Annotated in this window: 116 protein-coding genes, 5 tRNA genes, 1 other RNA gene, 2 pseudogenes and 1 riboswitch (2 of these 125 cut by a window edge); of the genes and pseudogenes, 77 read left to right on the top strand and 47 right to left on the bottom strand. The window is 34.7% G+C overall.

Annotated elements, in window-relative coordinates; all coding sequences use genetic code 11:
• The 4 genes in view from merA to C4S29_RS09400 are tightly spaced (at most 47 nt apart) and all read right to left on the bottom strand, a layout consistent with a single transcriptional unit that may run on beyond the window.
• Positions 1-1,364, bottom strand: the 5' portion of a protein-coding gene (merA, locus tag C4S29_RS09415) for a mercury(II) reductase (protein ID WP_103913857.1). 289 nt of this gene lie to the left of the window's left edge; 1,364 of the gene's 1,653 nt are visible here — the first part of the coding sequence; its start codon is at positions 1,362-1,364; its stop codon lies off the left edge, out of view.
• A complete protein-coding gene (locus tag C4S29_RS09410) occupies positions 1,361-1,720 on the bottom strand; it encodes a heavy-metal-associated domain-containing protein (protein ID WP_103913856.1) in 360 nt (119 codons plus the stop codon). Before C4S29_RS09410 ends, merA begins: the two co-directional genes overlap by 4 nt.
• A 47-nt stretch (positions 1,721-1,767) precedes the next feature.
• On the bottom strand, positions 1,768-2,373 hold the full coding sequence (merTP, locus tag C4S29_RS09405; protein ID WP_034736775.1) for a mercuric transport protein MerTP: 606 nt from the start codon (positions 2,371-2,373) through the stop codon (positions 1,768-1,770).
• Positions 2,370-2,747 carry an ArsR/SmtB family transcription factor gene (locus C4S29_RS09400; RefSeq protein WP_034736776.1) on the bottom strand — a complete coding sequence of 126 codons (378 nt, stop codon included), beginning with the start codon at positions 2,745-2,747 and terminating at the stop codon, positions 2,370-2,372. Before C4S29_RS09400 ends, merTP begins: the two co-directional genes overlap by 4 nt.
• Positions 2,748-3,139: 392 nt before the next feature.
• Here C4S29_RS09400 and C4S29_RS09395 point away from each other — a divergent pair, with 392 nt between their 5' ends.
• The 14 genes from C4S29_RS09395 (at position 3,140) to C4S29_RS09330 (ending at position 13,827) form a co-directional block, all read left to right on the top strand.
• The gene (locus C4S29_RS09395; RefSeq protein WP_034736777.1) at positions 3,140-3,445 is read left to right on the top strand and encodes a DUF4134 domain-containing protein; all 306 of its coding nucleotides are present in this window, start codon (positions 3,140-3,142) and stop codon (positions 3,443-3,445) included.
• 11 nt (positions 3,446-3,456) lie between these two features.
• On the top strand, positions 3,457-3,789 hold the full coding sequence (locus C4S29_RS09390; protein WP_034736778.1) for a DUF4133 domain-containing protein: 333 nt from the start codon (positions 3,457-3,459) through the stop codon (positions 3,787-3,789).
• Entirely contained in the window at positions 3,786-6,290 is a 2,505-nt protein-coding gene (locus C4S29_RS09385; protein WP_034736779.1) for a TraG family conjugative transposon ATPase, read from the top strand. The genes C4S29_RS09390 and C4S29_RS09385 overlap by 4 nt, the downstream gene beginning before the upstream one ends.
• A 29-nt stretch (positions 6,291-6,319) precedes the next feature.
• Positions 6,320-6,952, top strand: a complete 633-nt coding sequence (locus tag C4S29_RS09380) for a DUF4141 domain-containing protein (RefSeq protein ID WP_002978253.1) — start codon at positions 6,320-6,322, stop codon at positions 6,950-6,952.
• 2 nt (positions 6,953-6,954) lie between these two features.
• Entirely contained in the window at positions 6,955-7,950 is a 996-nt protein-coding gene (gene traJ / locus C4S29_RS09375; protein WP_002978255.1) for a conjugative transposon protein TraJ, read from the top strand.
• Between the two features lie 19 nt (positions 7,951-7,969).
• The gene (gene traK / locus C4S29_RS09370; RefSeq protein WP_002978256.1) at positions 7,970-8,593 is read left to right on the top strand and encodes a conjugative transposon protein TraK; all 624 of its coding nucleotides are present in this window, start codon (positions 7,970-7,972) and stop codon (positions 8,591-8,593) included.
• Positions 8,594-8,604: 11 nt separating this feature from the next.
• Complete coding sequence (locus C4S29_RS09365) at positions 8,605-9,033, top strand: hypothetical protein (RefSeq protein ID WP_002978258.1); 429 nt, start codon at positions 8,605-8,607, stop codon at positions 9,031-9,033.
• Between the two features lie 23 nt (positions 9,034-9,056).
• On the top strand, positions 9,057-9,344 hold the full coding sequence (locus tag C4S29_RS09360) for a hypothetical protein (RefSeq protein ID WP_034736780.1): 288 nt from the start codon (positions 9,057-9,059) through the stop codon (positions 9,342-9,344).
• The gene (gene traM / locus C4S29_RS09355) at positions 9,331-10,680 is read left to right on the top strand and encodes a conjugative transposon protein TraM (RefSeq protein WP_034736782.1); all 1,350 of its coding nucleotides are present in this window, start codon (positions 9,331-9,333) and stop codon (positions 10,678-10,680) included. Before C4S29_RS09360 ends, traM begins: the two co-directional genes overlap by 14 nt.
• A gap of 24 nt (positions 10,681-10,704) precedes the next feature.
• Positions 10,705-11,598: a conjugative transposon protein TraN gene (gene traN, locus C4S29_RS09350; protein WP_003002435.1), complete on the top strand. Its 894-nt coding sequence runs from the start codon at positions 10,705-10,707 to the stop codon at positions 11,596-11,598.
• Positions 11,599-11,618: 20 nt separating this feature from the next.
• Positions 11,619-12,179: a conjugal transfer protein TraO gene (locus C4S29_RS09345; RefSeq protein ID WP_003002438.1), complete on the top strand. Its 561-nt coding sequence runs from the start codon at positions 11,619-11,621 to the stop codon at positions 12,177-12,179.
• A gap of 12 nt (positions 12,180-12,191) precedes the next feature.
• On the top strand, positions 12,192-12,641 hold the full coding sequence (locus tag C4S29_RS09340; protein ID WP_003002441.1) for a DUF3872 domain-containing protein: 450 nt from the start codon (positions 12,192-12,194) through the stop codon (positions 12,639-12,641).
• Between the two features lie 102 nt (positions 12,642-12,743).
• Positions 12,744-13,016: a molybdenum ABC transporter permease gene (locus C4S29_RS09335; RefSeq protein ID WP_003002444.1), complete on the top strand. Its 273-nt coding sequence runs from the start codon at positions 12,744-12,746 to the stop codon at positions 13,014-13,016.
• Between the two features lie 37 nt (positions 13,017-13,053).
• Positions 13,054-13,827, top strand: a complete 774-nt coding sequence (locus tag C4S29_RS09330) for a TIGR02391 family protein (RefSeq protein WP_233740528.1) — start codon at positions 13,054-13,056, stop codon at positions 13,825-13,827.
• Between the two features lie 39 nt (positions 13,828-13,866).
• Here the strand turns inward: C4S29_RS09330 and C4S29_RS09325 are convergent, their stop codons facing one another.
• Positions 13,867-16,518: a phospholipase D-like domain-containing protein gene (locus tag C4S29_RS09325; protein ID WP_003002451.1), complete on the bottom strand. Its 2,652-nt coding sequence runs from the start codon at positions 16,516-16,518 to the stop codon at positions 13,867-13,869.
• Complete coding sequence (locus C4S29_RS09320) at positions 16,518-17,849, bottom strand: hypothetical protein (protein WP_233740527.1); 1,332 nt, start codon at positions 17,847-17,849, stop codon at positions 16,518-16,520. The genes C4S29_RS09325 and C4S29_RS09320 overlap by 1 nt, the downstream gene beginning before the upstream one ends.
• Positions 17,850-18,288: 439 nt before the next feature.
• On the opposite strand from C4S29_RS09320, the gene C4S29_RS09315 reads away from it, so the two are divergent.
• The 3 genes from C4S29_RS09315 to C4S29_RS09305 all read left to right on the top strand — a co-directional run bounded on the left by C4S29_RS09315 (position 18,289) and on the right by C4S29_RS09305 (position 19,550).
• On the top strand, positions 18,289-18,600 hold the full coding sequence (locus tag C4S29_RS09315) for a helix-turn-helix domain-containing protein (protein ID WP_003002460.1): 312 nt from the start codon (positions 18,289-18,291) through the stop codon (positions 18,598-18,600).
• The gene (locus tag C4S29_RS09310; RefSeq protein WP_003002463.1) at positions 18,581-18,880 is read left to right on the top strand and encodes a helix-turn-helix domain-containing protein; all 300 of its coding nucleotides are present in this window, start codon (positions 18,581-18,583) and stop codon (positions 18,878-18,880) included. Before C4S29_RS09315 ends, C4S29_RS09310 begins: the two co-directional genes overlap by 20 nt.
• Positions 18,881-19,151: 271 nt before the next feature.
• Positions 19,152-19,550 (top strand): response regulator, encoded by a 399-nt coding sequence (locus C4S29_RS09305; RefSeq protein WP_003002467.1) that lies wholly within the window; start codon positions 19,152-19,154, stop codon positions 19,548-19,550.
• Positions 19,551-19,575: 25 nt separating this feature from the next.
• Here C4S29_RS09305 and C4S29_RS09300 read toward each other — a convergent pair whose 3' ends face one another.
• Entirely contained in the window at positions 19,576-20,151 is a 576-nt protein-coding gene (locus C4S29_RS09300; protein ID WP_003002470.1) for a hypothetical protein, read from the bottom strand.
• A gap of 3 nt (positions 20,152-20,154) precedes the next feature.
• Positions 20,155-20,466, bottom strand: coding sequence for an SMODS-associated NUDIX domain-containing protein (locus tag C4S29_RS09295; RefSeq protein WP_262496762.1), 312 nt, complete (start codon positions 20,464-20,466; stop codon positions 20,155-20,157).
• 26 nt (positions 20,467-20,492) lie between these two features.
• Between C4S29_RS09295 and C4S29_RS09285 the strand changes: the two are divergent.
• A pseudogene (locus C4S29_RS09285) lies at positions 20,493-21,553 on the top strand (IS3 family transposase); the annotation flags it as partial.
• Positions 21,554-21,599: 46 nt separating this feature from the next.
• Here the strand turns inward: C4S29_RS09285 and C4S29_RS09280 are convergent.
• The 7 genes from C4S29_RS09280 to C4S29_RS09250 all read right to left on the bottom strand — a co-directional run bounded on the left by C4S29_RS09280 (position 21,600) and on the right by C4S29_RS09250 (position 27,379).
• Complete coding sequence (locus C4S29_RS09280) at positions 21,600-22,235, bottom strand: SMODS-associated NUDIX domain-containing protein (RefSeq protein ID WP_159969843.1); 636 nt, start codon at positions 22,233-22,235, stop codon at positions 21,600-21,602.
• Positions 22,232-23,116, bottom strand: coding sequence for an ATP-binding protein (locus C4S29_RS09275; RefSeq protein ID WP_003002482.1), 885 nt, complete (start codon positions 23,114-23,116; stop codon positions 22,232-22,234). The genes C4S29_RS09280 and C4S29_RS09275 overlap by 4 nt, the downstream gene beginning before the upstream one ends.
• 2 nt (positions 23,117-23,118) lie before the next feature.
• Positions 23,119-23,628 (bottom strand): HORMA-1 domain-containing protein, encoded by a 510-nt coding sequence (locus C4S29_RS09270; RefSeq protein ID WP_034736833.1) that lies wholly within the window; start codon positions 23,626-23,628, stop codon positions 23,119-23,121.
• Positions 23,629-23,633: 5 nt separating this feature from the next.
• Entirely contained in the window at positions 23,634-24,617 is a 984-nt protein-coding gene (locus tag C4S29_RS09265) for a CBASS oligonucleotide cyclase (RefSeq protein ID WP_003002487.1), read from the bottom strand.
• 427 nt (positions 24,618-25,044) lie between these two features.
• Complete coding sequence (locus tag C4S29_RS09260; RefSeq protein WP_003002489.1) at positions 25,045-25,851, bottom strand: PRTRC system ThiF family protein; 807 nt, start codon at positions 25,849-25,851, stop codon at positions 25,045-25,047.
• Complete coding sequence (locus tag C4S29_RS09255) at positions 25,851-26,573, bottom strand: hypothetical protein (protein ID WP_003002491.1); 723 nt, start codon at positions 26,571-26,573, stop codon at positions 25,851-25,853. The genes C4S29_RS09260 and C4S29_RS09255 overlap by 1 nt, the downstream gene beginning before the upstream one ends.
• Complete coding sequence (locus tag C4S29_RS09250; protein ID WP_317045075.1) at positions 26,570-27,379, bottom strand: hypothetical protein; 810 nt, start codon at positions 27,377-27,379, stop codon at positions 26,570-26,572. Before C4S29_RS09250 ends, C4S29_RS09255 begins: the two co-directional genes overlap by 4 nt.
• Before the next feature lie 181 nt (positions 27,380-27,560).
• Here C4S29_RS09250 and C4S29_RS15040 point away from each other — a divergent pair, with 181 nt between their 5' ends.
• Complete coding sequence (locus C4S29_RS15040; RefSeq protein WP_317045074.1) at positions 27,561-27,698, top strand: hypothetical protein; 138 nt, start codon at positions 27,561-27,563, stop codon at positions 27,696-27,698.
• Positions 27,699-27,750: 52 nt separating this feature from the next.
• Here the strand turns inward: C4S29_RS15040 and C4S29_RS09245 are convergent, their stop codons facing one another.
• The 8 genes from C4S29_RS09245 to C4S29_RS09210 all read right to left on the bottom strand — a co-directional run bounded on the left by C4S29_RS09245 (position 27,751) and on the right by C4S29_RS09210 (position 33,109).
• On the bottom strand, positions 27,751-27,969 hold the full coding sequence (locus tag C4S29_RS09245; RefSeq protein ID WP_002978317.1) for a PRTRC system protein C: 219 nt from the start codon (positions 27,967-27,969) through the stop codon (positions 27,751-27,753).
• Between the two features lie 11 nt (positions 27,970-27,980).
• The gene (locus tag C4S29_RS09240) at positions 27,981-28,598 is read right to left on the bottom strand and encodes a PRTRC system protein E (RefSeq protein ID WP_003002497.1); all 618 of its coding nucleotides are present in this window, start codon (positions 28,596-28,598) and stop codon (positions 27,981-27,983) included.
• Between the two features lie 12 nt (positions 28,599-28,610).
• On the bottom strand, positions 28,611-28,793 hold the full coding sequence (locus tag C4S29_RS09235) for a hypothetical protein (RefSeq protein ID WP_003002500.1): 183 nt from the start codon (positions 28,791-28,793) through the stop codon (positions 28,611-28,613).
• Positions 28,794-28,811: 18 nt separating this feature from the next.
• A complete protein-coding gene (locus tag C4S29_RS09230) occupies positions 28,812-29,153 on the bottom strand; it encodes a hypothetical protein (protein ID WP_034736795.1) in 342 nt (113 codons plus the stop codon).
• A gap of 11 nt (positions 29,154-29,164) precedes the next feature.
• Complete coding sequence (locus tag C4S29_RS09225) at positions 29,165-29,647, bottom strand: DUF1281 family ferredoxin-like fold protein (RefSeq protein WP_003002504.1); 483 nt, start codon at positions 29,645-29,647, stop codon at positions 29,165-29,167.
• A gap of 52 nt (positions 29,648-29,699) precedes the next feature.
• Positions 29,700-30,773: a DUF932 domain-containing protein gene (locus C4S29_RS09220; protein WP_003002508.1), complete on the bottom strand. Its 1,074-nt coding sequence runs from the start codon at positions 30,771-30,773 to the stop codon at positions 29,700-29,702.
• Positions 30,774-30,817: 44 nt separating this feature from the next.
• The gene (locus C4S29_RS09215; RefSeq protein WP_003002511.1) at positions 30,818-31,210 is read right to left on the bottom strand and encodes a single-stranded DNA-binding protein; all 393 of its coding nucleotides are present in this window, start codon (positions 31,208-31,210) and stop codon (positions 30,818-30,820) included.
• Between the two features lie 648 nt (positions 31,211-31,858).
• Positions 31,859-33,109: a site-specific integrase gene (locus C4S29_RS09210; RefSeq protein ID WP_003002515.1), complete on the bottom strand. Its 1,251-nt coding sequence runs from the start codon at positions 33,107-33,109 to the stop codon at positions 31,859-31,861.
• Positions 33,110-33,446: 337 nt separating this feature from the next.
• Between C4S29_RS09210 and C4S29_RS09205 the strand changes: the two genes are divergently transcribed.
• Complete coding sequence (locus tag C4S29_RS09205) at positions 33,447-34,316, top strand: PPK2 family polyphosphate kinase (RefSeq protein WP_103913852.1); 870 nt, start codon at positions 33,447-33,449, stop codon at positions 34,314-34,316.
• Between the two features lies 1 nt (position 34,317).
• Complete coding sequence (locus tag C4S29_RS09200; RefSeq protein ID WP_103913851.1) at positions 34,318-35,124, top strand: CPBP family intramembrane glutamic endopeptidase; 807 nt, start codon at positions 34,318-34,320, stop codon at positions 35,122-35,124.
• A 6-nt stretch (positions 35,125-35,130) separates the two neighbouring features.
• Here C4S29_RS09200 and rnpB read toward each other — a convergent pair.
• From rnpB to C4S29_RS09180, 4 genes are all read right to left on the bottom strand, one after another.
• Positions 35,131-35,459: RNase P RNA component class A (rnpB, locus tag C4S29_RS09195), an RNA gene on the bottom strand.
• 200 nt (positions 35,460-35,659) lie between these two features.
• Positions 35,660-37,447: a membrane protein insertase YidC gene (yidC, locus tag C4S29_RS09190; protein ID WP_103913942.1), complete on the bottom strand. Its 1,788-nt coding sequence runs from the start codon at positions 37,445-37,447 to the stop codon at positions 35,660-35,662.
• 185 nt (positions 37,448-37,632) lie between these two features.
• Positions 37,633-39,240 (bottom strand): CTP synthase, encoded by a 1,608-nt coding sequence (locus C4S29_RS09185; RefSeq protein ID WP_103913941.1) that lies wholly within the window; start codon positions 39,238-39,240, stop codon positions 37,633-37,635.
• A gap of 372 nt (positions 39,241-39,612) precedes the next feature.
• Positions 39,613-40,356 carry a dienelactone hydrolase family protein gene (locus C4S29_RS09180; protein WP_103913850.1) on the bottom strand — a complete coding sequence of 248 codons (744 nt, stop codon included), beginning with the start codon at positions 40,354-40,356 and terminating at the stop codon, positions 39,613-39,615.
• Between the two features lie 92 nt (positions 40,357-40,448).
• On the opposite strand from C4S29_RS09180, the gene C4S29_RS09175 reads away from it, so the two are divergent.
• The 36 genes from C4S29_RS09175 (at position 40,449) to C4S29_RS09000 (ending at position 77,551) form a co-directional block, all read left to right on the top strand.
• A complete protein-coding gene (locus tag C4S29_RS09175) occupies positions 40,449-40,880 on the top strand; it encodes a DUF6759 domain-containing protein (RefSeq protein WP_103913849.1) in 432 nt (143 codons plus the stop codon).
• Positions 40,881-40,932: 52 nt separating this feature from the next.
• Complete coding sequence (locus C4S29_RS09170; protein WP_103913848.1) at positions 40,933-41,496, top strand: transposase; 564 nt, start codon at positions 40,933-40,935, stop codon at positions 41,494-41,496.
• A gap of 223 nt (positions 41,497-41,719) precedes the next feature.
• The gene (gene radA, locus C4S29_RS09165; protein ID WP_103913847.1) at positions 41,720-43,072 is read left to right on the top strand and encodes a DNA repair protein RadA; all 1,353 of its coding nucleotides are present in this window, start codon (positions 41,720-41,722) and stop codon (positions 43,070-43,072) included.
• 61 nt (positions 43,073-43,133) lie between these two features.
• Positions 43,134-43,331, top strand: coding sequence for a 30S ribosomal protein S21 (rpsU, locus tag C4S29_RS09160; RefSeq protein WP_103913846.1), 198 nt, complete (start codon positions 43,134-43,136; stop codon positions 43,329-43,331).
• 76 nt (positions 43,332-43,407) lie between these two features.
• The gene (locus tag C4S29_RS09155; RefSeq protein WP_103913845.1) at positions 43,408-44,292 is read left to right on the top strand and encodes a tyrosine-type recombinase/integrase; all 885 of its coding nucleotides are present in this window, start codon (positions 43,408-43,410) and stop codon (positions 44,290-44,292) included.
• A 26-nt stretch (positions 44,293-44,318) separates the two neighbouring features.
• Positions 44,319-44,609, top strand: coding sequence for an HPF/RaiA family ribosome-associated protein (locus tag C4S29_RS09150; protein WP_103913844.1), 291 nt, complete (start codon positions 44,319-44,321; stop codon positions 44,607-44,609).
• A 100-nt stretch (positions 44,610-44,709) separates the two neighbouring features.
• Positions 44,710-44,783 (top strand) — tRNA-Thr (locus C4S29_RS09145).
• 19 nt (positions 44,784-44,802) lie between these two features.
• Positions 44,803-44,883, top strand: a tRNA-Tyr gene (locus C4S29_RS09140).
• Positions 44,884-44,952: 69 nt separating this feature from the next.
• Positions 44,953-45,028 (top strand) — tRNA-Gly (locus tag C4S29_RS09135).
• A gap of 45 nt (positions 45,029-45,073) precedes the next feature.
• A tRNA-Thr gene (locus C4S29_RS09130) sits at positions 45,074-45,145 on the top strand.
• Between the two features lie 253 nt (positions 45,146-45,398).
• Positions 45,399-46,586 carry an elongation factor Tu gene (tuf, locus tag C4S29_RS09125; protein ID WP_103913843.1) on the top strand — a complete coding sequence of 396 codons (1,188 nt, stop codon included), beginning with the start codon at positions 45,399-45,401 and terminating at the stop codon, positions 46,584-46,586.
• 54 nt (positions 46,587-46,640) lie between these two features.
• Positions 46,641-46,711, top strand: a tRNA-Trp gene (locus tag C4S29_RS09120).
• A gap of 12 nt (positions 46,712-46,723) precedes the next feature.
• Entirely contained in the window at positions 46,724-46,930 is a 207-nt protein-coding gene (gene secE / locus C4S29_RS09115; RefSeq protein WP_103913842.1) for a preprotein translocase subunit SecE, read from the top strand.
• Positions 46,931-46,951: 21 nt separating this feature from the next.
• The gene (nusG, locus tag C4S29_RS09110; RefSeq protein ID WP_103913841.1) at positions 46,952-47,494 is read left to right on the top strand and encodes a transcription termination/antitermination protein NusG; all 543 of its coding nucleotides are present in this window, start codon (positions 46,952-46,954) and stop codon (positions 47,492-47,494) included.
• Positions 47,495-47,864: 370 nt separating this feature from the next.
• Positions 47,865-48,308 carry a 50S ribosomal protein L11 gene (gene rplK, locus C4S29_RS09105; RefSeq protein ID WP_103913840.1) on the top strand — a complete coding sequence of 148 codons (444 nt, stop codon included), beginning with the start codon at positions 47,865-47,867 and terminating at the stop codon, positions 48,306-48,308.
• A gap of 11 nt (positions 48,309-48,319) precedes the next feature.
• A complete protein-coding gene (gene rplA / locus C4S29_RS09100; protein ID WP_103913839.1) occupies positions 48,320-49,009 on the top strand; it encodes a 50S ribosomal protein L1 in 690 nt (229 codons plus the stop codon).
• Between the two features lie 13 nt (positions 49,010-49,022).
• Positions 49,023-49,526, top strand: a complete 504-nt coding sequence (gene rplJ, locus C4S29_RS09095; protein ID WP_103913838.1) for a 50S ribosomal protein L10 — start codon at positions 49,023-49,025, stop codon at positions 49,524-49,526.
• Between the two features lie 73 nt (positions 49,527-49,599).
• Positions 49,600-49,968, top strand: a complete 369-nt coding sequence (gene rplL / locus C4S29_RS09090; RefSeq protein ID WP_103913837.1) for a 50S ribosomal protein L7/L12 — start codon at positions 49,600-49,602, stop codon at positions 49,966-49,968.
• A gap of 179 nt (positions 49,969-50,147) precedes the next feature.
• Positions 50,148-50,765: a hypothetical protein gene (locus C4S29_RS09085; protein WP_103913836.1), complete on the top strand. Its 618-nt coding sequence runs from the start codon at positions 50,148-50,150 to the stop codon at positions 50,763-50,765.
• Between the two features lie 145 nt (positions 50,766-50,910).
• Positions 50,911-51,258 carry a hypothetical protein gene (locus C4S29_RS09080; protein ID WP_146063300.1) on the top strand — a complete coding sequence of 116 codons (348 nt, stop codon included), beginning with the start codon at positions 50,911-50,913 and terminating at the stop codon, positions 51,256-51,258.
• 2 nt (positions 51,259-51,260) lie between these two features.
• Entirely contained in the window at positions 51,261-53,852 is a 2,592-nt protein-coding gene (locus C4S29_RS09075) for a choice-of-anchor L domain-containing protein (protein WP_103913834.1), read from the top strand.
• Between the two features lie 76 nt (positions 53,853-53,928).
• Positions 53,929-54,477 (top strand): hypothetical protein, encoded by a 549-nt coding sequence (locus C4S29_RS09070; RefSeq protein WP_103913833.1) that lies wholly within the window; start codon positions 53,929-53,931, stop codon positions 54,475-54,477.
• Positions 54,478-54,817: 340 nt separating this feature from the next.
• Complete coding sequence (locus tag C4S29_RS15030; RefSeq protein WP_103913832.1) at positions 54,818-55,090, top strand: TolC family protein; 273 nt, start codon at positions 54,818-54,820, stop codon at positions 55,088-55,090.
• A gap of 74 nt (positions 55,091-55,164) precedes the next feature.
• A complete protein-coding gene (locus tag C4S29_RS09060; protein ID WP_103913831.1) occupies positions 55,165-55,419 on the top strand; it encodes a TolC family protein in 255 nt (84 codons plus the stop codon).
• Positions 55,420-55,625: 206 nt separating this feature from the next.
• A complete protein-coding gene (locus C4S29_RS09055; protein WP_103913830.1) occupies positions 55,626-56,276 on the top strand; it encodes a hypothetical protein in 651 nt (216 codons plus the stop codon).
• A gap of 95 nt (positions 56,277-56,371) precedes the next feature.
• The gene (locus tag C4S29_RS09050; RefSeq protein WP_103913829.1) at positions 56,372-56,707 is read left to right on the top strand and encodes a hypothetical protein; all 336 of its coding nucleotides are present in this window, start codon (positions 56,372-56,374) and stop codon (positions 56,705-56,707) included.
• Positions 56,708-57,390: 683 nt separating this feature from the next.
• On the top strand, positions 57,391-59,091 hold the full coding sequence (locus C4S29_RS09045; RefSeq protein ID WP_146063298.1) for a hypothetical protein: 1,701 nt from the start codon (positions 57,391-57,393) through the stop codon (positions 59,089-59,091).
• 77 nt (positions 59,092-59,168) lie between these two features.
• Entirely contained in the window at positions 59,169-59,762 is a 594-nt protein-coding gene (locus C4S29_RS09040) for a hypothetical protein (RefSeq protein ID WP_103913827.1), read from the top strand.
• A gap of 418 nt (positions 59,763-60,180) precedes the next feature.
• Positions 60,181-64,008, top strand: coding sequence for a DNA-directed RNA polymerase subunit beta (rpoB, locus tag C4S29_RS09035; RefSeq protein ID WP_103913826.1), 3,828 nt, complete (start codon positions 60,181-60,183; stop codon positions 64,006-64,008).
• A gap of 94 nt (positions 64,009-64,102) precedes the next feature.
• Positions 64,103-68,368 (top strand): DNA-directed RNA polymerase subunit beta', encoded by a 4,266-nt coding sequence (rpoC, locus tag C4S29_RS09030; protein WP_103913825.1) that lies wholly within the window; start codon positions 64,103-64,105, stop codon positions 68,366-68,368.
• 108 nt (positions 68,369-68,476) lie between these two features.
• Complete coding sequence (locus C4S29_RS09025) at positions 68,477-68,785, top strand: DUF3467 domain-containing protein (protein WP_103913824.1); 309 nt, start codon at positions 68,477-68,479, stop codon at positions 68,783-68,785.
• A gap of 256 nt (positions 68,786-69,041) precedes the next feature.
• Positions 69,042-69,419 carry a hypothetical protein gene (locus C4S29_RS09020; RefSeq protein ID WP_103913823.1) on the top strand — a complete coding sequence of 126 codons (378 nt, stop codon included), beginning with the start codon at positions 69,042-69,044 and terminating at the stop codon, positions 69,417-69,419.
• Between the two features lie 10 nt (positions 69,420-69,429).
• On the top strand, positions 69,430-73,128 hold the full coding sequence (locus tag C4S29_RS09015; protein ID WP_103913822.1) for a WD40/YVTN/BNR-like repeat-containing protein: 3,699 nt from the start codon (positions 69,430-69,432) through the stop codon (positions 73,126-73,128).
• A gap of 174 nt (positions 73,129-73,302) precedes the next feature.
• Positions 73,303-73,836, top strand: a complete 534-nt coding sequence (locus C4S29_RS09010; protein WP_159969841.1) for a hypothetical protein — start codon at positions 73,303-73,305, stop codon at positions 73,834-73,836.
• A gap of 135 nt (positions 73,837-73,971) precedes the next feature.
• Positions 73,972-76,137 (top strand): TonB-dependent receptor, encoded by a 2,166-nt coding sequence (locus tag C4S29_RS09005; RefSeq protein WP_103913820.1) that lies wholly within the window; start codon positions 73,972-73,974, stop codon positions 76,135-76,137.
• Positions 76,138-76,285: 148 nt separating this feature from the next.
• Complete coding sequence (locus C4S29_RS09000) at positions 76,286-77,551, top strand: alkaline phosphatase family protein (RefSeq protein WP_103913819.1); 1,266 nt, start codon at positions 76,286-76,288, stop codon at positions 77,549-77,551.
• Between the two features lie 140 nt (positions 77,552-77,691).
• On the opposite strand, the gene cdd is transcribed toward C4S29_RS09000, so the two are convergent.
• Entirely contained in the window at positions 77,692-78,171 is a 480-nt protein-coding gene (gene cdd, locus C4S29_RS08995) for a cytidine deaminase (RefSeq protein ID WP_103913818.1), read from the bottom strand.
• A 101-nt stretch (positions 78,172-78,272) separates the two neighbouring features.
• On the opposite strand from cdd, the gene namA reads away from it, so the two are divergent.
• From namA to C4S29_RS08980, 3 genes are all read left to right on the top strand, one after another.
• Positions 78,273-79,322 (top strand): NADPH dehydrogenase NamA, encoded by a 1,050-nt coding sequence (gene namA, locus C4S29_RS08990; protein ID WP_103913817.1) that lies wholly within the window; start codon positions 78,273-78,275, stop codon positions 79,320-79,322.
• Between the two features lie 66 nt (positions 79,323-79,388).
• Positions 79,389-79,556 (top strand): hypothetical protein, encoded by a 168-nt coding sequence (locus tag C4S29_RS08985; protein WP_233740526.1) that lies wholly within the window; start codon positions 79,389-79,391, stop codon positions 79,554-79,556.
• Positions 79,557-79,622: 66 nt separating this feature from the next.
• Positions 79,623-79,790, top strand: a complete 168-nt coding sequence (locus C4S29_RS08980) for a hypothetical protein (protein WP_233740526.1) — start codon at positions 79,623-79,625, stop codon at positions 79,788-79,790.
• A gap of 189 nt (positions 79,791-79,979) precedes the next feature.
• Here the strand turns inward: C4S29_RS08980 and hemL are convergent, their stop codons facing one another.
• The 3 genes from hemL to C4S29_RS08965 form a co-directional block, all read right to left on the bottom strand.
• Entirely contained in the window at positions 79,980-81,266 is a 1,287-nt protein-coding gene (hemL, locus tag C4S29_RS08975; protein WP_103913816.1) for a glutamate-1-semialdehyde 2,1-aminomutase, read from the bottom strand.
• The gene (locus C4S29_RS08970; protein ID WP_103913940.1) at positions 81,266-82,315 is read right to left on the bottom strand and encodes a glucosaminidase domain-containing protein; all 1,050 of its coding nucleotides are present in this window, start codon (positions 82,313-82,315) and stop codon (positions 81,266-81,268) included. The genes hemL and C4S29_RS08970 overlap by 1 nt, the downstream gene beginning before the upstream one ends.
• A gap of 131 nt (positions 82,316-82,446) precedes the next feature.
• Entirely contained in the window at positions 82,447-83,352 is a 906-nt protein-coding gene (locus C4S29_RS08965; RefSeq protein WP_103913815.1) for a 1-aminocyclopropane-1-carboxylate deaminase/D-cysteine desulfhydrase, read from the bottom strand.
• A 100-nt stretch (positions 83,353-83,452) separates the two neighbouring features.
• Here C4S29_RS08965 and C4S29_RS08960 point away from each other — a divergent pair, with 100 nt between their 5' ends.
• Positions 83,453-83,701, top strand: a complete 249-nt coding sequence (locus C4S29_RS08960; RefSeq protein WP_103913814.1) for a VF530 family protein — start codon at positions 83,453-83,455, stop codon at positions 83,699-83,701.
• A gap of 175 nt (positions 83,702-83,876) precedes the next feature.
• On the opposite strand, the gene C4S29_RS08955 is transcribed toward C4S29_RS08960, so the two are convergent.
• Genes C4S29_RS08955 through C4S29_RS08945 form a run of 3 tightly spaced genes read right to left on the bottom strand, consistent with a single transcriptional unit; the run spans position 83,877 to position 86,477 of the window.
• Positions 83,877-84,389, bottom strand: coding sequence for a tetratricopeptide repeat protein (locus tag C4S29_RS08955; protein ID WP_103913813.1), 513 nt, complete (start codon positions 84,387-84,389; stop codon positions 83,877-83,879).
• A complete protein-coding gene (prfH, locus tag C4S29_RS08950) occupies positions 84,376-85,074 on the bottom strand; it encodes a peptide chain release factor H (RefSeq protein WP_103913812.1) in 699 nt (232 codons plus the stop codon). Before prfH ends, C4S29_RS08955 begins: the two co-directional genes overlap by 14 nt.
• Positions 85,075-85,085: 11 nt before the next feature.
• Positions 85,086-86,477, bottom strand: a complete 1,392-nt coding sequence (locus tag C4S29_RS08945) for an RtcB family protein (protein ID WP_103913811.1) — start codon at positions 86,475-86,477, stop codon at positions 85,086-85,088.
• A gap of 579 nt (positions 86,478-87,056) precedes the next feature.
• On the opposite strand from C4S29_RS08945, the gene lpxK reads away from it, so the two are divergent.
• Positions 87,057-88,082 carry a tetraacyldisaccharide 4'-kinase gene (gene lpxK / locus C4S29_RS08940; protein WP_103913810.1) on the top strand — a complete coding sequence of 342 codons (1,026 nt, stop codon included), beginning with the start codon at positions 87,057-87,059 and terminating at the stop codon, positions 88,080-88,082.
• Complete coding sequence (locus C4S29_RS08935; protein ID WP_103913809.1) at positions 88,066-88,881, top strand: purine-nucleoside phosphorylase; 816 nt, start codon at positions 88,066-88,068, stop codon at positions 88,879-88,881. The genes lpxK and C4S29_RS08935 overlap by 17 nt, the downstream gene beginning before the upstream one ends.
• Positions 88,882-88,889: 8 nt before the next feature.
• Here C4S29_RS08935 and C4S29_RS08930 read toward each other — a convergent pair whose 3' ends face one another.
• From C4S29_RS08930 to C4S29_RS08915, 3 genes are all read right to left on the bottom strand, one after another.
• The gene (locus tag C4S29_RS08930; RefSeq protein WP_103913808.1) at positions 88,890-89,519 is read right to left on the bottom strand and encodes a response regulator transcription factor; all 630 of its coding nucleotides are present in this window, start codon (positions 89,517-89,519) and stop codon (positions 88,890-88,892) included.
• Complete coding sequence (locus C4S29_RS08925) at positions 89,516-90,241, bottom strand: sensor histidine kinase (RefSeq protein WP_103913807.1); 726 nt, start codon at positions 90,239-90,241, stop codon at positions 89,516-89,518. Before C4S29_RS08925 ends, C4S29_RS08930 begins: the two co-directional genes overlap by 4 nt.
• A 679-nt stretch (positions 90,242-90,920) precedes the next feature.
• A complete protein-coding gene (locus tag C4S29_RS08915) occupies positions 90,921-91,604 on the bottom strand; it encodes a hypothetical protein (protein ID WP_103913805.1) in 684 nt (227 codons plus the stop codon).
• Between the two features lie 1,093 nt (positions 91,605-92,697).
• Between C4S29_RS08915 and dinB the strand changes: the two genes are divergently transcribed.
• The 8 genes and pseudogenes from dinB to C4S29_RS08870 all read left to right on the top strand — a co-directional run bounded on the left by dinB (position 92,698) and on the right by C4S29_RS08870 (position 101,545).
• Positions 92,698-93,774 (top strand): DNA polymerase IV, encoded by a 1,077-nt coding sequence (gene dinB, locus C4S29_RS08910; RefSeq protein ID WP_103913804.1) that lies wholly within the window; start codon positions 92,698-92,700, stop codon positions 93,772-93,774.
• A gap of 361 nt (positions 93,775-94,135) precedes the next feature.
• Positions 94,136-95,611: an alpha-amylase gene (amyA, locus tag C4S29_RS08905; RefSeq protein WP_103913803.1), complete on the top strand. Its 1,476-nt coding sequence runs from the start codon at positions 94,136-94,138 to the stop codon at positions 95,609-95,611.
• Between the two features lie 136 nt (positions 95,612-95,747).
• Complete coding sequence (locus C4S29_RS08900; RefSeq protein WP_103913802.1) at positions 95,748-95,990, top strand: hypothetical protein; 243 nt, start codon at positions 95,748-95,750, stop codon at positions 95,988-95,990.
• Positions 95,984-96,490, top strand: coding sequence for a hypothetical protein (locus tag C4S29_RS08895; RefSeq protein WP_103913801.1), 507 nt, complete (start codon positions 95,984-95,986; stop codon positions 96,488-96,490). Before C4S29_RS08900 ends, C4S29_RS08895 begins: the two co-directional genes overlap by 7 nt.
• Before the next feature lie 100 nt (positions 96,491-96,590).
• A pseudogene (locus tag C4S29_RS08890) lies at positions 96,591-97,262 on the top strand (HaeIII family restriction endonuclease); the annotation flags it as partial.
• Positions 97,263-97,507: 245 nt separating this feature from the next.
• Positions 97,508-98,566, top strand: a complete 1,059-nt coding sequence (locus tag C4S29_RS08885; protein ID WP_103913800.1) for an NAD(P)-dependent alcohol dehydrogenase — start codon at positions 97,508-97,510, stop codon at positions 98,564-98,566.
• A gap of 408 nt (positions 98,567-98,974) precedes the next feature.
• Positions 98,975-99,286: an NTF2 fold immunity protein gene (locus tag C4S29_RS08875; RefSeq protein WP_103913798.1), complete on the top strand. Its 312-nt coding sequence runs from the start codon at positions 98,975-98,977 to the stop codon at positions 99,284-99,286.
• 64 nt (positions 99,287-99,350) lie between these two features.
• A riboswitch (cobalamin riboswitch) is annotated at positions 99,351-99,533 on the top strand.
• A 107-nt stretch (positions 99,534-99,640) separates the two neighbouring features.
• Positions 99,641-101,545 (top strand): TonB-dependent receptor plug domain-containing protein, encoded by a 1,905-nt coding sequence (locus C4S29_RS08870; RefSeq protein ID WP_103913797.1) that lies wholly within the window; start codon positions 99,641-99,643, stop codon positions 101,543-101,545.
• A 160-nt stretch (positions 101,546-101,705) separates the two neighbouring features.
• On the opposite strand, the gene C4S29_RS08865 is transcribed toward C4S29_RS08870, so the two are convergent.
• Together C4S29_RS08865 and C4S29_RS08860 are read right to left on the bottom strand one after the other, a co-directional pair.
• Entirely contained in the window at positions 101,706-103,130 is a 1,425-nt protein-coding gene (locus C4S29_RS08865; RefSeq protein ID WP_103913796.1) for a CCA tRNA nucleotidyltransferase, read from the bottom strand.
• A 166-nt stretch (positions 103,131-103,296) separates the two neighbouring features.
• Positions 103,297-103,845, bottom strand: a complete 549-nt coding sequence (locus C4S29_RS08860) for an L-threonylcarbamoyladenylate synthase (protein WP_103913795.1) — start codon at positions 103,843-103,845, stop codon at positions 103,297-103,299.
• Between the two features lie 163 nt (positions 103,846-104,008).
• On the opposite strand from C4S29_RS08860, the gene C4S29_RS08855 reads away from it, so the two are divergent.
• The gene (locus C4S29_RS08855; RefSeq protein ID WP_103913939.1) at positions 104,009-105,028 is read left to right on the top strand and encodes an LLM class flavin-dependent oxidoreductase; all 1,020 of its coding nucleotides are present in this window, start codon (positions 104,009-104,011) and stop codon (positions 105,026-105,028) included.
• Between the two features lie 73 nt (positions 105,029-105,101).
• Here C4S29_RS08855 and C4S29_RS08850 read toward each other — a convergent pair whose 3' ends face one another.
• The 6 genes from C4S29_RS08850 to gldB all read right to left on the bottom strand — a co-directional run bounded on the left by C4S29_RS08850 (position 105,102) and on the right by gldB (position 109,590).
• On the bottom strand, positions 105,102-105,590 hold the full coding sequence (locus tag C4S29_RS08850; RefSeq protein ID WP_103913794.1) for a DNA-deoxyinosine glycosylase: 489 nt from the start codon (positions 105,588-105,590) through the stop codon (positions 105,102-105,104).
• A 2-nt stretch (positions 105,591-105,592) separates the two neighbouring features.
• Complete coding sequence (gene tnpA, locus C4S29_RS08845; RefSeq protein WP_103913793.1) at positions 105,593-106,024, bottom strand: IS200/IS605 family transposase; 432 nt, start codon at positions 106,022-106,024, stop codon at positions 105,593-105,595.
• A 333-nt stretch (positions 106,025-106,357) separates the two neighbouring features.
• A complete protein-coding gene (locus C4S29_RS08840) occupies positions 106,358-106,849 on the bottom strand; it encodes a DinB family protein (protein WP_103913792.1) in 492 nt (163 codons plus the stop codon).
• Positions 106,850-106,933: 84 nt separating this feature from the next.
• Positions 106,934-108,079: a cystathionine gamma-synthase gene (locus C4S29_RS08835; RefSeq protein ID WP_103913791.1), complete on the bottom strand. Its 1,146-nt coding sequence runs from the start codon at positions 108,077-108,079 to the stop codon at positions 106,934-106,936.
• A gap of 88 nt (positions 108,080-108,167) precedes the next feature.
• On the bottom strand, positions 108,168-108,494 hold the full coding sequence (gene gldC, locus C4S29_RS08830) for a gliding motility protein GldC (RefSeq protein WP_103913790.1): 327 nt from the start codon (positions 108,492-108,494) through the stop codon (positions 108,168-108,170).
• Between the two features lie 112 nt (positions 108,495-108,606).
• Complete coding sequence (gldB, locus tag C4S29_RS08825; protein WP_103913789.1) at positions 108,607-109,590, bottom strand: gliding motility lipoprotein GldB; 984 nt, start codon at positions 109,588-109,590, stop codon at positions 108,607-108,609.
• 158 nt (positions 109,591-109,748) lie between these two features.
• Here gldB and nadE point away from each other — a divergent pair, with 158 nt between their 5' ends.
• From nadE to C4S29_RS08800, 5 genes are read left to right on the top strand one after another with little or no spacing between them, the layout of a single operon-like run.
• Positions 109,749-110,540 (top strand): NAD(+) synthase, encoded by a 792-nt coding sequence (gene nadE / locus C4S29_RS08820; protein WP_103913788.1) that lies wholly within the window; start codon positions 109,749-109,751, stop codon positions 110,538-110,540.
• 2 nt (positions 110,541-110,542) lie between these two features.
• A complete protein-coding gene (locus C4S29_RS08815; protein WP_103913787.1) occupies positions 110,543-111,115 on the top strand; it encodes a hypothetical protein in 573 nt (190 codons plus the stop codon).
• Positions 111,116-111,118: 3 nt separating this feature from the next.
• Positions 111,119-111,616, top strand: a complete 498-nt coding sequence (locus C4S29_RS08810; RefSeq protein ID WP_103913786.1) for a ribonuclease domain-containing protein — start codon at positions 111,119-111,121, stop codon at positions 111,614-111,616.
• Positions 111,613-112,212 (top strand): Zn-dependent protease, encoded by a 600-nt coding sequence (locus tag C4S29_RS08805; protein WP_103913785.1) that lies wholly within the window; start codon positions 111,613-111,615, stop codon positions 112,210-112,212. The genes C4S29_RS08810 and C4S29_RS08805 overlap by 4 nt, the downstream gene beginning before the upstream one ends.
• A gap of 1 nt (position 112,213) precedes the next feature.
• A complete protein-coding gene (locus C4S29_RS08800; protein WP_103913784.1) occupies positions 112,214-112,495 on the top strand; it encodes a barstar family protein in 282 nt (93 codons plus the stop codon).
• A gap of 105 nt (positions 112,496-112,600) precedes the next feature.
• On the opposite strand, the gene C4S29_RS08795 is transcribed toward C4S29_RS08800, so the two are convergent.
• Together C4S29_RS08795 and C4S29_RS08790 are read right to left on the bottom strand one after the other, a co-directional pair.
• Positions 112,601-113,824, bottom strand: a complete 1,224-nt coding sequence (locus C4S29_RS08795) for a hypothetical protein (protein WP_103913783.1) — start codon at positions 113,822-113,824, stop codon at positions 112,601-112,603.
• Positions 113,825-113,856: 32 nt separating this feature from the next.
• Positions 113,857-115,343 carry the 3' portion of a TonB-dependent receptor domain-containing protein gene (locus tag C4S29_RS08790; protein ID WP_103913782.1) on the bottom strand. It continues 1,015 nt past the right edge of the window, so 1,487 of the gene's 2,502 nt are visible here — the last part of the coding sequence; its start codon lies off the right edge, out of view; its stop codon occupies positions 113,857-113,859.

The raw sequence follows: 115,343 nt of genomic DNA, 5'->3' as shown, positions 1-115,343 counted from the left end.
ACTTCAAACGGAATGCCTTTTGATTCTGCCTGTGCTTCATCTAAACCTGCCCCTGCAATTTGTGGGTCAGTAAACACCACCCAAGGTAAAGAAGAATAATCGGCTTTATTATCTGTTCCTGAGAACGCATTTTCAACGGCAATTTTACCTTCAAAAGCGGCTGTATAAACAAATGCAGGGGTGTTGGTTACGTCACCTGCTGCGTAAATGTTAGGTAGATTGGTTTCCATTTTTTCATTTACAGCGATATGTCCGCTTTTGGTGAGTTCCAAACCAATGTTATCTAACCCTAATTGGCTTGTATTGGCTTTTGTGCCTGTGGCAATTACTACCTTACCTTTTTCTATAATTTGCGTAAATGAACCGTCAGGACATTTACAGTGAATGATGGTTTCATTCCCTTGTTTCTCGAATTTCACGGCTCTGAAATTAGGTAAGATTTCAATGCCTTCTTTTCGCATTTGGGTTTCCAATGCTTCACTGATGTCTGGGGTTTGTGTCCGTAGAACACGGTCGGTAAATTCAATGATTCGGACTTTAACGCCTAAACGATTGTACGCCATTGCAATTTCCAAACCTATGTAACCTGCTCCCATAATGGTCAAGCTTTCGGGTTTTTCTTCCAAGTCGAAAAGGGAAACGTTGGTCAAGTAGTCAATTTTGTCCAATCCTTCAATAGTCGGAATGTTGGTCGTAGCTCCCGCAGCAATTAAAAATTTGAGGGCTTTGTATTCCTTGCCGTCAACCAAAATGGTTTTGTTGTCTTTGAATTTTGCCCAACCTTTTAGCATAGTCAGGTTTTCAAAATCGCTTACCACATCCATATATTTTTTCTCTTGAAGTGTGGCTACTAATTTTTTCTTGTCTTTGATGATTTGAGCAAAATCAATATCAACGCCTTTTGGTCGGATGCCTTCAAAGTTGGAATGTGTAGCGTGATAAGCCGACTCGCCTGCACGAATAAGATTTTTAGAAGGCACACAACCCACGTTGACACAAGTACCACCAAAGTCCAAACCACCGTTTACCATTAAGGTCGTTAAACCTAAACTTTCGGCTTTTATAGCTGCCGAAAATGCAGCCGAACCGCCACCGATAATGATTAAATCAAATTGATTATTCCTACTATTTCCATTTTCAGAAATTTCACTTTTTACACGATAGTTTTTTGTGCCGTTAATGGTATTGATGATTTCTTCTTTACTTGTTTTGGTAGGGTCAAAAGAACATTCACAAGTAGCTTTTGGATAGCTCACATTTGCTTCTTTTACACCTTCGTTTTTGGAAAGTAGTTTTTCAATGCCTGTGGCACAATGGTCGCAGGTCATACCTGTGATGTCAAGTTTTATGGTTTCTTTGTTCATAATGATTTCTCTTTTTGATTTTCCTTGAGGATTTCGGCTTTATAACCTGTCTGCTCAATAACTTCGATGATAGCATCAGGATTCGTTTTCTTTGGGTCGTAATGGATAGTTGCCAAATCACCCGGATATTTCACTTTGTGTTCAATAAAGCCGTCCACTTCTTTGAGGGCATTTGAAATATGGTTGGAGCAACCTGCACAAGTCATTCCCGTTATTTTCAATTTCAGGGTTTTACCTTCTTGCTGGTTTGTATTTGCTGTTTGTGCTTTACTGTCATTCGGTTTGCAACATTGAGCATTAAGCTGAGCAATTCCAATTAGGAACAAAGCACTCAATAGAATTAAATTCTTTTTCATAGTATAATTATTTAATTAAGTTCTTAAATACGAGGGGCAAAAAAATACTATTTCTTGCCAACCACTTTGTAACCTGTACCGTTGATGGCTTCTTCAATTTGAGCAAGACTCACTTTGGTTTGGTCAAATTCTACTTTGGCAGTCGCTTCTTCATAAATCGCATCTACCTTAACAATGCCTGGTAATTTGTTCACGTCATTTTCTACGTGTGAAGCACAACCATTGCAAGTCATTCCTTTTACATCAAAAGTTACCGTTTGGATGTCAGAAGCATTGACGATTACAACTTCCTTGTTGTCGTTTGAAGGATAGAAAATGTGTGCATAGTTTGGAAAAGCGAGCATTAAGGCTGCAAACACGGTTACAATTCCCAAGAATGTTTTGGTCTGCATAAAGGGTTTCTTTTCGTCTTCTTCGCAATCGCATTGGATTTCTTCAGCTGTTCGTGGTTTAAGTTTCTGATACCAAGCAAAGCCCAACACCAAAACGGTGATGCCTATAAGATAAGGTCTTGCTGGTTCCATCCACGAAAATGTAGATGCCACTCCCGATGCTCCTGAAATAAGTGCCAATACTGGTGTAATGCAGCAAAGTGATGCTGCTACTGCCGAAAGCACTCCCGCTCCGACAAGTCTGTTGTTTTTCTTGTTCATACTGTTTCCTTTTTTGAATTGTTTATGATGTGTTTAAAAAATGGACGAAGTAAAGTCAGTTGCTCTTGTTTCAAAGAGTAGAAAATGGTTTGTCCTTCTCTTCTCCCTTCAATGACGTTTCCGTCTTTTAGTTTTCTGAGGTGTTGCGAAACGGCAGGAATGCTCATTCCGAGAATGTCTGAAAGGTCGCAAGGGCAGAGTTCGTTTTCTTCTTCTAAGAGAAATAAGATTTTCAACCTTACTTCGTTTCCTGCCAATGCTAAAAGTCCACTCAGTTGGCTGAATGCCTTGTCGTTGGTTTGAAGTATTACTCTACAATTGTCTATTTGAACCTTGTCGGCAAAAACTCTAATGCATGATTGTTTGTTCCCCATAATTTCCCTATTTATGATTTACTAATCCGCAAAATTAATGATAAAATACTTATTAAGCAAATTCTTAAATAAGTACTTTTAAACAAGTTTTTTTTTAATTGATAGGAATTAGACTCTTTTGGTTTTGTAATGTGCATAAACAGATCAATAGAATATCCAGTGGCTTTTCAGGGGAATGGATAATTCATAAATTCAAAAGGGAAGTGTTCTATCAACTATTCTGAATCGAAAAGTTTGGCTTTAATTCATTTTTTTTCTTGCGGTTTTCGCCACTCGCTGCCAAGTAATTCCTCTCACTACCACTTCGTTGTAACGCCTCTATTTTCACGACATCTTTGTCCAGAAAGCCCGCAGGAAGCGGGGAAATAATAACAAATTAATGTGTTTAAATCATGGAAAAACAAAGAAAAAAAGTTTTGCTGGCAGCTACTTTAACGCTCTCAGGAATCAGTGCATTCGCCCAGGGAAATGGTACAGCAGGTATCACGGAAGCTACCCAAATGGTAACGTCTTATTTCGACCCCGCAACCCAATTAATCTACGCCATAGGTGCAGTAGTCGGGTTAATCGGAGGTGTTAAGGTGTACAACAAATTCAGTTCGGGCGACCCCGATACATCCAAAACTGCGGCAAGCTGGTTTGGTGCGTGTATCTTTTTAATCGTGGCAGCTACCATCCTGCGTTCATTCTTTCTTTAATCCTCTAGTTTATGAACAATTACAACATAAACAAAGGCATAGGAAGAACGGTGGAATTTAAGGGTCTGAAAGCACAATACCTGTTCATTTTCGCAGGTGGGCTGCTCGGCACGCTCATCTTCGTGATGATACTGTATATGGCAGGAATAAACTCTTACATCTGCCTGTTTCTCGGTGCTGGTGGTGCTTCGCTGATTGTATGGCAGACCTTTTCACTGAACAGGAAATATGGCGAGCACGGATTGATGAAAATAGCCGCGAATAAGCGGCATCCCCGATACATCATCTGTCGCAAGCCTGTACACCGCTATTTAAAATTCACTCCTAAACAGAATGCCCTATGAGAAATATATCTAAAACAACAACGCTGGAGAACAAATTTCCGTTGTTGGCGGTAGAAAACAACTGCATCTTATCTAAAGATGCAGATATTACCGCCTGTTTTGAAGTGCGTTTGCCGGAACTGTTTACGGTCGCTTCTGCGGAATATGAAGCCATTCATTCCGCTTGGCACAAGGCTATCAAGACCTTGCCTGATTTTACAGTTATTCACAAACAGGATTGGTATATTAAGGAAAGCTATACGCCCAATTTGGCAATCGAAGACCAGAGCTTTTTATCGAAGTCTTACCAACGTCATTTTAATGAGCGACCGTTCCTAAACCATTACTGCTACCTCTTTTTAACCAAGACAACTAAAGAGCGTATGCGTATGCAAAGTAATTTTTCATCGCTTTGCAAAGGTTCGCTGATACCAAAGGAAATCAGGAACAAGGAAACGATACACCGTTTTATGGAAGCGGTGGCACAGTTTGAACGTATCGTAAACGATAGCGGTTTCATAACCCTGAAACGTCTTACCGAAGATGACATTATCGGAACGGACGAAAAACAGGGATTATTGGAACAGTACCTTACGCTATCAAGGGAAGCTGGAACACCGATGCAGGACATCGCTCTCGGAACGGAAGAAGTCCGTATCGGGAACAAAAGGTTGAGCCTGCACACCTTGTCCGATACTGACGATTTACCCGGAATGGTGTCGGCTGATACCCGTTTTGAAAAGCTATCTACCGACCGAAGTGATTGCCGTTTGTCATTCGCCGCACCTGTGGGCTTGTTGTTAAACTGCAACCACATTTACAACCAATATTTGTTTTTGGATAACAGCGAAGCCAGTCTACAAAAGTTTGAGAAGTCCGCAAGGAATATGCACTCACTGGCTCGTTACAGTCGTGCCAACCAAATCAACAAAGAGTGGATAGAAAAGTACCTAAACGAAGCCCACAGTTTTGGGCTATCTTCTGTTCGTGCTCACTTCAACATTATGGCGTGGTCGGATGATCCGGCAGAACTGAAACAGCTAAAAAATGATTGTGGAAGTGCTTTAGCATTGATGGAATGTAAACCCAGACACAACACTACGGATGTAGCAACATTGTACTGGGCAGGAATGCCGGGTAATGCAGGTGATTTTCCCGCAGAGGAAAGTTTTTACACTTTTATTGAGCCTGCATTGTGCTTTTTTACGGAAGAAACCAATTACCACAATTCGCCATCACCATTTGGTATCAAGATGGCTGACCGCCTGACTGGAAAGCCTATCCATTTGGATATTTCGGATTTGCCGATGAAACGTGGAATTATTACCAATCGTAACAAGTTCATACTCGGTCCATCGGGAAGTGGTAAATCTTTCTTCACAAACCATATGGTACGACAGTATTACGAGCAAGGCGCTCACGTTTTGCTTGTGGACACCGGAAATTCTTATCAAGGTTTGTGCGAACTCATTAAAGGTAAAACCAAAGGCGAAGACGGTGTTTACTTTACTTATACAGAAGACAACCCAATTGCCTTTAATCCTTTCTATACCGATGATGGCGTATTCGATATTGAGAAGCGTGAAAGTATCAAGACTTTGATACTGACACTCTGGAAACGTGATGATGAACCACCAACCCGTTCAGAAGAAGTAGCATTATCGAATGCTGTATCAGGCTATATCGAGCGCATCAAACAGGAAGATATTTATCCATCATTCAATGGCTTCTATGAGTATGTAAAAGGCGATTACCGCAAGGTACTCGAAGAAAAACAGGTAAGGGAAAAAGACTTTGACATTGCCAATTTCCTTAACGTACTCGAACCCTACTACAAGGGCGGTGAGTATGATTATTTGCTCAATTCCGATAAGCAGTTAGACCTGCTTTCCAAACGCTTTATTGTCTTTGAAATTGATGCGATAAAAGACCACAAAATCCTCTTTCCCATAGTCACGATCATCATTATGGAAGTCTTCATCAACAAGATGAGGAGGTTGAAAGGCATCCGAAAGCTGATACTAATTGAAGAAGCCTGGAAAGCGATTGCGAAGGAAGGTATGGCAGAATATATAAAGTATTTGTTTAAAACGGTTAGGAAGTTTTTCGGTGAAGCCATCGTGGTAACGCAGGAGGTGGATGACATCATCCAGTCGCCCATTGTTAAGGAAAGTATCATTAACAACAGTGATTGTAAAATCCTTTTAGACCAACGCAAGTATATGAACAAGTTTGATGATATACAGGCGATGTTGGGGCTTACAGATAAGGAAAAAGGGCAGGTACTTTCTATCAATATGAACAACGATGCAAGCCGACTTTACAAAGAGGTTTGGATAGGCTTAGGTGGTACGCACTCGGCAGTCTATGCCACCGAAGTTAGTTTGGAGGAATACCTTGCTTACACCACCGAAGAAACCGAAAAAATGGAAGTGATGCAGCTTGCTGCTGAACTGGACGGCAATGTAGAACTCGCCATCAAGCATATCGCAATGCAAAGGCGGGACAAAGTAAATCAATAGTCAATTAACAATTTAAAAATTCAGAAACAATGAAAAAAGTATTGTATCTGGTGTGTACGGCACTAATGCTCGCCGTAGCACCGTCAGCGAAAGCTCAATTTGTAGTAACTGACCCTGCAAATCTGGCATCAGGAATTATCAACAGTGCGAACGAAATCATACAGACTTCTTCCACCGTGAGCAATGTCGTAAAGAACTTCAACGAAGTGAAAAAAGTGTACGATCAGGGCAAGGAATATTACGACAAGCTAAAAGCTATCAACAACCTTGTGAAAGATGCCCGTAAAGTACAGCAAACCGTATTGTTGGTAGGCGATGTGTCCGAAATATATGTTCAGAACTTTGGAAAAATGATGAACGATCCCAATTTCACACCACAGGAATTGGTTGCAATCGGCAATGGTTATTCGGCACTGCTCAATGAAAGTACCGAACTGCTGAAAGAATTGAAGCAAATTATAACCTCTTCAAGCCTTTCGCTAAACGACAAAGAGCGTATGGATATTATTGATCGTGTGTACAAAGAGGTAAAGGATTACCACAGCCTTGTACGCTACTACACTAATAAGAACATTTCTGTAAGCTACCTAAGAGCGAAAAAGAAAAACGACGCACAGAGAGTTCTTGAACTCTACGGAACTTCTAACCAAAAATACTGGTAAAAATGGAATGGGATAATCTTCACGAACTCCTTCGTTCACTTTACGACGATATGATGCCGCTTGCAGGTGATATGGCGGCTGTGGCTAAAGGATTGGCGGGATTGGGTGCGTTGTTCTATGTAGCATTAAAGGTTTGGCAGGCTTTAAGCCGAGCCGAGCCTATCGATGTGTTTCCGTTACTGCGTCCATTCGCTCTGGGTCTTTGTATAATGTTCTTTCCAACCATCGTGTTGGGAACCATTAATGCAGTATTAAGCCCGGTAGTTACAGGAACTCACGCCATACTCGAAGACCAGGTGCTTGACCTCAACCAACTCCAGCAACAGAAAGACCAATTGGAATACGAAGCAATGGTACGAAATCCCGAAACCGCCTATATGGCATCAGACGAAGAGTTTGATAAAAAGCTGGATGAATTGGGCTGGTCGCCATCGGACGTTGGTACAATGGCAGGAATGTATATGGACAGGCAAGCCTACAAGATAGAGAAAGCAATAAAGGATTGGTTTCGCAATTTATTGGAAATACTCTTTCAGGCGGCGGCTTTAGTTATTGATACCATACGAACATTTTTCCTGATAGTCCTTTCGATACTCGGACCAATAGCTTTTGCTATTTCCGTTTGGGACGGATTTCAGTCCACGCTCACACAGTGGATCACGAGATATGTCAGCGTATATCTCTGGCTTCCTGTTTCCGATTTGTTCAGCTCGATGCTGGCAAGAATACAATCCCTCATACTGGAAAGGGATATAGCAATGCTTGCCGACCCGACCTACATACCCGATACGAGCAATACGGTGTACATCATCTTTATGATTATCGGTATCGTTGGCTACTTCACAATTCCAACAGTAACAGGTTGGGTAATCCAAGCCGGAGGTGCAGGAAACTTTACTCGTAATGTAAATCAAACAGCGATGAAGGCAGGAAACCTTGCGGGTGCTGGTGCAGGATCTACAGTAGGAAACATCGGCGGTAAACTGATGAATAAATAACAATAAATCATTCAAAAAAATGGAATTTAAAACGCTAAGAAATATCGAAAACAGCTTTAGGCAGATAAGACTATATGCCATTGTGTTTGCGGTTCTCTGTATTGGCGTGGTAGGATATGCCGTATGGCAGTCCTACCGCTTTGCAGAAGAACAACGCCAAAAAATCTATGTATTGGATAACGGCAAATCTTTGATGCTTGCCTTATCGCAAGATGCAAGTATCAACCGACCTGTGGAAGCAAGGGAACACGTCAGACGTTTTCACGAGCTGTTTTTTACACTTGCTCCCGACAAAAACGCTATAGAAAGCAATATGAGCAGGGCATTCAATCTTGCCGACAAAAGTGCCTTCGACTACTATAAAGACTTGTCAGAAAAAGGCTATTACAGTCGTATTATATCAGGAAACGTACAGCAACGCATCGAAGTAGATAGTGTGGTCTGCAATTTCGATACCCATCCTTATGCGGTACGAACCTATGCAAAACAATTCATCATTCGGTCAAGCAATGTAACCAGACGTAACTTAATTACTTCCTGCTACCTAGTCAACTCCGTTCGCTCTGACAACAACCCACAAGGCTTCAATATCGAAAAATTTGCAGTCGTGGAAAACAGGGATATAGAAGTCATCGAACGCTAAAAAACAATCTTATGGAAACATTATCAGATTTAAACACGTTCGCAAAAATCCTTACAGAAAAAGGATATAACGGCTATTTTCATACGCAGGGTGCGTATGCCGGAAAGCTGAAAGAAAGTATCAGCGATTACCTTGAAAGCTGCCAAAAAGGTGCAGATACTTTGCCTAAACAAGACTTGTTGTTGACAGGCTACCTACAATGGTCGGGAGAAGACAAGCCAAGTGTAGAATGCAGTATGTGGGTAAATTATCTGAACGGCAAATTCTCACTCAACAGAATGGAGGTGGCAAGAAAAGACCAATTTGGGCAATTGCTAAAAAAATCGGAACTGACAAACCTCTCTTTAATAGTCGTACCCAATGCAGTTGAGGTTATTGCTTTGGTTAATGATGAACAAAAGCAAAATGTGGGTAAAATCTCCAAGCGGTTCAAGCTCTAACATCATCATAAAAAATTAAGAGTATGAAAAAACTAAGAGCAAATATGGATAGGTATTTTGATAAGCTCGACGAACGTTGGCAGGCATTGCCAGTGCGCAAGCAGCACCAATATACCCTGTACTTTTTTGTGGGATATCTACTGCTTACCACAGGTGTAATTTTCAAAGTCTGGTACGATACCTCAAAGTCTGGAAACGATATGATCATAGAGCATATCGAAAATCCTGTCCTCAAAAAAAATGGAAGTCCTGCAAGATTGCAGGATAGTGTATCAACAATTTTAAAAAATCAAATTTATGAAAGAAAATGAGAACAAAAAATCGGTTGTTCGGGTAACGGAGGGGAACTCGACAGCAACTGCTGATGTGTTGCAAGACGGCACACAGAATAATAAGGAGAAGCTCAAAAAGCCCTTAATTTTCGGCTTAATGGCGATTGTTTTCGTGGGTTGTATGTACCTCATATTTAAACCATCCGAAGACAAAAAGACAATTGAAAATGTAGGGCTGAACGATGCGGTACCAGAGGCTACTGGAACTGGAATGCCTGCCGACAAAGGCAAGGCGTATGAACAGGAAATGCTCGAACGCAAAGAGCAGGAAAAACGCAATGCATTGGCTACACTTTCAGACTACTGGAATACAGAAGACAAAGAAGAGCCAACCGACGAACCGTTTAATGAAGAAGAGGAAAACAACAGCTTTGGCGGTAGTGGGAGAAATTCGGCAAGAAGCAGTAACCCTGCTTTGAACAGCTATCGAAATAGCCAAAGCGCATTGAGTTCCTTTTATCAAGATGATAACGCTGAAACAATGGAACTGCGTAAGCAGGTGGACGAATTGAAAGAAAAATTATCAGAAAAGGATGTGCCACCTGTGGCCACAGTTGATGACCAATTGAAGCTAATGGAGAAATCCTATGAAATGGCAGCAAAGTATCTGCCAAAAAATGCGAATACCGAAAATTCAACACCTGCTAATGGTGCTGTTCCGGATGCTATTAGTGCTATGGCTACTAACCAAAAAGAGCATTTTGTATCGTTCACATCAGCAAGAAAAAATACAGTATCAACCCTTTACCGTGAACCATCGGACAGTGCTTTTTTAGCGGATTGGAGCGAAACAAAGAACCGTGGGTTTTATACCGCTGGTTCTGTGGAACAAATGGCACAACCCAAAAACAGTATCAAAGCCTGTGTACACGATGCCCAAACAGTAGTTGGCGAAACAGGTGTGCGTTTACGATTATTAGAGCCTGCAAAAACACCGAGCCGTACCATTCCAAAAGGAACGATTTTAACGGCTAATGCGAAATTTCAGGGAGGGCGTTTACAACTAAAAGTTACCTCGATAGAACTGGAGGGCAATATCATCCCGGTAGATATAACCATTTACGATTTGGACGGACAGCAAGGCTTGTACGTTCCATATTCGCCGGAAATGAATGCCCTTACCGAAATGGCAGGCAATATGAGCCAGACAGGCGGAACAAGCGTAATGCTCACGCAAAATGCTGGACAGCAGGTTGCAGCAGACCTTAGTCGTGGCGTGGTACAGGGAATTTCGGGCTACTTCGCCAAAAAGGTAAGAACCCCAAAAGTTACGCTGAAAGCAGGATATCAAGTCTTCTTGGTATCTAAAAAATAATGTTGAACTCAAATAATTTTAATAATGAAAAATCATTTAAAAACCTTTTGGGCAATTGTCCTGATACTCGGCTTTGCCGTACAATCTTTTGCACAAGACAGCATCAGAACTCCGCTTGCATTAGGCAAGATAGAACCGTATAAAATGGAAGTTACCTACGATAAAACTTCGCACTTGATTTTTCCGACCGCTATCCGTTATGTGGATTTGGGAAGCGAATATCTAATTGCAGGAAAAGCAGAAGATGCGGAAAACGTGTTGCGTGTAAAAGCAACGGTAAGGGATTTCGAACCTGAAACCAATTTTTCGGTCATTACGAATGACGGACGTTTTTACAGCTTTAATGTGTATTACAGTTCTTACCCGGAGGCAATGAGCTACGACCTACTTACAATGCAAAAGGCAGTGGATAAAGCCAATGGAAACGATGTGCTTTTTGAAGAATTGGGCAATAATTCGCCTTCACTAGCAGGCTTGCTATTAGAAACAATTTACAAAAATGATAATCGGATTGTAAAGCACATTGGGGCTAAGAGTTTCGGCATTCAGTTTATTCTCAAAGGCATTTATATCCACAACGGCAAATACTATTTCCATACGGAATTGAGAAATAAAACCAATGTGCCTTTCCAGATTGATTTTATCAATTTCAAAGTAGTAGATAAAAAGGTAGCCAAACGTACTGTGGTACAAGAACGCCCGATGATACCCCTCAGAACTTACAAGCCTTTGGACGAGATTGGCGGGAAACTAACCGAACAAAACGTGTTCCTGTTAGACCAATTTACCATTGCCGATGACAAGGTACTGTTGATTGAGATTTTCGAGAAGAACGGTGGCAGACATCAAACTTTGCAGGTAGAAAATTCGGATTTGATAAAAGCTCGTTTAATAAACGATATGCACCTAAAATTTTAATAACATTTTAATCCAATAATATGAAAAAGTATATCTATACCGTGATGCTCATCTTGATGGCCATCACGGTTACACAGGCACAAAGAATGCTCCCAAAACAGAAAGGACTGGAAGTAAGTACAGGTGTAGTATCCAAAGATAAAATTGGTAATGATTATTACCTCAATATTGGAATGACCGTGAACGGTAAAAACGGGAACTATCAGCTTTGGGCATTGGAATACACCCACCAATACCACGACTACAAAGACCTCCGCATACCGCAGGAAACCTACACTTCCGAAGGCGGCTACAGTTTCTTCCTTTTGGGCGATGCTCGTAAAAACATTACGCTGAACTTCGGAATAACAGGTGTTGTCGGTTATGAAAGCATCAATCGTGGCGAAGCGATGTTGTATGACGGAGCAAAGATTTTGAGCGAGGATAACTTCATCTACGGAGCTGGTGGACGGCTCACTCTTGAAACATATCTATCAGACCGTTTTGTGTTAATCCTGCAAGGACGCACAAAAGTATTTTGGGGTACGGACTTAGAGCAATTCCGACCATCCGCAGGTGTGGGATTAAGGTTTAATTTTTAAAAACTTAAAACAATGATAGCTATATTTAATAAATTCAGAATAGGATTAGTGCCGATATATGTAATGCTGGCAATCCTAACAGCTTCGGTAACTTTAGTATCTTGTAGTAAAGATGATGAACTCGAAATACAGAACGATTTTCCTTTCGAGGTAAACGTGATGCCAGTTCCAAAAGATGTAGCCAATGGACAAACGGTAGAAATACGCATTGACATACAGCGAACAGGCAATTACAGCAACACACAGTATTTTCTTCGCTATTTCCAATTTGACGGACAAGGCATATTGCGGTATTACGATGAGCAACCATATTTACCGAACGATTTATACCCATTACCCACAGAGCAATTTCGGTTGTACTATACTTCAACATCTGCCGTTTCGCAATCCTTTGATGTTTGGATTTCGGACAGCTTTGGAAATGAAAAACAGATAAGTTTTCAGTTTAATAGTGCTGATTAAAAACAATGAAATCCTGCCACAAAAAGCAGGATTTCTCTTTTTAAGGGATATTAAAACTGTTTTTTTTTGTAAATTTAAAAAGTAGATTTTAAGTGTTTTGTTATGGTCGCATCATTGGTTATAGGAATAATATTTTTGATTGCAGGTTTAGGACTTCGCTATTGGCTTAACCGACGAAAGTTTTACAGGCGTGGTCCGATGGGAGCCGAAGGTTTTTCATCTTATGAAAGTTCGGTTTTCATTAAATTTATTGAAAAGGTTGGTAAATGGATAGCTTATGGATTGATTATATTTGGACTTTTATCACTTTGGGTTTATTCTCGTGAGAAAAAAGATAGGGAAATCCAAAACATGGAAATCCAGAAACAGAATTAATCATTTTTAAATGACAAAATCCTTTGATGACATAACCTTGCGAAATATATCTGACATTATATCAAATCTATTAACGCATACAAAAATCACAGAACATTTAGCTGGTGCTAATATTTCTCAATCGCAAATTGGTACAAACAAAACCGACAGACTTTTTTATGCATTAAAAGAAAAGCAAATACAAGACAATTGTGGAAATAATGTATTGGCATTTGTAGTTAGGTTATTAAATCCTAAAAGATATAATTCCGAAGACGAATTTGAAAGAGACAGAACAACTATCAATGAAAAATTAGTTTACGAAGGGATAGAAATTGATAAAACCGGACAACCCCGACTAGTTGAAAAGGCTAAAACCATTTCAGAAGCTAAAAGCAGGTCACTTAAAATCAAAGAAAAAGTACACGGTATCGGAGTTCATTCAGAAATTTTACCATACTGCGAAGCCGAATGGCTGAAAGAAAATTATTTTCACTCTATACTAGAAATCACAAAAAGTGTTGCGGAAAGACTTAGGCAGAAAAGTGGCTATACTTCAGATGGAGTAGATCTGGTTGATGATTGTTTTGCTTTAGGAAAAGACAAAAGACCTATGCTTGCTTTTAATATGCTGAATAATCCAAGCGAAGAAAGTGAGCATAAGGGTTTCGGCAACTTCTGTAAAGGATTTTTTTCTATGTACCGAAATCCAAAAGCGCATAACCCGAAAATATTAGAAGACACTCAACTTTCAGAAATGACTGAAGTATTGGTTGTAGCTACAATTATTCATAACAAACTTGATAACACTTACAAAACAGGACTTAAATAGCGCAAATCGGATAACCCAAAAGTTATCCGATTTTTTAACTTACAAATCGGTGCATATAAAAGATGAGAGTTTTAGAGGTAAATAAATTTCGTCTGGACTGTGTTTTATGTAATCTTCTTTATCATAGTCCCACATAAAGCCAGGTCTGATTAAAGTAAAATCGTTTGTTTTATTTACGTACTGAACGTAGCTATAACCCCAAGGCGATTTGTAAATAATTTGCCCGTTAACTGCTGATGTATCAAAGTTCTTATCTTCAATCTGTTCAATCACTTTTATAAACGAAGGACATAGTCTTTCGTAAAATATCTCTAAGTTTTTTTCAAATCCTTTTGTTCTGTTTTTCAGCTCGGAAATTCTAATATTAATTTTGGATTTTAATTCTACAAAATTGCTATTGAAATCATCTACATTCCTACAACCTAAATAATGAAGTGCATTTAAAGCCATAGTAAAAAAGTAATGTAATTCATCATCTTTCCATCGATTGTTAATTAAGCAAACAATTGTATTTATGAGTGCCTCTTTTTTTAGTTCCTCGATTTTCTTTTTTGTATAGTCAAATTCATACGCTTTAAATCCGCTTCTTGCCAGCATCAAAAAGTCGCCAATTAAGTTTAAACAACAACCCTTTACATTGTTATTGTCATAATCGTCTACAAATGGTAAATAACTGAAAAAATGGTGCGTGTCTTGTTCGTCATACTTTGCAGATTTCCCTCCGTATTCACTTATCAACTCAAGAGCGATTAAATATTTAGTCAAATCTGTAAGTGTAGGCCTATATGTTTTTGGTCGACTATTCCCATAGAGAATTTCTTGTTGGTAATTGTAAAGGTTATCAAAGTAGTTCATCAACTTTCTTTTTTCAGATTTAAGAATGACAAAAGAGAGGTTACGAACCGTTGCCACTTCTCCTTCCTCATTTCCATTTATGTTGCCTAAATCGTCTTCTTGCTCATCAATACTTATATCAGCTTGTTTATTTGTTGAAATTCCATTTAAATTGATGAACTTCAAAACATCTAAAACACGTAGGGAAAGAGAAGAGAGTAGAAGGTTTTTTTCAAATCCAGAATTTTCTATTGCTTTATAGGAAGAGAGATCGTAAAGTTTTTCAGGTTCTTTGTCATCATTCAGCTTTGTAAACGTGCTTCTCCTACTATCTAAAAAGCTGGCTCCTGTCTCATTTTCTGTTTCGTCAAAGATGGCGTAATGCAACAAGTCAAGAACTTTACTTAGTTCGCCATTTTGAATTTCGCTATAAATTTTCTCAATTTCCTCTGTTTTTGGGTTAGGATGCGTTTTCGCCAAAAGGAAATAATCGGAAATTAATAGTTTATTTGAGATAATCCCATCATTAACATTTGTCAATTGCACATATAGGAAACTGCCTAATTCTAAATTGACTGTTATTTTTAGCTCTTTCGCATAATTTGAGAAAGTTTTGGAATACAAAAATCGGTTTTGTTTATCGAAGAAAACAACCTTGAATTCATCGGTATAAGTTCCAGTGGAATGAAGTATAAATTCATCATAAATCAACTCTGCACAAAGCAACTGTACTTTAAATTGATTGTTCTTGATTATAGTTTCATAAATTGACTGATTTGTAGTCGCTGTAAATTCATCAAGGCTTTTACTATTGCTTGTTTTCAGTTTTATGCCTAATTGATTTAATAATCCACCTTTTTCTGACTGAATAAGAAGTGAAACTTCTGCATTTGAATTTTTGCCCAATAATCCCAATCCTGCAGGTGTAATATTGGCACTACCGAACAAGCAAAATTCTTTTCCATTTTTTGTCTTGAAATGAATAATCTTCCCGTGAAGTTTTGATTTTGAGTTTCCAGATTTTGCATATTGGATTTTGCTTACGCCTGCATCACACCAATCGTAAAATGTAAACGCTTTGTTCACTTGCATTGCAGAAGGGATTAAACCACTTTCATCCAATATGACTTTTACTATGGCTGAAGGAAAAAGAGAATTAAGTTCTTGCAATACTTTCCCATTTTTGTCATAATATGGAGAAATGGTAGTTATTTCTACTACTTTCTCATTGCTAAGATGTTTTAAAAGTTCGTTCCAAATAGAAGTTGTTTCAGTATTAAACAGGAAAGCAACCTTCTCTTTTTGCGACGTTTCGAAAAATTGAAATGGTTTTGTCTTTGGCAATTCATTCAGCCATTTAGAATGTTCAAGTATCCATTTTGTAGTTTTTTCATTCATCTGTCCTTTAACTGACGATGAAAGAGTTGATAGATAATCCCAAGCTGACGAAAAGACTGATGAATTTTCGGTTGAACGAATATCAAAATGAAATGCTCCCCAAATCTCATCATTGTTGCCATTTCCAGAATTTGTAAGGTTTCCAGAACCAACAATAAGCAATCCTTCTTTTTCACCAAACAACATCCAAATTTTTGGATGGAATACTGACTTTTGAAAAACAGGATAAAGTGAATAACCGGCAGAAAGTTGCATTTCTTCTCCTGTCGCTTGTTGCATTAACTCTGAATAATAATGTCCATCAATAAAAACGTTGATGTTTCTCACGCCACAAGAACGCAACCATTTCATTGCTTTCATTTCAAAAAAATAAAAGTCAAAGCTGAAGGTAGTAAGAATTGCAGAATGATATCTTCTGCTTCCTATCAATGTTAGTATGTTTTCTCTTTCTAGTATCATCAGTCAATCAAAAGTTTCTTATGTAATGGCGATAAAACCCTTTGGTCGTTGATTACCTGTAAATCAAACATTATGTTTTGCAAGGCGTTCATTCTTGGCGATGTGTTTCTTGGAGGAAATGTATCTATGAAACGGATGTATTGTTCCTCAATAAAAAATTTGTGAGTAGCCTGTGAGCCGTTGCCCATTTTTCTGAGTGCAACCATTGAGTGCCTGTAAATAATTTTGCGTAAAATAAATTGTTCAACAAAATCTTGAAGTGTATCGTTTTCTGCTGTGTGAACTGTCAAGATACCATCAACCATATTCCCATCCCTTTCTATCTTTTTTCTGCTCATAAATTCTTTCAATGGATGAAGTTGCTCTCTATTATTTTTGAATATTTGAAGCAAAAGAATAAAGCCATATTTTGCTACTATAACAGGGTCGTTTGTTCCATCAATTTCCTTTTTGATGTTTTCCTCATCTTCTGTGTCAGGGATTAACTCCAAAATTTCTGCAAGTGAACTTGTTGGCTCTGTAGCTTGCTTTAGCTCTTTGCATATTTCATTTGTAATACTGCTTGAAAATTTCTTTACAAACAATGGTAGATATTGGTCTTGTTGGAAATCGTAAAGATGTTGTAATACAGCCCAAAACATCGTACCGCAACTGTACTGCCAATACTCATTTAATTGATAGCAGTACCAACCAATATTAGTTTCCGTTTCAGGATAACCATTTGTTCCCAATTTCTTTCGGTAACTTTCCAATAGAAATCTATACCAGTCGTAATTATTTTCATTTTTAACAGCTGTATTTAAGAGCGACAAAATTGTTTCCCTTCTGTGAAAAGTAAAACGTTCTTCCATTTCTTGACTTGGATCGTCTTTGTCCAAAAGCATTTCTACATATAGTTGCCATTCGGCATTTTCTGTTTGTACCGTATCAATCGCAAAATACTTTATCAGTTCTGAAATATCATCTTGGTAGAGTTTTCCTTTTTTGATATTAATATAAAATAACTCTTTTATTTGTGGTGACAATGATCCTTCAAAAGCCTCGGCTAATTGTTTCCCAGAAACTTTTTGTCTTGGGTGTGGTTTACTAATGTTGTAAATAACATCTCCATCATCATTTATTGCTGTAATAATTAAGGAAAGTGCCTGCATTGCTCCGTAATAATATTGTCCGAATGCACCGGATGGATATTTCCAATAAACATTTTTATCGGTATTGTCCTTGTCTGCTCCTTCGGCTAAGTCAAAATAAGTTTCCTCAGCTGTATTTATTAGGTTTGAAGCAAAGTTACTTCCTGTTATCTGTTGAACTCCTTTACGCTCGCTTTGCATAATTATGGCAATCATCAATTCAGCTCTGCGGATAAAACGATATTGTTCTTTTGAGTTGCCTTTCTTCTCGGTCTTGAAATAGAAGTCTAAAAGCCAACAATAAAACCCATAATAACGGAGACGATTAGTCAAATTGGAAATTCCAGGCAACATAGTGGCGTAAGTCGCTTCTGAGGTTGTTTGAAGGCCTAACGGGTCAAGTCCAGTGATTAGACTTATTGATGCTCCCCAAAACGGATAATTTGAATTGCCTTTTTGTAATACTGCCATTTAAAATTAATTTATCAGTAACCTATATTCTTCAAATTTACAAAATAAACTATCTTGAAATTTATATCGTGGCGACAAATACTACCTTTCAACGCCAATCAATACAACATTTTCCAAGCCTTTACAAATCCTTGATAAATTCCACTTCCACAGAAAAATTGAGCAGATTATGGAAGTTATTGCAATACAAAAATCCACATTAGACGGAATGAAGAATGAACTAAAAGCACTTTTAGAAATGACCGAAAATGCTGTACGGAAATATACTCCAATTTTCAAAGAAGAAAAGTGGCTCGATAACCAGGAAGTGTGCCTGATGATGGATATTACCAAACGGACTTTGCAGACCTATAAAGACAAAGGGCTATTGCCATATTCCAAACTGAACCGCAAAAATTATTATAAACGCTCGGATGTACTGTCTTTGCTCGAAGCTGGACACCCCTACAATACCAATGACAATGAATTTATTGACGAATGAAGCTGAAGAAGTAATCGAACAACAGCAAATGATAATGCAGTTGAGAAACCGTATTGAAAGCATATTAAAAAATTATCGTCCTGTAATGAACGGAGAAATTTATTTGTCGGGCGAAGATGTATGCAAATTGCTACATATCAGCAAACGGACTTTACAGCAATACCGTGATGATAATATCCTGCCGTATATTCAGATCGGTGGCAAAATTATTTATAAGGAAACAGATTTGATGACAATATTGGAGCAGAATTATATCAATCACAAAACAAATTCAGGCTAAGCTTTTTGTTGCATTAATACATCTAATAGCAAGAGTTTAGTATCTTTGCTATGTAAAATATAGAAATACTTAAAGTGTTTTTGCTTTAAGTCCCACATTGAAAACTGGTAATTTTTAGACAACGGGACGATAAGGAAGAACGCTCATGCCATAGGCGTGGGCGCTCGCTTATTCGTTGTCGGGTATACCAGTACCTCAATGTGCGGTAAGTGTAGTTGCCTGCGCTTTCTTTTTGTGCAGGGCTACATCAACTTTAAAAAAGTATGATGATATGGAAACTGGTACAGCACAACAAAAAATTACACTCGCCTTTATCAATGATAAAAGCCCAATTTTAGATTTCATTTGTAAAGACCTCATTGCTTCAGGAACTGAAGTCTTATTTCGTTCGGAAAGCATTGAAGATGGACTATCACAATTATCTTCATTAAATGAACTCCCGAAAATTTGTATTATCGACCTTGATTTTTACAACAAGAATGTTTTGGTTGAACTTCAAGAATTAAGAACAAAATATCCAACAATAAAACTGATTGCACATAGTGATATTGATGATAAAAAAGTCGGTAAACCTCTTTTAGACATTGGTTTTGCAGGTTATCTACTCATTGGTAGCGATGCAGATGATTTTAAAAGAGCCATTGACCAAGCTGTCTATAGCTCTAACTAATAATATGAATGTTATAACAATTATTTTACTTGAATATTATTTTATAGAGTTCAGTGATTAAACTCTCTCTTCTTTCAAAATCACAGTTTACCGTAAAAAAATGAGATTTAATACTTTCCAACGTAAAATCTTGATAGATATTTATTTCCTTATTGAATACAGTAAAGGTTTTACCATTTAAACTGTAAATATCTATACTCGAAAAGTCTGGTCTAATTTCTAAAAATGCTTTCTCACTTGGCCTTTTTAGTAAATAATCATATCTTTTTTTATCAGAATCCCATAAAACTTGATGACTCCTTACAAAGGATTTTGGAAACTTACTTTTTACAGCACTTAAGATTAATTCATCAAGCTCGTCATTTGTAAATAGCTCTTGTTTAGGATAATCTAATAATCTTTTTATCTGATTTGGCTCTGGATCATCGTTAAGCTTATAATCACTCGTAATTTGACGATCATAAATAATAACACCAATAGTAATTTCAACACCAAATTGGTTTGTTGAAACAACACTTATTTCTTTAACAATTTTCCAATCTTTTTGGTCTAAAAGTTTAATTGTAATTTGTTCGTTTGATTTGTTTTTATCAGTATTCATATATTATTCCCATTTTAAGTTTTGAGCATATTTAGTATGGGGTGAGATTTCAAACATATACTCCTTACTATTTAAACTATGTCCAAGTGTCTGTATCAAATCGTCAGTTACCCAAATAAATTTGTTTGATTCTTTTTCTAATTTTAGTTTTTCTAGAATTGGTAATTGTTCATTATTAATAACCAAATCAAAAATTTCAAAAATAAATATCCCTTTACCCCCGCTATCTAATTTGATAATTGGAGATTGAATCTTTTTTTTAAATTCATAATTGTAAGCTCCCCCAAAAAAAGTACAGTTTAAAACGAGAAAAATTATTAATTTTAAACTAAACTGTAATTATGAAGAGTAGTAAATTTAGTCCCACTCAAATCTCGAAGATCCTTCAAGAATTTGAATCTGGAAAAGATATTAATACAATTGTTAGAGAACATGGAGTTAGCAAAGCTACGTTTTATAAGTGGCGTCAACGCTACGGCGGCATGGAAGCAAGTGAATTAAAGAAAATAAAAGGTCTTGAAGAAGAAAACGCCAAACTCAAACGGATGTATGCTGATTTGGCTTTAGAATTAGATATGGCTAAGTACATCATTGAAAAAAAGCTTTAAAGCCTTGCCATAAAAGAGCTATCATAAAAGATGTTTTGACCAAATATCCGAAAGGCAAAAGCAAGGCTTGCCGTATTTTACAGACTAGTCGAAGTAGCTTGGAGTATCAATCCATCAAAAATGATTCTGATTTAATCCAGCGATTAGAGAAATTTGCTCAAGACCATCCGAGAGAAGGTTTTTGGAAATGTTATTATCGCCTTCGTAATGATGGAGACAAAGTAAATCATAAGCGATTGCATAGGGTTTACAAACAGATTGGTCTTCCTCATCGTAGAAAGACTAAAAAACGCTTACCGCAGCGAGTTAAAGAAACTATTGAAATTCCTGAAAGTTTTACCCACACTTGGAGTATTGATTTTATGAGCGATAGTTTAACCAACGGAAGAAAGTTCAGAAGTTTTAATGTTATTGATGATTTTAATAGAGAAGTATTATTTATAGAAACTGATTATTCACTCAAAAGCAGCAGAGTCATTTGGGTTTTAAAACACCTTGTAAATAAACACGGAAAGCCAAAACGAATACGAATGGATAATGGACCTGAATTTATTGCTAAATTAGCACAGGATTGGAGCCAAGTTATGGAAATTGAATTTAAATACACCCAACCAGGTAAACCAACACAAAACGCTTTAATAGAACGTTTTAACAAAAGTTATCGTGAAAACGTACTCGATGCATATTTGTTCGATAGCATTGACCAAGTCAGAGAAATAAGCGACCAATGGATAGAAGATTATAATTACCACAGACCACACGATTCTCTAGAGGGTATTAGCCCGGTGAACTATAAAATAAAGAAAGAAAAAACAGTTGAAGGACTGCGTTCCGCTACGGCTACGCCTTCGCATCACTTAGTCCTTCAACTGTAAACGTAATAGAATATTGTATACTTTTAACTTGTACTAAAAAGGGGAAGCCTACATAATCAATGAAGCGAAATTGTCTCCAGGGTAAAATGTCTTCTGAGATTAATTCTTCACAAAACTCTCTCCATGGAGAAATTTCCCTATCCTTTTTTGAATCGAACCATTTAAGAAAAGAGATTACATTTTTTCCCCTAACATAAACTCTCAAATCATTTTTAGCTATTCCTTTTTCTGTTTCAAACTTTCTGTCAGGTTTTACTTCTAATTTTTCAAAAATAGCACTACTACTAGGTAATGTTTTATAACATCCACCTACTGGCTGATAATAATTTCTGGTTCTACTTTTTACTAGTAAATACTCATTGTCAACTTTAATTCTGTACAGATACGCAATTGATAAACGAAAATCTTTTTTGCGGTGCAAAATTTGAGTATTAATAATTAATATTAGTTGTTTATAATTATCTATTAACCAACCTAAAATCAATGTTATTAAAGAAATTATACCTGCTCTTGTAAATGGAGAATGCCAAAAATCATTGTCAAATAATCCAATAATAATAAGTAAAATAGGTATGGTATATTTTATGAGATTATCTTTCATATTATTTTTGGACTTGGATTTAATTGAATGATTGTTTCTTTTACCGATTCAAAGTCCAATGCTTTTGAAGGAAAACATTTAGATACTGCTTCAGGTAAGACTCTCAATCGAATGTCTGAAAAAGAAAAAGCTAAACCATTATTATGTTTTTCACCAGTTAAATCTGCTAAAGTTTCTAATTCTTTATCGTTTAATCCAATTTCTCCAATTGATTTTTCAAACAATTGCTTTCTCTCATCAAAAGTAGGTCTCTCAAATTCTAATATTATTGCAGCTCTTCGAATAATTGCTTCATCCAGAAAATGAAGTCTATTTGTTGACATGAATAAAATAGCTCTACCATTTAATTCTCTTAATTCGTCAATTTTTTGAATTAATGTATTAACAGCTGCCTTTTCTTCTTGATGCATTTGCATAGTTGACCTAGTTGAGGCTATAGCATCAGCCTCATCAATCAATAAAAATGCAATTCTTCTTTTTCCCGCTTGATTTTTTAATTCACTGAACGCATCATTTACCAAGTTACCCATTTGACCATGTAAACCTTCTCCTCTTACTCTTGTACTTAGTTTGAGAAAAAAACCGTCTTTTTTAAGTTCTCGTAACATTCTATCTGCAATTGCTTCAGCGGAAATTGTTTTTCCGGTACCTGCGTCTCCAGACAGTATAATTAGCGGATACTTCTCTTGAAGCTGAGAAATAATCGGTAGCTCTACTTTGTGAAACTTTTTACTCCATTCACTTAATCCTTCTTGATCAAGTAATAATTTTAAGTTAGAAAAAATTCTATCGAATTTTGAATCAAAACCAACTAAGTTCTTTGCTCTTTCTTGTATACCCTTGTTAGGTAATTCAACTATATTGTCAAAAATATTATTCATAGCTATTTGTAATTAGTTTTTTTTAATTCATATCCTTTGCTAGCATATAATTGAGCATTTGAACTTTGAAGACTGGGGAATGAATTATCAATAGAGGATGCCGTCCATGATAATTTAAAACCTTTTGAAAAATTTTCTTTTTCTGAAGCATTTAAATTTTTCCATTTTTGAGTATATGCCAAAATGACTGATAATCTTGTATTTGGAATGTCAGTCCAATCATTATTCTTACCTGCTCTTTCACTTTCTGTAGATGTTCCAAGAGAATTCACAATAAATTTTGAAGCTCGAATTACTCTTTCTGTCTCGCTGTTTAGTAATACAACATCAACTGAATATAAATATTCATTTTCAGCCAATAAAAGTATGTCATAGAATAGTTTATCAACATATTCCATTGTCCATTTTCCAGTTCTTCGTGCAATTGTTCTAATATCAGCTTCACAGCCTTCAAAGGTTTTTCTTATATCTAAAACTGTATAAGTGCTGGTTTTTGTAGTTGTTCCGTACATAGGCATTAATCTAAATTAAAAGTTGGTCCGAAAACACGTTTCCATTCTTGAATAGTGTCTCCTTTATTATTTTTTGATTCGGCAATATTTAAGGTATCAAAGGCATCTTCAGCTTCTTCAATAATTTCATCCCATTTGTTTTTATCAAGACGTTTCACAATATTGTTCTCTTTGTTTGTATTATCAGCAATGTAAATAGGTGAGTCATAATTGCCAGGAATTGATTTAATTGAATCTTTAAATTCAATTATGGGAAATGATGGATTACTTACGAATTGAAAGAATCGAATTACACCTTCTTCAATACTTTCTTCTATACCATAGTTCTCATCTAAATAAGCAACAATTAATTCAATTGAAAATGATGATAAACCTGGTTCGTTGTCTGTAGGCTGCAATTCTTTATAATTTTTCCACCATTTTATTGTTCTAACAATGGAGGTGTAAGATGGATTTTTTTGCCTTTTTTCTAGTGAAAAGCTTAATTGTTTACTGATACTTGTTATATATTTTTTTCCACCGCGTCGACTTGGCTGCCAAACATATTCGGCTATATCTTGTAGTGGAACAACAGGAACAATGTCAACTTGTAAACCTGTTCCACTAAAGGAAATTGTTATTGATTTTGTATTTCCTTTAGCATCAACATCTCTTTGAATATCCTTTTGTGGATATATACTTTTTAAATAGGAAACAATATAATCATATAATTTGGGTAGATCATTATGAATTTCTTTATCTCCAGAAATAAAGAGTACCAAATCTATATCTATAGGGTTTTCTCCAGTAGGTTTTAAAATTGTATGCTTTTTCCACGAACCAGCAATAATGTACTTTTGAACTTTTAATCCGTGACTATCATCTTCAGCAATTTTTTTTTCTAATTTTTCTTTCAAATTATTGATTTGATCTCTGTATTTACCCATATTTTCAGGCTGCAGTTTGATCTTCTCAATAAAGTTTTGTAAATCTTTATTTGATAACTTCATAATTTTAGTTTTTATACATCTTTATATATCAAACAGTTGCCCATTTATTTGGTTCAGACTTTTTGTCAGTTTAAGTTTGTTATTAGCTTAAATTGTCTACTAAATTCATATTGCTGCTAAGCTGCTAAATAGTAATTTTCTTCGAAATATTTCTATCCGAAAAACAGGTCATAAGCGATCATTAATCAGGCGACGTTCTTTTGCTTTTCTTTGATCGCTGTGTGGAAAGAAAAGAAGTCAATACTAAATACAGCAAATGGGATAGCGAATATCCCACGTAATAATTTAGCAATCTGTTTGGTAAAATGTAAGGAAAGGCAATTGTGTAGTGGTGCATTTTGACAAAGTGGTTGCATCCGCTTTAAACCGCAAAAATGCGTTTCCGACCGTAGCGAGGAATTGCATTTTTGCCACCCAAATTTTCGGGTCAGGCGACTTTTATCGGGTGGGTGCGGAAATCTTTCAGATTGTGAAAAAATCCCCTGTATTCGGTCATTCCTTTGCGAAACAAGTTCCACAATAACGAACAACCCATTTGTGTCAATGATGAATTGATAAACAAATCTTGGTGTTCCAACGCTTCGGCAAGTGAGCAACTTGGCGTGTTGTCCTCTTGTTCGGATTGCTTCAATAGTTCGCCAAATTCATCGGTAACAAATGGCAGGCTTGCCACCGTTTCGTACTTTTCAGAATTTGGTTGTTTTATCTCTCCGATAGTAGATAGTAGCACTTGTCCTGTATCTTGGCTGTTGCCAAAATCTAACCAATATTTTGGTTCGTCTTGATAATGTCTGCGGTAACTTATTTCTTTAAGAATTTCAGCAACACCAAACCTCGCCTGTACATTATCCACACAAGTAATGGTAATGGTTACCCTTGCTTTTTCGGGTGGTCTGCCAAAATTATCTTTTTCAAATTTTACCGTTTCGGCTTTCCAATTTGTTCCTGCCCAACGGTTACAACGATTGACTAAAGCAACGGATTTGTATAATCCTGTTTCACTTTCTGCAAAACGCTGTCTGCCCAAATTGGCACTCGTGATAACATCATCGTCCCAAAGGCGGACTTGTAACCCTGCGTGTCCCAACGCAATCAAACTTTCGTTTATTTCCATTAAAGCAGTCAATACTTTTGAGCCTGTGCCACCTGCCCCGATAAGGTTTACCGAAATCGGATTGGTAGGATTGAGCAGGTAATTATCTGTAAAATGAACTGCGGTTTTTGCTGTATTCATCACAATAGATTTTTAAGGATTTTGTTGTTCTTTTTCAATACTTCTTTAGGAAAGGGTTTATCGGTATTGATAAGGTCTTTCCAAAGGTTCACAATGTTTTTTTTCGTCAAGTTTTCGCATAATGAATGACTGAAATAGGACTTGAAAAAATAATGTTCCCAAGCCTGTAGAAATTCCTCAACCGAAGCCGAATTTTTAATATCAACACTCACCGTACCCATACAAACATTGCCTTTCTCGTAGATATTGAAGTAAGGTGCGTAATGCAATGGCGTTTTCTCGGTGGGTCTTCTGTCGCTTGCCAAAGCAAATAACGTAAGACTGCTTTTGCTTGCCAACCAAAGCATTGGCGGTACTTGTGCCATTCCGCTGGGTATGCCCAAACTATCCACAAAATACAGTTTCCGTTGCTGTGTTTTGGTGTACCAAAGTACCGTACCTTTTTCCGCATTTGGATTGATGTGTAAGATATTGGTCGGCAAAATTCCTTTTGGTTTTAAAAAAGCTTGGTTCTTTTCTTCATCGGTCTGTAAGGACTTTGCTAAAATATTGGCTTCTTTTACAGTTAATGGATGGGCATTGATAGGCGTTCCGTTGATGTCCATATCAAAATGCTCAACATACATATCGTTTTCAGTTCCTTTGGTTTCATAGAAAACCAAAGCAGATTTCGGATGGTACAATGTGCCAAAATGGTCTGTTATATCTGTTGTTGTATTCATTTTTCTATCGTTTTGTATTCGTATAATATTCCACTCAAATCATTCAATAAACCAAACAAACGGTTCTCAAAATCAAGATTGGCTGTTGGTATTTCGCTTCCGTCAAATCGCTTGGAAATAGTAGGTTCTTCCATTGCTCCGTACTCGTTAAATTCATTGTTGATGGTATCTGAAAGGCTTTCGTATAACCAGCCTCTGGTATCTGCAATAAATGAAATGTACTTTTCCATTCCGATTACTTCATTTTCGTCATCATCATAAGGGTCTTTTTCGGGCAATGTTGCGTTGCTGAAAATAGTGGTGTTCGGATATTCTGTACAAAGGGCAAACGCATTACAAGCCACTTGCCAACATTCCTTGTCGAACATATCAACACTTTTAAATCGGTTCAAACGCTGTTCAAATACCTTTAGATTAGTTCGATTAAATAGCTTTTGTTCTATTCTATCGCCAATGTATTCGGCATTTCTCAACTCACGTTTGTAACTTTCCGTTTCGTCCGTTTTCTCGTCCTGTTCCACCCAATCTTTGTGCATTTCATATAACCAATACAGATAGCTGTCTTCCTGTCTGTAATACGGCACATCGGCAATATGGTACAGATAACTACATACTGATAATAGAAGCGGTGCAGTCTTTTTACGCTTCGGGTCTTTGAGCATTTGAAATAGTGGTATAATTGGAATATAATACAAGGTCGTACCCACATTGTACCTTTCCTCGCTTACGAAAAAGGTTTTCTTACTGTCCTGTACCAATTTGAAACTATCCCAATTTTTGTTGGTACGTTTTACTTTGGTTTCCATATCCCACATAGCCAATACGATATTGTAGGGAAAACCAAAATCCTTGGTCTGTGTTGCCTCAATGTTGTAATGCTCGGCAAGTTGGGAAAGGGACTTGTAAAAATCCCTCTCCGTTTTCTGACAAGCCTGTACGGATTTTGCTGTTTTCAGTTTTGGCAGAAACGTACACTTTAGAATACCATTGGTAGCATTGCTATTGGTACGGATTTCTGCTTGTCTTTCTGCACTTGGTTTGCGTCCTTTGGTCTTTGTAGCCAATTGGCGAACTCGCCCAACTGTCGGTGCAATTGCCGTTGTCGTTTCTGTTCGGGTATGCTGATAGTTCCCGATATGATGTTGCGTTGCATAATTCATTGTTTTAAAATTTTGGTTTAACCTTTCGTTCCCATTACGCTCTCAAATTTGTACTCGACTGCATCGTCTTTTATCTGCGGTGCAGATGCTTTTGCCGTAGTCAAAATCGGGTACATATTGGCGTAAAAATTCATTACGGCTTCCACGCTCCAACGTGGTTCGGGGTCGGTCAGTCTTATGTCCTGTCCTTTATCTTTGAGTATAAAAACTCTTTCTAATTGCGTTGCTAATAACATAATGTTCTGTTTTAATGATTACTATTCTTTTCATCTTCGTCTGTTTCATCAATAGGATAATCGGCAGTAATTTCTTGCTCTATTGGTGGTTCGGGTTTTGCTTCGTCCATTGCTCCGAAAAGGCTCGGTGTTGCGAATTTGTCGGATAATGCTATTTTGCGTTTGCGTATCTCGTCTGCTTTTTCGGGAAACTCCGTTATATCGGGAACTTTTATCCACGCTTCACGGAATTTGCCCTCTTTCTCCAACTCGTCCGCCTTTGCCATTGCATCTTTAAACTTCTTGTCTTTGACTTCTTTTTCTTTTTTCTCTTTTTCGGTTTTTGCTTTCTCGATTGCCGATTGTGCTTTGGCTTCATCAAGTTGCTTTTGAAATTTCTCCATATCCACCATTAAGCCCGATACCTTTTGTATAGGTGTGGTTATCTGCTCAAAAAATCCCTCGTCAAACTCCTGGGGTGTGGCGTTAAAGGTCAATGGTGGAATTAGATTTTTTGCACTATCTCCGCATTGTTCGTTATTGAGCAATACTGTTACAATTAGGTTGCTTTCTATTCCTTTTGAAATGTTCAGTTGTAATACTCCTGTAAAGTCCAACTGCTGTATCTGATTGAAAAAATTGGTGTTCATCGTTCTTAAATTTTAATTGTTATTACTTTTTTCTTTTTTAAGTTTCTCGTGCATATCTGCCCAATATTCCTGTCTTTCCTTGTCTGTTTCTGTTGGTGGGTGGTGCTGATATTCTTTATACCAACCTGTTTGTTGAATAGCTTTTATGAGGTCGGTAACTTCAATCCAATTCCCTTTTTTATCTATGATTTTCATCGTACTTGGCTTTAAGTGTTATTTGCTGATTTCCGCTATTTGGTCAATCCTGCCATAAATGATACTTCTAAGACTTGTTTTATCGGGAGCGTTGTATTCTGCCCAACTACCGTACTGCTTTACGATATAGGATTTTAAAACATCCTCAAATCCAAAGCGATAACCCATAAGCGGTACAGCTCTTTTGAAATAGGCGTTTCGGTTTACTGCTTCTGCAAGCCAATTTTTTTCGGCTCGGTTCAATTTTTCGCCTTTGTTCAGTTTTTCCCTTAATAAGTAAACCTTTGCATTTTGCAGGGTTGCCAATTCGGGTACATCGTGGCGTACAAACTTTGTGGCTATTATTGTTACTATTTCCATTGCGGTAGATTTTAAGGTTGCTGATTTTTGATTTTTCGTTCCAACAAGGTTTCCAATATCTCGTAATCACTTTCGTAAATTTCTCCTTCGAAATGGTAGGTGTCCGTTTCTTCATCAAACCCGTATTGTTCAAAATCTTCGTCTTCCAAATAAATATCTGTGAGTAGCTTGTCATAAAATGTTGCCCTACCATATATAAGATTGCCCATTTCTTCATAATCCTGTGTAAAGTTCACTTCGTAATGTTCCGCTATCTTTTGAATTACTTCTATATTGGGCGACCATTTTGTTTCATACTGAAATTGCCCTTCATCGCCTTCATTCCAATAGATATTGAAGAAATAACCACCATTATTTTTAGAAATAAATTCGGGTAGTTGCCCTTCTTCGGTTTTTTCTTCCTTTTCCTTCATTGATTGAAAAAGTTCCTGTATTGCTGTGATTGTTTCGGGTTTCCCCTCGAATACAACTGTATTACTGCACCAATTTGCCATAACTTTTGTTTTTAGTAGGCTACCACCGATTAAAGCGGTAGCCTGTTGTTATTTAATTAAGGTTTAGGATTTCTGCACCATCTAAAGCAAAACCATTACACAATTCAAATGCTTTCTGTGATTTGAGTTGAGCAGTGCCACCCAATACAATGCTCTGCAACTTGGCTTCATCATTCTTGTAATTTCTTACGTTCTGATAGTAACCTGTAACCGCATTATAAGCTCCGAACAATGTTCCTTTTGTCGTATCCATTTGTTGGGTGTCGCTTATCATTGCGTATGCAAAAGCATCTTCAACGGTGTTTTTGAACACGGTGGAAATTTCATCTTCTGCACCTTTTTTGATAAGGTCAAGCGTTTCCTTATTCGGGCAAAGTGCCAATTGGATTAGCTTTTTAACCTCTTGGTCCGTTACCTTTACTTTTGCCCATTCGTTGAAAATACTCTCCAATTGATTGCTTAATGTGTTGGCAAGTCCCATAATCTTGTGAGCGTTCTCGATACGTTGTTTTGCTCCCGAAGTGTGTTTGATACGAACAACATTGGTCATACTGCGTAAAGATGCATTCAGCGTGTTTTGGCAAACAATACGGATAGGCGTAAATGCGGCTGTGATGCTTCCGCTACCATCGTGCGAAGTGGTAAGGAAAATGTACTTTTCTGTAACATCATCGCCATTGCCTACACGAATATAATCGGGCAATTTGGCTGTAATAAAAATGCGTTCTCCGTTGCCTATTGCTCCTGCGGTTTCGTACAGAATGCCCTCGTCACCGCCTACAATAGCATCAAAGAAATTAAAGGCTTCACGGTTTTGTACGATATGGTAATCCTTACCGACTACGCCCAATACGGCATTGTTATCGGTGCGTATGTTGGCGAAATAGTTAGGTACTTCCAATTCGCTACTGCCTATCTCTATACCGTTGGTGGTTTCGATAATGCCCGAACCTTTGGTAAATAGTGGGGATTTTACGACTTCGTAATCTAATCCTGCGTGTTTGATAGCTTCCTCGCTTGTTGGGTATTGCTCCACGATTTGCCCTAAACCGTGCCACGCTTTTTGCTGAACGCTGAAAAATGAATAACGTCCTGTTCTCTCGTTGAAATTGATATTATGTGCCATAATGTTTAAAATTTTGATATAAAAAATGGATTGAATGTTCTTGATTAAAATGGAAGGTCGTCTTCTGTACCTTTTCCTGCTGTACTGTTGTTTCCTGTTTGTGCAGTAGCTTGTACGCTTTCGGTTCTCTTACTACCTCCGTGCAATTTGATTTGTGAGGTGTGGAAATTCAGACCTGCTCTTGGCTCTCCATCATTACCTGTCCACGCTCTTGTACTTACTCGTCCCGATAGTTCTACCAAAGTGCCTTTTGTGAGTAGCTTGGCTACATTCGGGGTTATCCAATAGGAGCAGTCGAAATAGGTTGTTTGCTCTATGCGTTCGCCTTGCTTGTTACGGTAGCTGTCGTTGGTCGCTACTGAAAAATTTACTACTTGTTTGTCCTGTGACGTTGTGCGTACTTCCGCATCCCTTGTCAGTCTTCCTGTGATGTTCATATTCTTTAATTTTTAGTTATTGATTTTGATTTTTTTTAGATTTATTCGGCAATGAGAGGAGGTGCTGTTTCGTTTCATTACCATTTCCAATGTTTTTAATTTTCGTATCTGACATTTTTTTTATTCGTTTAAAGAGCCGGAGTATGCTATGTTTCGTTTCACGAGCATAAAAGGTTCGTGTTTAGCATCACCAAGGTTTTGGAAAAAAATACTACCCAACGGGTGGAGATTATTTTCCAAACTTGCTTGACCTTTGTGATGCGTTAAGAACACGGAAATACCTTTGCTCTTGAAATGGGACAAAAAGCATACGGGTCTTTGGATAAAAATGAATGTGGAAGCTAAGAAGATGGCATTGAGAAATGGTTTACAGTGAATTGAAATAACACTTCCAATTCGCTGAATTTTTAAAACACTTTTTTAAAGCGGTGGGGCTATCAAAGCCACACTAATAGAGGATTAAAAAATTGTATTTGTGTGGGAGGCGTAGATGGCAACATTTTTTAATCTTCTGTTCCAGAAGTAGCCGAAAAGCTCTTTTACAGAAAGGGAATAGCAGAGCGAAGTAAATGTGCTTTGGCTATAAAATATGGGCATAAAAAAAGCAGAACCGTTAAGTTCTGCTCGTAATTATCAAATTGTGATTAACTATATAACCTGTAAAAACGCTTCTTCAATCTCCTTAAATTTAGGAGCTACCAAATCCATATCCTTACTAATCTTTTGGCTGGTAATTTTAGCATAAATCTGTGTAGTAGAAATATTTTTATGCCCCATCATTTTACTAAGGCTTTCAAGGGGAACACCTTCTGTCAAAAACATCGTTCCAAATGTGTGTCTTGCGGTGTGAAAAGTTACTTTTTGTTCTGTAATAATTTTAGCTTTTTCAATTAATTTGCCAATGTGAGTATTGCAGGTTACATTGGTTGGAACTGGAAAGATAAACTCATTACGAGTGCTACCGAGGTATTTTTCTATGATACGTTTTGGGATTTCCATTAACCGAACATTAGAAGCAATATCTGATTTTTTTCTTCTGCTGATGATCCATTGATGGCCATCGAAGAAAGACTGAATATTGTTCCTTGTTAGTTTTTTAATATCCGCATAAGCAAGTCCGGTAAAACAACTGAAAATAAAAAGATCTTTTACAAGCTCATACCGTGGGTGGGGCGGTGCACACATCATCAGTTTTTCTACATCTTCTTTAAGAATATAACCCCTGTCGGTTTCTTCCATATTAATTTCATAATCTTGAAACGGATTATCACGTATCAAACCTTTTTTTATAGCCAATTCTACCAGACTTAGTACGGGCATCGTGTAAACCCAAACCGTATTATGTGTAGATTGTAAATCGTACCGAAGATAAAAATCGAATTCCCTAATAAAATCTCCAGTCAATTCCCGAAAGGCCATATCATCACGATGATAGCGTTCTTTGATAAAAGTGGTAAGATGATTATAAACCGTGATGTACTTGTTGTAGGTGCTTTGTGAACGTTCTTCCTTGTCAACCAATTTTTTAAAATCCTCATTTTTATCGTTAAAGACTTTTAGAATTGCATCATCCATTACACCAACACCCAAGAATGAGAGCTTTACTTTTTGGGAAGTAGCAAAGCCCTCGTGTTTCAGCATATCTTCATAAATTTTGTCGATACGCCCACGTATGTTATCCAACTTTTTATTAATATTTAAAGCTGTTGCGCTTTTGCCCTCAACTCTTCCATATTTTAGATCCCAATTGCTAGGGTCAATTTCTAACTTTGTCCCAAAAGTTTTAGGTGTTCCGTCAATGGTAATACGTGCCATAATTGGAGCATTACCATTTTTTTTTAGTTCGTTCTTTTTCAAGTAGAAAAGCAGTTTGAACGTTGATTTTTTTGTCTGCGTCATAACTCAAATGTTTAATGTTTAAAATTAATTTACATTGAGTTACAAGGAAATATAAAAATAAGTGCAAAACACTGAAATATAACCGTTTAAACTAATAAGGAACCTCTATTAATCGGTAACGAATTAGTAACTTAACTTTGTCATTTCAAACCCAAAACCTATCAGACACCGAGTTCCAAATAAAGACTACTTCTTTATAAAACATTGTATAGCAACGGATTTAATCGTTTTGCTTAACTTTGCTTTTTACTAATCTTTTTTAATTAAAATATTCAAACCGTTCAAATTTTATATTTGGGCGGTTTTTTTTTATTAAATTTATTAAAAATTAAAAAATATGATTGATAGTTTTTCAAAAAGTTTAATTGTAAAAGGTACTTTTGATATTTCAAAATCTGAAACAAATTATAAGGGTTCAATTTCTAAAGATGATGGCGAAAAAATGCTGGAAGATGAAATGAAAACACTTCGTCTTTTGCAAGAAAAATTCTATGCAGATGGAAGCCAATCTTTATTAATAGTTATTCAAGCGATGGATGCCGCTGGGAAAGATTCTTTAATAGAGCATGTTTTTGGTGGTATTAATCCCCAAGGTTGTGAAGTAACGAGTTTCAAAACGCCTACTTCAAAAGATTATTCGCATGATTTTCTTTGGCGGCATTATTTAGCATTACCGCAAAAAGGAAAAATCGGAATTTTCAATCGTTCGCATTATGAAAGTGTTTTGATTTGCAAAGTGCATCCTGCATTTAATTTAAGCGAAAAAGTTTGGGATAATGTGGAGGATTTTGATGATAAATTTTGGAAAAACCGATATGAAAGTATCCGCAATTTCGAAAAACACCTTGCCCAAAATGGCACAAAAATTATAAAATTTTTCCTTCATGTTTCTTTAGATGAGCAAAAACAAAGATTTCTAGACCGCATTAATGAAGAAGATAAAAATTGGAAATTTGGTTTGGGAGATATGAAAGAACGCGCATTGTGGGACGATTATCAAAAAGCTTATGAAGATGCGATCAACGAGACTTCTAAAGATTATGCACCGTGGTATGTTTTGCCAGCCGACAGCAAATGGTTTACGAGATTGGCGGCACTTCAAATTATCATAGAAAATTTAGAAGAAATGGATTTGAAATTTCCAACATTATCAAATACAGAATTGGGCGAACTGGAAGTGGCAAAATTAAATTTGGAAAGTGAATAGAATGAGTGTTCGGAAAGCATTTTTGCAATTTTTGAAGTTATTTGTAATATTTTTACTAGTAGGAACTTTAGGAGGAATAATAAAATATTTCTTAAAATACCAAGAAGTTACGGCTCCAATAATTGATGTTTTTACAACGATTATCTCTTATTTTTTGTTTTTTAAATATATCTTAAAACAAGAAACAGATATACAGGTTAAAGCAAGTTTTCGTTTAATAAGTGACAACTTAATTTTTCCAATTATCTTAATTGCTATTGGTTTAGAGTTTTTTGAAAAACCATTGTTTGATATGTACGATAAAATTTTTGTACCAAAAGAATTCTTGAATATTTTTAAGCATACTAAAAATGTAGAATTGAATATTTCTTTAATTTTCTCTCTAATTTCATCATTAGTAGTTGCGCCGATTTTTGAAGAAATAATATTTAGAAAATATTTACTTGGCAATTTGCTAAAAGAGAATTCCGTTCAAAAAGCAATACTATTTTCAAGTATATGTTTTTCACTTTTTCATTTTCCAAATTTCAGAAATCTTTTACCGACTTTTATATTTGGAGTAATTGCTGGATACATTTATGTAAAGACCAAAAATATAACTTACACCTTAGTTTTTCATTTTGTTGTAAATTTAATTGTTTCGCTTATAAGATTTTATGGAGCGACATTAATAGAAAATTTAACCAATCTTCATTTTAATATTTTTTATTGGTTAATTACGACTTTCGGGGGAATAATTTTAATCTATTTCGGCATAAAATTTTTCAATAAGAATTTAGGGAAAGTAGAAATTGAATCATCGAATTGAAAAAAAACCACGAGAAAAACGATAAGCCGGATTCTGTTTCCAAAATAAATTGAACGCCTGTTATTTATCTACATCGTACATTGCTGCAAGACTTTAGCTGTTTACCCCTCGATTTTCGGAGCGAGCAACTCCTATTTTAGACGAATCTAAAAGCATCGATATACTTAACATTGCACCGCAAAGAGTTTACCTGGTTTCACTATAAATTAATATACATACTTTCTGTTGCACTTGTCCTGATCTCGCGACCGACGGCTGTTAGCCGCTTTGCTGCTCTCTGGTGTCCGGACTTTCCTATTCCAAAATAAATTGAAATCAACAAGCTGTTTTTCTCATGGACGGCAAAGATATAAAAATTTTAAAAGGATGAAGTATGAGTTTTGAAGTATGAGTTATGAAGTATGAGTTATGAAGTATGAATTATGAAGTATTAAATAATTACAAAAAAAATCCTGACAATATTTGCCAGGATTCTTTTAATTTTGTCTAACGTCTAACATCTAACATCTAACATCTAACATCTAACATCTAACATCTATTTCTTGCCTTGCGCTTTCTGTTGTTCCTGCGCTTTCTCCATCATTTCTCGCATTCTTTTTTGAAATTTTCCTTCTTTTTTCGGCTCTTTTTGTTTGTTTGCCTGTATTTGTGCATGTATTTTTTTCTCGTCTAAAATCCAATATTTAATTACCAAGATGATGACAATGTTAATTGCATTCGAAACGAAATAATACCAAGATAAACCAGATGCCGATGTGTTTAAAAAGAATAAAAACGTTACAGGGAAAATATACATTAGAACCTTCATGTTTGGCATTCCAGGTTGCGTTGGTTGCTGCATATTACCAGAAGTAAGGATAGTGTAAATTAAAATTACAATGGTACACGCAATAGCGAAAATACTTAAATGTTCTCCAATAAATGGAATATTGAAGGGTAATTTTATCACATCATCATAAGCCGTTAAATCTTTTGCAAACCAGAAACTTTGCCCACGCAAATCCAGATTATTAGGAAAAAATCGAAAAAGCGCATAAAAAATCGGAATTTGCAAGACCGCCGGGAGACATCCCGCCATCTGATTGACGCCCGCTTTCTTATAAACAGCCATCGTTGCTTGCTGTTTTTTCATGGCGTCTGCATCTTTATATTTTGCGTTTACTTCATCTATTTCTGGACGAATAACACGCATCATCGCGCTCAATTTATGTTGCTTAAACATCACAGGCGACAAAATAATTTTTGTAATAATCGTCATTAAAAATATCACCCAACCCGCAGCAATTCCCCAAGAGGTAAGCAAATTATAAATCGGGATGAAAAAATGTCGGTTTAAAGTGCCAATAAATGACCATCCAAGCGGGATAATTTCATCAAAGTTTTTATCGTAAGATTTTAATAATTTTAGATCCATCGGTACAAAATACCAAGTGAAATCTTGATTCAGTTCGTTACCAGCCATTTTTACTTGTCCGTCAAAGGTGAATTTCTTCAAAAATTCGCCTTCTTTTATGGGGTCTTGGTTTCCTTTAGAATTTGTAAAACCACTGTTCGCTTCTATAATTGCGCCGAAAAACTGTTGTTTCACAGCGATCCAATTCAAAGTTTCCTTCGGTTCTTCCATGGTGGTGCGACCATCATAATCGTTCGATTTATAATTATTAAATGCGTAGGAAAATTCTGTATGCGTTTCTTCTTGTGAGCGGCCTTTCTCTGCACCACGAACGGTGTAATCCCAAGTGAAATCTGCTTTTCCGTCATTTACAATTTGTGCTAAACCTTGCGTTTTTACTTTAAAACCAATAGCATATTTTTCGTTTAAAGTATAAATAAACTGAATGATTGCGCCATTAATGTTGGATTGCATCGTCACAGTATTTCCCTTTACACTTGGGCTGAAAACCATATCTTTGGTATTGAACACTTTCCCAGTTTTGTCTTTAAACTGGAAACCATAAGATGCATTGTTTTTATTAAACAAATAAAGTGGATCTGTATCTTTATCTGTTTTTTTATTATAGGCTTTAAATTTAAGCAATTCAACAGAAGAAATTTGCCCGCCCAAACTAGAAAACTGAACATTTAGTAAGTCATTTTTAAGGCTTACCGTTTTTATGGAATCCTGATTTATTTGCGGATTGATGTTCTGAACTTCTGATGGTTTTATCTCCGCTTGTTCGGTTTTTACCGGTTCTTTTGCTTTACTGGTCGCTGTTTCTTTCGCTTGTTTTGTTTGAAAGTAAAACATAAAACCGAATAATACTAATGAAAAAAGGACAAAACTGATGATTTGGTTTTTATCGAGGCCGTTATTTTGTTGCATTTTGTTTGTTTGATGATGGAATTGTGCACGATTTTGCACGTACTTTTTCCAATAATTTTTGGCTGCAAAATTACTATTTTTATTTTAATATTTTGCAATCAATAAAAATTGTGAAATTGCAAACCACAAAGCCAAGAAAAATTTATTGTATCTTTTTTAATGAAATCTTTGTGGTTTACAAAAAATTACTTTGTAGAAACCGCTTTTATGAAAGCAGAAAATAAAGGATGCGGATTGGCAACCGTACTTTTGTATTCCGGATGGTATTGCACGCCGATATAGAATGGATGGTCTTTTAACTCAATGGTTTCTACTAAATCGGTTTCCGGGTTTGTTCCAGAAGCGATGAAATTATTTTTTTCAAAGATTTCTTTATATTCACTATTAAATTCATATCTATGGCGGTGCCGTTCAGAAATCGTTCTGCTGCCATAAATTTCACTTAATTTCGAGCCATTTTTCAAAGTACATTTCCACGCGCCAAGTCTCATTGTGCCACCTTTTTCTACCACATTTTTTTGTTCCTCCATTAAAGCAATCACAGGTTCGGGCGTTCCCGTGTCGAATTCTACACTATTTGCTTGGGATAAATTCAAAACATTTCTGGCAAATTCTATGGTCATAATCTGCATTCCGAGGCAAATTCCCAAAAGTGGTATTTTATTTTCGCGCGCATATTTTGCGGCTAAAATTTTTCCTTCAATTCCTCGGTCGCCAAATCCCGGCGCAATCAGCATTCCATCAACGCCTTTCAGTTCTTTAACAATATTATCTTCTAATAAATCACCAGAGTAAACCCATCTAATTTTTACTTCAGTTTCTTGCGCTGCACCTGCGTGTATAAAAGATTCTGTGATAGATTTATAAGAGTCCTGCAATTTCACATATTTTCCAATCAAAGCAATTTCTACCGTTTTTTTCGGATGTTTGTATTTTTTCAAAAATTCTTTCCAGTTTTTGAGGTCGGCTTCTTGCTCTGTTTTTAAATTTAAAGTTTTAAGAACAACATCATCAAAATCTTGTTTTTGCAGATAAAGTGGGACTTCATAAATGGTTTCCAAATCCATACATTCTATAACATTTTCCAATGAAACATTGCAAAATTGCGCCAGTTTTGCCCGTTGTTCTTTTGGTATTTTATGTTCAGTTCTGCACACCAAAACATCTGCTTGAATGCCACTTTCCATTAATTGACGAACGGAATGTTGTGAAGGTTTTGTTTTTAACTCTCCACTTGCCGCCAAAAAAGGCAATAAAGTTAAATGAATCACCATAGAATTATGCTCGCCCAATTCCCATTTCAGTTGTCGTACAGATTCTATATAAGGAAGCGATTCTATATCACCGACAGTTCCACCAATTTCGGTGATGATAATATCGTAATTTTTCTTGGCTAAAATTTTAATTCTTCGCTTAATTTCGTTTGTAATATGCGGAATAACTTGAACGGTTTTTCCTAAAAAATCACCTTTTCGTTCTTTATCGATGACGGTTTGGTAAATTTTTCCGGTCGTTACATTGTTGTTTTGCGAGGTTGGGGAATTTAGAAATCTTTCATAATGTCCCAAATCTAAATCAGTTTCTGCGCCATCTTCCGTAACGTAGCATTCGCCGTGTTCATAAGGATTTAGTGTTCCTGGATCAATGTTAATATAAGGATCTAATTTTTGAATGGTGACGTTAAAACCGCGTTGTTTTAGTAGAAGTCCGAGAGAAGCAGATACAATTCCTTTTCCCAAAGAAGACGTTACACCGCCAGTTACGAAGATGTATTTCGTTTGTTTTTTGCTCATTAGTTTAGGTTTGCGCAAAGTTAAACTATCTGGTTTGATTGGCAAATCTGAACGGGATTTAATTTTAATTTTTTTATTAGAAAACATTTATAGCAAATCCCTCGCAGCCGCAATTGCCATTTCTCGGGTCGGGCTTTCCGTTGCAATCTTTTTTCCAGCCGCTCTATTCTTATATTTTATATTTGCCCTCGCAAAAAAGGATTTCCACTTCAATCCCTTTTGCGGTGTATGTGTAAAACAAAACTTTATTTTAAAAACAATATAAAATCTGTGTATATCCGTGAAATCTGTTCGCTATCAATAATGAAAATTTTCGTTTGTGAATTTATAATCTGCCTAATCTGGTAAATCAGCGAGCAGTAATTTTCGCAATTATTTCAAAATCTCATTCAAAAACATCAAAGTATGTTGCCACGCTCTTTTTGCCATGGTTTCATTATAATCTGGCGATTCTGGATTAGTGAAAGTGTGTTTTGAATTGGCATAAGTAATCATTTGCCAATCGGTTTTCCCCACATTTAATTCTGTTGTAAGTGCTGCCAAAACTTCTTGCGTTACACCGCGATCATCTGCGCCATTTTCCACCAAAACTTTTGTTGTAATTGCTGTGTTTTCTCTTGCTGCATCTTTAGAAAGTCCGCCGTGGATGGAAACAATTCCTACAACCGGTAAATTCCCTCTTGCGGCTTCCAAAGCGCCTGTTCCGCCAAAACAGAAACCAATTACGGCAATTTTATCAGGGTTTGCGCCCGCTTTTTTCAATTGTTCCAAAGCCAAAAAAATTCTTTGCTGGTAGGCTTTGTAATCACTCTTATATTTTCCTGCAATTTTTGCCGCAGAAGCATTATCTGTAGGAATATTTCCTTCACCATAAATATCAGCAACAAAAGCAATGTAGCCTGCTTTTTCTAGTTCTAAAGCGGTGTTTTTTGCTTCATCGTCAATGCCTTTCCAAGCGGGAAGAACTAAAACGCCTGGTAAATTTTTCCCTGAGTTTGAAGTGACAAAACCATTTAATTTTTGAGTTCCGTCATTATAAGAAACAGGTTTTAGTGTTTGTGCCATTGTAAATTGGATGGTTATAAATAAGGCAATTAAAGTAGATGATAATTTCATAAAGTTTTTGATTTATTAGAGATTAAAATTAGACTTTATAAATATAAGGTTTTAATTTTCAATTTTTTTTAAATTTATATAAAATTAAATCGATGAGAAATGCCATTTTACTTTTTATTTTAATTGTAATTTTTAACAGTTGCGAGAGTACAAATTATCCATCAAATAGAGTGTTTAATACAAATAATTCTTCATTTTATACTGAAAAAAATGAATTTGAAGCTTTAATGCAAAAAGACAAATTAGACAGAAACCAAAGAAGTGCAGCAGTTGTCACTCAATTAATAAACGACAGTCCGAGCGATAAAGTGGCCGCACTTGTTTTTGAAAATACTACTAATTGCAATATTATTGTTAGAATTTATGGTACAAAAAATTATACTTTGCCTATTTATAAACACGATAAAAATTATCTAATTGTTGATAAAGGTAATTATACTTTCACTTCTAATTTCTGTGATTCTAAATACAAAAGCCAAAAAAATATTGTGGAAAGTTTGACGGTAACTTTGTCTGAAAGGTAGAAAAATCAGTAAGAGTAGAGATGCTATTTATCGCGTCTCAACGGTAAATATTATGGATAAAAAATTTCGAAATAAATATCGAATTTCATCAGTACGTTTGCAATCTTGGGATTATTCTGCAAACGGCGCTTATTTTTTAACCATTTGCACCGCAAATCGAGAGAATTATTTCGGGAAAGTAGTAAATGGCGAAATGATTTTAAATGATTTAGGATTAATAGCACAAAACATTTGGTTAGAAATTCCTGTTCAATTTCCGTTTGTGGAATTGGGAAATTTCGTCATAATGCCCAATCACATTCACGGGATTTTAATCATAAATAATAAACCCGTAGAAACGCGATTTATCGCGTGTCAAATAGAATCAGAAGAAAAAGTAATTCAAAAAAAAGGCGGAATCACAGGAATTAAAAATCCAATGTTGCATCAAAATATTTCCACAATAATTAGGTGGTATAAAGGAAGATGTACATTTGAAATCAATAAAATTTCGTCTGGTTTTAAATGGCAACCGAGATTTTATGATCATATTATAAGAAATAGCAAATCATTTGAAAATATTCAAAAATATATAGAAAATAATCCAGAAAATTGGGATAATGATTCGTTAAAATAACCGTAGAAACGCGATTCATCGCGTTTTCGGTTCATCGCGTTTTCGGTTAATTTTGTTTAATATCTAATTTAATTAAAATCAAAATGCGCTGAATCGTTATTTAATAAAAGGTGATCTTGTTTGTTTTAATTGAAACTCAATCTTATTTAATTGAAACGCGATAAATCGCGTTTCTACCGAAAAAATTTTTTACATCATTTTTTTTTCCGCAATTTTGTAATCTATGGCAAAAATAAAAACCGCGTTCATCTGTCAAAACTGTGGCACCAATTATTCGCAATGGATGGGGCAATGCAAAGCCTGTGGCGAATGGAATACTTTGGTGGAAGAAATTATCGAGAAATCGCCGCGTTCTACTTATGATATTTTGGGTTCTGGGAAACAGAAAATCGTTAATATTATTGATGTAGAAACTGGCGCAGAACAAAGAATTTCTACACCTTCAGAAGAACTAAATCGTGTTTTAGGCGGCGGAATTGTTTTGGGTTCAGTCACATTAATTGGCGGCGAACCCGGAATCGGAAAATCAACTTTATTATTGCAAATCGCACTAAAAATGCGAAAAAAAGTGCTTTACGTTTCTGGTGAAGAAAGTGCTTCGCAAATAAAAATGCGCGCTGATAGATTAACAGAAATTCACCAAGAAAACTGTTTTCTTTACACGGAAACTTCGGTAGAGAAAATTTTAACGGAAGCCAAAAAATTAAAACCAAATTTTGTAATTATAGATTCTATTCAAACTTTGCAAAGTCAATTGATTGAAAGTTCGCCGGGAACAGTGTCGCAAATCAGAGAATGTTCTTCCGAAATTATAAAATTCGCAAAAGATACCGGAACTCCAGTTTTTTTAGTTGGGCACATCACAAAAGACGGGCAAATTGCCGGCCCAAAAGTTTTGGAACACATGGTTGATGTGGTTTTAAATTTTGACGGAGACAGAAATCACATGTTTAGATTATTAAGAGCAAATAAAAATAGATTTGGTTCTACCGCAGAAATCGGGATTTATGAAATGGTTTCACAAGGTTTACGAGAAATAAAAAATCCGTCGGAACTTTTAATTACGAAAAAATTTGAAGAACTTTCTGGGAACGCAGTTGCCGTAACTTTAGAAGGAAATCGCCCGATGTTATTAGAAATTCAAGCGTTGGTAAGTTCGGCGGTTTATGGAACGCCGCAGAGAAGTTCTACGGGTTTTGATGGAAAAAGATTAAATATGCTTTTGGCGGTTTTAGAAAAAAGAGCAGGTTTTATGCTCGGTGCAAAAGATGTTTTTTTAAATATTACAGGCGGAATTAAAACTGATGATCCCGCTTTGGATTTAGCTGTAATTGCTGCCATTCTTTCAAGCAATGAAGATGTTGCAATTTCTGAAAAATTTTGTTTCGCGGGTGAAATTGGCTTGAGTGGCGAGATAAGACCGGTTCCGCAAATTGAGCAAAGGATTTCGGAGGCAGAAAAATTGGGTTATGATAAAATATTTGTGTCTGGTTTAAATAAAATTGCCAAGAAGAAATTGGGAATTGTAGTGGAATTGGTAAATAAAATAGAAGAATTTCACGAGAAATTAATTTAAAAAAATAATTGTAGAATTAAAAAATAATCGTATTTTTGCAAACCAAAATGAGATGTAAACTATGTTAATAATTCCAGTAAAAGATGGCGAAGCTATCGATAGAGCCCTTAAAAAATACAAACGAAAATTTGATAAAACAGGGACAGTTAGAGCTTTGAGAAGCCGTCAACAATTTAACAAACCTTCTGTTGTAAAAAGACAAGCCAATTTAAAAGCGGCGCACAAACAAAGATTAATCAGCAAGGAAGAGCAAGGATAGAAATCCTAGGTTTTTACCTTTTTAACATAAAATCACTTCTTAAATTACTATATTTGAGGAGTGATTTTTTTTGCTTATGATTCAGAAGTTTTTAGATTATTTATTGGTAGAAAAACGCTATTCGCCTCTCACAGTGAAAAGTTATGCTAAAGATTTGGCCGATTTTCAAACGTTTATATTAAAAACAGAAAATTCAGAAAATCTACTTGAAGTTTCAAAAAAAGTAGTTCGCAATTTTGTAGTTGAACTTTCGTCACAAAATTATTCTAAACGCAGCATCAATCGTAAAATTTCCGCTTTAAAATCTTTGTATCTCTTTTTATTAAAAGTAGGAGATATTTCGATCAATCCGATGGAAAGTATTTCATTATTAAAATTTTATCCCGAAAAGCAAATTCCGATGTCTTTGGAAGAGATGGAGAATTTGGAAAAGGTTTTTGGAAAGTCCCAAGACTTGCTAAAAGAATGTATTGTTGAATTGCTCTATCAAACTGGTATCAGAAAAGCAGAATTATGCAATCTTCTTTTGAAAAATGTGGATTTTAATAAAGGGGAAATTTTAGTATCAGGAAAGGGGAACAAAATAAGAATCGTTCCCATTAGTGAAAAACTGGGAAATAAATTGCGACATTACCTAGAGGCAGAAAGAAAGGCATTGATAGATAGCGAGATGTATTTTTTTGTGAGTAAAAAGGGTAAAAAACTAAATGAAAAGTTTGTCTATTCAGTGGTAAATTTCTATCTTGGTCTTGTAACTTTAAAGAAGAAAAAAAGTCCACACATACTTCGGCATACTTTTGCGACGCAGGTTTTAGAAAACGGCGCAGAGATTAGCAAAGTAAAAAAAATATTAGGACACAGCAGTTTGGCTTCTACACAAGTTTACACCTCGGCAAATATTGAGCAATTAAAAAAAGTATTAAATGCATCACATCCGAGAGCAAAAAAGCAAGATAAATAAATTAATTTTAACCAAAATTTATTAAAATGAAAATACACGTAAAATCATTAGGATTAACTCCGCATGCACCACTTGAAGAGCATTTACAAAAAAAACTAAATAAATTAGAGACTTATTATGATAAAATAATAGATTGCAAAGTGTTTTTGAAGGTAGAAAATAGTTCAGAAAAAGAGAATAAAACGGCTGAAATTATAGTAGGTGTTCCAGGTGATGATATAGTTGTAAAGAAGACCAGCGCAAGTTTTGAAGAGAGTTTGGATCTATGTGCTGAAGTTGCTAAAAAACTGTTAATCAAGAAAAAAGAATTGGCTTAAAAAAAAAATTAAAAAAATATTAGAAAAAATTTGTAGATTTCAAAATAACTATCTTATATTTGCACTCGCAAAAACAGATAAGAAGTTCATTAAAATCTTTGCCTCCGTAGCTCAGCTGGCTAGAGCAGCTGATTTGTAATCAGCAGGTCGTGGGTTCGAGTCCCTCTGGAGGCTCAATAAAATAAAGGATAGCGGGGAGATACTCAAGCGGCCAACGAGGACTGACTGTAACTCAGTTGTGAAAACTTCGCAGGTTCGAATCCTGCTCTCCCCACTTTTTTTATTAATTGGATTTATCTTTAAATTTGCGAAACGTATATCAATATTTTTGGAAACAAAAATTGCGGAAGTAGCTCAGTTGGTAGAGCGTCAGCCTTCCAAGCTGAATGTCGCGAGTTCGACCCTCGTCTTCCGCTCCAAGGAAAATCACAAAAGTTTGTTCGTTTGTGATTTTTTTATTTTTTGCCGACTTAGCTCAGAGGTAGAGTGCTTCCTTGGTAAGGAAGAGGTCACGGGTTCAATTCCCGTAGTTGGCTCTAATTTTTAGAAATTCTTGGTTTGTATTAAGGATTTTTTATGCAAATTATTTTAAGGGAGATTTTGGTTTTCATTTCTTTAAAAAAATTCGTAAATTTGCACTTCTAATTTTTTCGGCTATAGTACAATTTGGTGGGTTTGACTGTTAAAAAGTTATTAAATTAAAGTAAATAATTTTTTTTATTCAAAATTTCACTATATTTGCGCACTGAAAAAATCAAATAAATTAATAAAATAATAAATATTTAAATCATGGCAAAGGAAACGTTTAATCGTAACAAACCCCACTTGAACATTGGTACTATTGGTCACGTTGACCATGGTAAAACTACACTTACTGCAGCAATCAGTAAAGTATTATCTGAGAAAGGATTCGGAACTGCAAGAGATTTCTCTTCTATCGATTCTGCTCCAGAAGAAAAAGAAAGAGGTATTACAATCAATACTGCTCACATTGAGTATGAAACTGCAAATAGACATTACGCTCACGTTGACTGTCCAGGTCACGCGGATTATGTAAAAAACATGGTAACTGGTGCTGCGCAAATGGACGGCGCAATTTTAGTAGTTGCGGCTACTGATGGCCCAATGCCACAAACAAGAGAGCACATCTTGCTTTGTCGTCAAGTAAACGTACCTAACGTTTTAGTATTCATGAATAAAGTGGATATGGTAGATGATGAAGAATTATTAGAATTAGTAGAAATGGAAGTAAGAGATCTTCTTTCTTCTTACGATTATGATGGTGATAACACACCAGTTATTCAAGGTTCTGCTTTAGGTGGTCTTAATGGAGATCCAAAATGGGTTGCAAAAATAGAAGAATTGATGGATGCAGTTGATTCTTGGATTGAACTTCCTGTGAGAGATCAAGATAAACCATTCTTAATGCCAATTGAAGATGTATTCTCTATTACTGGTCGTGGTACTGTTGCTACTGGTAGAATCGAATCAGGTGTTATCAATACTGGAGATGCTGTAGATATCGTAGGTATGGGTGATGAAAAATTAACTTCTACAATTACAGGTGTTGAAATGTTCCGTAAAATTTTGGATAGAGGTGAAGCGGGAGATAACGTTGGTTTATTGTTAAGAGGTATTGAGAAAACTGAAATTAAAAGAGGTATGGTTATTGCGAAAGCAGGATCTGTAACTCCGCATAAAAAATTCAAAGCAGAGGTTTACGTTCTTTCAAAAGAAGAAGGTGGTCGTCACACACCATTCCACAACAAATATCGTCCACAGTTCTATGTAAGAACTACAGACGTTACAGGTGAGATTTTCTTACCAGAAGGTGTAGAAATGGTAATGCCAGGCGATAACTTAACTATTACTGTTGAATTATTACAACCAATCGCTCTTAACGTAGGTCTTAGATTTGCAATCAGAGAAGGAGGTAGAACAGTTGGTGCAGGACAGGTAACTGAAATCCTAGACTAATTAAAATTAAATAAAAAATGTTCCGCAGGGAAACTTGCGGAATTTTTTTAATCTACGGGCATCGTCCAATGGTAGGATACCGGTCTCCAAAACCGTTGATCAGGGTTCGAATCCTTGTGCCCGTGCAAAATATTATTATGAGTTCATTAATAGATTTTATAAAAGGTTCTTATACCGAATTTACCACCAAAGTAGAGTGGCCAAAATGGGCAGAATTGCAATCTTCTACCGTAGTAGTTGCTGTAACATCTGTGCTATTAGCCCTATTTACTTTTGCTGTAGATACTGGTTTTAGTACGATAATCAAAAATGCGGTAGGCAGTTTGATTAATATGTTTAATTAATAATATTAATTTCCTAAAGAAATGAGTGAAACAAATTGGTACGTCCTAAAATCCATTAGCGGGCAAGAAAATAAGGTGAAAACCTATATCGAAAACGAAATGAAAAGATTGGGGTTCGAAAACGACGTTACCCAAGTTGTCATTCCAATGGAAAAGGTAATCCAAATGCGTAATGGCAAAAAGGTGCCAAAAGAAAAACCGTATTATCCAGGTTACTTAATGGTGGAAGCCAATTTAGTCGGAGAAATCCCTCACATTATAAAAAATATCCCGGGTGTAATTTCTTTTTTAAGTTTAACCAAAGGTGGAGATCCTGTACCGATGCGCAAATCTGAAGTTAACAGAATGCTTGGTAGAATGGATGAACTTTCTGAGTTTGCTGTAGATATGGATATTCCTTTTATTGTAGGAGACAGCGTCAAAGTAACAGACGGGCCTTTCAACGGATTTAACGGAACAGTAGAAAAAATACACGAAGACAAGAAAAAAATTGAAGTTTCGGTAATGATTTTCGGAAGAAAAACACCAATGGAACTTAGTTTTATGCAAGTAGAAAAAGTTTAAATTTTTTCTTTAAAATATAGCAAAACCACTCTTTTAAAGAGTGGTTTTTTAGTTGAAATACCAAAATGATGGTTTATTTTTAGTCTAAAATAGTTTTTTTTTCCTTTAAGTGATGTGTTTCGAAATTTTTCTAACTTTTTGAAGTTAAATTCCATTAATGAAGTTGTATTTATTTAAAAATTTAAAATGTACTGCTTTTTTATCGCTACTTTTTTTGTAATTCTATTTAAAATTAATATAATTTATCTTGTATAATAGAAAAAAAATCTTAATTTTGCAGTCCGAAATGTAGAGTTGCCAGATGAGAGGTAATCTGCAGATTTATAAATGCTTCCACATTCATAAATTATTAATTTTTTAAAAAAATAAAATGGCTAAAAAAGTCTTTAAAATGGTGAAACTCCAGGTGAAAGGTGGCGCTGCTAATCCTTCACCACCAGTTGGTCCCGCTTTGGGTTCCGCTGGTGTAAACATCATGGAGTTTTGTAAACAGTTTAATGCAAGAACGCAAGATAAACCAGGGCAAGTTTTACCAGTTTCAATTACAGTATTCGAGGATAAATCTTTCGAGTTTATTATTAAAACACCTCCTGCTGCAATTCAATTGTTAGAAGCGTCTAAGCAAAAAAAAGGTTCAGGCGAACCAAATCGTGTAAAGATTGGTACAGTATCTTGGGCGCAAGTTCAAAAAATTGCTGAAGATAAAATGAGTGATCTTAATTGTTTCACAATAGATTCAGCACTTACAATGGTGGCAGGAACCGCAAGATCTATGGGTTTAAGAGTAACAGGAACGAAACCAACTAACGCTTAAAACTAATAGAAATGGCAAAATTGACAAAAAAGCAAAAAGAAGCACACAGCAAAGTAGATGCAAATAAAATCTATAATTTAGAAGAAGCAGCTGCATTAGTGAAACAAATAAATACTACAAAATTTGATGCGTCTGTAGATTTAGCAGTAAGATTGGGTGTAGATCCAAGAAAAGCAAATCAAATGGTTCGTGGCGTAGTTTCTTTACCACACGGAACCGGGAAAGACGTAAAAGTTTTGGCTTTGGTAACTCCAGATAAAGAAGCAGAAGCGAAAGAAGCAGGTGCTGATTATGTTGGTTTAGACGAATATTTACAAAAAATAAAAGAAGGTTGGACGGACGTTGACGTAATCGTTACTATGCCTGCCGTGATGGGAAAATTAGGCCCATTAGGTAGAGTTTTAGGACCTAGAGGTTTAATGCCAAATCCAAAATCTGGAACTGTAACCATGGATATTGGTAAAGCAGTGGCAGAAGTAAAAGCAGGTAAAATAGATTTCAAAGTAGATAAATACGGTATCGTACATGCCGCGATTGGAAAAGTATCTTTTGATGCACAGAAAATCAAAGAAAATGCTACAGAATTAATTCAAACTTTGAATAAATTGAAACCAACTGCAGCAAAAGGTGTTTATGTAAAAAGCATTTATATGTCTTCTACAATGAGCCCTGGAATTGCAATTGATACTAAAACAAACTAAAACCTGAGAAACAATGACTAAAGAACAAAAAGTAACTGCGATCCAGGAGATAAAAGATTTGTTACAGGATGCAAAAGTAGTATATGTTGCAAGTTTAGAAGGCTTAAACGCCGCTGCAACTTCAGATTTCAGAAGACAGGCTTTCAAGCAAAACATCAAACTTAAAGTGGTAAAAAATACTTTGCTGCAAAAAGCGATGGAGCAATTGGATGGTACAGATTATTCTGAAATGTATGAAACATTTAAAGGTAATACCGCTATAATGGTGGGCGAAATTGCCAATGGGCCAGCAAAATTGATTAAAAACTTCAGAAAAAAAGCAGCCTATCCTGCATTGAAATCTGCGTTTTTAGGAGATACTTTTTATGTAGGAGATGAAAATCTTGAAACCCTTGCAAATCTTAAATCGAAAGAGGAAATGATTGGTGAGATTATCGGATTACTACAATCGCCACTTAGAAATGTATTATCTGCATTGCAAAACCAAGATAAAATGAAAGAAGAAGGCGCTGAGTAAGCTTTCAATTTCTATTAAAATTTAAACTCAAAAAAAAATATAAATCGTTTAACAACAAAAAAACATTATTAAAATGTCAGATTTAAAAACTTTAGCGGAATCGCTAGTAAACTTAACAGTAAAAGACGTAAATGAATTAGCAACTATCCTTAAGGATGAGTACGGCATTGAGCCAGCTGCTGCAACTGTGGTTGCTGCTGCAGGTGGAGGTGGCGAGGCTGCTGAAGAAAAAACAGAATTCGATGTAATTCTTAAATCAGCAGGTGCTTCTAAATTAGCAATCGTAAAATTAGTAAAAGATCTTACAGGCGCAGGTTTGAAAGATGCTAAAGATATGGTAGATTCTGCTCCAACAGCCATCAAAGAAGGAATTCCTAAAGATGCTGCAGAAGCGTTGAAAAAACAACTAGAAGAAGCAGGTGCAGAAGTAGAATTGAAATAATTCACTTTTCACGCTTAAATTATAAAGACCTTTTCGAAAGAAAAGGTCTTTTTTTTCTAACTAATATTAATTATTTATCCTAATATTAATTATTTATCAATTATTAACAATACTTTAACTTTTATTAGATTAACTTACAATTAAATTATATATTTGCATGAATTGTGTTTTTATAATAGATGAGAAATAAATTTTCTTTTGATTTTTATAGTACTGCAGGACTATTATCTGTAAGGCTACCTCTTCTTCTATTATTTTTCTTGCCAATATTTTTAATGGCTTCTCAAAAGCAAAAGGATAATCATCAAAAAAATTCTGTACAAAAAAACTCCTCTGCCATTATTTTTGTAGGCGAAGGCGCAGATGTTGTAGGTTTCTCGAATTTTCATAAGGCTAAAATTGTAAAAGCAAGTAGCGCAAAAAGAAAAGAATCAAAAAAAGCAAAAGATTCTACTTTTTCCGATAGAACTAAAACTGCTTTGTCCCAAAAGAAAGCCAAAGAAAAAGCAAGCAAAAATCAACAAGAAAAAAATACAAAAATTGATAAAAAAAATGATTTTAGTTTCAATAATTCACCTTTAAGTAATTCAGATATTAAACAAAAATCTGGGTTTGCATTTCAGGCGGTGATTTCGTCTTTTAGTTTCTCGAAAAATTTTGCAATTGCCACTTATTTTTATCAAATAAGTAAAATAAATACACAGTTAAAAAAACAAAAATTCTATACCTCACTTTCTTATTTACAATTTAAGAAATATAGAAATTCTTCTCTGCGCGCGCCGCCTCAGTTTTCATAATACTGCAATAATAAAAACTTTTTATTCACTTCTAAATGCGAAATAGATGCAAATCCTATTTCAATATTTAGACGTGTCATATATCGTAAATACCAAAGTTTTTATACAATGAAAATTCAAAATTCAACTAACAATTCAATTAAAAATGATAAATAAACTACTTAAGATATTTTCATTACTCAGCTTTATGAGCAGTGTATTTGTATTTTCAAAAGCGGGTACGGCATCAAAAAGAATAACAGGAACGATTAGTGAGAAAAGTAATGGTTTCACGCGATCTGCTTTAGTTACATTAATAAGTAATACAGGTAAGATTGCCAGTGCGCTAAGAAGTATTTCTGCTTCAAGTTGGAGCGCTATCAAACAACTTATAATTGGAGTTGAGGATTATCCGCCTTTTTTTAGGAATGTTTATTCTGCTTTTGTGGAATTAGATACTGTAGATGGTCCGTTTACTTCGGTAGATAGTATATTAATTAATAAAAATAAGTAATTATGAAAAATAAATTTAAATATTTAAATAAATTTCAACTTATAGTAACTCTATTGTTGTTTATAGTTGATGTAAGTGGCCAGACAGTAGTATCTTATACTAGTGGTCCTACAAATACACAAATAAACACGGCTTTACAATCTTCTGGGGTGACCATAACGGGAGGAGTCCTTAATTCAGGGGTAAGAAATAGTCAAATAGCCACTTTTACAGGTGGGACAGCAGCGGGATTAGATTTAGATCAAGGTGTTTTTTTCGGAACAGGAACTAATGCAGGTCTTTTGAGGAAAAATAGTAATTCTAATGCAACCAGCGGCGGCGGCGACGTACAACATAGTGATTTTGTTGCTGCCTCCACTTATAATGATAGTGATTTAACAGCTATTAATCCACAATCCATCTATGATGTGGTTTCCTATTCGTTTAATGTCACTTTAGCTGCTAACGCATCAAAATTGAGTATTACTTATCAATTTGCTTCAGAAGAATATCCAGACTATGTTGGGTCTGTATATAACGATTTATTTGGTTTCTTTGTTTCTGGACCTGGTATTACTGGAACACAAAATTTAGGAAAGTTGCCAAATGGTAATCCTACATCTATTAATGCTGTGAATTACGGAATTAAAGGTGTAAGTGGTAATACCAATACTGGAAGCCAATATGGTCTTGATTTGAGTCAGTCAGCTTTATATGTTAGGAATGGTCATACCATAACTACAAGTTCCAATGCAAATGGGCCTTACATTAATACAAATAATAATCCAGGCCCATTTCCTGTAGCAGTTCAGTTTAATGGGCTTACAAAGGGAATTACTTTTAGTATTTCTAACCTGACCCCAGGTGCTACTTATAACTTTAAAATTGCTATTGCGGATACTGGAGATGCAGCCTTAGATTCCGGTGTTTTTGTAAAATCAATTTCTGCCACTTCAGTTATAAAGGCAAATAATGATGCTTATTCCATCTACCCTGGTTTTACAACTCCCTCAGTATTATCAAATGATTTATATAACGGAGGTGCTGCAACTACCTCAAATGTTACTGTTTCTGGTGTTGGTGTACCTGCAGGATTTACTGTGAATAGCAATGGAACAATATCCGTAGGATCTGGGGTTGCACCAGGAGTATATCCTATCACATATCAAATATGCGATGTTGTCCCAACTAATTGCACCACTGCGATAGCAACCATTACTGTACTGAAAGATTCTGATGGCGATGGTATTGCAGATATTGATGATCTAGACGATGATAATGACGGGATATTGGATACGGCAGAAGGCTATTCTTTACTGGATTTAAGAACTGGCACCACTGCCATAGGCACCAACGATCCCAAATGGACGGTTACATGGGCGCTGCCGACATCCGCTGAACTCAGCAAAGTATTCGTTTCTTCTGGATTTGATTATACTGTGTTGGCTAATTATGCTGCGCCAACAGGTACTTTCCCGGTTCAAGCTACAGTAATTGCAAATCCCGGTCCTTATTTAAATACACCTGCTGGCAGTAACTGGATTTCTTATGTTTTTCCGGGTGCCAACAATGGTATTGGTAACCACACCGATGCTGACAGGGATGGATTCGCTTTGGAAGGTAACCCCGGTTATCCATTGAACGGACCAACAGGTGATTTTGTTCTCTTAAAATTCCGGACTACCGTTAACATTCCGTCTAGTCTGGATCCTACAAAAATTTCACTACAAATGAGCACCGTTTCGGATAACTTGTCTGTGTTCTATGTAAATGGTGTTTATAATCCCCCTGTAGGCCAAGAGTATACTAATGCAACAACGATAACTCTGAATAATGGTTGGCATACAGGTGCAAATACAATTGAAGTGCAGGTTTTTTCAGCACCAACCCTGGTTGGATTTGCTGCCATTGGGCAATCTATATTAAGCATCGACACCGATGGTGACGGCATCCCAGATTATTTAGATGTAGATTCAGACAATGACGGCTGCCCAGATGCAGTAGAAGGTTCAGAAAACGTTACGATTGATCAGGTGTGGCCTTTAAATTTACCAAGTACAGATCCTAATTATGCCAACAGAGGGCGTATAAAAATGATTTACGATGGTATTAACACCAATACACAACCCAATATTATCAGTAAATCGGCCTCAGCGTACGGTGTTCCTCAATTGGTAAATAATGCAGGAAATAATTTGAATACAGTAACGAATCCATCAAATTTAGCAGGAGTTGCAGATAATACAGATGTACCAGGACCTACAACAGCCGATGTTGGGCAAGGTGTGGGTGACTCTGCAAATGCTTTAGTTAACGCTTGTATTTGTTACAACGCACCAAATACTGGCACAGCAGGAGTCGATACAAAACATGGCATCACTTTATTAAAAAGAGCCGGCGCAGACAATGGCAACTGGCCAATGATAAGAAAATCTGCTTTTACAGTATTAGAATCTAATACCAAAGGTTTCGTCATCACCAGATTAACGACTGCACAAGTAAATGCTTTGGTTTCTCCGCAAGAAGGAATGATGGTTTATGATACCACAGCAAAATGTTTAAAATTGTATAATGGCACCGCTTGGAGTTGTTTTAATACCCCAACCTGTCCATAATTAATAATAATTGAAAAAGGGAAGTATTTCGAATAAAAATACTTCCTGATTCAGTTTAATTTTAAAAATAAAAAAAATGAAAAAAACACTTACAATAATCCTATTAGGATTTATAGCAACCGCCAATGCACAAGTCATCATCGGAGATGCAACAGGAACTGCGGCAACCAAAACATCCGTATTATTAGAATTTGCAGCAGGACAAAACAAAGGTCTTATTTTACCTTATGTTCGAACTTTGCCAACTTCACCAACGGAAGGTACTTTGGTCTTGGATGCAAGTACGGCGACAGCAGCACGCGTAAAATATTACAACGGCGCCTGGACGGATCTTAGCGGTAAGAATGGAAATGTTACAAGCGCATTATCCGCTCAACCCACTATTGCACAAGCCCCAGAAGTGGCTACATCCAAAGCAATAATAGGCGCAGCAACAAGCACTGCAGATGGCGTATTAGTATTAGAATCTACAACAAAAGCGATGGTTTTACCAACAGTTGCAGATGTGCAAAACATTCCAAGCCCATCACCAGGCATGATGGTTTATGTCGCTGGAGTTAGCCCATTTTTTTACAAACGCTTGGCTGTTTTCAATGGCACCACATGGAGTTTTTGGAAACCGTAAAAATTTAATTTAAAATATTAATTAAAACCATCTTTACATTTATTGTGAAGATGGTTTTTTTTTAAAATAAATCGTGAACCATTTTTAATTAAAAAAAATCTGTATGTCCGTAATTCAGCATAAATGTTTTTATTGTTTACGAACTTTGCTAAGTGAAATAAAAGATTCGACGAAGTCAAACGCCTTTATCAATGTTTTTATAATAGTTTTAAAGGAATTGATGAATCTTCGATTTGCGAACTTAAAAATATGATTTAGACAGAGAATCAATAGAAACACTTTAGAAACAGAAAAAGTTTTAACCAAACCAAGTGAGAAATTAGTTTCAGATACCGATTATATGGATTCTAAAACACTTCTTGAAAAGGTTCTAGAGGTAAATCCTACCTATTCTATAGCAAAAATAAACGAGCAGAAAGCCAAAATAAATATTTCCATTGCAAGATCGCCTTTGTTTCCTACCATTTCTACTGGTTTAGATTTGGGAACTTCTTTTTATAATTCTAATTTTCTTTTCAATTCAAATCAGCAAATAAAAAAAATTTTTCTAATAATTTTTCAATTGGTATTTCTATTCCTGTTTTTAATAAGATGCAGGATATTTTTAATTTAAAAGAAAGCAGATTGCTTTATAATAAATCTAAAATTACAACCCAAATAGAAAAAGACAAAGTGGTGTAAGTATTTTTGCAAGCCATCAATGATTCGAAAGTGGCGTACAAGAAATATGATGCTTCTAGGTCTGCTTTTGAGTTTGCGCAAAAAAGTTTGGATGCAGATCAGTTAAAATTTCAATATGGAAAGATTTCTGCTAATGAAGTAAATACTACAAAAAACAGTTTCATAGCATCGCAATCAGACTTTATAAAATCTAAATACGAACTTCTTTTCAGCCAAGCTTTGATTAAGTTTTATCAAAGTAATATTTTTTCTTTAGATTAAATTTCTCCTGGTTTAAAAAAAATAATTTCACAAAAGATAAAACACCAGTGTGCTTTTTTGAAATGCAATATTTACAGCCTTTTGCACCAAATTCCGAAAAATCTAAGCGGTTGGTGTCTTGAAAATTAAGATTTTGATTTTCAAGAGAATAATATAAATTTTGCTATTAGTTAAAATTTATTATCTTTGCATTAACACAAATATTGATGAAAAATTTTCTACATAGATATTTTTCAAGTTTTTCTTGGTACCCTAACTTTAATGTATTTTACACTAAAGTATTTTTGTTGTTTTTAGGTTTTTTTATTTCCTGCAATTCACTTGTTTTTGCACAAAATTCTGTAAACCAATTTACTTCTGTTGGTTCAGAAAAGATTGTTTTAATTGGTGATGCACAAATTCTTAGTTCTAAATCAGATAAGATTGTTTTAGTTGGCGATGCACAAATTCTTACTTCTAAAGGTGATAAATTAGAGCAAGAAACAGTTTCAAAATTAGTGGATGTTTCCCAAAAAGCGGACAGTCACAAAAAACTGATTGATAAGAAAAATTTAGTTCGCAATAAAAAAGTTCAAATTAAAAATGAAGCAGAGCGTAAAAGCGCAACTATTGCTTACGATTTTAGTCATTTTTTTAAAAATCAAAATTCAGATGCAGATAAGTTTATTTCAGAAAGCACCCGAAGTCTAGTTTCAACTACTTTTAAGGATTTCGTTTTTGTCTTTGCAAATAATCTTCGCCTGCAATTATCTCCTTCTGAATGTAATTCTCTTTTAATTATAACAACTTCTTTACTTTATAAAAATGTTGTTTTTCCTCAATTTTCTGGGCGTGGTCCTCCTTACTTGTTAGCGTGAGCTTCACCATTTTTTTTTACCTCAATAATTTTAAAAATATCACAATAATTTTTAGATCAATTTGTGGTATTTATTACACACACACAAACACAATAATGAAAAATAAATATTTAAAATACAAGGAAATGAATTCGCTTGCATACAGCGTTATATTTCTAATGTTAATTTGCTGCGCAAACCTTTTCAACGCCCAAACCTACTCTAAATCTATTTTAGTAAATTTAGGTAGCAACTCCTGCGGCTCCACCACACCTTATATTTCCCTCACTGATAAATCGGTTCCTGGAAATCCCTTAATTTTAGACTGTAACGTCTCTTCAACTTTAGGAGACCTAAATGATGCATTTGTTGAATATGATGCAAAAGACAATTATATATATATCTTGCAAAAAGATTTACAAACTCAACCAAAGTATGGCGTTATGATGTAGGTTTGCCTACACAAACTTTTGCTTGCCCCACACTTGGAGCGCCAACTTACACCTATAATTTTCGTGTAGATAATTTCTCTATCGATCAGGGAGGAGATGTTTATTCGATAAGCGGGTATAACTCAACTTCTGCAACTGCGACATTTAATAAATTTAATATAGCAACTGGCGTTACAATCATTAATCAGACTGTGCAATTTCCCCTTGCAAACAAACCGCAATCATTGGGTTCAGGTGATATGACATTTGTTGCGGACGGTAAAATGTATGCCGTGTTTGGCTCCGCAGTTAATGGTAGTGGTGCAACTACAGCATCTAAATTATATGAAATTACCAACTATGGTAGTACAACTGGTAACGCAACAGCGGTATTCTTAAAAAATATTCCGAAAGCTGTTTACGGGATTGCCTTTATTAATAATCAGTTACAATTATCGGGCTTTGATAGCAGTAGTTGTTATTCGTACTTATACGATATTGCAAGTTCAACACTTTCTAGTGTTTCTACATTTTCTAACGGTGATTCGCCTGTAGATGACACTTCTATTTATACCTCAATCGGTTCTACAAAGCGATTGTTAAAAAATACTACAATTAACAGCAATACTTCAGATTTAGAATACGAGCTTTATTTGCAAAATACTGGGAATGTAAAATTACAAGAAGTACAACTTACTGATGATTTGGGGTCGATATTTGGTGCGGCTAATATTTCAAATCTTAGCACGAGTATTATAAATCCTGCTACAGACAATCCATCTGGGCTTACCCTCAATCCAAGCTATAATGGGACGACAAATAAAAATTTATTGAATCCAGGCCAGGCTTTAACTAATAATATTACTTCAAATTATATTAAAATCTTATTAAAATTTCGCGTTACTAATGTTATTGTTGGTAAAGCTTATACTAACCAAGGCCAAGCAAGCGGTTATGTTGGTACACCAGCAAATCACGTTACAGTGAGCGATTTTACAAATAATGGGCCGCCCCCTTCTATATATCCGTTAGGAAACGACGGTTTTAGTACTTATTCCTATGATTCAGATCATGATGGTATCGGTGATTTGGATGATCTAGATGAGGATAATGATGGTATTTTAGATGTAGATGAGATGGGAATTTGTTCTCCCACTTCAGGAGTTACAAGTCTTTCAGGTTTTAATGGCATATTATATGATATTCCAAATACAAACTCTTGGGCACTTTTGTCTGGTGCAACATCATTTCCGGCTGCTTCTTACACAAAACTTGCTACTTTTGATTACAATGAGTTAGCAGGGACCAACAAGGCACTTTCTATAAATTATCAAGGAGATGGTACTTCTCTTTCAACAAATCCTAAAATATCGAATTTTATAGGCTCCAATATCCCCAATGATGGCGGAGAAGATTATGCGATTTACTTTAGTAAAACCATTTCCTCGGTTGAAGCAGGAAAGTATCAGTTTGATTTAGATTATGGAGATGACCATGTTTTTCTATATAAAAATAATGTAAAAGTCTATCAATTACAAAATGCTTACGGCTCTACCACCAATAATGGATTAGCAAGTATTACAAATGTAGCCACACTTACTCTAAATCCTGGAGATGTACTGACTTATGTGGTAGCAGAAGAAAATGTAGGTAATACTGCTATAAAATTTCTAACAACAAAACTAAGCCAGGTCGATGGGTCAGCAGCCAGATGTATTGTAGATTCAGACAATGACGGCATCCCAGATTATCTAGATGTGGATTCAGACAATGACGGTTGCCCCGATGCTGTAGAGGGTTCAGAAAATGTAATAGTTGATCAGGTGTATCCATTAACATTAGCATTAACAGATCCTAATTACAATTTAAGAGGACAGATAAAAGTCACTTATGATGGTACGACTACCAATACACCACCAAATATTATTAGTAATACGCCTGCTTCGTTAGGTGTTCCCCAATTGGTAAATAATGCAGGAAATAATTTGAATACAGTTTCTAATCCTTCTAATCTAGCGGGTGTCGCAGATAATACAGATGTACCTGGCCCAACTACTGCAGATATTGGGCAAGGCGTTGGTTCTTCTATAGATAAAACGGTTAACTCTTGTATATGTTATAATCTGCCAAACCTTACAGGCACAGCAACAGGTACGAAGCAAGGCATTACTTTATTAAAGAGAGCCGGCGCAGACAATGGCAACTGGCCAATGAATAGAAATTCAGGCTTGACGGCATTAGAATCTAACACCAAAGGTTTCGTTATCACTAGATTAACGACTGCTCAAATAGGCACGCTGGTCTCTCCACAAGAAGGGATGATGGTGTATGATACCACAGCGAAATGTTTAAAATTATATGATGGAACCGCTTGGAGTTGTTTTAATACCCCAACTTGTCCATAATTATTAATAATTGAAAAAGGGAAGTATTTCGAATAGAAATGCTTTCCGATTCAGTTTAATTTTAAAAATGAAAAAAAATGAAAAAAATACTTTCAATAATCCTATTGGGATTCATAACAGCAACTAATGCCCAAGTCATCATCGGAGATGCAACAGGAACGGTATCTACTTATCCTGAAACGGTACCTGGAACACCAAATAATAAATCTGTAATCTTAGAATTTGCAGCAGGCCAAAACAAAGGTCTTATTTTACCTTATGTTCGAACTTTGCCCTCTTCACCAACAGGAGGTACGCTTATCTTAGATGCAAGAATACCTACAGAAGCACGCGTAAAATATTACAACGGCGCCTGGGCGGATCTTAGCGGGCAGGATGGAGATGTTACTTCTGCATTATCCACTCAGCCAACTATTGCACAAGTTTCGGAATCAGCCACAGCAAAAGCAATTATTGGTAATCCGGCGACTACCGCAGATGGCGTATTAGTTCTAGAATCACCATTAACGACGAGTGGACAGAAAATACCGAAAGCTATGGTTTTACCAATCGTAAGCGACGTGCAATTAATCCCAAAACCGGCACCAGGAATGTTGGTTTATGTTAACAAACCGGGTGCAAAACGTTTAGCCGTTTTCAATGGTACAAAATGGAGTTTTTGGAAACCGTAAAAGTAAAAAATCTTTAAAACCAATCCACCCCAAAATTAAAATTTGGGGTGGATTTTTTTTTGATTAATAAAAAATTTATCGTAAATTTGCACTCCTGTTTGAAGCCTATACATATCTTAATTATTGAAAATCAATAACTTACTCTTTTAATTTACTAAAAGGGTTTTCTTGTTTTAATGATTTTTTTATCTAAAATCTTCATACAGAAAAAAAATATTTTGCACTACACTGTGAAAAGATATACCCGTGTTGCAGTTAGAAAATGAATTAAGAATATAAGAATCAAGAATCAAGGATAAAGGCTCATTAATAGTGCTTCAAACACACGGTCTTTTTACTTTTTACTTTTTACTTTTTACTTTTTGCTTTTCTGATATTTTTTAAATCAAAATATTTTTTAACCCTTCTTAAAAATTTTATGAGTAAATCTAAAGCAGTTGCAAGATCTCAGGAAACAGAAAGAATTAATTTTTCTACAGCAAAAGGAAAAATTGAAATGCCTGATTTTTTGGACATTCAGATCCAGTCCTTCAAAGAATTTTTTCAATTGGATACCCTTCCAGAGCAGAGATTAAACGAATCTTTGTATAAAACCTTTGAAGAAAATTTCCCAATTACCGATTCCAGAAACCAATTTGTATTGGAGTTTTTGGATTATTTGGTAGATTCACCACGGTATTCTATAGACGAATGTGTGGAACGTGGTTTAACTTACAATGTGCCACTAAAAGCGCGTTTGAAATTATACTGTACAGACCCAGAACACGAAGACTTTCAAACGGTTGTGCAAGATGTCTATTTAGGGCCAATTCCTTATATGACGCCTTCTGGATCCTTCATCATCAATGGTGCAGAACGTGTAATTGTAACACAACTTCACCGTTCTCCGGGTGTGTTTTTTGGACAAACCTATCACGCGAATGGTTCAAAATTATATTATTCCAGAATTATCCCTTTCAAAGGATCTTGGATGGAATTTACAACCGACATCAATAATGTGATGTATGCGTATATTGATAGAAAGAAAAAATTACCTTTAACTACTTTGCTTCGAGCAATTGGTTACGAATCTGATAAAGATATTCTTCAAATTTTTGATCTAGCAGAAGAAGTAAAAGTTTCTAAAGCAGCATTAAAAAAAGTAGAAGGTAGAACTTTAGCCGCAAGGGTTTTGAACACTTGGTTCGAAGATTTCGTGGATGAAGACACTGGGGAAGTAGTTTCTATCGAAAGAAATGAAATTATCCTAGACCGTGAAACTATTTTAGATAAAGAACATTTAGATCTAATTTTAGATTCAGGTGTGAAAACTATTTTGATTCACAAAGAAAATTCTAATGAGTTTTCTATTATTCAAAACACATTACAAAAAGATCCAACCAATTCTGAAAAAGAAGCCGTTGAATATATTTATAGACAATTAAGAAACGCAGATCCACCCGATGAAGAAACTGCACGCGGAATTATTGAAAAATTATTCTTCTCAGAGCAACGCTATTCTTTAGGTGAAGTAGGCCGCTATAGATTAAATAAAAAATTGAATCTAAAAATTGCCGATGACAAACAAGTTTTAACCAAAGATGATATCATTGCAATTGTAAGATATTTAATTCAGTTGGTGAATTCTAAAGCAGAGGTAGATGATATTGATCACTTATCAAACCGTAGAATTAAAACTGTTGGTGAGCAACTTTCCGGTCAGTTTGGTGTTGGTTTATCCAGAATCGCACGTACCATTAAAGAAAGAATGAACGTTCGTGATAATGAAATATTTACACCTACAGATTTAGTTAATGCTAAAACTTTAACTTCTGTAATTAATTCCTTCTTTGGAACCAACCAGTTGTCACAGTTTATGGATCAAACCAATCCACTTTCTGAAATTACACACAAAAGAAGACTTTCCGCACTAGGACCTGGTGGACTTTCACGAGAAAGAGCAGGTTTTGAGGTACGAGACGTTCACCACACGCACTACGGCAGAATTTGCCCGATTGAAACACCAGAGGGACCAAACATTGGTTTGATTTCTTCCCTTGGTATTTATGCAAAAATTAACAATCTTGGTTTCATTGAAACGCCTTATAGAAAAGTAACAAACGGTAAAGTAGAATTAAATTCTGCACCGATTTTCTTAAATGCAGAAGATGAAGAAGATAAAGTAATTGCGCAGGCGAATGTGGAAATGAAAGACGATGGAACAATTTCTACTGACCGTGTCATTGCTCGTTTAGATGGAGATTATCCAGTTGTGGAACCACAACAAGTTGATTTAATTGACGTTGCACCAAACCAAATTTCTGGTATTTCTGCCTCATTAATTACTTTCTTGGAGCATGATGATGCAAACAGAGCCTTGATGGGATCCAATATGATGCGTCAAGCCGTACCATTATTAAATCCAGAAGCACCAATCGTAGGGACTGGTTTAGAAAAACAAGTTGCAAAAGATTCTAGAATTTTAATTAATGCAGAAGGAAATGGTGTTGTAGAATATGTAGATTCAGATAAAATTATTATTAATTACGAATCAACTGAAAATGAAGATTTAGTTAGTTTTGATACTTCTGTTAAAGAATATAAATTAACAAAATTCCGTAAAACCAATCAAGGAACAACCATTACTTTAAGACCAAACGTAAGAGTAGGAGATAAAGTAGTTTTAGGACAAGTTCTTTGCGATGGCTATGCAACTGAAAAAGGTGAATTAGCACTTGGTAGAAACTTAAAAGTGGCATTTATGCCATGGAAAGGTTACAATTTTGAGGATGCAATCGTTATTAATGAAAAAGTAGTGCGTGAAGATTGGTTTACATCAATCCACATAGATGAGTATTCTCTAGAAGTAAGAGATACAAAATTAGGTATGGAAGAATTAACTTCCGACATCCCGAACGTTTCCGAAGAAGCAACCAAAGATTTAGACGAAAACGGTATGATCCGTATTGGTGCAGATGTAAAACCTGGTGATATTTTAATCGGGAAAATTACGCCAAAAGGCGAGTCTGACCCAACACCAGAAGAAAAATTGCTTCGTGCTATCTTTGGTGATAAAGCCGGCGATGTGAAAGATGCCTCTCTAAAAGCAGATTCTTCACTTCGTGGAGTTGTAATTAATAAAAAATTATTTACAAGAAACATCAAAGACAAAAAGAAAAGAAGCGAAGAGAAATTGAAACTTGAAGAAATCGAGAACGCATACAAAGCGAAAACCGATGAATTGAGAGCAGTTTTATTAGAGAAACTTAATACTTTGGTAAGCGGCAAAACATCACAAGGTGTTACCAATGATTTAGACGAAGAAGTAATTGGTAAAGGTGTAAAATTCACCCAAAAATTATTATCAAGCGTTGAAGATTATGTAAATATAAGTGGTGCAAACTGGACGGTTGATGCAGATAGAAATGAGTTGATTGTAAAATTAATTCACAACTACAAAATCAAATACAACGAAATACAAGGTGTGAAAAACCGCGAGAAATTCGCAGTTTCCATCGGTGATGAGTTGCCTGCAGGTATTATGAAATTAGCAAAAGTATACATTGCTAAAAAACGTAAATTAAATGTAGGTGATAAAATGGCCGGTCGCCACGGTAATAAAGGAATTGTTTCCAGAATTGTGCGCGAAGAAGATATGCCATTTTTGGAAGACGGAACCCCAGTTGATATCGTTTTAAATCCGCTTGGTGTACCTTCTCGTATGAACATTGGCCAGATTTACGAAACCGTTCTCGGATGGGCAGGTAAAGAGCTTGGGTTAAAATTTGCAACGCCAATTTTTGATGGTGCAAATATCGACCAGATTACAGAATATACCAAGCAAGCAGGTGTTCCAGAATTTGGAAGCACTTATCTTTATGATGGTGGAACCGGCGAGAGATTTACACAGCCTGCAACTGTTGGTATTATTTACATGTTGAAATTAGGACACATGGTAGATGATAAAATGCACGCAAGATCAATCGGGCCATATTCATTAATTACGCAGCAACCTTTAGGTGGTAAAGCGCAATTTGGTGGGCAAAGATTTGGAGAAATGGAAGTTTGGGCACTAGAAGCATTCGGTGCATCCAACATTTTAAGAGAAATCTTAACCGTGAAATCTGATGATGTGATTGGAAGAGCGAAAACTTACGAAGCCATCGCAAAAGGTGAAGCAATGCCAGAACCTGGTATTCCGGAATCCTTCAACGTATTGCTTCATGAGTTACAAGGTCTTGGTCTAGATATAAGACTGGAAGAGTAATTCTAAATTTTAAATTATGAATTTTAGATGATTTTAATTATTGCGCTTTGCATTTAATCTAAAATCTAAAATCTAAAATCTAAAATCTAATCAAATGTCAAATAAAAATAAAACAAGTAATTTTACTAAAATCAGTATTGGTTTAGCTTCCCCAGAATCTATTTTACAAGATTCACGAGGTGAAGTTTTAAAACCAGAAACGATTAATTACAGAACCCATAAACCCGAAAGAGACGGCTTATTCTGTGAGAAAATTTTTGGTCCTGTGAAGGATTATGAATGTGCTTGCGGAAAATATAAAAGAATCCGTTACAAAGGAATCGTTTGTGACCGTTGTGGTGTAGAAGTAACAGAGAAAAAAGTACGAAGAGAAAGAATTGGGCACATCAGTTTGGTGGTGCCAGTTGCGCACATCTGGTATTTCCGTTCTTTGCCAAATAAAATTGGTTATCTTTTAGGATTACCATCCAAGAAATTGGATATGATAATCTACTACGAAAGATATGTCGTAATTCAGCAAGGTATTGCAAAACAAGCCGATGGTTCAGATTTCGAAGAAATGCAATTTTTAACGGAAGAAGAATATCTTGATGTTTTGGAAACATTACCACAAGAAAATCAATATCTTGATGACTCTGACCCGAATAAATTCCTTGCCAAAATGGGTGCGGAAGCGGTAGAAGAATTATTAAAAAGAATAGATTTAGATACGCTTTCTTTTGATCTTCGTCACAAAGCACACAATGAATCTTCTAAACAAAGAAGAACCGAAGCTTTAAAAAGATTAAATGTTGTGGAAGCCTTAAGAGGTGCAAACACAAGAATGATCAATAAAGCAGAGTGGATGATTATGCGCGTTTTGCCAGTAATTCCACCAGAATTGAGACCTTTAGTTCCTCTAGATGGTGGCCGTTTTGCAACTTCAGATTTAAATGATCTTTACCGTAGAGTAATCATCAGAAACAACCGTCTAAAAAGATTATTAGAAATAAAAGCACCAGAAGTAATCTTAAGAAACGAAAAAAGAATGCTTCAGGAATCTGTAGATTCACTTTTCGATAATACAAGAAAATCTTCTGCTGTAAAATCTGAATCTAACAGACCTTTGAAATCGCTTTCAGATTCTTTAAAAGGAAAACAAGGACGTTTCCGTCAGAATTTATTAGGAAAACGTGTAGATTATTCAGCGCGTTCTGTAATTGTTGTGGGGCCAAACTTGCAACTTCACGAATGTGGTATTCCTAAAGATATGGCAGCAGAACTTTACAAACCGTTTATCATTAGGAAATTAATTGAAAGAGGAATTGTAAAAACCGTAAAATCTGCTAAAAGAATCATCGATAGAAAAGAACCTGTTGTTTACGATATTTTAGAAGGCGTAATGAAAGGTCATCCTGTACTTTTGAACAGAGCGCCTACTTTGCACAGATTAGGAATTCAGGCGTTTCAGCCAAAAATGATTGAAGGAAAAGCAATCCAATTGCATCCATTAGTTACAACCGCATTTAACGCGGATTTTGATGGAGATCAAATGGCGGTGCATTTACCTTTAGGGCCAGAAGCTATTTTAGAAGCACAACTTTTAATGTTGGGTTCACAAAATATTTTGAATCCTGCAAATGGTTCCCCAATCACAGTTCCATCTCAAGATATGGTTTTAGGTCTCTACTTTATGACCAAAGAATTATCATCAACAGACGATATGAAAGTGAAAGGCGAAGGTCTTGCTTTTTATTCTCCTGAAGAAGTAGAAATTGCTTATGCAGAGAAACAAGTTTCTCTTAATGCAAAAGTAAGATGTAGAGTTCCTGTAAAAGAAAATGGCGAATTAGTCATTAAATTAACAGAAACAACTGTTGGTAGAATTTTATTTAATCAAATCGTTCCTAAAAGCGTAGGCTACATTAATGAACTTTTAACTAAAAGATCATTGAGAAATATTATTGGTAGAATTCTAGATCAAACCGATTTTCCAACGACTGTGAAGTTTTTGGATGCCATGAAAGATTTGGGTTATGCAAACGCATTTAAAGGTGGTCTTTCTTTTAGTCTTGGAGATATAGTAATCCCAGATGAAAAGAAAAAGATGATTGCCGACGCCGTAGAAAATGTAGATGAAATTAAAGCCAATTATAACATGGGTTTAATTACAGATACAGAGCGCTATAACCAAGTAATTGATGTTTGGACGAATACCAACGCAGGTTTAACAGAAATGATCATGAGCCGTATGAAAGTCGATCAAGGCGGATTTAATTCTGTTTATATGATGCTTGATTCTGGTGCGCGTGGTTCCAAAGAGCAAATACGTCAGTTATCAGGAATGCGTGGTTTGATGGCAAAACCACAAAAAGCCGGCGCAGGTGGTGCAGAAATTATTGAAAATCCAATTGTGGCCAACTTTAAAGAAGGTTTATCAATTTTAGAATACTTTATTTCTACCCACGGTGCACGTAAAGGTCTGGCAGATACCGCTTTGAAAACAGCAGATGCTGGATACTTAACGAGAAGATTAGTAGATGTTGCACAAGATGTAATTATCACTGAAGCGGATTGTGGTACTTTAAGAGGTACTGAAATTGGCGCCTTGAAGAAAAATGATGATATTGTAGAGAGAATTTCCGAGAGAATCCTTGGTCGTGTTTCTTTGCATAATGTTTACCACCCAGAAACAGATGAATTAATCCTAGAAGCAGATTCTATTATCAACGAAACTTTAGCGAGAGAGATTGAAGAAGCTGGTATAGAATTAGTAGAAGTTCGTTCTCCATTAACTTGTGAAGCACCGAAAGGAATTTGCGCCGCTTGTTATGGTCGAAATTTAGCCACAGGAAAACCAATCCACATGGGTGAAGCCGTAGGTGTAATTGCGGCACAATCCATCGGTGAACCAGGAACTCAGTTAACATTGAGAACTTTCCACCAAGGTGGTACCGCAGGAAATATTACTGAAAATCCTAGCATCGTTGCACGTCGCGACGGTATTGTAGAAATGGATGAGGTAAGAACAGTAACTTCAGAAGACGAAAACGGTAATAAAGCAGAAGTTTTAGTATCACGTTCAACGGAATTTAGATTAGTTGCCGATAATGCTTTAAGAACACCTTTAATGGTTGCAAACGTACCTTATGGTTCAGTTTTATCCGTTAAACCAGGTGATAAAGTTAAAAAAGGCGATCTAATTGCGAAATGGGATCAATACAACGCCGTAATTATTGCAGAATCTGCTGGTAAAGTAGAATACGAAGATATTATACAAGGTGTATCTTTCCAATTAGAGATTGATGAGCAAACCGGTTTCGAAGAAAAAGTAATCTCTGATTCTAGAAACAAAAAAGCAGTTCCTACATTGAAAGTTGTGGATACAAAAGGTGAAGAAATTAAATCATATAACCTTCCAGTTGGAGCACACATTATGGTAAATGATGGTGAGAAAATTAAGGCAGGTAAAGTCATGATTAAAATCCCACGTAAATCTGCAAAATCTGGAGATATTACCGGTGGTTTACCACGTGTAACAGAATTATTCGAAGCGAGAAATCCTTCCAATCCTGCTGTTGTAACGGAGATCGACGGAGTAGTTTCTTACGGAAAAATCAAAAGAGGTAACCGCGAGTTAATCGTGGAAGCCAAAACTGGTGAAATCCGTAAATATTTAGTAAAATTATCCAACCAAATTTTAGTTCAAGAAAATGACTTTGTACGTGCCGGAACGCCTTTATCAGACGGTTCTGTAACTCCAGATGATATCCTTAAAATTAAAGGGCCAACTGCCGTGCAAGAATATTTGGTTAATGAAATTCAGGAGGTTTATAGACTTCAAGGTGTGAAAATTGATGATAAGCATTTTGAAATAATTGTGCGCCAAATGATGACTAAAGTTTCTGTAGTGGACGGCGGTGATACGCAATTCCTAGAAAATGCTTTAGAGCATAAATACGATTTCTTGGTAGAAAACAACCGTGTTTTCGGCTTGAAAGTAGTAACAGATGCGGGTGATTCCAAAGTGTTTAAGCCAGGACAAATGATTACCACTAAAGAGTTAAGAGATGAAAATTCTAAACTTAAACGTGAAGATCTAGCTTTAGTAGAAGTGCGCGAAGCGCTTTCTGCCACGGCGACACCAGTGCTTCAAGGAATTACAAGAGCAGCATTGCAAACCAAATCATTCATGTCGGCCGCTTCCTTCCAGGAAACAACCAAAGTATTGAATGAGGCAGCCGTTTCTGGTAAAATAGATTACCTAACTGGTCTAAAAGAAAATGTAATTGTAGGTCATAAAATTCCTGCAGGAACTGGTTTAGCAGAATATCAAAATGTAATCGTCGGTTCTAACAAAGAATTTGAAGATTTAAATTAATAATTCTAAATCGTTTGAAGTTGTTTGAAATTTTTAACATCGCTTAAATTTTTCAAACAATATCAAACGAAATTAAACAACAATAAATAATATTTAAAAATTAAAAAAATGGACAACAATCAAGATCAAGATCAAAATAACATCAACATTAACCTTAATGAAATGGTAGCACAAGGTGTTTACTGCAATTTAGGATTAGTAAACCATTCACCTTCAGAATTTGTGGTAGATTTTATCCAATTAATGCCTGGCGTTCAGCAAGCAAACGTAAGATCAAGAGTAATTCTTGCACCTTTGCATGCAAAAAGAGTGATGGCTGCTTTACAGCAAAATATTGCTAATTATGAGCAACAATTTGGCGAAATTAAAGAAATGGAACCTTTCGTAGTTGGACAAAATAACAACGTACAAGCTTAATATTTTTTTAAGATATTTTATGAATGCCACTGCAATTTGCAGTGGCATTTTTATTTATTTAAAGTTCCATTTATTTTGTTTAAATATTTATATTTTAGTAGGTTATAATCAAATTCATTGATAAAATTTTAACAAAACTTATTTCATTTTATTTGTTATTTATGTTAAAAAAAAATTAAATTAAGACCTGAAATATTAAAAATTATTAATATATTTGATAAAATTTATGTAAAGCATCCCGTTTTTACTTATAAATATGAAATACCTATTTTTAATTGCGTTTTCTATAATTTCTTGCAAAACCAATGTAAGTAAAACCACAGAACTCAATAAAAATAGTGAAATGATGGATCAGCAGAGTACATTCAGAAAATCTTTAAGTGAAAATAATACTTATACATTGTATTATAAAATCGCTGAAAATATGAATAGTCCAGTGAAAATTTTCACATATTACGTCACTGATACCGATACAGGTAAGATGGTGAAAAAGATTGAAAGTATCGCTGCTGAAAAAATTTATTGGAAAGATAGCAATACATTAGCCATTATACCCTACACAGAAATGATTCAAAAAAGTGATGTAGTAGGAGAAATAAATCAACCGAACGAAATTTTAATCAAGATAAAATAATTTATTAATTATGAAAAACAACTATTTAATCCGAGGATTAATAATTGCGAGTTCCTTGTCTTTATTAAGTGCTTGCCAGCATTTTAATAATTCATACTCCAAAAATATCCCTCATCAAAGTCCTTCTGAGCAAGGAAAAGTATTGATTGGTAATGGACAAGCTATTACGCCGGCCATGTCTGAAGCAGAAGAAGAGGAAACAGAAGGTCTAGCGCAACATGACAAGAAATTCGCTTCCACCAAAAATGAAAAGTCAGATTTTGATGATGTGTTCCGTAATTTGGATGAAAATGGAAGCCAAGCGGAAGTTAGAAAAGAACTCTTAATGAGCCTTTCTAAACCGGGCGAAAATATCTATAAAGATGCAATAGATAAAAAACTCAAAGGTAGATCACCAAATGCAAAAACAGGTATTGAGGAAATGGCAGAATATCGCCGAAATATTACAATGCCTTTAGGTACAAATAAAATGCTTTACAAAAATGGATTTTTGGAAACTGCGTATGAAAAAGCACTTCAAAGTCCGTTTTTAGCAAAAGCAAAAGCGGCAAATTACAAGACAGGAAAACCGAACAGTTATTCGTTAGCCAACGTAACTTGGACGGAAAGAGGGCCAAATAATGTACCAGGAAGAGGTAGAGCAATTGTGGTTTCACCAACAAATCCAGACAAATGGTATGATGGAACTGCAGGCGGTGGTGTGTGGATTACTAACGATGCGGGTACAAGTTGGGCAAATACCACTGATTATGCGGTTCCAAATTTAGCAACATCAACTATTGCAATTTCTCCTGCAAATGCTAATATAGTATATGCGGGAACTGGAGAGCCTTTTGGAAACTTAGATAATATTACAGGTTCAGGCCTTGTGAAATCAACTGATGGTGGCGCTACTTGGTCTTATCTTTCAAATACTTCTGCTTTCGGTAGTGTAGGGAGAGTTTTAGTAGATCCTGCTGATGCAAATAAAGTTTTAGTTGGCACATCTTCAGGTGTTTATCGCAGTACAAATGGTGGAACAACTTGGGCAAAAACCAGTAGTGCGGGTAATGTTCAAGATTTAAAATCGAATGCAGATTTTAGTGCAATATATGGTGGTGTAAATTCTGTAGGTGTTATAAAATCTACTGATGGTGGTGCAACTTGGACTACAGCATTTTCAGCCCCAACAAGCGTTAATAGAATCGAAATTGCAGTTTCACCAGCAGATAATAATAGAATATACTTAAGTACTCAACTGAATACTGGAAACTTAACAGGTATGTATTATAGTAAGAACGCAGGTACAACTTGGACTGCACTTGCCTACGCTTCCGGTGACAGTAGCGCGGTTTTAAGTAGCCAAGGATGGTATGATAATGTCATCACAGCGCACCCAACAAATGTGAATGTTGCTTATGTAGGTGGCGTTTATCTTGCGAAAATTACTGTAAATGCAACTGCTAATACTTATACTGTGAAAAGTCTTGCAAGTGGTTACACAGCAGGTACCTTAAATACTTATGTGCATCCAGATCAACATGGCTTGGTTTGCCAAGTGAATCCGAATAATGCAAGCCAATTTAGATTATTATTAAATAATGATGGCGGCGTTTGGTACACAGACTATAAAACAAATCCGGGTGAAACAGAAGGTGATTTCAAAGCAAAAGCAGTTGGATTAAATGCCACGCAATTTTACGGTGCTGATAAAAAGAAAGGCGTAGATGCTTATATTGCTGGTGCGCAAGATAATGGCTGTAATGCAACTATAACTGCACCATCTTCTGCAACTTCAAGTTATCTTCCTATGTTAGGCGGTGATGGTTTCGAAGTGCTTTGGAATTACAAAGACACAAACAAATTAATTTACGGCTCACAGTATAATAATTTTGCGAGATCTGTTACTGGTGTCCAAAATACAACTTATATTAATGCCTCCAATGCAGACCAAGGTTCAGCAAAATCTCCTTTTTACTCTAAATTAGCAAATGCCAATAATAATCCAGATGTAGTATTTACAGTATCTTCCACTGGGGTATGGAGAAGTCCAGATTTTGGTGCTAGTTGGTCGGTTACTGCATTTAATACTACAGACAACGGCAATTGGACTTATGCATCACAATCGCCAGCAACTGTAAAAGTTTCTGTTGCAAATCCTAATGTTGTTTGGGCAGGAGCTGTTGCTTCAAATTCACCAACGAGTTCTTACAAAATCAACGTTTCTAAAGATAATGGAGCCACTTTTGCAAAAACAACTGGTGGGCTTCCAATAAATGGTGCTTATTATATATCTGGCCTTTCTGCGTCAAGTGTGAACGCTGCTCAAGCTTATGTTTTATTCAGTGTAGCGGGAATGGCAAAGATTGCGAAAACAAGCGATTATGGTGCAACTTGGACAGACATTACAGGTTTTTCAACTTCTACTAATACTGGTTTTCCAGATGTGCCAGTACACAGTTTACTAGAAATGCCTTTTGATACTAATGTCTTATGGGCAGGTACAGATGTAGGTGTTTTTGAAACTACAGATGGTGGTGCCTCTTGGTATTTAATTACAGGCCTTCCACCAGTATCAGTTTGGGGAATGAAAATAGTGGATGATCAAGTAGTTCTTGCTACTCACGGTAGAGGCGTTTGGACGGCCACTATCCCAGAACTTTCGACTTATGTGTTACCAGATTTTGTGGGACCACCAAATATTAAAAGCACTAGCCAAGCGGGTATTCATGATATGCATGGAAAAGCGGTTTTTAACTATACAAGTACTTCTGTTACAGCATTAAAAGTTTATGTAGACAATGTTTACGATTCTACAATTTCAGGCACTGTTGCAAATACAGATTACACTTTCACAAGTACGAATGCACTTTCAGAAGGAACACATACTATTTCTGTAGTTGGTGTTTACGGTCCAAACGAAAGTCTAAAAGAAACGAAGTCTGTCGAAATTATTAGTTTCAATGCTGGTGCAGCAAATATTAATTTGCCGACTTTTACAGCTTCTGATGTGTACGTTGGTGGAGGTAAATTTGTAGTAGATAAAGTAGGTGGTAAATTTACTTATAATGTTTTAAATAATTCTGATCATCCTTATTTAGCTAATACAACTTATCAAACTTATCTTAGAACTCCAATTGTTGTAGGTGCTAATTCTTCGGAAACTCTTACTCATGCAGCATTTACGGAAGGTGATTATGATTTTGCAGTTGTAGAAGCCTCAAAAGATTTAGTTAATTGGGTTCCTGTAGGGTCTTATGATGAAAAATCTTATTCAGATTGGACCAATATCAATACTTCAAGTCAAGTTTTAGCATCAGGATCGCAATTCAAAACTAGTGTTTTAGATTTCCCTTCGAAGTTTACAGCAGGCGATGAAGTTGCAGTTCGTCTGCGTTTAACTACAGACCCTTTAGAAAATAGATATGGTTGGTTGATAAAATCCATCATTCCTTCAACTACCTTAGGCACTTCTGATATAGCAAAAGGAAATAGTATCATAATTGCGCCGAACCCTGCGGGCGAAAGTACAACTCTTTATCTACCTTCAGTTTTAAAAGGAAAAATACAGGTTGGTATTTATGATGCATCAGGCAAATTAGTGAAATCAATTTCCGAAACAGCAACTTCTAAAATCAATATTAATGTAAATAATTTCCAAAAAGGAGTTTACTTAGTTCTAGTAAAAACCGAATCAGGAAACAAAGCATTAAAATTAATGAAGAAATAAAATTCTAATTTAATATGAACCTAAAGAAGCAGATTTTTTCTGCTTCTTTTTTTTATTTTTAATTTTAAATAAAATAAATAGTCTGTAAAACCTTCTGTTTTGTTAAAATTTGTTAAATTAGCCGAAGATTAATTTGTTTAGAGCCAAAAATTAATTTCTAAAATAATCATCCATTTGAAATTAAAATTTTACTATTTTCTTCTTATTCCAGTCATCATAAGCCTTTCGTTTATGACTCTTCCTTTTTTGCGCCATCTAAAAAATGAAGTGAAAAAAGAAGTGAGAACTCAGATTTTTCTCCAAAATTTAGATTCTAAAGAAATTGTAAAATTTAATGCCAAAGATCTAAAACAAGCTACATGGATTGAGGATAAAGAATTTATTTTTGAGGGTTATTATTATGATTTAGTCTCCATCAAAATCATAAACGGAGAAAAAATTCACTACTGCTTTAAAGATAAAAAAGAAACTAAAATAGCAAATATAGAATCCAAAATAAGAGATATTTTCTCTGTTAAATTCAGCAAACCTGAAATTAAACCATATTTTGTAAAAATTTTTAAATTAAACCCAGTTTTTAAGAATAATTCAGATTTTTTTGTGAAAATCGAGGGTCAATCTTTTTTGAAGACAAATGTTCATTTCTATCAATTTTCAATTAAATTTTCAGATTTTATTGAAAAACCTAGTATTCCGCCAGAAGTTTAAATTTTTTAAAACCCTTTTTTTAATTAATTTAAAATATTAATTGTTGAAGTATTTGTAAAAACTTTGCAAATGCATAACTATGCTGTTTTACAACTTCACGACTTCGCAATTATACAACTCAACAACTTTTCAAAAATGAAAATACAACTATTATTAGGTGCTATTTTAGCATCTCCATTTGCGTTGGCACAAAACCGAGAGCAAACCATAGATTCTGTCCAAATATTAGGTAGAAATAAAATTAAACACGAACGCGCCGAATTTTCTAGACATGCGCAAAGCACCGAAACTTTGGGCGTCTATGAATTGAACAGAAATAATTCTGCATTTATAGAACAAAGTATGAATACCATGGCAGGCGTACAAGTAGATAAACGCACTAATCTTGGTGGACAAAGATTTGTAATCCGTGGTTACGGAAACGATCAAAAATTCAACAATTGGGGTGTGAAATTTTACCTAAATTCTGTTCCAATTACAAATGCAGATAATACAACTATTCTAGAAGGAATCGATTTTTCTTTAATAAACAGTGTAGAAGTCATCAAAGGACCAGCCGGAACAATGTACGGCAGCGGAGTAGGCGGCGTTGCACGTTTTTATATGCGCCCAGAAACTCAAAAAGGCGTTACTCTATCACAAAAAACCGCGGGCGGTTCATTCGGATTGTTGCAATCTGCCACTAGAGTAGATGCAGTTGGTGATGATTATTCTGTGATGTTTAATTATAGCCATATCCAAAGCGACGGTTACAGACCAAACGGCTCAAGTTTACGTAATGATTATGCTTTTTTAAGTAATTTTAAATTAAATCCAAAGCAAAGTTTGACGGTTTATGCCAGCCAAAATTACTCGCATGAAGGTACGCCAGGACAAATTCCTTATGACAGTTACTACGCTGGAAGTGTAGAAGGAAACGATGCGTACACTAGAAAAAATTCTGGTAATAAATTTATTACAACTAGAGCATCAGTAACGCACAATTGGCAAATGCTACCAAATTTAAGCAATCAAACATCCATTTTTTATTCAAATTTAGATGCAAATAGCGTTTCTGCAGGTGCTTTAGGTAATTCTTCAAATCCTAGTTACGGTTTTAGATCTGTGTTTCATCTAAAAAATAATATTGATGAAAACTTCAAAAACGATGTTGAATTTGGGACAGAATATCAAATTTCGCGGTCTTTAGGAACCAGTTATAGATTTACCGGAAGCATAACAGTTCCTTTGGAAACCACAGGAATCGCAGGCTCGTCTTATGGAAAAACTTACAACCAAGCCCTTTCATTTTTTGCCATAGATAAAGTGACTTACAAACCGTGGGATTTAACTTTAATCGCAGGTTTAAGCGGCAACAATACCAAATATAACCGTGAAGATCTACTTGCCATTCCAAATTTAATTCCTGGTCATACAGATAATTCTTTCAGCAAAACATACAATACTGTTTTCACGCCGCATATCGCTTTGCAAAAAGTGTATAAGGAGCAGATTTTTAATTTGAGCTACAGCGAAGGTTATAATGCGCCAACTTCTTCTGCTACTTTTATTGGGGCACCAATTAATTCTACCAATGAAAATTTGCAACCAGAACGTGCAAAAATGTGGGATTTTAGTGTGCAAGGTCTTTTAAGTAAAACAAGATTTGATTATCAAGTTTCCGTTTTTAGAATAAATGTAAAAGATAAATTAACGACCATTCCAACATCTACTTCTACAGGAGATATTTACACTTACACTGCGAACACCGGCGACCAAAGAAACCAAGGTTTAGAACTAAGTTTGGGTTATGTTTATAGCAAAAATAATAGTTTTCTAAAAACAGTTCGCCCTTTCGTAAACTGGTCTTACTATGATTTTAAATACACTAATTTTAAAACAATTGTTGGAAGAGGTGTTACTGTACCGGGTAATTATGACCACAAAACTGTTGTGGGAGTTCCGCGTAATAAACTTGCAATTGGTTTAGATTTAGATACTAATGTTGGACTTTATCTAAATAATACTTTCACTTATTTAGGCGATGTTTATGCAGATTTTGCAAATGAAAGACTCGTAAAAGGTTTCACGCAATACAATGCAAAATTGGGTTACAAAATGCGTTTTGGTAAATTTGATACCGATTTATACATCGCAGGAAATAATCTTACAAGTCAAATAAATTATACCTTCTTGTTTTTAGGTTCTAATATTAATGACAGCGATAAAGGTTCACAATTTGGAAATCAACAAACCGACCTTAATCCTGGTCCAAACAAAGCGTATTTCTTTGGCGGACTCAATTTAAAATATCATTTTTAAATAAATTGCAACTGTTTAAACCGTCTTAAAATTAATTTTTTAAGGCGGTTTTTTTTAAATAAAAAGAGCAGAATTTATCATGAAATTAATATTTATTTAACTCAACTTCACGCACAAATTATCTACTTTTGCCCTTAAATATTAAACCATGAAAAAGCACTTATTTTTCCTTTTAATTTTAAGTTTCAATTTCTTCTTTTCACAATCAGATACGGCGCAAATCGTCATTCCACAAAGAGAAAACTCAAAACTTTCAGAAACCAAACCTTATGTCATTTTAATTTCTGCAGATGGTTTCAGATACGATTATGCTAAAAAATACAATGCAAAAAATTTATTAAAACTCTCAGAAAATGGTGTTGCGGCACAAGCCATGATGCCGAGTTTTCCGAGCATTACTTTTCCAAATCATTACTCAATAATCACAGGTTTATATCCGTCTCACCACGGTTTGGTGGATAATTTTTTTTATGATTATAAACGTAAAGATTTTTATGCCATGAATAATAAAGACCGCGTTCGAGACGGAAGTTGGTATGGCGGCGAACCACTTTGGTCTTTAGCAGAAAAACAAGGAATGCTTTCTGCATCAATGTTTTGGGTGGGTTCAGAAAGTGATGCAGGCGGAAAAAGACCAAGTTATTATTACAATTATCACGAAAAATTTTCACCTGAAGATAAAGTCGAAAAAGTAGTAAGTTGGTTAAAATTACCGATGGATAAAAGACCACATTTCATCACCTTATATTTCCCGGAAGTCGATCACGAAGGTCATAAGTTTGGTCCAGATTCGCCGGAAACAGAAGCATCGGTTCATTTAATTGATGCGGCAGTCGGAAGTTTGGTGCAAAAAGTAAAAGATTTGGGCTTAAAAAATGTCAATATCATTTTCCTTTCAGATCACGGCATGATAAAAGTGAATAAACAAGAACCAATCGCAATTCCTGAAATGCTGTTAGATAAAAAAAGATTCGATTATTTCAATTCTCAAACTTTATTGCGCGTCGTGGTGAAAAATCCCGCAGAAGTAAAAAGCGTTTACCACGAATTGAAAAAAAATGAAACCAAGGATTACAAAGTATTTTTAGATAAAAGATTTCCCAAAAGATTACATTTCAGTGAAAAAGACGATCGCTATAACAGAATTGGTCAAATTCTTTTAGTTCCAAAAGCACCAAATATTTTTCTTGAAAAAGGCAAAAAAACTTCAATAGGAAAACATGGTTACGACCCAAAAACAACACCTGAAATGCGTGCGACTTTCTACGCTTTCGGTCCCGCTTTTAAAGAACATTTAGAAATTAATAAATTCTCAAACGTGAATGTTTATCCCTTAATCGCAAAAATTTTAGGCTTAAAAATCACCGAACCGATTGACGGGAAAATTCAGGTTTTAGATCGGATTTTAAAGTAAATTTTATTATTTCAAGTTGTTTGAAATTATTGAAAAAAACATGTAGTTTAGCCTTTTTCAAACTTTAAAACGTAGTAATATAATCTTTTAAAGCATTATACTTTTGTGCCTTTTGTGGTTAAAAACTTATTTTAAAAATTCTACAAAAACGAAGCATCAAAAGAAAACGGCAGTAAATCCCGTATAGATTTTGTTTTAAAAATTTCGCCATCCAAAGAAGCAAAATAAATTTCAATTAAATCTTTTTGCTTGGCTTCATATTCCAAAATACTTTGTCGGCAAGCGCCGCACGGCGGAATTGGCGTAGAAGAAGTTGCGTCTCTTGGCGCGCCAATCACGAAAAGTTTTTTAATTTTCACATCTGGAAAATTAGATGCAGTCCAAAAAATTGTGGTTCTTTCTGCGCACAAACCTGAAGGATAAGCGGCGTTTTCTTGGTTTGTTCCGGTGTAGATTTCACCATTTTCCAGTAAAATTGCACAGCCGACTAAAAATTCGGAATATGGCGCATACGCTGTTTTTCTTATGTTCATCGCTGCATCAAATAACTTTTTTTCAACATCATTTAATGCTTGATAATTTTCAATCGCTTCAAAATGGATATTAATTTCTTTTTGCATTAGTTAAATTAAGGGATGTAAAGATAGATTTTTTTTATCAATTTTACTTAAGCTATTCTTTCTGCTAATCGTATTTTTGCTGTGCAATAAATAAAAATAGTATGTTATATTCTTCAATAAAATTTAGAAATTTAGAACTTCCCAATCGTTGGGTAATGTCGCCAATGTGCATGTACTCATCCGAAAATGGTTTGGCCAACGATTTTCATTTCGTGCATTATGGAAGTCGTGCGCAAGGTGGAACCGGATTAATTATGGTGGAAGCAACTGCTGTAACACCAGAGGGGAGAATTACGCCAAAATGCATGGGAATTTGGAATGATGAGCAGGCTGCAAAATTAGGTGAAATCGTAAAGTTTACTAAAAACAATTCTGAAAGTAAAATAGCAATTCAATTGGCGCACGCTGGTAGAAAAGCATCCACGTGGGAAAATAAGCAACTAACTTTGGAAAATGGAGGCTGGGAAACGGTTTCTGCAAGCGATATTCCTTACGAAGAAGCTGAAAGAAAACCGCATTCTCTTAGCAAAGAAGAAATAAAAGAAACGGTAAATTTATTTAAAATAGCAGCGCAACGTGCTATAGATGTGGGTTTTGATATTATTGAAATTCACGCGGCGCACGGTTATTTAGTGCATCAGTTTTTGTCGCCTTTATCAAACACCAGAACGGATGAATATGGTGGAAGTTTAGAAAACAGAAGCCGAATTTTAATCGAAATTGTTGATGCTGTAAATGAAGTTTTAGATGAAAATCACCCACTTTTTGTAAGAATTTCTGCCACAGAATATGCTGAAAATGGTTGGGATTTAGAGGAAAGTGTAGAACTTTCTAAAATTTTAAAAGAGAGAAATGTAGATTTAATCGATGTTTCCAGTGGTGGAAATATTCATGGTGCAAAAATTCCGGTTTTTCCTTCTTATCAAGTTCCGATGGCTGAAGCGGTGAAAAAAGGTGCCGAAATTAAAACCGGCGCGGTCGGCTTAATCACTTCAGCGGAACAGGCGGAAGGAATTCTTATGCAAAGCAAAGCAGATTTAATTTTCGTAGCGCGTGAGATTTTGAGAAATCCATATCTTGCGGTAGAAAGTTCTTTTAAAGCAGAGCGAGATTGCTTTTTTCCGCATCAATATTTGCGGGCAAAACCGTGATTTTCACGCAATGACGCTATGAATTTCGCAATGAGCGCAATGGTTAATAATGCGTTTTAAAAATAGGTGAAAATATTAAACGGCAGTAAAAGCGGTTTTTTGAAACATCTAAAAGCAGATTTAATTTTCGTAGCGCGTGAGATTTTGAGAAATCCATATCTTGCGGTAGAAAGTTCTTTTAAAGCAGAGCGAGATTGCTTTTTTCCGCATCAATATTTGCGGGCAAAACCGTGATTTTCACGCAATGACGCTATGAATTTCGCAATGAGCGCAATGGTTAATAATGCGTTTTAAAAATAGGTGAAAATATTAAACGGCAGTAAAAGCGGTTTTTTGAAACATCTAAAAGCAGATTTAATTTTCGTAGCACGTGAGATTTTGAGAAATCCATATCTTGCGGTAGAAAGTTCATTTAAAGCAGAGCGAGATTGCTTTTTTCCGCATCAATATTTGCGGGCAAAACCGTGATTTTAAAAATTTTTTAAACACGAAGGCACAAAGTTTTTTAAAATCTTTGTGCCTTTGTATTTTTTATAATAGCTGATTAACACCTATTTTTTTAAAATTTTAAATTTTTCCCATCGGCGAAGCCGACCTGCGCCTTATCAAAGTTTAGAAAATAATTTTGCGTCTTCGCGTTTAAAATAAAATCTACTTTTAATTAAAATACTCAAACTTTCTTACCGCTTCCAAAGTTTTATCAATTTCTGTTTCTTTAATTGCGTCAGAGATAAACCAACTTTCATAGCCACTTGGCGGCAAATAAATACCATTTGCTAACAATTGATGGAAAAAATTATTAAACAAAGCATGATTCGCATTTCCGGCTTCTGCAAAATTAGAAACCGAAGAAATATGAAAAAATATAGACATCATCGAACCTTTTCGGTTAATTTTGTGCTGAATTCCTTTTTCATTCAAAATCTTTCCGATTTCAAAATCTAAAGTTTCCGTGGTTTTGGCTAAATTTTTATAGAAATTTTCGTCTTTTTTAATCAATTTTAAAGTTTCAAAACCAGCGCGCATCGCCAAAGGATTTCCACTTAAAGTTCCGGCTTGGTAAACCGCACCTTTTGGCGCCAGATAATCCATAATTTCATTTCTTGCCGCAAAAGCACCGACAGGAAGTCCACCGCCAATTATTTTTCCATAAGTAACAATATCGGCATTCACGTTGTAAAGTTCTTGTGCGCCGCCAAAAGCCAATCTAAAACCAGTCATCACTTCGTCAAAAATCAGTAGAGCACCATTTTCATCACACAAAGTGCGAAGTTTTTGAAGAAAATTATTTTCTGGTAAAACACAACCCATATTTCCACCAACTGGTTCTATAATCACTGCTGCAATTTCACCAGAATTATGTTTAAATAAATCTTCAACCTGCTCAATATTATTGTATTCCGCCGTCAAAGTATCTTTTGCCGTTCCTTTCGTCACACCTGGTGAACTTGGATTTCCGAACGTTGCCAAACCACTTCCGGCTTTTATTAAAAAAGAATCGGAATGCCCGTGGTAACAGCCTTCAAATTTGATGAATTTTTCTCGTCCCGTAAAACCACGCGCCAATCTAATTGCGCTCATACAGGCTTCTGTGCCAGAAGAAACCATTCTGATTTGGTCGATATTAGGCACATTTTCCACGATAAATTTTGCAATTTCCGTTTCCAGTTCTGTTGGTGTTCCGTAAGAAAAACCTTTTTCTGCCTGTTTTTTAATGGCTTCTAAAACTTCGGGATGCGTGTGTCCCAAAATTGCTGGTCCCCAAGAATTGATATAATCGATATATTGTCGGTCGTCTTCGTCTGTTAAATAAGCGCCCTGTGCGTTTTTCATAAAAAGTGGCGTTCCACCGACGGATTTAAAGGCCCGAACTGGTGAATTTACACCGCCAGGAATATATTTATAAGCTTCTTCAAAAAGTTTACTGCTTCTTTCGTATAACATTAATTTCTTGGTTTTTTATGATTTAAATAAATTAATTGTCCAACGCGTGGTTGTTGTCCGTCGTTCATTCTATTTTTAGAATATAATTTTCTTTCTTTTATGCCGAATTTTTGTGCAATACTGTGCATTGTGTCGCCTAAAACGGTTTTATAAGTATCTACGTTTCCACTAGATTTCTTGGATTCTAAAAAGAGAATATCGTTTTTCTTGAGGTTTGTCGAAGTCAGCTCATTCCATTTTTCGAGTCGTTTTTCACTAATGTCGAATTTTTCAGCAATTGATTTTAAAGGTAAATCTTCCGGAACAATGATGAATTTTAAACCGCCATTTGGATGGTTTTTAACTAAAATAGAATTTAAAATTTCGCTTTTGGTTTTTATTTTTTCAACGCGTACTTGTTGGTTGGCATAAGTTTCTTGTTTATACGGAACGATAACAGTTTTCGGTTTTGTAATTACTGCATTTTGCCCCAATTTTGCCATAAAAACTTTGTCGTTGTTTAGGTCTGGATACATTTTAAGAATCGCGTACAAAACCGTTTTAGAATTAGTATTATCGAAATCATACAAATGGTATTTTTCAATTTTATCAATTAAAATATTGGCGTAGCGTGGGTTTGTAGCATAGCCTGCTTTTTTCAATCCATAAGCCCAGGCTTTGTAATCTTTCGGGTCTAGTTTAAAAAGATTCACGTAATATTTTCTGTAGGCCAAGAATTTTGAATGGTCTTCATACGATTGTTTTGGGTCGTCATATACGCGGAAACATTCATTTGGTGCATCATCGGTGTGTTTCATTGTTTTTCCCGTCCAGTCATCTTTGCATTTTATACCAAAATGGTTATTGCCTTGTTGCGCCAAAATACTTTGTCCGCCTGCTGTTTCTAAAAGTCCTTGCGCGAGAGTAATACTTGCAGGAATCTTATATTTTTCCATTTCTTCCACCGCATAAGGAGCGAATCTTTGGATGTATTGGTCTTCAGTTGCCCAGGTTTGAGCGCCCAATTTTGCTAATATTAAAAAACCAATTAATTGGAATAATCTTTTCATATTTTTCTTTTTTATTTGGGCAGCTTGTTCCGCCTTCCACTCCCGCTTCCGCCGCGGCGGAGAGCTCCGTTCAAGTCGGGCTGCGGTTTTTCGCAAAAATAAAATTATGTTCTAATTAGCCCATTTTCAAACTATTGAACTTTCAAATTTTCAAATTTTTTGCGCAATAATAAATTCGCACCTTCAATGCCTTGCAAACCACCAGTATGAAATGCTAAAATTTTAGTTCCATCTTCAAAATAATTATTCTCAATCATTTCAAATAATTTCTGCATCATTTTTCCGGTGTAAATTGGGTCTAATTGAATGCTGTATTTTTCTTTAAAACCATTTATAAAACGAACATTTTCCGCAGATATTTTTCCATATCCACCAAAACTCGCGGAAATTAATTCAAAATTTTTCTTTCCAGACCAATTAAAAATCTTTTCTTCTAAAGAAGAATCTTCCACCACATTAAACCCTAAAACTTTCTGATTTTCTGCTGCATAATGAGAAATTCCTGCTAAAGTTCCGCCCGTCCCAACTGCGCTGCAAAGATAATCAAATTCTTTGGTTTCATCTGTGAGCATATGTTGTATTCCTTTTATAGCGAGTGTATTTGAACCGCCTTCAGGAATAATTAAAGCATCGGGAAATTCTTTCTTTAAATTTTTGGTTAAAATTTCTTTTTCCCGATATTTTTCTCTAGAAATAAAGCGGAATTCCATTCCATTTTCTTTTGCTTTTCTCAAAGTTGGGTTTTCTTGCCATTTTCCTGCTAGTTCTTCACCACGAATCAATCCTAAAGTTGGTATTTTATATATTTTACCAACCGCCGAAACTGTGAAAATATGATTGGAAAAAGCGCCACCGAAAGTGATTATTTTTTTTTCTTTAATCGCTTGGTCTAAATAAAGATTAATATTGTAAAATAATTTCCAAAATTTATTTCCTGAAATTTCTGTGTGAATTAAGTCTTCACGTTTTAGAAATAAACGAACGTTTTTACCTAATAAAATCTCGGTGATTGGAATTTTAATTATTGGAAGTTGCATTCGGCAAAATTAGTAAACTTTTTTTGCGTCATTGCGAGGAAGGGAGCAATCTTTTGGTTTAAGATATAAATAAATTTTTTGAGTAATTTTACATCTAATTATGGAACAAAAATCAAAAGATCCTTTGCACGGGAAACGCTTGGATGCTATTCTTGAAGAATTAGTAGATTATTACAACGGTTTTGAGGAATTGGGAAAGCAAATTAATATTAAATGTTTTACGGATAACCCAAGCATCAATTCTTCTTTAAAGTTTTTGCGAAAGACAGATTGGGCAAGAGCAAAAGTGGAAAGCCTTTATCTCTACGTTTTACGCCAGAAAAAGAAGTCGGCGAGAGATTCAGACTAACTTTGATAAAAATCACTGTCACACTGAACCTGTCGAAGTGCTTTATCAAAAATAATTTCTTACTGATGGATCATTTTGAAAATCGCTAAAATCTGCGCCCCGGCCTGAACGGAGCTCTCCGCCTCGGCGGAAGCGGGAGTGGAGGACGGAAAAAGGCGCCCAAAAAAAAGAAACCTTAATTGGTTTCCTTCTTTTGTTTAGATTTTTTCTTCGCAATTTTAGATTTTATGAATTTCTTTCGTTCTTTCACTATTTCTAAACTTGAAGCGCAGAAACAGAGTTGTTCTGCATCTTTTAAAAATTGCAAAGCGTTGCGCAAACTTCCTCTTTTTTCAGAGAGTATAGATCTGTAATACAGTAGGTTATATCTATCAATTCCTTTTATTTTTAGTGCATAATTGATTAATTTTTCTGCTTCATAATAATCTTCGTTATTGAGTAAACAGGCGATATAATATTGTGGCGTATTGATATTTGAAACATTGTGAAGCATTGCTTCTTCGAAATAGTCTTTGGCTTTTTCGTAATCTTTTAGCACTTCAGAATAGATTCTGCCCATTAAACAAAGCGCGTCTGAATCTTCGGGATCATAGGACAAAGCGTAATTTAAAGCCTCTAAACAATCGGGTAAATTGTAGGGATAAAAATCTAATGCTTCGAAATAATATTTGTTTTTAGTTAAGTTCATTTCGGTAATTTTTTAGTTCATTTTTCAAAACAATTCTTTTCTTTTTGAAAGATGGGTTTGTTTCATTTTTCTTGAAATCTTTTCCTGTAAAGGTTTTCACTGGGTTTCCTCTTTCTAATTGAGATTGTGAAAACCAAGTTTCTTGCAACTGTTGTTCTAGTTGTTGCAATTCAAAATTTTTGTATTTTTCTTTCAATCTGGCTGTTGCTAGTTTTTTATTTTCTAGTTGCGACCTTGTATCTTGTGCAAAAACTGAAATTTTTGTTGGCAAATGTGTGGCGCGAACTGCGGTATTTACTTTGTTTACATTTTGGCCGCCACTTCCTTGGCTTCTTGTAGTTTGAAATTGGATGTCTTTCTCATTAAATTCTATTTTTTCTAAGGTTTTAATTTCAAAAATCCCAATAAACCAATTGCTTCTTTTGTGAAGTTTTCTGAAAGTACTTTTGCCAATCCAACAAATACTTCCCAACCAATTTTTCAGAAAAATACTGGTATTTTTGCCTGTTAATCTTATAGTTACAGATTTTAAACTTAGATTTTCATCGCCACAAACCCTGTGTAAGATTTCATATTCTAAATTTTCTTGCTTAGTTTCTTCTAAGAAAACCTTCAGAACTTTTGCTACCACATATTGGCATTCCAAAGGCCCTTTTCCAGAAGAAATTTGTATTATTTTTTCCATTTTTTCTATTTTTATTTGTCCATTCTAACAATTCTCGGTTGAAATGTTCCTAAAATATCTACTAAATCTTTTTGAGAATTCATCACTTCATTGATATTTTTATACGCCATTGGCGCTTCTTCCACAGAACCTCCAATGAGGCTAACTTTATGTTTTTTCAATTCGGTTTTAATATCATTTTTTGTAAATAAATTTCTTGCTGAAGATCTAGAATGCGCTCTTCCTGCCCCATGAGAAGCAGAATTTATAGAATCTGGATTTCCTTTCCCACGAACAATAAAACCTTTTGCCGTCATAGAACCTGGAATAAAACCAATTTCGGCATCAGATGCGGGTGTTGCACCTTTTCTGTGGACTATTAATTCTTCGCCATTGTGCAATTCTTTCCAAGCAAAATTGTGATGATTTTCTATTCGCGCCTTTAATCTTCCGCCCACAGATTTTATTAATCTTCTGTGGATATCGTGATGACAGGCTGAAGCGTAATCTCCCGCTAAATTCATTGCAACCCAATATTCTAAACCCAGATGCGTGTCTAAATCTAACCAAGCGAAATGCTGTGCTTCCTTTGGTAGCGGACATTGTTCTACTGCAACTCTTGAATAGTATTGTGCAATTTCTGCTCCCAAACCGCGTGAACCACTGTGAGAAAGAATGCCTAAATATTTGCCTTTTGGCAAAGCAAAATCATTATTTTCCTCTAAAATTTCTACTTCGCCGAATTCTACAAAATGATTTCCACCTCCTGAACTTCCCAATTGTTTGATTGCTTTTCCTTTTAATCTTTTCAAAATTGGTAGCAAATCAAAAGTATCACGATCAAAAATTTCATTTTCAAATTGTGATTTGTGCACTTCATTCATTCCAAATTTCGTGTTGTCGTTAAGTGCTTTTTCATATTTATCTCTTGCACCATCTAGATAAGTTACTGGTGTGTCTAAAATGCTTAAACACATTCTACAGCCAATATCCATCCCAACTCCAAAAGGAATTACTGCGTTTTTTGTTGCCAAAACTCCGCCAATTGGTAAGCCGTAACCATAATGTGCATCGGGCATTAAAGCTCCTTTCGCAGAAATTGGTAATTTTAAAGCGGTGTATAATTGGTTAATTGCTTCGTTCGCAATATTTTCTCCAAAAATTTTATAGGGCGCTCTTTGAGATTGTATTTCTCTTTTTTCTACTTTGCTTAATGATAATAATTCTTCAGCAATTTGCCCAAATGACAAATGATTTTTATAGTGTTCTGGTTGCAAAATAATGTCTTTTAAAATACTTTTTACATAATTGATATTTTTGTTCGGAAAGTTTTTCTTCATCACTTCCAAAGCTGTTGTAACCACTTTATTATTAGGATATCCCAACTTTAAAATGTCTTTCCCTTTTAATTTTAAATTTCCCATTTTTTTTAATTTTAATAATCAGACTTCTTTTTGAAATCTGTTTTTTATGGATAATCCATAGTTATTTTCACAAAACATTAGCACATTTTTGCAAGAATAATGCTGCTGAAATAATCAACAGTTAAATTGGCATCAAAAATTTCGGAGAAGTTTTAAATTGAAAAATATTGACAAAAAATAAACCCGAAATTTTTCAACTTCGGGTTTGTTTTATCATTTAAGAAAATTTTCTATGAGAATGTAAAAGCCCGAAGCATTACCACAGAAAGTGGTAAGTTGTTGGTGTTAAATTGATTTAATTTGAACATTACTTCAGTTTTTTTTAGATTTTATACTTAATAAGTTGCAAATATAATTACATTTTTTTGAATTGTGCAAGATAAATTTTTGAATTATTTGATGGTTTAAGAAAAATAGGCTTAGTTTGTTAATTTTCGACTGGATTTTATATCGTATTTACAACATGAAACTTTAAAAAAAAATCAGGTTTTTTCACCAATTTATTTTCAGTAATTTTGCAGATTGGTATTTTACTTAAAAGTAAGGACTAAATATTTTAAATTTTTTGACCAGAATTATATGAAAAGATGGTATCTCTACCCTTTATCTCTCGGTTATCATGTGGCAACTTCACTCCGAAATCGCCTTTATAACTGGGGAATCTATAAATCGACTACTTTTAAGACACCCGTAATTGGCGTCGGAAATTTGTCTGTTGGTGGAAGTGGAAAATCGCCAATGGTGATGTATTTGGCAGAATTATTATCTAAAACTTACCGAACAGGCGTGCTTTCTAGAGGTTATGGGAGAATTACGAAAGGTTATGCTGTGGTGAATTACGACAGCAATTATAAAACTGTTGGCGATGAAGCGATGCAATTATTCGAACGTTTTAAGAACCGTTTTGCAATTGGGCTTTCTGAAGAGCGCGTTCCTGGTGCAAAAAAATTAATTTCAGATATGGATTTGGAGGTTTTAGTTTTAGATGATTCTTACCAGCACCGCGCCATTAAACCTGGGTTCAATTTACTTTTAACGGATTATAATGATCCTTATTTTAAAGATTTTATTTTACCAGCCGGAGATTTGCGCGAAAGCAGAAATGGCGTAAAACGGGCAGATTTAATCATCGTCACAAAATGTCCAGATCAATTAACGCAAGAAAAAAAGCAGTATTACATTAGCCGAATTAAGCCACAACATAACCAAAAAGTGTTTTTTAGTTCCATAAGTTACGACGAAAACGTGTACAGTAAAGACCAATTTTTGCCAGACAATAACCTTAATTATTATGATATTTTGTTGATAACTGGGATCGCAAATCCTACTTTATTGCTAAAACATTTAAAGAAATTTAGCAGTAGGGTAAAACATTTGAAATTTAAAGACCATCACCACTTCAGTGATACTGATATAAAAAAAATTGCTTCGGAATATAAAAAATTAGGCGAATACAAAATAATTTTAACGACTGAAAAAGATTATGTTCGCTTAAAAACTTTTGATTATTTAAGGGATAAAATGTATTATTGGCCAATAAATGTGAACATTCAGGAGAAGGAGAAATTTGACCAAATTATTTTAGATTATGTTAGAAAAAATTAAAGAAACCACCGCTTTTATAAAACAAATTATAAAAGATACTCCTGATTTTGCAATAGTTTTAGGTTCTGGTTTGGGAAAATTGAAAGATGAGGTTGATGCCATTCACACTTTAGATTATTCAGAAATCCCCAATTTTCCACAAACAACTGTAATTGGGCACGGCGGAAAATTAATCTACGGGCTTTTAGAAGGCAAAAAAGTACTTTTAATGAGCGGTAGGTTTCATTATTATGAAGGTTATGATATGCAAACGGTCACTTTTCCGATGCGAATTTTTCATCTTCTAGGTATTAAAAATTTAATTGTTTCTAATGCTTCCGGCGGTGTAAATCCAGATTTTAATGTGGCAGATATTATGTTGATTACGGATCATATTAATATGTTTCCCGAGCATCCTCTTCGTGGAAAAAATTTGGATGAACTTGGGCCGCGTTTTGTGGATATGAGCGAATCTTATAGCCGAAAAATGCTAAATGTTGCCGAAAATGTAGCAAATCTTCTAAATATTTCTATTAAAAAAGGTATTTATGTTGGTCTGCAAGGCCCTACATTTGAAACGCCAGCAGAGTATGGAATGGTAAGAATTCTTGGTGGCGATGCCGTTGGTATGAGCACTGTTCCTGAAATTATCGTTGCAAAACACATGGGTATGAATTGTTTCGGAATTTCAATTATCACAGATATGGGCGGGCCAGAAATTGCCTTTTCTGTTTCGCACGATGAAGTTTTACAAGCGGCAAAAAAAGCAACGCCAAATGTTATAAAAATTGTGAGAGGTTTGGTGAGGGATTTTAACTAAAGTGCTAGTTATGGCACATAGATTTTATTTTTTATGGCAAATAGCACCAATCCAATTCTGTTTTTTACATTTAGTTTTGAAAAAAGATGGTCTCTGTAGCCATCAATTGTTTTGGGACTTAGGAACATTTTATCGGCAATTTCTTTGTAAGTCATTTCAGTGCAAACCAATTCCATAAATTTTATTTCGTTTTCTTTAAGATTAAATTCATCTTCGTTTATGGAATGAAACATGGCGTCGTTCACTAATTTTGTGTGGTAAATGCCGTTTTTCATTAGTGAAATCATTGCATTTTCTAGCGTGCTTTTATCAACATCTTTTAGCAAATAGCCTTTTGCACCAGATTTTATCATGGTAATGATCGTTTTTTCGTCATCTTCTACGGTAAGTGCTAATATATGGATTTCAGGATTGGTTTTTTGCAGCCATTTTGTGGTTTCTATACCGCCCATTATTGGCATATTCACATCCATTAAAATAATATCTGGAATATTTTTTAGTTTTATTTTTTCTATAAGTTCCTTGCCATTTTCACAGGTATATAATAGTTCAAAATTGTCAAAACTATTGATGATTTCACCAATTGCTTGCGAAAGTAATTTATAATCTTCAACAATTGCAACACTATATTTTTTCATATTTCTTGCTTTTTGTAATTTATAGTAAGTTTAGAACCAGCGCCAATTTCAGATTCAATATTTATTTCAGCATTTATTAATTTTCCTCTTTTTTGAATATTAAAAATTCCGATGCCATTGTTTTTTAAATTCTTTAGATTAAATCCTATTCCATTTTCTTTCGCCACAATCGTTAAGTTGTCTTCATCAAATTTAAAAGTTACCAGAAGTTCTTTTGCTTGCGCATGCTTGATGGTATTGGTGAAAAATTCTTGTAAGATTCTAAATAAAACGATTTCAATTTTTTTCGAAATTTTGAATGTGGTGCCTTCTTGGCGCAAATCAGATTTTATAAAATTCAGGCGGTTATACCTTTTTATTTCCAAATCTACTGCATCAAAAAGGCTGATGCTTTTTAGAAATTCGGGATTTATACTTTTGGTTAAAGCTCTTACTTCGTGTAAGGCATTGCCCAAGGTGTTTTTCACTTCATCTAAAGTTGCGTTTCCTTCTAAAGTTTGCAACTGTATTTTTGCCAAAGTGAGCATTTGGCCGATATTATCATGCAATTCCCAACTGATGTTTCTTAAAGTTTGTTCCTTTATTTCGCTTTGCAAATTAATGATTTCATCATCGAACTGTTTTTTTTCAATTACTTGCTTTTTTATTAAGTATATTTTCTTTTTCTGGAAAATTAAAAACAGAAATATCGTGACGCCACTTAATAAAAAAAGTGAAATCATTGCAGTTATTAGATAGACTGTTCTTTCTTGCTCCAAAATAAACCGATTGAAATAATTAGATAAAAAATAAAGACCACAGCATAATTAAACGCATAAATATATGGAATTGTAGGTGAGTATTTGTAATAATTTATGATAACTTTAAAGGGAATACTGGTTACATAATAGATGAAAACCGCAATACTGATCCAAAATGAAAACATTCTTGTGACAATAATAATCTTTTCCGAATTCAAAATTTCTGAAAAATATAGCACGATGCTGATGACAATAAGGCTTGCGCCAACAAAATAGGTATTAGAAAAATAATCGAATCTAAAATTTTGGAAAAAGCAGTTTATAAAGACAGAAAGGTAGTAAATGAAGAGAAAAATGCTAATAAATTTCCTGTTTTGTGGCTTCACTACCAAATGGCGATATAATAGAAAATAAAAACTAAATTCTATTACTCTGTAAATATTATATATAATAGTATTATTATGATCAATATATGCCGAATAGTAGGGTGCGAATAACTCTGTTGCTAACTCAAGCCAAATGAGTGGCATGAAGTATTTTAGAAAGGTTGATTTATATTTATTGTAAAAAACAGTAGATAGAATAGCCGTAATGATGAGAAAATACAAAACGCCATTCTTAAATATTTCTAAAGGTATTTGTGACAAAAACATAAATAATTTTATTGAGCAGGTGGTGGGCAAATGTTTAATTCGTTTAATATTACACTTGTATTTTCATTTTCATTTAGGGATTGTTTAGAAGACGCTTTTTGTGTGCTGTTTTCTAGAGATGCCGTTTCTATATTTACCCGAACATCTTTAGAAAAAAGAAGTTCATTAATCGGTGTAAAATCCCCAATGAATTTATTTTTAGCATCTTTTGCCGCGATAGAAAATGGCACGTTTTGCAGATAATTGTATTTCTTTTGTTCCTCTGTCATCTTTCCAGGTGCGTTTTGCTTAATTGTTGGAGCAAAGAAAAAAGTTTCGCGACCTGCATGTTCAATGTTTTTGCTTCCTATTTCAGGGTATGCACCATAATAAATTCTAATGCCAGATATTTCTTTATTATTCAATTTTCCTACTTGGTCTAAAAAAGCAATGTATTTTTTCAGCGAATCTAGTTCTATGTACGCAAACTGGGTCGGTTGATACTTTCCATCCATTTTACTTTTTTTAATTAATGATGCAATATTTTCCTCATACTCTTTCTTCATCGTTACACTTTGTGCCACAGAAATAAGATGTGAAGGCACTTCTAAACTTTTGGTTTGTTCTTCGGTCGTTTTTGGTTCATTACAAGAAGATAGTGCGCCACAGGTTAAAATTGCGAAAGCAATCGAAAAAAAATAATTGGTTTTCATAGGTGATTTTTTTATTGTTTTAAAGTTAATATGCAATCGCCAAAGTTTAAGAGTGTTTGCAAGCTTGTTACTGGCGATTTTATATAAATATTTTATTATCTGTTAAAGATAAATTAAAATAAATATATCGGCATACAGGAAAAACACCCGAAAAATTAGGAGGTATTTGCGAGAAATTATAAATAAAATGATTAATGAAATGTTGAACTTGAAATTAATGCATTAAATTATTTTAAGTTCTGAAAAAAGAGATTTTTTACCGTTCTATTTTATTATGAATTCATTTTTTTAGATAAAATCTTTAAATTTTCACTAAATTTTAGAATTAAATTGTTTAAAAAATTTTAATTAAAATGTAGATAAGCTATTGAATTTGTACTGTTTACGGCTTTTTTTATCCACAATTTAAGGTTTATATCTTGTAGGAAAATTGTTTGTAAAAACGGACATTTTTTTTTGCATTTAAGGATTTCTTGCCCCATCTTTGATTCAACAATAAAGCATAGCAGTAAAATTTAATTTTAAAAATTGTAAGAGGATTAAAATTAAAAATTGAAAAAAATTAGAAAAGAATTTCAAATTTAATGAATTGTTGAATTTTAAAATAAATCGAAAGATGGAAATTAGAAATCAAAAATGAGTTAGAAGAAAATTAAAATCGAAATTTTTTTTGCGAAGGCTTAAAAATCAAAACTTGAAAAATTGTATTGTAAAAGATTCGAAAGAAAAATTGGAAATGCAAAAAACACAAGTGTAGATTGTATAAGTTGGAACTTTAAATGTTAAAACGAAAAAGTCTTAACGTAAAACATTGAAAAAAGAAAATAAATCGCAAAGATTGAAATTGGACTTCAAAGTTAGAAATAGAGACAAAGGTTAAACAATTTGTTCGACAAAAAAAATTAACGGAAAAGAAATTAATAAATAGAACCGAAAGGTGAAAAGAATTAAAAAATTAAAGTTGATTTATACGAAACGAATAAAGTGAAAACTTATTAGACTGATGATTCAGCAAAGGATTTGAAAAAATCTAAAGCAGAATCATCAGTTTTTTTTATGCCTTTTTTTAAAACTCAATCCGTAATTTTGCAACATGCAACAACGCAAAATTATCCACATCGATATGGATGCTTTTTATGCTTCTGTAGAACAAATGGATTTCCCGGAATTGCGTGGAAAACCTTTGGCAGTAGGCGGTGGCGAAAGAGGCGTAGTTGCAGCAGCAAGTTATGAAGCCCGAAAATTTGGCGTGCGTTCTGCAATGCCGAGTAAAATCGCCAAAGAAAAATGCCCACAATTGATTTTCGTGAAACCTCGTTTCGTGCGTTATAAAGAGATCTCGCAACAAATCCGCAAAATATTTTTAGATTATACAGATTTGGTAGAACCTTTGTCTTTAGACGAAGCCTATCTTGATGTTACAGAAAATAAAAAAAACATCACTTCTGCTAATGATTTGGCGCGAGAAATTAGAAAAAGAATTTTCGATGAGGTCGGTTTAACGGCTTCCGCAGGGATTTCCGTAAATAAATTTCTGGCAAAAGTAGCCTCGGATATCAACAAACCAAACGGACAAAAAACTATTCATCCTTCAAAAATTGCAGAATTTTTAGAAAAACTACCCATCGAAAAATTTTATGGAATTGGAAAAGTGACGGCCAACAAAATGCACACTCTACATATTTTTAATGGTGCCGATTTAAAACAAAAAACTTTAGAAGAACTCACAAATTTATTCGGGAAATCTGGCAATTATTATTTTAATGTCGTTCGTGGGATTCACAATAGTGAGGTAAAACCAAATCGCATTCAAAAAAGTGTCGCCGTAGAACGCACATTTTCAGAAGATTTGAATGATGACCAACAAATTAGTGAACGTTTAAAGGACTTAAGCGCAGAATTAGAACTGCGTTTGCAAAAACATAATATTTTAGGTAAATCTTTAACTTTAAAAATAAAATACAAAGATTTTACCCAATTTACACGTAGCAAAACCCAATTAGATTTTTACCAAACTTCCTCAGATTTTTATAAAACAGCGCTTCAACTTTGGCAAGCGAGACCTTATAATAAAGCGATTCGGCTTTTGGGTTTGTCGCTTTCAAACTTAAATACGGAAGAGAAAAAGCAGATTTCCGTACAGTTGAAAATTCCTTTTGAAGACTTTTGAAATTTATGAACTAAAATTTGGCGCACAGATTTCCACAGATTTTTTTTCGCCATAAATTGTAAAAATTTACACTTTTAAAAAAGTTTTCACCATATTTAGAGCCTGTTTAAATTTATAATTTATTTTTACCATTAAGGAATTAAGCCATTTTCGCTTAAAAAACTTAATAAAAATCAATTTATTGATTGCTTAATCAGAATAAACTTAACTCACTGAAATTCTTAATGTTAAATTTAAGAATAAACAGATTTTATTTTAATTTAGAAAATTAAGAAAAGGCTATAAAAAATTTATTGAATGAAATTTAAATAGGCTCTTATAAGTTGTAAATAATTTTAGTCCGCATAAAAATAATAAAAATATGAATTCTACCATGATTCAATTTTTCCATTGGTACACAGATGGAAATTCCCAATTGTATGACCAAATAAAAAATTCTGCGGACTATCTCAATGATTTAGGAATAGATTATGTTTGGTTTCCGCCCGCCATGAAAGGAAATGCCGGCGGTTATTCTGTCGGTTATGATCCTTATGATTTGTTTGATTTGGGCGAATTTGATCAAAAGGGCATAATTCCTACAAAATACGGTTCAAAAGATCAATATTTAGACGCCATCAAATCTTTAAAGGAAAAAAACATCAAAACAATTGTAGATATTGTTCTCAATCACAAAGCCGGCGGCGATGAAAAAGAAAAATTTCTAGCGGTGGAAGTCGATCCAGAAAACCGCCAGAAAAATATTTCTGAGCCTTTTGAAATTGAAAGTTATACGAAATTTACTTTTCCGAGCAGAGAAAAAAAATATTCAGATTTTGTGTGGAATTACACTTGCTTTTCTGGGGTGGATTTTGCCGAAGGTCAAGATGAAGGAATTTTTCAAATTATTCATGATCACGGCAATGGTTGGGAAGAAATGATTAGCGATGAAAAAGGAAATTATGATTTTTTGATGTATAATGACATTGATCACCGAAATCCTTTCGTGCGCGAAGAACTCAATTATTGGGCAAAATGGTACCAAGAACTCACCAATTTTGACGGCGTTCGTTTGGATGCGTTGAAACATCAATCGGCAGAATTTTACAAAGAATGGCTGCAATTATTGCGTACCAATTCAGGGAAAAATATTTTCGCAGTTGGCGAATATTGGGCACCAGGAGAATTGCCGCTTCTTCAAAAATACATTGATTATACGGAAGGCTGCATGAATTTGTTTGATTCTTCTCTGCAACAAAATTTTCACACGGCTTCAACCGAGGGAAATACTTATGATTTGCGCGAGATTTTCAATGAAACTTTAACTTTAGCCGATCCGCAACATTCTGTTTCTTTGGTTGATAATCACGATACACAACCTTTGCAGGCTTTGGAAGCGCCCGTTGAAAAATGGTTCAAACCGATTGCGTATGCGTTAATTTTATTGCGCGAAAACGGTTTTCCATGCGTTTTTTATCCAGATTTATTTGGCGCTCATTATACAGATAAGGACAAGGAAGGAAATGATCAGGAAATATTTTTAGATAAAGTCGAGAAAATAGAAGAACTTCTGAAAGCCCGAAAAAATTACGCTTACGGCGAGCAAAAAGATTATTTTGAAGACGCGAATTGTCTCGGTTGGGTGCGTTTAGGAAATGATGAACACGCCGGTTGCGCCGTGGTTTTAAGCAATAAAGATGCTTATGAAAAGGCGATGGAAGTCGGGAAAAATTATGCTGGAAGAACCTTTTGCGATTATCTCGGTTGGTTTGAAGACAAAGTAACCATAGATGAAAACGGTTGGGGAAATTTCCCAGTTCCGGCGGGAAATGTTTCGGTTTGGGTGGCGGAAGAGTGAGGGATTTTAATTCATTTAACTTAATGAAAATTTTCTTTTTTCTAAATAGTTTTTCACTCTTAATTTGAAAGGATTAATTTTAAGTAGTATATTTGAAATTAATGTTTTAATTTTTTTCTGTGTTTAAATTTTATAAATGGATAAAATACTATTTCAAAACAAACAATATGATGTGCGACAAATTACGTTGCCCAACGTAGGAAATGTTAACATTTCAACTACAGTTTTAAATAAATTATTATTAAATAATGATGGCAGTTATGTCTCTGAGGAAGCAGTAGCAGTTGATGAAAGTATTTATTATTTTGTTGATGTAGGTGAAATATATTATTCTGAAGAAGAATTATTAAAATTATTAAAAATTGAGATATTATGTTAAGATTTCAGTTTTTTCCGCGCTCACAAGGAATTACAAAAGAAATACAAAATATAATTTCTTGCTTTGATTTGGAATATCAAAATATAAAATCCCCAGAATTTAACCTTTCAAGTAATGATGTTTTAGAAATTGTAAGACCTCATTTAGAGAAAATTAATTTCACTTGCGAGACAGGTAAAACAGCCGCAAAAAAAATAAGTGTTCCAGTATTGTTTGGTTATGATAACAAAATAGACAAGTCGTTTAATGCTGATGCAGTAAGTTCTGATGGAAAAATTGTGATTGAAATTGAAGCAGGTAGAGCAACTGAAAATAATCAATTTTTAAAAGATGTTTTTCAAGCGTGCATGATGTTCGAAGTAGAATATTTAGTTATTGTTGTTAGAAATGTATATCGTAAACACAAGGATTTTGAGATTATACATACCTTTTTAGAAACTCTGTATATTTCTAATCGTCTTCATCTACCTTTAAAAGGAATTTTATTAATTGGATACTAAATTTTTTGCTTGATATAGAACCACGTTTGTCGAATGGAATTAGTGATCAAGACATTTTACAACTAGAAATTGTTCCAGATAAGGCTGTCAAACCGGTAATGTTCGAGATGTTTTAGCAATAAGATCTTTACAAACCTGGGAAATTGGAATTTCAGCAAAAAATAATCATAGAGCGGTTAAACATTCTCGACTATCGAATGACATTGATTTCGGACAAAAATGGTTAGGTTATCCTTGTTCTGTTTCTTATTTTGAAGAAATCAAACCTATATTTGATAATTTAGCGAAGTTAAGAACGGCAAGTAAAGCAACTCAAAAATGGAATACCCTCGGTGATTATCATTCCTCTGTTTATATGCCTGTTCTAGATGCTTTTAAAAAGGAATTAGTACGTTTAGATCAGCAAAATCCCAGTTTAGTTGCACAAAAATTAGTTGAATACTTAGTTGGAAATCAAGATTTTTATAAAGTAATAAAAGGTAAAAATAAGGTCGAAATTCAAGCCTACAATTTGCACGGGACTTTGAATTTGCCCTTTGAAAATATTAAACCAAAAGCAAAAATTCAAAAATTAAAATTACCAAATCGACTAATAGAAGTTGTTTATCAAGATAACTCTAAAACAACGCTTTTAGTTACCTTAAGTGAAGGTTGGCAAATTTCTTTTCGTATTCATAACGCAAGTTCTAGAATTGAACCATCTTTAAAATTTGATATTAATTTAATTTCAGCACCACATTCTCTTTTTTCGAATCAATTGTTTATTAGTTGAAAACATATACTTCTTCCCTCACACAAAAAAATCCCGGTCATTCTAGCCTGGATTGAAGGGAAAATCCTTTTTCTTTTTCCTGAAAAAAGAAAAAGATTGGAATGAAAAGCCGGACGAATCTTCCGACAAATCTGAAACTTTGTTGCTTCTAAAAATTCTACAAATGTTAAAATTTTCTCAAAAAATGAAATTGTGAGATATTCAATTTTTAAGGCCTTAAATTTACAATTGAAAAAAATAAATATATGGATACAACTACAGTAAAAGCCTTTGGTGCAGAATCCAAAACGGCGGATTTAAAAGAAATGAATATTGAGCGAAGAGAAGTGACTGCAAATGACGTGGAAATTGACATTTTGTTTTGTGGCGTTTGCCATTCTGATCTTCACACTGCAAGAAATGATTGGGGCGGTTCAAAATATCCTGCTGTTCCCGGACACGAAATTGTGGGTAGAATCACCAATGTTGGGGCAGAAGTGACCAATTTTAAAGTAGGTGATTTGGCAGCAGTTGGCTGTATGGTAGATTCTTGCCGTGAATGTGAGAATTGCAAACAGAATCTTGAACAATATTGCACTCAAGGAATGGTGGGAACTTACAACGGAAACGACAAACATTTGGGCGGCCATACTTTCGGTGGTTATTCTGAAAAAGTGGTGGTTGATAAAAATTACGTTTTAAGAGTACCAGAAAATCTTGATTTAGCCGCAGTTGCACCTTTGCTTTGCGCGGGAATCACAACTTATTCGCCGCTAAAACACTGGAATGTGAATGAAAATTCTAAAGTTGCGGTTGTTGGTTTGGGCGGTCTTGGTCACATGGCAATCAAATTGGCTAAAGGTTTGGGCGCACACGTGAGTTTATTTTCACGTTCGCCAGAAAAAACGCAAGATGCTTTGGATTTAGGCGCAGATCAAGTCGTAATTTCTACCAATGAAGAAGAAATGCAAAAAGTGCAAGGGAAATTTGATGTCATTATCGACACCGTTCCTTATGAACACGATTTGAATCCTTATGTTTCTACTTTAAACGTGAGCGGAACTTTGGTCTTATTAGGTTTCATCGGAAATTTAGAATCAATAATCAGCACAGTTCCTATTGTTTTAGGAAGACGATCTATTGCTGGTTCATTAATTGGCGGAATTGCGGAAACTCAGGAAATGCTGGATTTCTGTGGTGAGAAAAATATTGTTTCTGATATTGAAATGATCAACATGCAAAACATCAACGAAGCGTATGAAAGAATGTTGAAAAGCGACGTCAAATACCGTTTCGTGATTGATATGAAAAGTTTGAAAAACTAATTATTTTTACCAAAAAGTCACAAAGATTTTATTTTCTTATTTAAAATAAGGACACAAAGTTTAATACTACTTTTAAAAACACTTCAGAAATGAGGTGTTTTTTTTGTTTAAATTTGGGAAAATGTACACAAAAGAAATTTTCTTTCGGGAGGAAAATTTCGATAAAAATTCCATCAAAAATACACCCTTTAGGGCCGGGGAAATATTTTTGCTGGAATTTTAAACAGTCTCTGCGACTGTATTTTTTCTTTAAATTTGGGAAAATGTACACAAATGATATTTTCTTTCGGCAGGAAAATTTCGAAAAAAATTCCATCAAAAATACACCCTTTAGGGCCGGGGAAAATTTTTGATGGAATTTTAAACAGTTCTGTGTATTTTTTTTAAATTTAAAAATAATTTATACCTATGAAAATCTACCTTTTCTTTTTATTAATCGTACTTTCTTGTAATAAAAAAGAAGAAGTTTCAAAATACAATTATCAAAATCTTTCTGGCCAAGAGAAAAGCCAAAAAGCCATTGAAATCGCTGAAGAAAAGTTTAATGAAGTTTATGGCAAAGAAACAATGGCGAAAGAACAACCTTTGAAAGCCAAAAAAATAAATGATTCTGTTTGGTTTGTTAGTGGAACTTTCAATAGTAAAGGTTTTGGCGGCGTTGCTTTTGGTGAAGTTGATGTTAAAAATCAAAGAGTCATCAAATATTCTCATGGCGAATAATTTCCAAATTATTTCATTTTCACATTCTCAAAAACTCAAAAACTCAATTAACTTAAAATAACTATCTTCGCCCAACTTTTGGTTCCTGAGTAAAATCGGGATTAATAGGGAATGAAGCGCAAATCTTCAACTGTCCCCGCAACTGTAAATCACGCGAAAATTTTTTTGCAAAACTAGCCACTGTCTAAAGATGGGAAGGCGCAAAAAATGTGAAAGTCAGGAGACCTGCCAAATTTGTTTTTAATTTTTATGCTTTCGGAGGAAAAGCCAAATTTGCTGAATTTTTCGGTTCAGTTCTATTTGCCTACATTTTTCCGATAAGTCATACTTTAACCAAATTTATTTTCAAAAAAAATGAAAAAAGAAATTTTAGTTGGAGCCATGCTTATCGTAAGTTCATGCGCGTTTGCCCAACAAGAAACAGGAATTCAGGAAGTGACGATTGCTTCCAAAACTTCAAAACCTATTTACAAATCAGGAAAAAACGTCCAGTTGCTTTCCGCTAAAGATTTAGAAAAATTTAAAGGTCAGAATTTGAATGACGTTTTAAATCAGTTGGTTGGCTTTCAAATCACTGGAAATTTCAACAACACTTCCGAGCCAAAATCGCTGAAAATTAGAGGCGGAAAAAGTGCCAATGTTTTAATTTTAATGGACGGCGTTCCGCTGAAAGACGTTACAGGAAATGATTACACCGTTTCAGATTTACGCTTGATTGCTTTAGAAAATATTGAAAGTATTGAAGTTTTAAATGGCGCGTCTTCGGTTTTGTACGGTAGCAACGCAACAGTTTCGGTGATTAATATTAAAACCAAACAATCTGCAAATAAGAAAATTGAAGGCTTGCTTTCCGCGCGTGGCGGCTCTTTTTCCACTTTTGCGCAAGATTTAACTTTAAAAGGAAAATTGTCAGATTTTAATTATGAGGTTTCCGGTTTTAATGAAAAATCAGAAGGTTTGAGTTCTGCAGAAGGTGAAAATTTTAATAAAGATGGCTACGAAAAGCAGAATTTTGCGGCAAATTTGGGCTACAACAAAAATAATTTCAGCCTAAATGTAAACGGAAATTACAGCCACAATTTGTTTCATTACGATGACGGCGCTTTCACAGACGGTAATAATCGGGGAAATGACATTCAAAAATTTGCAGGTTTAAGTTCAAAATACACTTATAAAAATGGCGAGATTCATTTCAATTCCAGACTTTCTGCAACGGAGAGAGTTGGGCAAAGTTTTGTGGGAAATGCTTATCAAGATCAATATTCTTACGCAGGAGCCAACTTTTTTTCGGAATTATTTAACCAATACTCATTTTCAAAATACATTAGTTTAGTTGCCGGAATTCAGTATGAAACCCAAAATATGGGTGCAAAATCTTTGCCTTTTGGTGGAAATTCTTTAGAAGATGTATTGCTAAAAAGTGATACAAAAAACAATAATTTCGATGCTTTTGCACAAGCCAATTTTAATTATTCTGGCTTTAATTTAGACTTGGGAATTAGAAATACGAACCAATCGAAATTTGGTAATCATTTGGTTTATAGCATCAATCCATTTTATTTAAAAGAATTTGATGAAAATTATTTTAAATTAGGATATTCTTATTCCACGGCATTTATTGCGCCGACTTTATACCAAAATTTTGGTTCTTTGCCTTACACTTTGCCAAACTTTGATTTAAAACCAGAAACCAATTCTTCCCACGAAATTGATTTGTCTTTTGGTAAAAAAGACCAAAGTTTTGTCATTAATGCTTCACTTTATCAACGTCAGGAAAAGGATGCTTTTGCCTACGAAACAGTAGATTTTGTGAGTTACGCGGGTCAATTTTTAAACGTAGATTCTAATAAAGTGAAAGGTTTTGATGTTGGTTTTAAATACAGATTTAATCCAATATTTAACATAGGCGGAAATTTCAGTTATGTGGAAAAAGAGAAAGAAGCAACAATGCTTCGTCAGCCAAAACAACGGGTCAATTCTTTCTTAGAAATCGATGCTTTTAAGGGAAATAAAATCAATTTCACGCACCAATTTGTCTCAAAAAGAAGCGATTCCTATTACGATTCCGCTACTTTCGCCGTTGTTCCGGTTGAGTTGAAATCTTACCATTTATTTAATTTAAATGTGAGCCAGACGTTGGTGAAAAACCTTTCGGTTTTTGCAAACATTGGTAATTTATTTAATACAAGTTACGTCGATGTTGTCGGCTTTACCATGAAACCCCGAAATTATACAGTTGGCGTAGATTATAAGTTTTAAATGCTATAAATTAAATCTGCACAATCAGCCAAATCTGCGAGTATAATACTTCCACTTTTGTCATTCCGAAGGAATCTAGGCGGTTTAATTGCACTGCTTAGATTCCTACGGAAAGACAAAAACCTAATAGGATGTACTGCTAAAATATTTTTTACAGTAATTATTTTGCTAAAACCAAACCCATCTTTCCCGCCTCCAAAATCACGAAATTTTTCGCTTCAATTGGATCATTTGAAATTTCGCCTTCCAAAATCGCTTCCTTTACTTTTTCCTTTAAAATCCCGATTTCCCGACCAGGATTTAAATTAAATAATGCCATAATTTCTTCGCCAGAAATGGGCGGTTGAAAATTTCTGATGTGGTCTTTTTCTTCCACTTCTTTTATTTTTTCGGCGACATATTCAAAGTTTTTCTTAAATTTTTCCTGCTTTTTTGCATTTTTTGTAGTGATATCGGCTTTATTTAAAATAAATAAATCTTCCAAATCATCACCCGCATCAAAAAGCAAACGTCGCAAAGCAGAATCTGAGGTTCCATCGTCTATTAAAGCAATAGGTCGAGAAGATAATTTCACCATTTTCTGCACAAATTTCATGTCATTTCCCAAAGGTAATTTCAACTGATAAAAAATATTTTTTACCATTTTTGAACCTACAAATTCGTGTCCGTGGAAAGACCAACCGATTCCTTTTATAAATTTTTTTGTTGGCGCTTTTCCAATGTCGTGAAGCAAAGCCGCCCATCGAAGCCAAAGATTATCAGTGTTTTCAGAAATATTATCTACGACTTCCAAAGTATGCCAAAAATTATCTTTGTGCGTTTGTCCTTCTTTTTCTTCGATACCTTTTAACGCCGTTAATTCCGGTAAAATTAAATTTAATAAACCTGTTTCTTCCATTAATTTTAAACCAACCGAAGGCTTTTCCGAAAGCATAATTTTATTAAATTCAACCATCACGCGTTCCAGAGAAACGATTTTAATTCTTTCGGCTTCGTTTTTTATGGCTTCTAAGGAATTTTCTTCAATCGTAAAATTCAGCGTCGATGCAAATCTCAAAGCGCGCATCATTCGTAAAGGATCGTCAGAATAGGTTTTTGAAGGTTCGAGCGGCGTGCGTAAAATTTTATTGGTTAAATCTTTTTGTCCGTTAAAAGGGTCAATTAATTCGCCAAAATTTTCTTTATTTAATGATATCGCTAAAGCGTTGATTGTAAAATCCCGGCGTTTTTGATCGTCTTCCAAAGTGCCGTTTTCCACGGCTGGTTTTCTTGAATTTTCATTATAACTTTCTTTTCTCGCACCAACAAATTCCAAATCTAAATGGTTGAATTTCACCATTGCCGTTCCGTAAGTTTTAAAAATAGACACTTTTAAATTCGGGTCCAATTCTTTGGCAACGGCTTTTGCAAGGTCGATTCCGCTTTCTTCGGTGACGAAATCAATGTCAGTTGGCGCTTTTCGTTTCATCAAAAGATCCCGCACAAAACCGCCGACAATAAAAACCGATTGATTATTCTTTTCCGCAACTGCAGAAATGGTTTTAAATAATTTAAAATTTTTATTTTGAGTAAGATTGATGGTCATTTTGCAAAGATACGATTCAGAAATATTTTGAGTGTTTTAGTTTAAAATTAAATCAAATAAAACATAATTTTGTCATTCCGCAGGAATCTCAACCGCTTAGATTCCTGTGGAATGACAAAAATGGTCTTAAAAACCAAGATAATTAAAATACAATTAGAAAATTATATTACTCACGAATTATTTTAATTCTACTGTCATTCCAGATTTTCATAATAGAAGAACCCGAAAATTCCGACACTTTATCTTCCAAATCTTTCACTACAAAATCGACAGAATTTTTAATTTCCGGCGAAATATCAGAAAATTTTATTGGACTTTTTTCACTACTTAAATTAGCAGAAGTTGAAACCAAAGGATTATTTAATTTTGAAATTAATTTTTTACAGAAATCATTTTTCACCACACGAATTCCCACAGAACCGTCTTCTGCTAAAAGTTCTTTTGGTAAATTTCTGACTGTTTCATAAATTATTGTTACTGGTTTTTCACTTAAATCCATAATTTCCCAAGCAATTTCTGGAACATCGACTAAATCCTGCAAACGCTTGTCATTTTCCACCAAAATAATCATTGATTTTGAAGGCTCTCTTTTTTTGATTTCAAATATTTTTTGAATGGCTTCAATATTTGTCGCATCGCAACCAATTCCCCAAATCGTGTCCGTTGGATAAAGTATCGTTCCGCCTGATTTTAATAGTTCTATAATGTTTTCCATAATTTTTTTTAAATCTTTTAAACAAAATTAAACATCGTTTAAATCAGATTTTGAATGTACAAAAATAGGGAAAAAATGTTCGCTTTTTTACGTTTGAGAATATATCATACATCAATGTTTTTGGATGTTGTTTGCTGTAAATTTGTATTATAAAATTAACAAAATGGAATTAGGAATAGGAATGTTTGGCGATCTTGCGTTTGACCAAACCACAGGAAAATACAGAGATGCCGGAATAAAACTTCGTGAGATTTTGGAACAGGTAAAATTAATGGATGAAGTGGGAATTGATATTTTTGCGATGGGTGAACATCACCGTCCAGAATATGCAGTTTCTTCACCCGAAATACTTTTGGCCGCCGCTGCAAGTATCACAAAAAATATAAAATTGGCAAGTGGTGTAACGGTTTTAAGTTCATCGGAACCAGTAAAAGTGTATCAAAATTTTTCAACTTTAGATTTAATTTCAGATGGAAGAGCAGAGATATTTGTGGGCAGAGGAAGTTTTATAGAATCTTTTCCTTTGTTTGGTTATTCTTTAAATGATTATGAAGAACTTTTTGATGAAAAATTAGATTTATTATTAAAAATTAATTCTGAGGAAAATATCACTTGGTCAGGAAAATTGCGTGCGCCGATGGAAAACCAAACCGTTTATCCAAGAGCAAAAAATGGTGGAAAATTGCCAATTTGGCGCGCCGTCGGTGGAACGCCACAATCGGTTTTAAGTGCCGCAAGACTTGGAATGCCGCTTGTTGTCGCGATCATTGGCGGAATGCCGATTCAGTTTAAAAATTTAATAGAATTTTACAAACAGGAATATTTAAAAGCAGGATTTCCGGAAGCAGAAATGCAGATCGCCATTCATTCTCACACTTTTGTAAGTGAAGATCAAAATGTGATCGACGGATATTTTGAAAATTATAAATCGCAAATGGACAGAATTGGTTCATCACGCGGTTGGGCGCCATACACAAAAATGCAGTATGAAGGCGGAAGAATGAAAGATGGTGCTTTATTTATCGGAAATCCGAAAGAAGTTGCCGATAAAATAAATTACATGAAAGAGATTTTCGGTATTACCAGATTTATAGGTCACATGGATGTTGGTGATCCAGCGCACGACATTATGATGGATTCTATAAAATTATTTGGCGAAAAAGTAGCGCCAGAAGTGAAGTAAAAATTTAAAAAAATCCTTTAAAAATTTAGCAAAATTATTGCCCCGACCCTAAAGGGAGTAATTTTGCTAAATTTTACAGATAATTTTTAATAATTTTCCAATTTTCCAATTTTTTTTCAAAAGAAATCGTGTGAAGCGGACTTGTGGAAGGCAGTAAAAGTATGGGAATTTTAAAGTTTTTACCTAAAATCTTTTGTAAAATTTTAAAAGATTTTCCGCCATTGCAGAAGATGGCGGAAATATTTTGATATTTTTCTAAAAGTTCAAATATTGGGTTTGCTTCTTCGTTTTTTATTTCAGAATCTAAACTTCCTTTTCTTTCACAGGAATCAATCACGTCCCAAAGTGCGACGTGGTTTTTCTTTAAAAGTTTAATTTTTTCTATGTAATCTTCGGAAAATTCTTCATTAAATAATTGGAAGATAATTTTCCAGAATTTATTATGCGGATGTCCGTAATATTGCTGTTTTTCTAAAGATTTTACACCGGGAATTGAGCCTAAAATTAAGATCTTAGAATTGTCATCAATAATTGGCGGAAATGATGAAATGCGGTTTTCCAACTTTAATTTATTTTAAAATTAATTTTCTCAATAAATTCTTCATATTCTTGAGTATAAGTCTTTTGTTGATGGTGTTTTTCTTGGTTTTTAATATAATTTCTTACTTTTTCAATATTTGATTCTGAAACGGAAACTGCAAAATATTGTTCTTGCCAGTTAAATTTTTCTTCGGTTAAATTATTTTTGTTTATCCAAAATGAAGATTCACCTTTTATCAACTGAACTACTTTTTCAATATTTTGATTTGAAGAAAGTGAAATTAAACAGTGGCAATGGTCTGAATATCCATTCACCATATCAATAAAAATTCCTTTTTCCGTTGCATTTTCTTTAATGTGCTTCCAAACTTTAATTCTTAAATCTTTCGAATTAAGAAATGGCTTTCTTTCTAACGTTGAGAATACCAAATGAATGTAAATTTTAATAAACGACATTAGGAAAATTATTTATTCAAATGTATGAATTTTTGTAAGTTTTGGCTAAAGCCAATCAATTTATCTAAATTAAAAACGGGCTAAAGCCCGTTCCTAGTGATTTTTTCGTATAGTAAATGATTTCACCTTTTTGAATACGTTTTAGGTTTTGATCAATAGGAGCGGGCTTTAGCCCGCTTAATGGTTGGAATCATTTTTGGCTTTAGCCAAAACCTATCTCATTAAAAATATTCTTTGAAATTGTAAATTATGATTTTGGCTAAAGCCAATTGTTTAATCAAAATTAAAAACGGGCTAAAGCCCGTTCCTATCGATTTGTAAAAATTTACTCTTTTAATACCTTTCTTTAATCACATTCAAATGATGCAGATTATGTCCCACAATCAATTTTTCGATTGTTTCCACAGAAATTTCATTTCCATTCGCAAAACCTTTATTTAAAAGCATTTCGGCTGTAAAACTTTTGAATAATAAAATGGAAGATTGTCTAACCAAAGAAAATTCTGCAATTAAATCTGAAACATTTCGAATGTCTGCATTTGAATTTTTAGCATAAATTTCTTCATCGAATCCCGGTAAATTTTGGGTTTCACCGCGGGAAATCGCCAACGCACGATATTGAAAAATCCTTTCACAATCAATCAAATGCTGCAAAATTTCTTTTAAAGACCATTTGTTTTCTGCGTATTTATAAAGCGCAGATTCATCGTTTAAATTTAAATAAATGGCTAAAGTTGCTTTTTCAGATTGACCAAGTTCGTCAAAAAAATGGTCTGTCGGAATTAGATCCAAATAACGCTGAATGTATTTTTGAAATTCTGTCATATTAGTAAATTTACCAATGCAAAAATTTAACAGTTTAACGATTTTAAAAATATGGCTAAACTGTTAAACTGATATATTGTTATATTATTTAGAAAAAGCGTTTTCCAGATCTTGCAATAAATCTTCAGCATCTTCAATGCCGACGCTTAAACGTATTAAATCGTCGGTAATGCCCAATTCTGCGCGTTTTTTTGCAGGAATTGAAGCGTGTGTCATCAATGCAGGATGGTTGGCTAAAGATTCTACGCCGCCCAAAGATTCTGCTAAAGTAAAGACTTTTAAGTTTTCTAAAAATTTAATAGCATCTTCTTTTTTTCCTGATTTAAAGGTAAAAGAAACCATTCCGCCAAAATCTGACATTTGTTTTTGGGCTAAATCATTTTGCGGATGAGATTTTAATCCTGGATAAAAAACTTTATCAACCGCCGGATGATTTTCTAAATATTCCGCGATTTTCATTCCGTTTTCAGAATGTCTTTGTACGCGCAAAGCCAAAGTTTTAATACCTCTTAAAACCAAGTAAGAATCCATCGGTCCAAGAATTCCGCCACTTGCGAATTGAATAAAATGAAGTTCTTCGCCTAATTTTTCATCTTTCGCAACTAACGCGCCCGCAACCAAATCGGAATGTCCGCCTAAATATTTTGTGGCAGAATGCATCACAATATCGGCGCCTAAATCTAATGGTTTTTGCAAATAAGGTGTTGCAAAAGTATTATCAACAGCGACTAAAATGTTTTTTCCTTTTACCAAATCGCAAACGGCTTTAATATCTACCAATTTCATTAGCGGATTTGTCGGCGTTTCAATCCAGATTAATCTCGTTTTATCCGTGATTTTATCTTCAACTTTTGAAACATCATCAAAATTAATGAAGGTAAATTTTAAATTATATTTTTCGAATAAACGCACGAAAAGTCGGTAACTTCCCCCATATAAATCATCTACAGCGATAATTTCATCGCCAGGTTTTAATAGTTTTAAAACGCAGTCAATCGCAGCCAAACCTGAACCAAATGCCAAACCTTTTGTGCCGTTTTCGATACTTGCCAAACTGTCTTCCAACGCTTGTCTTGTGGGATTTGCAGCGCGGGAATATTCGTATTCTCCGATTGGGTTTCCGGGTGATTTTTGTGCAAAAGTGGAAGTTAAAAACACGGGAACATTTACTGAGCCGGTTGTAGGTTCTGGGTGTTGATTTCCGTGAATTACTTTGGTATTGAATTTCATATTTTTCTAATTTAACAATTTAATAGTCTAACAGTTTACCAATGTTTTAATTGCTACATTTTTACATTTGCAAATTGTTATATTATTTTTACATTTTTATTGCTGCTTTTACCGCGAAAGTTTCGGCGGTATCTTCCAACCATTGTGCCACATCTTCTTCGCCAGTGGCTTTTTCGTAAGTGTGGCTTATTGATAATAAAATTTGGTGAAGAAACATTTTCATATCATCCACTGGCATATCTTTAGTCCAAAGATCGATTCTTAAGGCTTCCTTTTTTTTGTCGTCCCAAACGGAAATCATGGTTGCTTTTGTTTCTTCATTTTCAATTCCGCCATCTTGGGCATTCCAATACAATTTTTCAGGAACGTGGTTTTCATCGAGTTCTACACGGATATTTATGTTGGTTTCACGCATTTTTTTTATTTAATTAAAGGGTTAAAAATTAAAAGATTCTTTTTAATTATCAAATTATCAAATTATCAAATTATCAAATTATTTTGTTATACTCAAACACTTAATTACTATATCAATCAACTTTCGGTCTATATTGTGCCTCATTAAAAATAGTTTGGGCATCCATTTTCAGAAAATCCTGTAGAGTAGTATTTGGTTTTTCTTTGAAAAATTTCCGACAAATTTGCCAGCCTTCAAAATTTCCAACTTGTGGCGAAGATTCATTATCGATCGCTGTATAAAATTTAGAAAATGGCGCTTTCGACATGAAACGTTCTTCCAATCGTGCATCATCGCTATAAACCAGATTGTTTTCTACGAAAAAATTCCAGATATTTTCTTCATTGGCTTCACACCATTCATATTGTTTTTGTGTGTAATTCAATTTAAGATAATCTGGTTCTTGTGGCAAAAAGACATCTTGAAGCGTTAAAATTTTTCCTTGAAAAACAATTTTATCTAAAAACTTTTGATGTTTTGCATCTGGTCTAATGAGTTGATTTGCAATAATGTCAGATACTTTTGGGATGATGTTTTGTGGATTCATGGATTTTTGAATATAAAGATCCATGCCTTTATAATTCGGGTTGTTTTCTCCCATAAAACCAGTGATGTCAATAAAAAGGTAATTATTTTTTGGTTCTAAAAAAATGGGGTCTTGCGCCATCTGCAAATCAGAAGAAAATAGATAAACTTGTGGCGTTTTAAAATCGGGAAAATAATATTGAATATGCGCAAAAAGTGAAGACAATTCGGTTTTTAATTTTTGTTGGTCTATTTTTGCAATTGCTTCTTTGTAAATTTTTATTTCTGCTGAATCGGCTCTTCTTGCGCTATAATCGGCATCTGTAACGCTTCCTTGAAACCAAGGATATTGTTTTTTAAACTCTTCTAAAGAAACTGTAGAATCGTAAAATTCTTTAGAAATATCTGTTAATTTCACATTTGGAAATTCATTTTCAATTTTAATGTCCCATTTATTTGCAGAATCTTTTTTGCAAGAATTTAGTACAAAAATTAGAACCGCCGAAAGCATAAAATATTTAAAAAACTTCATTATTTTTACCAAGTTAAATTTTCACGCAAAATTAGTGAAAATTTAGCGGAAAACTTGTGTAGGGAATAGAAATGAAATATCCAAATTGAACAAAAAATTCCTTCGTGATTTTAAAATTTAATTATTACAATTTCAGTTTAATTTAAAAAAAATAAAAAATGCAATCACAAAAAGTAATAGATTATATCGTAAATTGGCTTAAAGATTATGCTGAAAAAGCAGGTGTAAATGGTTATGTTGTAGGTGTTTCAGGTGGTGTAGATTCTGCCGTAGTTTCCACTTTATGTGCAAAAACAGGTTTAAAAGTTTTAGTTTTAGAAATGCCAATTCGCCAGAAAGAAGACCAAGTAAATCGCGCCAAAGAACACATTGAAGATTTGAAAAGTAAATTTCCAAATGTAGAAGGAATGTCGGTAAATCTAACGCCGGTTTTTGAAAAATTATACAAAACGTTTGATGTGGATGATGAAAAATTTCCTGCAGAAAAATTGGCTTTTGCCAATACACGTTCTAGATTAAGAATGCTTACGTTGTATTATTATGGCCAAATAAACGGACTTTTGGTTTGCGGAACAGGAAATAAAGTAGAAGATTTTGGCATCGGTTTTTACACCAAATATGGCGACGGCGGTGTCGATATTTCGCCGATTGCAGATTTATATAAAACGGAAGTTTACCAATTGTCTCGTGATTTAGATTTGGTTAAAAGTATTCAGGAAGCAGTTCCGACGGACGGTTTGTGGGATGTTGACAGAACTGATGAGCAGCAAATTGGCGCAACTTACCCAGAATTAGAAAAAATTCAAAAAGAATGGGGAACAAAAACGGAAGCGGATTATCACGGAAGAGATTTGGAAGTTTTTAAAATATTTTCTAAAATGAACAAAGCCGCGCAACACAAAATAAACCCAATTCCGGTGTGTGATATTCCGGAAGAGTGGAGAAATTAATAATGAAGAAATTAATAATTTTAAAATTTAAATATTTTACACCAATTTGTTTTCTGATTTTTTTTATGCCATTTTTGAGAATGTGTCATAAACCTGTAAAGATTGCAGATTCAACTCAAATAGGAGATTTCGATACAAAGAAACAAATTGGAAAACAACCAAAAACTGTTGATATTCCAACATATCAATTAGATGGTTTAGCGAAAATTGAAGTTAATTTAAATGCTTATCAGTTAAGTGGTTTAACACAATTAAACGAAAAAGATTTCCAATTGAAAAAATACTTTGATTGGAATTCTCTTCCGATGTTTTTTTATTTGCTAATAGTGATAAATTGTGCATTATCCGTTGTTTTTGCTTTTTACAATAAATTTTTGCTTTTTCTGATTTTATCTCTATTGAATTTGCTTTTAATGATTATTTCAACAATATTGTTTATCCGTTCTGGTTTTATAGAAGAATTTTCAGACTTCAAATATGGGTTTTATTTTTTCGTAGTTTATTTAATTTTAATGATAATTCTTGCCAAAAAAGAACTTGAAATTTCAAAGTCAAATATTAATCATCAACTTTAACTTATGAATCCAGAAAAAAGAAAAATTTTCCTCGCTTTTTTATTCGGTGGAATGGGGATGTTTTTGGTGATGTATCTGTTTAATGGTTTTCCAAAGAAAAATACTTCTGCTGAAAATCAAAATAACGATACAAAAACTGAGGTTTTAAAATCAAATAATCAAAATACTTCTGCCAATATTTCAGAAATTACAAAAGCAGAAAAAGTGATTTCTTATGTAAAAACCAATCACCATTTGCCAGAATTTTACTTAACTAAAAACGAAGCAAAACAACAAGGTTGGATTTCATCGAAAGGAAATCTTTGTGAGGTTTTGCCGGGAAAAGCAATTGGCGGTGATTATTTTAGCAACCGAGAAAAAAAACTGCCTTCAGGAGAAAAATATTTTGAAGCGGACGTCAATTACAATTGCGGAAACCGAAACGCAGACCGCATAATTTTTACAAAAAACGGCGATGTTTATTTGACGACCGATCATTATAAAAGTTTTCAAAAGCAATGAAATTACAATACTTTGGTTTGCTATTTTTTTTAATTTTATTTTGTTGTTCGAAGGAAAAAATTTCAGAAACAACCATTAAACCTAAAGTTATTTTAATTCAGCCTTTTAAAGATTTAAGCCAAAGAGATTTAAAAGAGGTGGTAGAAAATATTAGAAAAATTTATCCTGAAATAAGAGTTTTAGAACCGATTGATTTTCCTAAAAATTCTTATTATGCACCAAGAAATCGTTATAGAGCCGATTCAATTATTAAATATTTGAATTCAAAAACGGCAAACGGATTTATAACTTTAGGTTTAACATCGAAAGATATAAGTGTAACAAAAGGAAAAAATCCAGATTTTGGAATTATGGGTTTAGGTTTTAAACCAGGAAAAGCCTGCGTTGCATCAAAATTTAGATTAGATAAAAAAAATAATGAGCAATTTTATAAAGTTGCGATTCACGAGTTGGGACACACGGAAGGATTAAATCACTGCCCTATAAAAACTTGTTTTATGCGGGATGCAGAAGGCGGAAATCCGACAAATGAAGAAACCGATTTCTGTGAAAAATGTAAAAATTATTTAAAAACAAAAAACTGGAAATTCAACTAAAATGGGAAAAACAATTTATATAGACTTCACAAACATCGGCGATTATGAAGATTTCTACGCAGACTTAAAATCTAAAATAATTTTGCCAGATTATTTTGGTGATAATCTAGATGCGCTTTCAGATGTGATTTCTGGCGAGTTGGAACTACCGTTTCATATAGAATTTATAAATATGAGCGTGGATCAGTTAGAAACCTTTGAAGATTTATTAGAAACTCTAGAAGATACGGAAGATGAAGTGGAAGGTTTTTCTTTCAGTTTTTATCTAGAACAATTTGAATGAAAGAAAAAACAAAAAATCCCGCGAGATGCAGGATTTTCTGATTGATATGAAGAGTGAAAATTCTATGAAAAATTTATTTTATATCAATTAAAAATTGGGTATCAATTAATTGCTAGAATCTGCAATATCCCAAGATGTAAGACCTGTCCAACCTTTTGCCCAATCTGGAAGCGCAGTTCCATTTCCAGCGCCGGTTGCAGTGGTACTTTCTGTAAAAGCGGTTGACATATCTGGAGCAGTTGGATATTTTGTGCTTGCTTTAGATTTCCACTTTGTAGCAACATTTACAAATTTTATATTGTTTAGATATGCTCCACCTTTAAACCAATCATAAGTTCTGTCGGTTTCAAAATCTAAACCTGTTGAAAAGTTTGCAATGACGATATTGTTAAATTTACCATTGCTTCCTGCTCTCAATTTCATACCTTGAGATTCTGATCCTGCGGTATTTCCGATAAAAGTAGCATTAGAAATATCTGGGTTAGAAACACCATTTCCGTTAGTTGTATTTGGATCTGTATCTTGTGTATCTGCTTCTATACCTCTATTTCCTGGATCTGTTCCGTTTTGGTATTTTTTATTTCTTGCAGCATAAATATAACTTGCTGAACCAGAAAATCCTTCCGTCCAATCAAAAGAATCATCTTGATTGCCAATCATAACCAAGTGGTCATATTTTGGTGATCCACCAAAGGATTCGAATGGGTCATCTGCACCGTCTGCAATGTAAACGTAAGAAATAGTGGTTCCACTTCCACATCCGAAAAGTGATAAACCATTGAATTCTTTTTCAGGATTATATTTAAAACCTGTGTCTAAAATGATGCAGTAATTAATAATCCCTGAAGAATCTAAAGAATTTGTACCACCATAAGTTAAATCTCCTAATTCTGAAGTAGAAGTTCCGGCTGCACTTCTGTTTGAAGGTGCATTGCCAAGTAAAACTACACCGCCCCAATAACCTTGTCCGTGTTGCGCACCATCAAATAAAACTGGTTTTGCAGCAGTTCCGTTGATGAAAATTTTTCCGCCTCTATCTACTAAAAGATAAGTGGCACCTTTTTCTCCGACAATGTGTGTTCCAGCGGGAATTACAAGAGTTGCTCCGTTATCAACTATTAAACTTCCTGTAAGGTGATAAGTTTGTGTCGCATCTAAAGTAACCGTTTGTCCTGTTGTGATGTGGCCTTCAAATTTTGCCGGATTTACGGTTGGTCCAGTTGGTGCCACAACGTCTTCAGTTGCAGATCGTCCGCAAGATGTTACCGCAGTAGCAATTAGCGTTGTAAAAGCAAGTAAATGGATTGCTTTAAAAATTGACTTTTTCATGAGTAATTAATTTTAAGTGATATTTTATTTAATTAAAATTTATAAGAAATATTGAATCCCAACTCCCTGCCTCTCGTGTAATCTCTATTGGTAAAAATTCCTGCTTTGTTTTCTTGGGTGATGATGTAATTCGGGTTTAGCAAGTTTTTCGCAAAAATTCCAATTCCGATTCCATCTAGATTGATATTTAATGTAGCATCTAAAACATTGATTGGTTTTTGGTAAAAATTACCTGTATTATTAGTTCCGATGGAGTATAAACTTCTACCGACATAAGCGTAAGAAACCACAAAGTCAAAATCTTTTTTAGCGCCAAATTTATGGTTCAAACCTAAATTTACATTCGCTAGAAAATCTGAAGCACCTTGAATTTTTTCACTGGTTTGTCCGCTAAATTCGATGCTTTTTCCGTTTTCTCTAGCGACTTTATCTGCATTTAATTTTTGATTGGTATTCATATAACTTCCGTTTAAGAAAGTATAGAGTCTGGTTTTCCCCCAATCATAAATATCTTTTCTAATTTCTACTTCCGCGCCGAAAATAGTACCGTAATCGGCGATATTAAAATAAGTCATATCGCTTGAAGAAGCAGATGAATAGGTCGTTCTTGCAATTGGGTTTTTAATGTATTTTCCAAAAGCAGTTACCGAAAGAACTTCGCCACGTTTCGGGAAGTATTCCCATTTTAAATCAGCATTGTAATTGTCTGATGGATATACTTTTGGGTTCCCGTATGTGTTATTCGTAACGTCGTAATAAGCAATTGGAACGAGTTCTTTGGGTTGCGGCAAAGTATAAGTTTTAGATGCGGCAAATCTCAAATTTTGCTTGTCGGATACTTCATATTTTACGTTTAAAGCGGGTAAAAATTTATTATAACGCGTCACTTTCACACCTGCTCCTAATTCTGAAGAATCCCAAGTATTATCAATATTGATGTAATCGTATCTTCCACCAATTTGCGCGGTTAATCGATCCGAAATTTTATAATCAACATTTAAAAAACTAGAATGAATGATTTGTTTAAAATTATAAAAGAAAGGATCAAAAACGCCGTGTCCGTAACCGCGAAGCGTATTATAGATTATTGATGAATTATTAGCGGGGTTAAAAATACCATCCACATTATTTACATCAATAAAAGAGGGCACGAAATTGAGTTGTAAGCCGATTGTGGTATAATTAAAATCACGTTTTTTTAATTGACCATCATAGCCAAAATTAATTTTAAATTGATTTAATGTTTTGGTTAAATGTACAAAACCGAGTATGGTATTTTCCTTTAAATCATCATAATAACGGTGGTTTTGAATAATACTTCCCGTTAATAATTTTGGTGAAGTAGGATCTGTAATATCAAAGGTATTTTGCAAGCGATCTGGTCTTTTTGTATCGAGCATATTATAACCTAAAGCCCAATCTGCCGTCCAAGTATCAGAAATTTTATGATTTCCGAATAATTGATTGATCCAAAGATTTGATATTTTATTATCATTTCTAGCAATATAAATTTGATTTT

It is taken from the genome of Halpernia humi (assembly GCF_900108025.1).
GTDB classification, from domain to species: Bacteria; Bacteroidota; Bacteroidia; order Flavobacteriales; family Weeksellaceae; genus Halpernia; species Halpernia humi.
This window is presented reverse-complemented; position numbering and strand designations above follow the sequence as displayed.

Excerpts from the sequence above, each read along its gene's own strand:
- C4S29_RS09410 (WP_103913856.1), bottom strand. The coding sequence starts at position 1,720 with ATGAAAAAGAATTTAATTCTATTGAGTGCTTTGTTCCTAATTGGAATT.
- merTP (WP_034736775.1), bottom strand. The coding sequence starts at position 2,373 with ATGAACAAGAAAAACAACAGACTTGTCGGAGCGGGAGTGCTTTCGGCA.
- C4S29_RS09400 (WP_034736776.1), bottom strand. The coding sequence starts at position 2,747 with ATGGGGAACAAACAATCATGCATTAGAGTTTTTGCCGACAAGGTTCAA.
- C4S29_RS09395 (WP_034736777.1), top strand. The coding sequence starts at position 3,140 with ATGGAAAAACAAAGAAAAAAAGTTTTGCTGGCAGCTACTTTAACGCTC.
- C4S29_RS09390 (WP_034736778.1), top strand. The coding sequence starts at position 3,457 with ATGAACAATTACAACATAAACAAAGGCATAGGAAGAACGGTGGAATTT.
- C4S29_RS09385 (WP_034736779.1), top strand. The coding sequence starts at position 3,786 with ATGAGAAATATATCTAAAACAACAACGCTGGAGAACAAATTTCCGTTG.
- C4S29_RS09380 (WP_002978253.1), top strand. The coding sequence starts at position 6,320 with ATGAAAAAAGTATTGTATCTGGTGTGTACGGCACTAATGCTCGCCGTA.
- traJ (WP_002978255.1), top strand. The coding sequence starts at position 6,955 with ATGGAATGGGATAATCTTCACGAACTCCTTCGTTCACTTTACGACGAT.
- traK (WP_002978256.1), top strand. The coding sequence starts at position 7,970 with ATGGAATTTAAAACGCTAAGAAATATCGAAAACAGCTTTAGGCAGATA.
- C4S29_RS09365 (WP_002978258.1), top strand. The coding sequence starts at position 8,605 with ATGGAAACATTATCAGATTTAAACACGTTCGCAAAAATCCTTACAGAA.
- C4S29_RS09360 (WP_034736780.1), top strand. The coding sequence starts at position 9,057 with ATGAAAAAACTAAGAGCAAATATGGATAGGTATTTTGATAAGCTCGAC.
- traM (WP_034736782.1), top strand. The coding sequence starts at position 9,331 with ATGAAAGAAAATGAGAACAAAAAATCGGTTGTTCGGGTAACGGAGGGG.
- traN (WP_003002435.1), top strand. The coding sequence starts at position 10,705 with ATGAAAAATCATTTAAAAACCTTTTGGGCAATTGTCCTGATACTCGGC.
- C4S29_RS09345 (WP_003002438.1), top strand. The coding sequence starts at position 11,619 with ATGAAAAAGTATATCTATACCGTGATGCTCATCTTGATGGCCATCACG.
- C4S29_RS09340 (WP_003002441.1), top strand. The coding sequence starts at position 12,192 with ATGATAGCTATATTTAATAAATTCAGAATAGGATTAGTGCCGATATAT.
- C4S29_RS09335 (WP_003002444.1), top strand. The coding sequence starts at position 12,744 with ATGGTCGCATCATTGGTTATAGGAATAATATTTTTGATTGCAGGTTTA.
- C4S29_RS09325 (WP_003002451.1), bottom strand. The coding sequence starts at position 16,518 with ATGATACTAGAAAGAGAAAACATACTAACATTGATAGGAAGCAGAAGA.
- C4S29_RS09320 (WP_233740527.1), bottom strand. The coding sequence starts at position 17,849 with ATGCAAAGCGAGCGTAAAGGAGTTCAACAGATAACAGGAAGTAACTTT.
- C4S29_RS09315 (WP_003002460.1), top strand. The coding sequence starts at position 18,289 with ATGGAAGTTATTGCAATACAAAAATCCACATTAGACGGAATGAAGAAT.
- C4S29_RS09310 (WP_003002463.1), top strand. The coding sequence starts at position 18,581 with ATGAATTTATTGACGAATGAAGCTGAAGAAGTAATCGAACAACAGCAA.
- C4S29_RS09305 (WP_003002467.1), top strand. The coding sequence starts at position 19,152 with ATGGAAACTGGTACAGCACAACAAAAAATTACACTCGCCTTTATCAAT.
- C4S29_RS09300 (WP_003002470.1), bottom strand. The coding sequence starts at position 20,151 with ATGAATACTGATAAAAACAAATCAAACGAACAAATTACAATTAAACTT.
- C4S29_RS09280 (WP_159969843.1), bottom strand. The coding sequence starts at position 22,235 with ATGAAAGATAATCTCATAAAATATACCATACCTATTTTACTTATTATT.
- C4S29_RS09275 (WP_003002482.1), bottom strand. The coding sequence starts at position 23,116 with ATGAATAATATTTTTGACAATATAGTTGAATTACCTAACAAGGGTATA.
- C4S29_RS09270 (WP_034736833.1), bottom strand. The coding sequence starts at position 23,628 with ATGTACGGAACAACTACAAAAACCAGCACTTATACAGTTTTAGATATA.
- C4S29_RS09265 (WP_003002487.1), bottom strand. The coding sequence starts at position 24,617 with ATGAAGTTATCAAATAAAGATTTACAAAACTTTATTGAGAAGATCAAA.
- C4S29_RS09260 (WP_003002489.1), bottom strand. The coding sequence starts at position 25,851 with ATGAATACAGCAAAAACCGCAGTTCATTTTACAGATAATTACCTGCTC.
- C4S29_RS09255 (WP_003002491.1), bottom strand. The coding sequence starts at position 26,573 with ATGAATACAACAACAGATATAACAGACCATTTTGGCACATTGTACCAT.
- C4S29_RS09250 (WP_317045075.1), bottom strand. The coding sequence starts at position 27,379 with ATGGAAACCAAAGTAAAACGTACCAACAAAAATTGGGATAGTTTCAAA.
- C4S29_RS09245 (WP_002978317.1), bottom strand. The coding sequence starts at position 27,969 with ATGTTATTAGCAACGCAATTAGAAAGAGTTTTTATACTCAAAGATAAA.
- C4S29_RS09240 (WP_003002497.1), bottom strand. The coding sequence starts at position 28,598 with ATGAACACCAATTTTTTCAATCAGATACAGCAGTTGGACTTTACAGGA.
- C4S29_RS09235 (WP_003002500.1), bottom strand. The coding sequence starts at position 28,793 with ATGAAAATCATAGATAAAAAAGGGAATTGGATTGAAGTTACCGACCTC.
- C4S29_RS09230 (WP_034736795.1), bottom strand. The coding sequence starts at position 29,153 with ATGGAAATAGTAACAATAATAGCCACAAAGTTTGTACGCCACGATGTA.
- C4S29_RS09225 (WP_003002504.1), bottom strand. The coding sequence starts at position 29,647 with ATGGCAAATTGGTGCAGTAATACAGTTGTATTCGAGGGGAAACCCGAA.
- C4S29_RS09220 (WP_003002508.1), bottom strand. The coding sequence starts at position 30,773 with ATGGCACATAATATCAATTTCAACGAGAGAACAGGACGTTATTCATTT.
- C4S29_RS09215 (WP_003002511.1), bottom strand. The coding sequence starts at position 31,210 with ATGAACATCACAGGAAGACTGACAAGGGATGCGGAAGTACGCACAACG.
- C4S29_RS09210 (WP_003002515.1), bottom strand. The coding sequence starts at position 33,109 with ATGACGCAGACAAAAAAATCAACGTTCAAACTGCTTTTCTACTTGAAA.
- C4S29_RS09205 (WP_103913852.1), top strand. The coding sequence starts at position 33,447 with ATGATTGATAGTTTTTCAAAAAGTTTAATTGTAAAAGGTACTTTTGAT.
- C4S29_RS09200 (WP_103913851.1), top strand. The coding sequence starts at position 34,318 with ATGAGTGTTCGGAAAGCATTTTTGCAATTTTTGAAGTTATTTGTAATA.
- yidC (WP_103913942.1), bottom strand. The coding sequence starts at position 37,447 with ATGCAACAAAATAACGGCCTCGATAAAAACCAAATCATCAGTTTTGTC.
- C4S29_RS09185 (WP_103913941.1), bottom strand. The coding sequence starts at position 39,240 with ATGAGCAAAAAACAAACGAAATACATCTTCGTAACTGGCGGTGTAACG.
- C4S29_RS09180 (WP_103913850.1), bottom strand. The coding sequence starts at position 40,356 with ATGAAATTATCATCTACTTTAATTGCCTTATTTATAACCATCCAATTT.
- C4S29_RS09175 (WP_103913849.1), top strand. The coding sequence starts at position 40,449 with ATGAGAAATGCCATTTTACTTTTTATTTTAATTGTAATTTTTAACAGT.
- C4S29_RS09170 (WP_103913848.1), top strand. The coding sequence starts at position 40,933 with ATGGATAAAAAATTTCGAAATAAATATCGAATTTCATCAGTACGTTTG.
- radA (WP_103913847.1), top strand. The coding sequence starts at position 41,720 with ATGGCAAAAATAAAAACCGCGTTCATCTGTCAAAACTGTGGCACCAAT.
- rpsU (WP_103913846.1), top strand. The coding sequence starts at position 43,134 with ATGTTAATAATTCCAGTAAAAGATGGCGAAGCTATCGATAGAGCCCTT.
- C4S29_RS09155 (WP_103913845.1), top strand. The coding sequence starts at position 43,408 with ATGATTCAGAAGTTTTTAGATTATTTATTGGTAGAAAAACGCTATTCG.
- C4S29_RS09150 (WP_103913844.1), top strand. The coding sequence starts at position 44,319 with ATGAAAATACACGTAAAATCATTAGGATTAACTCCGCATGCACCACTT.
- tuf (WP_103913843.1), top strand. The coding sequence starts at position 45,399 with ATGGCAAAGGAAACGTTTAATCGTAACAAACCCCACTTGAACATTGGT.
- secE (WP_103913842.1), top strand. The coding sequence starts at position 46,724 with ATGAGTTCATTAATAGATTTTATAAAAGGTTCTTATACCGAATTTACC.
- nusG (WP_103913841.1), top strand. The coding sequence starts at position 46,952 with ATGAGTGAAACAAATTGGTACGTCCTAAAATCCATTAGCGGGCAAGAA.
- rplK (WP_103913840.1), top strand. The coding sequence starts at position 47,865 with ATGGCTAAAAAAGTCTTTAAAATGGTGAAACTCCAGGTGAAAGGTGGC.
- rplA (WP_103913839.1), top strand. The coding sequence starts at position 48,320 with ATGGCAAAATTGACAAAAAAGCAAAAAGAAGCACACAGCAAAGTAGAT.
- rplJ (WP_103913838.1), top strand. The coding sequence starts at position 49,023 with ATGACTAAAGAACAAAAAGTAACTGCGATCCAGGAGATAAAAGATTTG.
- rplL (WP_103913837.1), top strand. The coding sequence starts at position 49,600 with ATGTCAGATTTAAAAACTTTAGCGGAATCGCTAGTAAACTTAACAGTA.
- C4S29_RS09085 (WP_103913836.1), top strand. The coding sequence starts at position 50,148 with ATGAGAAATAAATTTTCTTTTGATTTTTATAGTACTGCAGGACTATTA.
- C4S29_RS09080 (WP_146063300.1), top strand. The coding sequence starts at position 50,911 with ATGATAAATAAACTACTTAAGATATTTTCATTACTCAGCTTTATGAGC.
- C4S29_RS09075 (WP_103913834.1), top strand. The coding sequence starts at position 51,261 with ATGAAAAATAAATTTAAATATTTAAATAAATTTCAACTTATAGTAACT.
- C4S29_RS09070 (WP_103913833.1), top strand. The coding sequence starts at position 53,929 with ATGAAAAAAACACTTACAATAATCCTATTAGGATTTATAGCAACCGCC.
- C4S29_RS15030 (WP_103913832.1), top strand. The coding sequence starts at position 54,818 with ATGGATTCTAAAACACTTCTTGAAAAGGTTCTAGAGGTAAATCCTACC.
- C4S29_RS09055 (WP_103913830.1), top strand. The coding sequence starts at position 55,626 with ATGAAAAATTTTCTACATAGATATTTTTCAAGTTTTTCTTGGTACCCT.
- C4S29_RS09050 (WP_103913829.1), top strand. The coding sequence starts at position 56,372 with ATGAAAAATAAATATTTAAAATACAAGGAAATGAATTCGCTTGCATAC.
- C4S29_RS09040 (WP_103913827.1), top strand. The coding sequence starts at position 59,169 with ATGAAAAAAATACTTTCAATAATCCTATTGGGATTCATAACAGCAACT.
- rpoB (WP_103913826.1), top strand. The coding sequence starts at position 60,181 with ATGAGTAAATCTAAAGCAGTTGCAAGATCTCAGGAAACAGAAAGAATT.
- rpoC (WP_103913825.1), top strand. The coding sequence starts at position 64,103 with ATGTCAAATAAAAATAAAACAAGTAATTTTACTAAAATCAGTATTGGT.
- C4S29_RS09025 (WP_103913824.1), top strand. The coding sequence starts at position 68,477 with ATGGACAACAATCAAGATCAAGATCAAAATAACATCAACATTAACCTT.
- C4S29_RS09020 (WP_103913823.1), top strand. The coding sequence starts at position 69,042 with ATGAAATACCTATTTTTAATTGCGTTTTCTATAATTTCTTGCAAAACC.
- C4S29_RS09015 (WP_103913822.1), top strand. The coding sequence starts at position 69,430 with ATGAAAAACAACTATTTAATCCGAGGATTAATAATTGCGAGTTCCTTG.
- C4S29_RS09005 (WP_103913820.1), top strand. The coding sequence starts at position 73,972 with ATGAAAATACAACTATTATTAGGTGCTATTTTAGCATCTCCATTTGCG.
- C4S29_RS09000 (WP_103913819.1), top strand. The coding sequence starts at position 76,286 with ATGAAAAAGCACTTATTTTTCCTTTTAATTTTAAGTTTCAATTTCTTC.
- cdd (WP_103913818.1), bottom strand. The coding sequence starts at position 78,171 with ATGCAAAAAGAAATTAATATCCATTTTGAAGCGATTGAAAATTATCAA.
- namA (WP_103913817.1), top strand. The coding sequence starts at position 78,273 with ATGTTATATTCTTCAATAAAATTTAGAAATTTAGAACTTCCCAATCGT.
- hemL (WP_103913816.1), bottom strand. The coding sequence starts at position 81,266 with ATGTTATACGAAAGAAGCAGTAAACTTTTTGAAGAAGCTTATAAATAT.
- C4S29_RS08970 (WP_103913940.1), bottom strand. The coding sequence starts at position 82,315 with ATGAAAAGATTATTCCAATTAATTGGTTTTTTAATATTAGCAAAATTG.
- C4S29_RS08965 (WP_103913815.1), bottom strand. The coding sequence starts at position 83,352 with ATGCAACTTCCAATAATTAAAATTCCAATCACCGAGATTTTATTAGGT.
- C4S29_RS08960 (WP_103913814.1), top strand. The coding sequence starts at position 83,453 with ATGGAACAAAAATCAAAAGATCCTTTGCACGGGAAACGCTTGGATGCT.
- C4S29_RS08955 (WP_103913813.1), bottom strand. The coding sequence starts at position 84,389 with ATGAACTTAACTAAAAACAAATATTATTTCGAAGCATTAGATTTTTAT.
- prfH (WP_103913812.1), bottom strand. The coding sequence starts at position 85,074 with ATGGAAAAAATAATACAAATTTCTTCTGGAAAAGGGCCTTTGGAATGC.
- C4S29_RS08945 (WP_103913811.1), bottom strand. The coding sequence starts at position 86,477 with ATGGGAAATTTAAAATTAAAAGGGAAAGACATTTTAAAGTTGGGATAT.
- lpxK (WP_103913810.1), top strand. The coding sequence starts at position 87,057 with ATGAAAAGATGGTATCTCTACCCTTTATCTCTCGGTTATCATGTGGCA.
- C4S29_RS08935 (WP_103913809.1), top strand. The coding sequence starts at position 88,066 with ATGTTAGAAAAAATTAAAGAAACCACCGCTTTTATAAAACAAATTATA.
- C4S29_RS08930 (WP_103913808.1), bottom strand. The coding sequence starts at position 89,519 with ATGAAAAAATATAGTGTTGCAATTGTTGAAGATTATAAATTACTTTCG.
- C4S29_RS08925 (WP_103913807.1), bottom strand. The coding sequence starts at position 90,241 with ATGATTTCACTTTTTTTATTAAGTGGCGTCACGATATTTCTGTTTTTA.
- C4S29_RS08915 (WP_103913805.1), bottom strand. The coding sequence starts at position 91,604 with ATGAAAACCAATTATTTTTTTTCGATTGCTTTCGCAATTTTAACCTGT.
- dinB (WP_103913804.1), top strand. The coding sequence starts at position 92,698 with ATGCAACAACGCAAAATTATCCACATCGATATGGATGCTTTTTATGCT.
- amyA (WP_103913803.1), top strand. The coding sequence starts at position 94,136 with ATGAATTCTACCATGATTCAATTTTTCCATTGGTACACAGATGGAAAT.
- C4S29_RS08900 (WP_103913802.1), top strand. The coding sequence starts at position 95,748 with ATGGATAAAATACTATTTCAAAACAAACAATATGATGTGCGACAAATT.
- C4S29_RS08895 (WP_103913801.1), top strand. The coding sequence starts at position 95,984 with ATGTTAAGATTTCAGTTTTTTCCGCGCTCACAAGGAATTACAAAAGAA.
- C4S29_RS08885 (WP_103913800.1), top strand. The coding sequence starts at position 97,508 with ATGGATACAACTACAGTAAAAGCCTTTGGTGCAGAATCCAAAACGGCG.
- C4S29_RS08875 (WP_103913798.1), top strand. The coding sequence starts at position 98,975 with ATGAAAATCTACCTTTTCTTTTTATTAATCGTACTTTCTTGTAATAAA.
- C4S29_RS08870 (WP_103913797.1), top strand. The coding sequence starts at position 99,641 with ATGAAAAAAGAAATTTTAGTTGGAGCCATGCTTATCGTAAGTTCATGC.
- C4S29_RS08865 (WP_103913796.1), bottom strand. The coding sequence starts at position 103,130 with ATGACCATCAATCTTACTCAAAATAAAAATTTTAAATTATTTAAAACC.
- C4S29_RS08860 (WP_103913795.1), bottom strand. The coding sequence starts at position 103,845 with ATGGAAAACATTATAGAACTATTAAAATCAGGCGGAACGATACTTTAT.
- C4S29_RS08855 (WP_103913939.1), top strand. The coding sequence starts at position 104,009 with ATGGAATTAGGAATAGGAATGTTTGGCGATCTTGCGTTTGACCAAACC.
- tnpA (WP_103913793.1), bottom strand. The coding sequence starts at position 106,024 with ATGTCGTTTATTAAAATTTACATTCATTTGGTATTCTCAACGTTAGAA.
- C4S29_RS08840 (WP_103913792.1), bottom strand. The coding sequence starts at position 106,849 with ATGACAGAATTTCAAAAATACATTCAGCGTTATTTGGATCTAATTCCG.
- C4S29_RS08835 (WP_103913791.1), bottom strand. The coding sequence starts at position 108,079 with ATGAAATTCAATACCAAAGTAATTCACGGAAATCAACACCCAGAACCT.
- gldC (WP_103913790.1), bottom strand. The coding sequence starts at position 108,494 with ATGCGTGAAACCAACATAAATATCCGTGTAGAACTCGATGAAAACCAC.
- gldB (WP_103913789.1), bottom strand. The coding sequence starts at position 109,590 with ATGAAGTTTTTTAAATATTTTATGCTTTCGGCGGTTCTAATTTTTGTA.
- nadE (WP_103913788.1), top strand. The coding sequence starts at position 109,749 with ATGCAATCACAAAAAGTAATAGATTATATCGTAAATTGGCTTAAAGAT.
- C4S29_RS08815 (WP_103913787.1), top strand. The coding sequence starts at position 110,543 with ATGAAGAAATTAATAATTTTAAAATTTAAATATTTTACACCAATTTGT.
- C4S29_RS08810 (WP_103913786.1), top strand. The coding sequence starts at position 111,119 with ATGAATCCAGAAAAAAGAAAAATTTTCCTCGCTTTTTTATTCGGTGGA.
- C4S29_RS08805 (WP_103913785.1), top strand. The coding sequence starts at position 111,613 with ATGAAATTACAATACTTTGGTTTGCTATTTTTTTTAATTTTATTTTGT.
- C4S29_RS08800 (WP_103913784.1), top strand. The coding sequence starts at position 112,214 with ATGGGAAAAACAATTTATATAGACTTCACAAACATCGGCGATTATGAA.
- C4S29_RS08795 (WP_103913783.1), bottom strand. The coding sequence starts at position 113,824 with ATGAAAAAGTCAATTTTTAAAGCAATCCATTTACTTGCTTTTACAACG.